Source organism: Euzebyales bacterium (genome assembly GCA_036374135.1).
Classification (GTDB): domain Bacteria; phylum Actinomycetota; class Nitriliruptoria; order Euzebyales; family JAHELV01; genus JAHELV01.
In genome coordinates this window covers 1-115,343 of the sequence record DASUUK010000015.1, presented here as the reverse complement: position 1 = coordinate 115,343, position 115,343 = coordinate 1, and the positions used below count along the sequence as shown (strand labels likewise).

The following is a 115,343-nucleotide window of genomic DNA, read 5'->3' as shown; positions in this document are numbered from 1 at the left end:
TACCGTGGCGTTCGGCGGGACCTCACGCGCCGAGAGGTGTGTCAATCGCTGCATATCCTTTCCCCAGCCGCACCTCACCGGCCGGCCACCAGAAGGGACCACACATGCATGTCGTGATCACCGGAGCCCGGGGACTGATCGGCGCCGCGCTCGCACGATCGCTTCGCGACGCCGGGCATCGCGTCACAGGAGTGACCCGGTCGGAGCCGGGACCGGACGAGATCCAGTGGTCCCCGGCCGAGCAGCGCCTCGATCCCGCTGATCTGCGCGGTGTCGACGCGGTGGTGCACCTCGCCGGCGAAAAGATCGGGTTCACGTCATGGACGCCGTCGGCCATCGCCGAGGCCAGGTGGACACCCGACACCAAGCGTCGGATCCTCGACAGCCGCGTGCAGGGCACCACACTGATCGCGGAGACGATGGCGGACCTCGACGACGGCCCCCGCACGCTCGTGTCGGCGTCGGCGATCGGGTACTACGGCGATCGTGGTGACGCGGCTCTGACCGAGAAGAGCGCGTCGGGTGAGCTGTTCCTGTCGCACGTGTGTCGGGCGTGGGAGGCCAGCGCCGATCCGGCGCGAGCGGCCGGGCACCGGGTGGTGCACCCACGGATCGGCATCGTCCAGACACCGCGGGACGGTGCCCTGCAGCGGTCGCTGCCGCTCTTCCGCCTGGGGCTCGGTGGACCGTTCGGCTCCGGGAAGCAATGGTGGAGCTGGGTGATGCTGGCAGACGTGATCGGCGTCCTGCACCACGCGGTCGTCAACGACGGCGTCGTGGGACCGATCAATGTCACGGCCCCCGAGCCGGTGACGAACGCCGAGTGGACCAGGACGCTGGGGCGGGTGCTCGGCCGGCCCACGGTGCTCCCGGTCCCCCGGTTCGGGCCCCGTCTGGTGTTCGGTGAGATGGCGGACGAGCTGATCTACGTCAGTGCCAAGGTGCTGCCCGAGGCCACCATGGCCACCGGCTACCGCTTCCGGCACCCCACCCTCGAGGCCGGGTTACGCTCTGTTCTCTGACACGGACCTGACCGCGTCGGACAGGAGGGCGACGTACATGGACGACAGCGTCATCATCGTCGGCGCGGGTCTGGCCGGCCTGCGCTGCGCGGGGCGGCTCGAGGCGCGGGGCGTGCCGTGGCTGCTGCTGGAGTCGTCCGACGGCCCGGGCGGGCGGATCCGCACCGACCACCTCGACGGATTCCAGCTCGACCGGGGCTTCCAGGTGCTGCTGACGGCCTACCCCGAAGCGCGTGCGGCACTCGACTACGACGCCCTCGACCTGCGCCCCTTCGAACCAGGCGCGCTCGTGCGCGTCGCCGGCGGCTTCACCCGGGTGGGCGACCCGTTGCGGCGCCCCGGCACGCTGCTCGCCACGCTGCGGTCGCCGGTCGGAGGGCTGCGGGACAAGATCCGGGTGGCACGGCTGCGGAGGCGGCTGCGCACCAGCTCGCTCGACGCGGTGTGGTCCCAGCCGGAGCGCACGACGCGCGACGAGCTGGCACGGCTCGGCTTCAGCACCACGATGGTGGAACGCTTCTGGCGACCGCTGCTGTCGGGCATCCAGCTCGATCCGTCACTGACGACGTCCAGCCGCGCGTTCGCCTTCGTCATGAAGATGCTCGCCAGTGGTGACAGCGCGCTGCCGGCGGCCGGCATCCAGGCGATCCCCGACCAGCTCGCAGCCGGGCTTCCCACGGGTCGCATCCACTACAACACAACGGTCGTCGCGGTCGATGTCGACGGGGTCTGGCTGGAGGACGGCACCCACCTGCGTGGGCGCCGTGTGGTCGTGGCGGCCGACGGCCCGACCGCCAGCCGCCTGGTGCCGGCGGTGCCGACCCCGGCGTCCAACCGCGTGAGCTGCCTGTACTTCGCGGCCGAGCGGCCCCCGCTCGACGAGCCGGTCATCGTGCTCGACGGCGCCGACTCCGGACCGGTCAACAACCTGTGCGTCCCCAGCGTCGTCGCACCGACCTACGCGCCTGAGGGCATCAGCCTCGTCTCCGCATCCGTCCTGAACGCCGCCGGCGGAGACGACCTCGAGACCGCCGCGCGCGAACAGCTGCGCGGGTGGTTCGGGCGCCGGGTCGACACGTGGCGGCTGCTCCGCCGCTACGACATCCGTCACGCGCAGCCACGGCAGCGTCCGCCCGTGCTGTCGGACCCTCGACGGCGTCAGGACTACGACGGGATCATCGTGTGCGGCGATCACCGCGACGACGCGTCGATCAACGGCGCGCTGCAGTCGGGGGCGCGCGCGGCGGAGGGCGTCCTCAACGTCCCGGCACCCGGCGGACACCAGCGGGGCGCACCCAGAGGTCAGCTGCGCCGGTAGCCCCGCCGGCACCCTTCGGCCAGGTCGGCGACCAGTGCCGTGACAGCGTCCGGCCCACCGTCGGCGACCGCCCGCACGGCCGCGGATCCGACGATGACGCCGTCGGCGAACCCTGCGACCGTCCTGGCGTGCACGGCCGTGGACACGCCGATGCCGACGCACACCGGACGGTCGGTCACGCGACGGAGCCGTTCGACCAGCGGCCGCGCGCGCTGCGACAGCGACTCGCGGGCTCCGGTGACCCCCAGGGTGGACGTCGCGTACACGAAGCCGGTGCTGGCGTCCGCGGCGTCGGCGAGGTGGGTGTCGTCCGACGTGGACGCGACGAGGAAGATGCTCGCCAGGTCGGCGGCCGCGGCGGCGTCCAGCCACGGACCGCTCTCGGCGACCGGCAGGTCGGGGATGATCGCGCCGGCGAGACCGGCCTGCGCCGCGGCGCCCGCGAACCCCTCGAGACCGTCGGGCACGCCGTGGTGAGGGCGAGCGTCAGCGAGCCGGCGGGCGGGGACCGGAAAGTGCCAGCAGATGTTGTAATAGGTCATGACGACGGCAGGGACATCGATCGCGGCGGTGAGTCGCCCGCACATCTCGAAGTCGTCCGACGGGGTGTAACCGGCGTCCATCGCGACCTGGTTGGCCTGCTGGATGGTGGGCCCGTCCATCAGCGGGTCCGAATACGGGAATCCCACCTCGAGCAGATCCGCACCCGCCGCCGCGGCGGCCTCCAGGCACGCCCGGGACGTGTCCATGTCCGGGAACCCGGCCGGCAGGTAGACGATCAGCGCGGCGCGGCCGTCCGCGTTGGCCTTGGCGATCGCGTCGCTGACGCGGCTCACGACGCCGCCTCCGACGTCGCGTCGTCGGTGGGCGTCGACAACGCCAGCACGTGTGACACCTCGTCGACGTCCTTGTCACCGCGGCCGGACAGGTTGATCACGACGATGCCGTCGGTGCCGAGCTCGCGTGCGACCTCGATGGCCGGTACAACGGCGTGCGCCGACTCGAGCGCCGGGATGATCCCTTCGAGCTCACACAGCAGTCGGAATCCCTCCAGCGCCTGCGCGTCGGTCGCGGCGACGTACGTCGCGCGGCCCGTGTCGCGCAGCCACGCATGCTCGGGGCCCACGCCGGGATAGTCCAACCCGGCGGAGATCGAGTGGGTCGGGTGGACCTGGCCGTAGTCGTCCTGCAGCACGTAGGACCGGGCACCGTGCAGGATCCCCTCGGTCCCGGCGACCAGCGTCGCCGAGTGCCTGCCGCTGCCGAGGCCGTCCCCGCCGGCCTCGACGCCGATCAGCCGGACGTCGTCGTCGGTGATGAAGCGGTGGAAGATGCCCATGGCGTTCGAACCGCCACCCACGCAGGCCATCACGGCATCCGGGAGGCGACCCTCACGCTCGAGGATCTCGGCACGGACCTCCTCGCCGATGACCTTCACGAACTCGCGGACGATCAGCGGGAATGGGTGTGGGCCGACGACCGAACCGAGCAGGTAGTGGGTGGTCTCGACGTTGGTCACCCAGTCGCGCATCGTCTCGTTGATCGCGTCCTTGAGCGTGCGCGTCCCGGTGGTCACCGGGATGACCTCGGCGCCCATCAGTTGCATCCGCACGACGTTGAGGCGCTGGCGCCGGCAGTCCTCCTCGCCCATGTACACCCGGCACTCCATGCCCAGCAGGGCGGCGATGGTGGCGGTGGCGACGCCATGCTGACCGGCTCCGGTCTCGGCGATCAACCGCTTCTTGCCCATGCGCTGCGCGAGCAGCCCCTGGCCGAGCACGTTGCACAGCTTGTGGCTGCCCGTGTGCGCCAGGTCCTCGCGCTTGAGGTAGATCCGCGCGCCGCCCGCGTGGGCGGTCAGCCGCTCGGCCAGGTACAGCTTGGTCGGCCGACCGCCGTAGTCACGCCGCAACGCGTCCATCTCCCGGTGGAACTCGGGATCGGTCTGCGCCTTGTCGAACGCAGCCTCGAGCTCGTCGAGCGTCGTCGTCAGCACCTCGGGGACGAACCGGCCCCCGAAGCGGCCGTAGTGGCTGTCGTGCACGATCGGTCCTTCAGCTGGAGTCGGACAGGGTTGGATTGCGGGCGGCGTCCACGAGTGTCCGCGTCGCCGCCACCGGATCGGTCGCGAGCATGAGGTGCTCGCCGACCAGCACGGCATGCGCGCCCGCGCGTCGGTACGCCGCGACGTCCGCGGGACCCGACACACCGCTCTCGGCCACGACCACCGCACCGCGCGGCAACATTGCCGCGAGCTCCGCGAACCTGGAGCGGTCGACCATCAGGCGGCGCAGGTCGCGGGCGTTGACACCGATGACGGGAGGATGGCCGTCCGGCAGGGCCGCGACGGCTGCGACGGCCCGGTCGACCTCGTCGGCGGCGTGCGTCTCGACGAGTGCATCGACGCCTGCATCCACCGCCAGGTGCAGTAGGTCGACCAGCGCGGCCTGGTCGAGTGCGGCGACCAGCAGCAGCACGGCGGCGGCGCCGGCCACGCGTGCCTCGTACACCTGGTAGGCGTCGACGATGAAGTCCTTGCGCAGGACCGGCACCGGGACCGCGGACGCGACCGCCGCGAGATCGTCGAGGCTGCCGTGGAAGTGGCCGGGCTCGGTGAGCACACTGATCGCCGCGGCGCCCCCGTCGACATAGCCGCGGGCCTGGGTGGCCGCGTCACGGTCGGCGGCGATGACGCCGCGGGACGGACTGGCCCGCTTGACCTCGGCGATGATCCCTCCACGCAGCGCCGGACCGAACGGTGGCGGGTCCGCCGTGCCGGCCGCCCGCGTCCGGAGCGCCCCGAGCGGCTCCTGGCGGCGCGCGTCCGCGACGCGCTCGCGCGCCTCGGCGCAGACGCGGGACAGGAACGACGATGCCTGCCGGGCGCCGCCCTGCGGTCGGGGTGTGGAGCTGGTGTCGACGGGTTCCGCGCCGCGGTCGGATGACGTGGTCACCGTTGATCATCCTCGTCGTCGCCCCGACCGGTCGCACCGGAGGGCGAAGCGTAGCTCGTGTGCCGATCGGACCCACCCGTGTCGCTCGCCAACCGCCACTCGTCGTCGGCGGGGGCCGCGTCCACCTCGTAGCGCGCCGGCATGCGCCGCGACGGCCGTCCGATGCTCGCCAGTGCGGCCGCGAGCATCCCCGTAGCGCCCGCCACCGCCAGCCACGGCGCCAGCGTCACCGTGCCATCGATCGTGAACAGGCGCGCGACGCCGACACCGACGCCGGTCACGCCCGCCACTCCGACGACGACCAGCACCAGCGCGACCATGCGTCGGGCGCCGCCGCGTGTCGCCAGCAACCCGATGCTGCCCGCCACACCCGCGAGAGCCACGACCACTGCCAGCGGAGCGATCTCGACGCCGGCCGTCGCGGTTGTGTCGACGAGTGCGACGTCGCCGACCGAGCGCGCGACCGGCTCGTACGTCCAGGTGGCCGAGCCCGCACCCAGCAGCACCAGGGCGCAGGCCACCCCGAGGAACGGGGCGAGCGTCGCGACGTCAGTGCGGCGTGACATCCCTGGCCCCGCGCGTGTCGAAGCGCTCGGCGGCACGGACGGCGGCCAGCAGCGCCATCGCCTTGTTGCGGCACTCCTCGTACTCGCGTGCCGGATCGCTGTCCGCCACGATGCCGGCGCCGGCCTGCACGTAGGCGTGACCGTCACGCAACAGCAGCGTGCGGATGGTGATGCACAGATCCATGTCACCGCTGAGCGAGAGGTAGCCGACGCCGCCACCGTACGGACCGCGTCGGGTCGGCTCGAGGTCGTCGATGATCTCCATCGCGCGGACCTTCGGTGCGCCCGTCAAGGTTCCGGCCGGGAACGTCGCACGCACCAGGTCCACAGCGGAGACATCATCGCGCAGGGTCCCCGACACGCCTGACCACAGGTGCATGATGTGGCTGTAGCGGGCGACCGACATGAACGGGTCGACGCCCACGCTGCCGATCTCGGACACCCGTCCGAGGTCGTTGCGGGCGAGGTCGACGAGCATCACGTGCTCCGCGCGCTCCTTCTCGTCGGCCAGCAGCGACTTCTCCAGCTCGGCATCGGCCGCCGGCGTGGCGCCGCGCGGTCGCGACCCGGCGATCGGCCACGTCGACGCCGTGCGACGGGTCAGCTTGACCAGCGCCTCGGGCGACGAACCGACGACCTGCTGGTCGCCCCAGTCCAGCAGGTACATGTACGGTGACGGGTTGATCACGCGCAGGACCCGGTAGATGCCGTCGGCGTCGGCGTCGGTGTCCAGACGGAACCGCAACGACGGCACGATCTGGAAGGCGTCGCCGGCTGTGATGTGCTCCTTGGCAACGCGTACCGACTGCTCGTAGTCCTCGCGCGACATGGTGGCCGTCGCGTCGTCGACGGTGACCGCCTGCGGGGGCGCGACGGGATGGACCGTCTGCGGGGCGTCGAGCCGGGCGACCATCTCCTCGGACCCGGCGACCGCGCGCTCGTACTGCGTCACGGGGTCGTCACCGACCACGACGTTCGTGACGACGACCAGGCGTTGACGCAGGTGGTCGAACGCGACCATGCGCCCGGGCAGGTCGAGGCGGACGTCGTCGAACCGCAGGTCGTCGGACCCCGACTCCGGGATGTCCTCGATCCATCGCACGACGTCGTAGCCGAGGTAGCCGACGAGTCCGGCGAACAGCGGGGGGAGCCCGTCGACGTCGCGGGGTGCGGCCATGGAGCGCAGCACCGCGTCGACCGTTTCGAGCGGGTCGCCGGTCGCTGCGGCGTCGCGCACGGCGTCCGGGGCGTCGCCGGTCACGGTCACGAGCCCGTCGCACGCGCGGATGGACAGGATGGGGTCCAGCCCGATGAACGAGTAGCGGCCCCAGCGCTCGCCGTGCTCCACCGACTCGAGCAGGAACGTGGGTCCGTCGCTGTCGCGCAACCGCGTGTAGACACCGAGCGGCGTGTACAGATCGGCGAGCACCTCGCGCCACACAGGCACCACCTCCGCGTCAGCGGCGAGAGCCGCGAACTCCCCACGGGTGGGCCGGTACAGCTCAGACATCCCCGTCGTCCTCTCCGCCGCCGCCCGCCCTTCTCTCCCCGCCGACCTTCGCGCTGAGCTCGCGGTGGAAGCAGGTGCGCGCGCCGGTGTGGCAGGCGCCGCTCCCCTGCTGGTCCACCGCGATCAGCAGCACGTCGGCGTCGCAGTCCGCGGTCATCGACACGATCGTCTGCGTGTTGCCACTGGTCGCGCCCTTGTGCCAGCGCTCGGCGCGGCTGCGCGACCAGAAGACCGTCTCCCCGAGATCGAGCGACTCATGGACCGTCGTGGCGGACATCCACGCCATCATCAGGACCTCACCCGTGTCGTGCTGCTGCACGATCGCCGGGATGAGGCCCCGCTCGTCGTAGCGCAGGCGCGAGGGGTCCATGCGCGCAACGCTAGCAGCGTCGGCGTGCGGCCCGCGATGCTCGGCAGAGCCGCGATCGGCAGCTCCTGGTGATGCACGCGTCGGACCTCCTGCAGCACGCCCGCGACGCCCCCACGCGCCGCGACTGGGCGGCCGCCCGTCCGGCCGATGCCGCGCGGATCGGGATCGACGTCGCGGTGATGCTGTTCCTCCGCGGCGACGACGTCATCGGCGCCGGGTGGATCAGCCGTGCGCAACGTCTGCTGGCTGACGAGGCGGAGGATCCTGCCCACGGCTATCTGCGCCACGCCGGCTTCGTCGACGTCAAGACCCCGACGCGCCCGGCGGCCCGTTCAGCGTGGTCTACGTCGGCCCGTCGCTGCTGACCGACGCGCCGCGGAGGCGGACGGGGATGCCCGCGGCGGCCATCGTCCGCTTGACGTCGGCGATGCGCAGCTCGCCGAAGTGGAAGATGCTCGCGGCCAGGACAGCCGACGCGCCGCCCTTCGTCACCGCCTCGGCCATGTGCTCCGCTGCGCCCGCGCCGCCCGACGCGACGACCGGGATGTTGACGGCCTCGGTCACGGCCGCGAGCAGGTCGAGGTCGAACCCGGCCTTCGTGCCGTCACGGTCCATCGACGTCAACAGGATCTCGCCGGCACCCAGGCGGGCGGCCGCGGCCGCCCAGGCCACCGTGTCGAGATCGACCGGGCGCCGGCCACCGTGGGTGGTGACCTCCCAGCCGCCGTCGTCCGCGCGGCGGCGGGCGTCGATCGCAACGACGACGCACTGCGAGCCAAACGCGTCGGCCGCCTCGGTGATCAGCGGCGGACGGGTGATGGCGGCGGTGTTGAACGCGACCTTGTCGGCGCCCGCGAGCAGCAGCCGGCGGGCGTCGTCGACGCTGCGGACCCCGCCGCCGACGGTCAGCGGGATGAACACCTGGTCGGCGGTCGCCCGGACGACGCCGTAGATGGTGTCGCGGTCGTCCGACGACGCGGTGATGTCGAGGAACACCAGTTCGTCGGCGCCCTCGGCGTCATAGGTCGCCGCGAGCTCGACCGGATCGCCGGCATCGCGCAGGTCCACGAAGTTGATGCCCTTGACCACGCGCCCGCCGGTGACGTCGAGGCACGGGATCACACGGACGGCCAACGTCACGCGGCGCCGCCCACCAGTGCCAGGGCGTCGGCGACCGAGAACCGTCCGGCGTACAGCGCCTTACCGACGATCACCTCGTCCACGCGCAGGTGCACCGCGGCCAGCCGTTCGAGATCGTCCAGCGAGCTGACACCGCCGCTGGCGGTGACCTGCGCGGTCGTGCGCTCGGTGACGGCCGCCAGGCGGTCGAGGTTGGGGCCGCCGAGCGTGCCGTCGCGCGCGATGTCGGTGAACACGAACCGTCCCACGCCCAGCTCGGTCAACCGGTCGAGGGCGGACCACAGGTCACCGCCGTCGGCCGTCCACCCACGGGCACGCAACCTCGTGCCGTCGGCGTCCAGGCCCACGACGATGTGCTCACCGAACGCGTCGAGCGCCGTCGCGACGAACCGCGGGTCCTCCAGCGCCATCGTGCCGATGACGACCCGCGCGGCGCCGTAGCCGATGGACCGCTCGATGTCGTCCAGGGTCCTGATGCCGCCCGACGCCTGCACCCGGGCGCCCGTCGCGTCACACATGTCGGCGATGAGGTGCCGGTTGCGCGGGTCGCCCTCGAACGCGGCATCCAGATCGACCACGTGCAGCCAGTCCGACCCCTGGTCGACCCACCGGCGTGCGGCCGCGACGGGATCGTCGTCGTAGACGGTCTCGGCGTCGGCGCGCCCCTGGACGAGACGCACGGCGCGGCCGTCACGGATGTCGACCGCGGGCAGGATCCGCATCACACGACCTCCGCGCCGACACGGCCCTGGTGGACCGAGGCGACGAGGTCGCGCAGCATCCTCGCGCCGACGTCCGCGGACTTCTCTGGGTGGAACTGCAGCCCGAGCACCGATCGGGTCCGCACGACGCACGGGAACCCGGGGCCGTAGTCGCAGACCGCGAGCACGTGGCCGTCGTGGGCCGGGTCCGCGTAGTAGCTGTGCGTGAAGTAGCACCGCTGCCCGTCGAGGCCGGTGACGGCCGGGTCGTCCCGCACGACACGGACGACGTCCCAGCCCATGTGGGGCACCACGACGTCACCCGGTAGGCGCCGGACGTGGCCCGGCAGGAGCCCGAGGCCCTCGGCCGCGGGATCCTCGTCGCTGCCGGCGTACAGGATCTGCATGCCCACGCAGATCCCCAGCAGTGGACGCTGCGCCGCGGTCCAGTCGCGCACCAACGACTCGAACCCGGCAGCGCGGAAGTGGCGCACGCACTGCCCGAAGTGCCCGACACCGGGCACCACGAGCAGATCGGCACCGGCCGCCGCGGCACCGTCACCGGTGATGAAGGCGTCGGCCCCCGCACGTAGCAGCGCACGTTGCGCGGACCGCACGTTGCCCGCCTCGTAGTTGAGCACGGCCGCCGTGACCGGTCGGCGAGCGGCGGCTCCACCACCGCCGCTGCTCGGCCCGGCGACCTCGTGCGGCACACCGGCCCCGGCGACCGCACTCACAGTGTTCCCTTGGTGGACGGCACGCCCGAGCCGGTGACGGCGACGGCGCGCCGCAGCGCCACCGCGACCGCCTTGAAGACCGCCTCCTGGATGTGGTGGCTGTTGTCGCCTGACAGCTTCTGGACGTGCAGCGTGATCCTCGCGTTGGCGGCGAGCGCCTCGAAGAAGTGCTTCGTCAGCGAGCTCTCGTAGGTACCGATCAGCGCGACGGGCGTCATGGCGTCATACACCAGGTACGGGCGGCCGGAGAGGTCGATGGCCACCCGCACGAGCGCCTCGTCGATCGGCACCGTGGCGTCGCCGAAGCGCTCCACGCCCGCCTTGTCGCCGAGCGCCTCCGCCAGCGCGCTCCCGAGCGCGATGGCCGTGTCCTCGACGGTGTGGTGCGCGTCCACCTCGAGGTCTCCCTCGGTGTGGACCGACAGGTCGATGCGGCCATGGCGCCCGAGCTGGGCGAGCATGTGATCGAAGAACGGCACCCCTGTCCGGATGGTGGTCGCTCCTGTACCATTGAGATCGAGATCCACCTTGACATCGGTCTCGCCGGTCGTGCGGTGTACGGAAGCGGTACGACTCACGGGCCTGCAATCCTTGCTGTGGGTGCCGCCGACAGCGTAGGCGAAACGGGGGACGGTGCAGCGGCATGAACCCAACCTGGCTCCGCAGCGACGGCGACGACACGTACGACGACACGTACGAGGTGACGCCGGCCGACACGCGACCGCAGGTCCCGCGCACACCGGCGCCCGACGCGCGCGACACCCGGCGCGCCGTGACCGGACTGACCGGACCCCCGCGACGGGGCGGTCCCGGTCGCTGGCTGCTGGTGATCGGCCTGGTCGTGCTGGGCTCGACGTTGGTCGCGCTGCTGCTGCTCGGGCGCCTGGTGTCCGGCTTCAACCCGTTCGACCGCGACACCGTCGACCGCACCCAGCCCGCCGTGTTGCTGGCGGTGCGCGATCTCGCGGAGTTCCACGCCGCCACCGGCGAGTTCCAGGTGATCGTCGACAGTGAGGACACCGTTCGCAACCTGCCCCGTCAGATCGCGGGTGAGCGCACCCTGTTCGTCGCGGTCGGTACTGTGGACGCCGCGGTCGACTTCTCCGACCTCGGCGAGGACGCGGTCGCCGTCGACGACGCACGTGAGCGCGTGACGATCCGCCTGCCCGACGCCGAGCTCACCGAGGCCAACGTCGACCCCGACCGCAGCTACGTGTTCAGTCGCGAACGCGGCCTGCTCGATCGTCTGGCCGGCCTGTTCTCCGACTCGCCGACCGATGACCAGCCTCTGTACCGGATGGCGGAGGGCCGCCTGGAGCGCGCGGCCACCGAGAGCGGGCTTGTCGAGCTCGCCAACCGCAACACCGAGGCGATGCTGCGCAGCCTGCTGACGTCACTGGGGTTCCGCGACGTCACTGTCGTCTTCGACTGACGTATCGTCGGCCGCTCCGCATCACGTGTACCAGTGACGCACGGGCGTGCAGATGCGCCTCGTGGACCTCCGACGTTGCGTCGCGCTACAGCACCCGGTGCAGGGCGGCCAGCAGCGCGTCATGCTCGGCCCGCGTGCCGACGGTGACGCGGACGCAGTTGGTCAGGCCCGGCGCGTGGGCGAAGTCGCGGACCAGCACGCCGTGGTCGAGCAGGCGGTCGAACAGCGTGTCGTCCGGTGCGCGCACCAGTACGAAGTTGGCCTGTGACGGGAACGGGTGCAGGCCCGGCAGCTCCGCCAGGCAGGCGGTCAGCCAGTCGCGTTCGGCGACGATCTCGGCGACGTGCGCCGTCATGGCGTCGGCCAGCTCGAGCGCCACCAGTCCCGCGGTCTGGGTGATCGCGTCGAGGTGGTAGGGCAGGCGGACCTTGCGCAGGTCGTCGATCACCCACGGCGGCGCCAGCAGGTAGCCCAACCGCAACCCGGCCAGGCGCCACGCCTTCGAGAACGTCCGGCACACCACCAGTCGGTCGAGCTCGTCGAGCAGTCGGACCGCGCTGGCGCCGTCGTCGGCGAACTCGACGTACGCCTCGTCCACGACCACCAACGCGTCGCTGGCATCGTGCAACGCCCGGACGACGTCGGGGGCGACGAGGGTGCCGGCGGGGTTGTGGGGACTGGCGACGCAGATCACGTGGGCCCCGGAGCGCTTGGCCGCGTCGGTCGCCGCGACTGGGTCGAGCGTGAAGTCGGACACCAGATCCACCGCGACCACGTCGGTCGACGCGGCGCGCGCGATCAACGGATGCGCCGAGTACCCGGGCCTGGTCAGCAGCAGACGACGTCCGGGACCACCGTACGCCTGGAACAGCTGTAGCAGCACCTCGTTCGATCCCGCGGCCGCCCACACCTCGTCCGCGCCACGCCCGAAGCGCGCACCCAGCCCCGTACGCAGGTCGCTGACCTGGCGGTCCGGGTACCGCTGCAGCGGCAGTGCCGGCAGCCGCGCCGCCAGCCGGTCGAAGAACGCCTGCGGCGGTGGGTACGGCGTCTCGTTGGTGTTCAGGCGGACGGCAACGTCGAGCTGCGGCGCCCCGTACGGCGTCGTGCCGAGCAGGTCGTCGCGGACGGGGACCCGCCCCACCGGACCCGCCTCAGGCACCGGCGACGTCACGTGGTCCACCCGTGACGGCGTCGGCCGTCTCCAGCCGCGCGCGGACGGCCGCGGCGTGTGCCGGCAGATCCTCCGCGGCCGCCAACGCATCCACGACGGGCAGCAGGTCACCGAGCGCGTCGCGCCCGTACTCCACCCAGTTCACCCGCACGACGAAGTCCGCGGTCGACAGACCGTTGCAGAACCGGGCGGTCCCACCCGTCGGCAGCGTGTGGTTGGGGCCCGCGCAGTAGTCGCCGAGCGCGACCGGTGTGTCGTGGCCGACGAAGATCGCACCGGCTGCGCGGACGCGCGCGGCGACCGCCGGTGCGTTCTCCGTCTGGACCTCCAGATGCTCGGCGGCGAACGCGTCAGCGGCCGCAACCGCCTGGTCGAGGTCACGCACCAGCAGCGCGACACCCCGGTCACGCAGCGCCGTGCGGACCCGCTCGGTGTGCCGCGTGTGGGCGACCTCCTCCTCCAGCGCCGCGAGGGTGCGGTCGATCAGACCGGCGTCCGGCGTGATCAACAGGCACAGGGCCCGCGGATCGTGCTCCGCCTGCGCGACCAGGTCACAGGCCACCAGCCGCGGGTCCGCGGTGTGGTCGGCGATGATCGCGACCTCGGTGGTCCCCGCCTGGGCGTCGATGCCGCAAACCCCGGAGGCGGCGACCTGCATCTTGGCCTCGGCCACGTACGCGTTCCCGGGCCCCACGATCTTGTCGCACCTCGGCACCGAGGCGGTCCCGTACGCCATCGCGGCAATGGCTTGCGCTCCGCCGATCCGCAACACGCGGTCGGCGCCGGTGATCTCCGCCGCGGCGAGGATGGTGGGGTTCACCGAGCCGTCCGGTCCGGGCGGCGTGCAGACGACGATCTCGTCGACGCCGGCCACCCGGGCCGGCACGACAGTCATCAGCACCGTTGACGGGTAGGCGCCCAGCCCGCCCGGCACGTAGACGCCGACGCGGCGCAGGGGTCGGAACACCAGGCCCAGGCGGGCACCGTCGTGGTCGGCGATCCAGTCGTCCGGCAGCGCTCGGGCGTGGAACCACCGGACCTGTTCGGCCGCCCGCCCCAGCGCGGCCCGCAGATCCGGGTCGAGCGCCGCCGTCGCGGCGGCGCGCTCGTCGGCGGGAACCTCCCAGACGTCACCGTGCCAGCCGTCGAAGCGCGCGGTCAACTCTCCGACCGCCACGTCACCCCGCTCGCGGACGGCCGCGACAGTGGTCGCCACGCTGTCACGGACCTGCTCCATGGCCTCGTCGTCAGCGGGGCGAACGATCGCGTGCAGGTCGCCGTGCTCGTCACGCACGTCACTTCGCGTCAACATCGGGTGATCCACCGCTCCGCTGCTCGAGGCCGTCGTCGGCGAAGCCTAGCGTGGGGCGCGGCGAGGAGGCCGTCGGACACGTAGCCTTTGAGCATGGCGAACCCCCGACGTGCGGGCCGGAAATGGTGAGCCGCGTGGTCCCCCTGTTCCCCCTTCATGTCGTGCTGTTCCCCGGGCGCCCACTGCCGTTGCACATCTTCGAACCGCGCTACCGCGAACTGCTCGCCGACTGCCTGGCCGCCGACCGACGCTTCGGTGTCGTCGCGATCCGCTACGGGCGGGCCGAGCGTGGCCGTGCCGACGTGTACGACGTCGGCACCGTCGCCGAGATCGTCCGTGTCGAGCGACTCGAGGACGGACGCGCCAACATCGTCACCCGCGGCGCGGAGCGCTTCCGGGTCACCGAGCTGCTCGACGACCGCGACTACCTGAGCGCACGGGTCGAGCTCCTCGATGAGCGCCCGACCGATGCCGGGGCCAGCCGGCTGGTCGCGGTGCTGCGCAACATGCTCGAGGCGTACCTGCGGGACATCGGCGCCGGCGAACAGCTCGCGGGACGCCTTCCGTCCAACCCGTCGGCCCTCGCGTGGCTGGCTGCGTGCGCGGCCGAGCTGCAGCTGTCCGAGCAGCAGCAGCTGCTCGAGATCGATTCCCTGAACGACCGGCTCCGCGCGACCATCCGGTTCCTGCGGCGCGAGCACAAGCTGCTGCGCAGGCTTGGACACGTCGCCGTGCTGCGCCCGCAGGGCCCCGCCGGCGCGACGCTCAACTAGGGTCCGGTCCCCGTGCCGGCTGTCGGTCGCGCCGATGGCGATGGGATCGCCAGCACCGACGTGTCACGGTAGCGTCTGCAGCCATGATCCTCGCGACGATACCGCCACCGCCCGGCCAGCTCATCGAGATCGGGCCGTTGACGATCCACTACTACGGCGTGCTGATCGGCATCGGCGTGCTGCTGGCGATCGTCCTCGGCCGCCGGCGGTGGGCGGCACTCGGCGGTGACCCCGACCAGGTTGACCGCGTCGGTTTCATTGCCGTGCTGGCCGGACTGCTCGGCGGGCGCATGGGTTACGTCATCACCCACTCGGGCGACTTCGCGGAGCGCCCGTGGGCCGTGCTGTACCTGTGGGAGGGCGGCCTCGCGCTCTTCGGGGGTCTCACGATCGGCATCCTCGTCGGTCTGTGGCAGGCGCGACGTCTCGGCATGCCGCTGCCGGCCGCGGTCGACGCGATCCTTCCGGGTCTGCCGCTGGCCCAAGCGGTCGGCCGGTGGGGCAACTACTTCAACCAGGAGCTGTACGGCACGCCGACGGACCTGCCGTGGGCGTTGGCGGTCGAACCGCCCTTCCGCGTCGAGCCCTACACCGACTTCGCCACGTTCCATCCGACCTTCCTGTACGAGTCGCTGCTGAACCTCCTGCTCGTCGGCGTGCTGCTGTGGCTGGGCACGAACCGGCGGCTGCGTCAGGGCTCGCTGGGGTTCGCGTACCTCGCCGGATACGGGCTCGTCCGCTTCTTCGTCGAGCTGCTCCGGACCGACACGACGTTCCGCCTCCTGGGCCTGTCGCGCAACAACTGGATCGCGCTCGCCGTGTGCGTCGGCGGGCTGGTCGGCCTGTGGTGGTGGCAGCGACACGGTCCCGACCGGCCGGTCGGCACACCGATCGACGTCGACGACGATGTGTCGGCGCACTCCACCGACGGCGCGCTCCCACACGGCTCCGCCGCGCCCGCCGACACCGACGATCCGTCAGGTGCGGGGCGGGATGCGTCGACGACCGTCGACGACGACCGGTCGGCGGAGGAGAGCGACCAGGCACGCACCACCCCTGCCGGACCATGAAGGACATCGTCGCCAGCGCGGACGGCGTCCACCGCTGCGCGTGGGCGCACGGCAACGACGTGTACGAGGAGTACCACGACAACGAGTGGGGCCGACCGGTCCACACGGACCGCGGATTGTTCGAGCGGATCTCGCTCGAAGCGTTCCAGTCGGGCCTTTCGTGGCTGGTGATCCTCCGCAAGCGCCCGGCGTTCCGCGAGGCGTTCGCCGGGTTCGACATCGCGAAGGTCGCGGCATTCACCGAGGACGACCGCGCGCGTCTGCTCGACAACGACGGGATCGTCCGCAACCGCGCCAAGATCGAGGCGACGATCATGAACGCTCGCGCCTGCGTGCAGATGGCCGAGCGCGGTGAGTCGCTGTGCGACCTGCTCTGGTCCTTCGCGCCGCCGCCGGGACCGGCACCGCGGTCGTTCGAGGACGTTCCGGACAGGACCGACGAGTCGACGGCCATGACCGCTGCGCTCAAACGACGGGGGTTCCGGTTCGTCGGTCCGACGTCCTGTTACGCGCTGATGCAGGCCACCGGCATGGTCAACGACCACATCGAGGGCTGCGACATCCGCGAGCGTGTGACCGTCGCCGACGGTTCATCACCCCCCGCCGCGTGAGCCGGCGACGAGCCCCGGTGGTCATCGGCCGACGAAGCTTCGACTACGCGATCGCGTCGGGCTGGGAGGTACATCGTCGCACCACCGAAACCCGGCAGTTCGCACCGGCGTGCCTTCTGGTGGTTGCCCGCTTTCGGGCCGACACCGGATGCCATGGACGCGCGACGCAACATCGCACTGTTGCATCGGCCGCGTTTGGCGGTGTGCCCGCACGGCGACGACGACGACCCGCCGTCAGCCGTACCGATCCAGCGTCACCAGTCCGTACCCGCGGGCGCGGAGGGCGTCGATGATGCGTGGCAACGCGTCCGCGTCGAGGGTCGACCGGTCGGTGGGGTGCGAACCGACGTGCATGAGGATGATCGCGCCGGGGCGGAGTCCGTCGAGGACGCGCCGGACGACCGAGTTCACGCTCTGCCCGCCCGATGTGCCCTTCCATCCGAGCGTGTCGACGGTCCACCGGACCGACCCGTACTGCAGGCACCTGGCGATCCGGATCGTCCGGGCGTCGCGCGCGCCGAACGGGAAGCGGAACCACGGCCGAGGTTCGGTGCCCGTCGTCGACCGGATCCGGCGGTCCGTGTCGACGATCTGGCTGCGGACCCGTCTGTCGGCCAGCGTCGTGAGGTCCGGGTGGGACCAGGTGTGGTTGCCCGTCGGGTACCGGCCGGCGATCGCCCGTCCGAGGCGGGGGTGCCGGGCCAGCCACCGACCTGTCACGAAGAACGTCCCCCGTGCGCGCTTGCGCTCGAGGGTCGACAGGATCGACCTCGCGGCCGCCGCATTGGCTCCGGCGTCGAACGTCAACGCGACGACCTTCCGCGATGTCGGCAGGGTCGTCCACTCCGTCGATGTGAGCGAGGGCGGCACGCCGGGTGTCGTCCTGGCCGACTGGGTGCTGACGAAGACGTCGCCGCACGCGCCGTACCCGTAGGACCGATGCGGCGGCCCGCCGCTGAAGCGGTTGCGCAGCCGCCACCGCCGCCCGCGCACCATGCCGATCGTGGTCCGGCCGTCACGGTTCCAGTCCCCCACCACCGGTACCTCGCCACGCCGCCCGAACCGGAAGTCATGATGCGGCGGACCACCGGTGTTGCTGTTGCGCAGCAGCCACCGGTTCCCGCGCACCACACCGATCGTCGTCCGACCGTCGCCGTTCCAGTCCCCCACCACCGGCACGTCGCCACGCCGCCCGAACCGGAGGTCGCGCCCCGCGGGGCCACCGCTCAACCGGTTGCGCAGCAGCCACCGGTTCCCGCGCATCACACCGATCGTCGTCCGACCGTCGCCATTCCAGTCCCCCACCACCGGCACGTCGCCACGCCGCCCGAACCGGAAGCGCCACCCGGGCGGGCCGCCGCTGGGCCAGTTGCGCAGCAGCCACCGGTTGCCGCGGACGACGCCGGGGCTCGACACGCCGTCGCGGTTCCAGTCCCCCATCACCTGTACGTCGCCGACGCGCCCGTAGCGGAACACCCGGTGCGGCGGACCCGCGCTGTTGCTGTGACGCACCCGCCACGTGGCACCGCGGACGGCGACCGGCGTGGCTCTGCGCGACTCGGCGGTGGCCGGTGCGACCAGGCCGAGCAGCATCGCGCTGACCACCGCAACCACCAGCGTCCGGCGCAGCCGGTTCGCCCACATCGCAGCCCCCATGGGATCGCTCGGCGTGAAGTGTGCACTCCGCGGCGGGCAGATGGAAGGATCAGCGACGCGGATGCGGGCCTGCACCCGACCGGGGCCGGCCGTGCGCACGCCGTGATGGCAGGCGGTCGTGTGACGTCAGGAGACCGGTCGACGCGTCGAGCGTGACCCGTCCGCCATGCAGGACCGCCCGCTGCTCGGGCATGTGCCCGATCGGCAGGTCGGTGACGACGGGCACACCGAGCTCACCGAGGCGGTCGGCGACGACGTCGCTGAACGAACCGGACGGTCGCGTCGCGGGTGGATCGCAGCGGACCGGCGTGCCGACCGCGGCGCCGGCGACCCCGTCGAGCGCACCGCTGTCGCGCAGCTGCGTCAGCAGCCTGTCGACGCGGTAGGGCGCCTCGCCCACCTCCTCGAGCAGCAGCACGCATCCGCGCGCGTCGATGCGGTGTGGTGTCCCTGCGAGCGCCGCCAGCACCGTCAGGTTGCCCCCCACCAGTGGCCCGCTGACCGCCGTCAGCGGCGTCCCCGCGAGCGCGGCACCGTGCAGCACCGTTTCGGTGTCCTCACCGAACACCAGACGACGCAGCTGCGTGACGGCGGGTTCCGGCTGCACAGCGAGGCGGCCCACGAAGTGTCCGTGCACCCCGACCAGCCCGAGGCGATGTCGTGCCGCCGCCAGCAGCGCCGTCACGTCGCTGAACCCGACGATCAGCGTCGGATCACGCGCCAGCGCGTCCCAGTCGATCCGATCCAGGATGCGCGTGATCCCATACCCACCACGGGCGATCCAGATCGCCCGGACGGCCGGGTCGGCGATCGCACCGTTGAGGTCCGATGTGCGCTGGTCGTCCGAACCGGCGAGGTGCCCACGCGAGTGACGAACGTGGACGCCTTCGACGACGTCCAGGCCCCACGACGCGAGCAGTGCGATGCCGCGATCGAGCAGGCCGTGGTCGAGCACCGGCCCGCATGGGCTGACGACCGCCACGCGATCGCCCGCGCGCACCGCATGCGGCACCGTCGGTGTGAGCGGAGCGACGGTGGCGGGGTGGTCGTGGTCGCCGCGGGGCACGCTACCGACCTAGGAGGCGACGGCTTCGGGGCCGAGGACCTCCGACAGCTCCGCGAACAGGCCCGGATTGCGGCTGACGCTGTAGTCGGCCGGCAACCGCAACGTGGTCGGGTTCGCGTGTGGCTGCAGCCCCAGCTGCAGGTGCACCGGCACCGGACCCGGGTGGTCCGCGAGGATCGACCGCAGACGGCTGACGACCGTGTCCGTGCACTGCTGGGGCGCGACCTGGAGCACGAGGGGCCGGCCGTCGACGTCGGATGTGTCGGGCGCGACGACGTCGAGCGCGATGATCTTGGGTGGGTCGGCGTTGTCCAGTCGGCCCGTGACCCGCAGCAGCGCGTCGTCGGTCAGCAGATCCGCCGCGGCCTGGTACACACTGGGGAAGAAGATGCAGTCGATGCTGCCGCGCAGGTCCTCGAGCGTGCCCACGACGTACGGCTCGCCCTTGCGGGTGAACTTCTTGGCGAGCCCCGTCAGGATGCCGGCCACCTTGACGTCGTCGCGGCCGCCCCCCGACTCGACGAGCTCGCCGATCGAGACCGACGACAGCTCTGCCAGGAGGCGCTCCATGCCCAGCAGCGGATGGTCGGAGACGTACAGCCCGAGCATCTCGCGCTCGTGCGCGAGCTTCTCGCGGCGCTCGAACTCGATGTCGGCGATCACCACGCCGTCGAGCAGCGACACGTCGTCGGCGGCGTCGCCAGCCGAGTCGAACAGCGAGAACTGGCCCTCCGCCTCTGCCCGCTTGCGGGCGATGGCTTCCTCGGCGATCGGCTCGAACGACAGCAGCAGGCCCTTGCGCGGGTGGCCGAGCGACTCGAAGGCGCCGGCCTTGATCAGCGACTCGAGCGTCCGGCGGTTCAGGCACCCGACGTCGACCTTGGCGCAGAAGTCGGCGAAGCTGGTGAACACGCCGCTGCGCCGCCGGGCGTCGATGATCGCCTCGACGACCTGCCCGCCGACGTTGCGCACCGCCGACAGGCCGAACCGGATCCTGCCGTCGGCCGGAGCGAAGTCGAGCTTGCTGGCGTTGACGTCGGGCTGCAGGACGTCGATGCCCATCAACCGGCACGTGTGCAGGTACAGCGGCAGACGGTCCTTGTTGCCCTTGACCGAGGTCAGGAGCGCCGCCATGTACTCGACCGGATAGTTGGCCTTCAGCCAGGCCGTCTGGTAGCTGACCAGCCCGTACCCGGCCGAGTGCGACTTGTTGAACGCGTAGTCGGCGAAGCCCTCGATGAGGTCCCACAGCTTGGTCCCGAACGACTCGTCGTAGCCGCTGGAGACGATGCCAGACAGGAACTTGGCCTTCTGCGCCTCCATCTCGGAGCGCTTCTTCTTGCCGATCGCACGCCGCAGCATGTCGGCCTCACCGAGCGAGAACCCGGCGACCTTCTGCGCGATCTGCAGCACCTGCTCCTGGTACACCAGGATCCCGTAGGTGTTGTCGAGGAACTCTCCGAGGTCCTCGTGCAGCAGTGACACCTTCGACAGGCCATGCTTGCGCCTGGCGTACTCGGTGTGCAGCTCGGCCCTCATCGGGCCCGGCCGGTAGAGCGCGAGCAGGGCGACGATGTCGTCGAAGCGGTCCGGCTTGAGCTGGCGCACCAGCGCCTTCATGCCGGCGGAGTCGAGCTGGAAGACGCCGTCGGAGTCGCCCTCCGACAGCATCTTGTACGTGCGGTCGTCGTCGAGCGGGACGTCCTCGATCTCGATGCGCTCGCCGGTCGTGGCTTCGATGTGGTCCAGCGCGTCGGAGATGACGGTCAGGTTGCGCAGCCCGAGGAAGTCCATCTTGAGCAGGCCGATGGCCTCGACCATGCCTCCGTCGTACTGGGTGACGATCTCGCCGTCGGCCTCGACGCGCAGCACCGGGGCATGGTTGGTGATCGGCTCGGCGCCGATCACGACGCCGGCGGCGTGGATCGAGTGCTGACGCCGCAGCCCCTCGAGGCTCGCCGCCGTGTCGAGCACCTGCTTGGCGTCGGGCTCGGTCTCCCACGCCTCGCGCAGCTCCGCCGACAGCTCGCGCGCCTGGTCCAGGGGGTACTCGCGACCCATGACGGCCGGCGGCAGCATCTTGGTCAGCCGTTCCCCGAAGCCGTAGGGGTGGCCGAGCACCCGGGCCGCGTCCTTGATGGCCTGCTTGGCCTTGATGGTCGAGAAGGTGATGATCTGCGCGACGTGATCGGCGCCGTAACGCTCCGTGACGTAGCGGATCATCTCGCCGCGCCGGCGCTCGTCGAAGTCGATGTCGATGTCGGGCATCGACACGCGGTGCGGGTTGAGGAAGCGCTCGAAGATGAGCCCGTGCTCGATGGGATCGAGGTCGGTGATCCCCATGCAGTACGAGACGGCGCACCCGGCCGCCGACCCCCGGCCCGGGCCGACCCGGATGCCCACGTCGCGGGCGTGGTTGCAGAAGTCCGCCACGATCAGGAAGTAGGCGGGGTAGCCCATCTGCTCGATGACGCCGAGCTCGTGCTCGAGCCGCTCCACCACGTCCGGCCGCAGCGTGCCGTCCCCGGTGGTCCCGTACCGCTGCCTGGCGCCCGCGAACACCTGTTCGCGCAGCACATCGGCCTCGGTCCGACCCGCCGGTACCGCGAACCGCGGGAGGTGATGCGTGCCGAAGTCGACCTCGAGCTCACAGCGCTCGGCGATCTCGACGGTGTTGCGCCACGTTTCCGGGTGGTCCGGGAACAGCGCCCGCATCTCGTCGGCCGTCTTGACATAGTGCTGATCGCCGTGGAACTTGAAGCGGTCGGTGTCGGACTTGAGCGACCCCGTCTGGATGCACAGCAGCGCGTCATGCGCGTCGTGGTCCGCACGCGTGGTGTAGTGGCTGTCGTTGGTGGCCACGAGGCCGACGCCCAGGTCGCGGGCGATGTGGATCAGCTCGGGGTTGGTCCGGCGCTGCCCGTCGATCCCGTGGTCCTGCAACTCGATGAAGTAGTTGTCGGCACCGAAGATGTCGCGGTGCGCCGCGGCGGCCGCCAGGGCGGCGTCACGGTCGCCGGACAACAGCAACTGGTTGACCTCGGATCCGAGGCATCCGGACAGGCAGACGAGCCCGTCGGCGTACTCGGCGAGCAGTTCCTTGTCGGCGCGCGGCTTGTACCAGTACCCCTCGAGGTAGGCGCGTGAGGACAGGCGCATCAGGTTGCGGTAGCCGACAGCGTCGGTCGCCAGCACGATGAGGTGGTAGTACGGCTCGACCTTGCCACTGCGTCCGCCGCCGGAGAACATCGTCTCGTCTCCAGCCGGGCCACGGGTGCCCTTGGTGAAGCGGCTGCCGGGCGCCATGTACAGCTCGCAGCCGATGATCGGCTTGACGCCGTGGCGCAGACCGGCCTTGTAGAAGTCCAGCGCTCCGAACATCTGGCCGTGGTCGGTCATCGCCATCGCCGGCATGGCCTGCCGGGCGGCTGTCCGCATGAGGTCGTCGACACGGCTGGCACCGTCGAGCATCGAGTACTCGGTGTGGGTGTGCAGGTGGACGAACGAGTCGCTCACGCTCCTCCTCGCGTCGTTGCGCTGTAGCTCTCGGACGCCGCGCCGACGTCCCACCGCCGGTGCTGCACGGGACCGCCGGCGCGCTCCGCCGCGCGACGGCGGGACGGCCCACCGTGGCGCGTTGTCGGGCCCGGCGAACGACACCCGTGTGAGCCGGAACGCTAGCACATCGGTGGTGCGATGCAGCGATTGCCGGGACGACTCACGCGGCCCCGTCGAGCCGCGCGACGGCGCGCCGCAGATCGTCGGGCAGGTCCTCTATCAGGTGCACCGTGCGGCCGGTCACGGGGTGGACGAAGCCGAGCTCGACCGCGTGCAGCGCAGACCGCGTCAGCCCGAGCGCGGCGGCACGTGCGGACGACGCCCCGTACACGACGTCGGCGCAGACGGGGTGGCCCACCGCCGCGAGGTGGACGCGCACCTGGTGCGTCCGCCCGGTCTCCAGACGCACGCGGACGCTGCTCGCGTCCGACCACGACCGCTCGACCTCGTAGTGGCTGATGGCCGGACGGCCGTCCGTCGCGGTCCAGAACCGCGTGCGGTCTCCCGGGTGCCTGGCGATCGGCGCGTCGATCATCGCCCGGTGGTGCGCCGGGACCCCGTCGACCAGTGCCCAGTAGCGCCGGGTGACGCTGCGGTCGTCGAACTGGTTGCGCAGCCCCGACAGGGCGTCCGCCGTCTTCGCCACGACGAGCAGGCCGGACGTGCCGCGGTCGAGGCGATGGACGATGCCGGGGCGGGCGGGGTCGTCGGCGGGCGCGAGCGCCCTGCCCATCGCGCGCAACGCGTCGACGAGCGTGCCGTCGCGCACGCCGGCGCCCGCATGGACCACCATGCCGGCCGGCTTGGCGACGACCAGCAGGTCGTCGTCCTCGTGGCGGACCGGCACGGGCGGCGGCGCGGTCGGGGCCTCCCCGGGTGCCACCGCGATCTCGATGCGCTCGCCACCGCGCACGCGGTACGACTTCGCGACGACCTCGCCGTCCACCGTGACGTCCCCGCGGTCCAGTCGCGCGGCGGCCCGTGCACGCGACTCGTCGAGCAGCGTCGCCAGGACCCGATCGATGCGGCCGCCGCCGGCGGCGGGCGGCACCGTCAGCGACGCCTGCATCAGCGGCGGGGCGTCGACGTGTCCGGTCGCACCGACGGACGACGCGGTGTCGTCGCAGCCTGCCGCCGCTCCTCGCGTTCGGCGAGCAGCAGCAGCAGCCCCAGCAGGATCGCGCCGCACACGATGGCCGAGTCCGCGATGTTGAACACCGGGAACCAGCGCAGATCGAAGAAGTCAACAACGTGACCGGCGGGGAACCCCGGATCCCGCGCGATGCGGTCGATCGCGTTGCCCAGGGCTCCACCGGTCAGCAGGCCGTACCCGGCGGCGAGCGACAGCCGGTCGGTGGTCGGCAGCGTGCGCACGATCATCGTGAGCACGACGATCGCCACCAGCAGGAACATGCCGGGAAAACCGGGGATGTCGAACGCCGCGTTGGGGTTTCGGATCAGCCGCAGGTCCATGAACCCCAGATCGACCACCCGGTCGGACAGCTCGGCGACGGCCAGCCCCTTGGTCGCCTGGTCACACACCAGCACGGCGAGCGCGACGGCCGACCACACGACCCACACCAGCCGCCCCGGCAACGCACGCCGCGGCACGGCCGCCACCGACGCCCCGTCCGGCGTCGCACCGGCATCCGGGCCGGCGCGCCTTTGGGTCGCGTCGACCGGTGTGGCCGCGCGCGCAGCGGCGTCGGCGGATCGGGTCGGCGCGCCGATGGCGGGACGGTCGGCCCGTGGCGACACGTCCGTCGCCGCATCGTCACCCGGACCAACCGGGGGGTGCTGTGTCACGAGCCGTTCCGCCTGTCGCCACTGCCGCCTGCGTGGCCACCGTACGCGTTCGGACGCGACCGTGTCATCGGCGCTCATCGCAGTGCGGCGGCGACCTGGGCGACCGTACGCCCGAGGATGCGCACGACCTTGACGCGGGCCGTCGCACCGGAGACGACGGTCACCGCCGACGGTGCGACGCCGACGACATCGGCGACCGACCGGCACAGCGCTGCATTGGCGCGTCCACCGGTGGCCGGCGCACGCACGCTCCAGGAGAGCACCACACGGTCAGGTCCGCCGTGCGACGCGGGCACGGCTCGAACAGCTCCCCGGCCCTCGTCGCGCGCGCCGGGCCGCACCCGTACGGCGAGAAGCACGTCGTCGCCGTCGACGCGGCACGCGGCGTCGACGGTGCTCACGATCTCGTCATCCACAACGGTCGGGGGGGTGGGTCAGGATCCGCCGGACCACCGCCGCGAGGGTATATCGTGACGGCCGTCTACGACATTGGTCCGGTGCACCGTGGACGCCGCCGCAGTTGGCGCGTACGTCGCGGGCTGCGACGGGGACGCCACGGACCGCCCGGCCGGCTGGAGGTGGTCCGCACGCCCCCGACCTCAGACAGCGCCAGCGGTAGGTCACATGACCCGACCTCAGACAGCGCCAGCGGTAGGTCACGTGACCTGATCGCATGCAGCGGTGAGCTCGCCCGGCAAGGTGTGCGCCCGTCATCGGACGGGTCGGGGGCGGGTGCGCGTGAGGCCGAGGCGGCCGTGCGCACCCGCTGGCGTGAGCGCAGGCTGCGAGGGCGACCCGATCCGCCGCGCGACCCGGACGCGAAGACGTTGGTCGTCCACGCGATGCCCCCGGCGGCCGGGAGCGACGCCGACACCGTCGACACAGCTGTGCTGATCGCCACGGACGTGGTGGCCCGGCACGGCGCCATGGATGGCGCGCGCATCGAGCACGCCGCCGCGCGCCACCGGTCCGGGGCCACCGACGAACTCGGACGTCGGCTGGCCTGTGACGACGACGACATCGTGCACTACGACCTCGCGCGGGCGTCGTACATCGACTCCGCGTGGTGGGCGGTCGATCAACTCTGGCACGCGGGACTGCTGTACGAGCGTCGTGCCACCGCTGGCACCTGCGACCACGACGGGCACCCGCAGGTTCCGACCGTGAAGACCGGGCGGGCCGTCGTGCGGTTCCCCGTCACGGGTGACGGCGCGCTGCGGACGGCCGGGGCGTCATTGCTGGTGACGGCGGAGGCGGACGCGCTGCCCGCGACGACGGCGGTCGCGTTGACCCCCGGCGTCGACAGGGTGCTGGCGCAGGCCGTCGACGACGCCTACCCCGTCGTGGTCGCCCGCACCGCTGTGCCGGCCGTGCTGGGCGATGGCGCGACCGTGCACCGCGACGTGGCCGTTGAGGAACTGCTCGCGGTGACGTGCCGCCATCCGTTGGACGGCGGCACCGGCCCGGTCACGGTCGTGCCTGCGCCACGGTCCGATGCCAACGCCGGCACCGGCGCCCATCCGGTGCCGTCCGTCGCCGAGGACGGTCCGGCGGCGGCACAGGATCGTGCGGACGGCAGCGCACGCGCCGATCGGTCGGACGAACTGCTGGCCGAACTGCGCGAGCGGGGTCTGCTGCTCGGGACCGGGCACGAGGATGACGACGCGACAGCGCCCACGGGCACGCCGACGACGTGCGCGCAGTGGGTGCTCGCCACGTCCCGGTGGCGGGCACAGCTGCACGAGGAGCACGGCCGCGTCTCGCGCTGTGGCGCACGGCCGGTCAGCGCGTGGGCGCTCGGCGACGAGGACTGGGTGGTGACCGGCGCGGGTGGGCCGGGCCCGCCGCTGCCCCTGTGGCAGTGCGACCGTTGCGACGCGGTCACGCCGGTCGCCGGGCGGTCGGAGCTCGCGACGTTGACCGGCGAGGAACTGGTCGACGTCGACCCCACAGAGGACGTGGTCACGCGCGCGACCTTCACGTGCCCGTCCTGCGGGGAGGGCACCGCCCACCGGGTGCCGCTCACGCTGGACGCGCGGTTCCTCGCGGCGGTCATGCCGTTCGCGCGGTTCGGCTTCCCCGCGGTCCCGGGCAGCGATGGTCGCGTCGCACGTCGGCACCACGCCGACGTCGTCGTCGACGACCCCGACGCCGAGGCCGCCGACGCGACGTTGACCGTCGCCACCCTGCTGTGGGGTGCCGGTGGGCACGACGCCGTGCTGTGCGTCGAGGGCCCCGCCGACGTCACCGACGTGAGCGAGATGTGCGACCGTCACGACAGCGACGCCGTACGCTGGGCGGTCCTCGCCGCCGGTACACGCCCGGGCGACCATGACCTCGAGTCCTTGGCGTGCGTCGCCGGCCGCGACATCATCGAACCACTGCGTCGAGCGTGCGCGCTGGTGCGCACCGCGGCGGAGGAGGCCGGACTGCCGTCGGCGGATGCCGTGCGCGCGCCCACAGTGGACACCCGCGACGCATGGGACCGGTGGCTGCTGGCCGAGCTGTCGGCGACGGTGGACGAGGTGCGGTCGTGTCTGGCCGGCGCCGACCCCGGACGCGCCGTGGCCGACGTGCACCGCGCCGTGGCGTGGCTGGAAACCTGGCTCCGCCGCCGCGGTGTGCGCGCCCTCAGGGCGGCGTTCGACCCGGACGCCCTCGCCACGGCACACGAGTACCTCGTCACGCTCGCCGCGTTGCTGGCGCCGTTCATGCCCCTCGTGGCCGACGAGGTGTACGAGGCGCTGGTGCGGGCAGGGGACCCGGCCGCACCCGACAGCGTCCACCTCCTGCGCTTTCCGATCGCCGATCCGTGGGCACGCGATGACGATCTGCGGCAACGCATGCGCGCCCAGGTGCAGGCCGACCACGACCGCCCGGACAGCCGCGCGGGCGATGCACCTGCCGGCGCCGGCAGCGTCGCAGCGCGCGCCGAGCGGTCCGCGGTCGACCGACACCCACGATCGGACGCGCCCCGTCGTCCGGCCACCGTCAGATGAGACTGCGCCGGGTGGGAGCGATTGCGGCCGTCGCGACGGCCGTGGTGCTGTGGTGGCGCCTTCGACCGTCCTCATCCCCGCCGCCGGCACCGGGCGCAGAGCCGCATGTGGTCGCACGGCTGGCGGCATGGGCCCCTTCTCCGCCGACCTCACCGGTGTCACGTGCGGTCGCATACGGTTGGGCGGCTCCGCTGACGGCCGCGGGCCTCTTGCTCGGCGCGCTGTCACGGACACCGCCCCGCGTGCACGACGGTGTCGTCCGGTTCGACGACGCGCGGGGGCTCGGGGGCCGCATGCTGCGGTGGCGTGGCTTCGCCGCGGCGACGCTGGGCCATGTGATCATCGCCGCGGGCACCCCCGGCGAGCGTCTGCTGCGCCACGAGATCGTGCACGTGCGGCAGGCGGAGCGGTGGGGTCCGCTGTTCGTGCCGCTGTACCTCGCGGGCCTCTTGCGCTACGGCTACCGCCAGAACCCGTTCGAACGTGCCGCCTACGCTGCGGCCGACGGACCTGCCGCGGCGTGACCGTCCGTCACTCGACGGTGCGGATCCCGCCCGCAGCACGCGGGGGTGTCCACCCCGAACGCGGGGGCCGGGCACGGCGGACGCCCGCGGCCGCCACGATCAGCCCCACCAGCACCATGGCCACGCTGGACCACAGCAACGGCGCGCCCGACGGACCCATCGCGAGCCCGACCACGACCACGGTCGCGGCGACCAGCTCGATCGCCAGACCGGTCGCGATCACGCGGTGTCGCGGTTCTCGCCCTCGCTGGGCGACCGCGAGCCTGCGGTCGCACGCCGCGCGACGACGTCGTCACCTTCGACGTTCTGGCGGCCGTTCTGCGCGCTCCACACACCGTCGGGACGCGGCGACCACGAGCCGTTGCGCCCTTCCGCGCCGTCGTCGACCGGCTTGGCGTTCCACGCGGTCCGGCGGGGCGCGGCCTCGTCGTCCCCGCTGCGCTGCGGCACAGGCGCCGGGGGTGCCTGGCGCCGTCGGGACGAACCGCTGTCGCTGTCACCTCCGGTCTCGGCGGGCAGCCGCTGCGGCTCCTCCACCGACAACGCGCCGAGGCGCTCGACCGACGAGGGGATCTCGGGCAGGTCGCCGACGCGGTCCAGCACGGCGAGCTGCTCCGCGATCGCGCTGCGGACCCGTTCGGTGTAGTCGTCGCGGAACGCCCGCAGGTGTGCGACAGCCCGGCGCACACGGTCAGCGCCATCGCGGGCCTCCCGCCACTCACGGTCGGCGGCCGACCGCGCGCTGGCCAGCAGCTCGTCGGCCCGGCGTCGCGCGTCGCTCACCACACGCTCGGCCTCGCTCTCGGCCTCGCTGACGACCCGGTCGGCCGTCTGCTCAGCCGCGATGAGAGTGCGCTTGAGCAGGCGCTCGGAGTCGAGCGTGCCGTTGCCGCCACCCGCGTTGCCGCCACCCGTGCGCTCGATCTCGCGCATGCGCTCGAGCGCACGGTCACGCTCGTCCTGCAGCGAAACAACACGGTCGGCGAGGCGCGACAGGTGCTCGTCGACCTCGTCCGGGTCATAGCCCCGGAACCGCTCCTTGAAGTCTCGCTGGATGTCTTGGGGTGACAGGCTCATCAGCACACCAAACGCTGCAGGATGACGATCGCGACGAACAACACGATAGGCGATACGTCAAGGGCCATCGCGCCCATCCTTATGCTTGGGATCACTCCGCGCAACGGAATCAACAATGGATCCGTGACGGCGCGCACGCCCCGGGCGATCGGTTGGACAGGCTCCGGTACGGAGGGTATCCAGGAAAGCACGATACGTATGATCAGCACGATGTAGTACACGTTCAGGACGAGGCACAGCAGTGCGAGGATCAGACCCACTGCACCTCCCGTCCCGTCACACGGCTACGCCTGGTTGAAGAACCCGCGCTCACTAAGCTTACGTCGTTCCTCCGTCGAGAACTCCACGCCCTGCGGTGTCAACAGGAACACACGGTCCCCTACCCGCTCGATGCGCCCGTCCAACCCGTAGATCAGACCCGACGCGAAGTCGAGCACGCGCTTGGCGACACTCTCGTTCGCTCCCGCCAGGTTCATGATCACGGGGATGTCGTTGCGGAACCTGTCACCGACCTCCTCCACCTCGTTGAACGTCATCGGTGCCGTGTAGTGCACGGTCGTGTGCGACACCGGGTGGGCGCGCTGAGACCGCTCGGCGCGCAGGTCGTCCAGCGCGCGCACGCGCGTGCCGGCGGCCGCGCCCGTGCGCGCCGTCGCCAGCCGCCGCACGTTCGTGTCGCCGGCCGGCTCGTCGATCGCGCGCGACGCCGTCGCGTCGATCTCGTCGGCGTACTCGTCCTCGTAGTCCTCAGCCAGACCGAGCCAAACCATCGCGTTGCGCAGCATCGTCGCCATGATCCTCTCGCCTTCCCTTCCTCACTGGTTGCTCGGCCGCGCACCGAAGACATCGGTGCCGACGCGGACGATCGTCGCCCCGTGGGCCACCGCGATCTCGAGATCGCCGGACATGCCCATCGAGAGCTCGACGACCCCGGGATGCGTCGCCGCGATGCGGTCCCGCAGCTCGCGGAGCCGGTCGAAGACGATTGCCGGATCTACGTCGAGCGGCGGGATCGCCATCAGCCCGACGGCCGCCAGGCCATCGGTCCGGGCGACCGCCTCCGCGAGCGACGGCAGCGCGTCCGGCGCACACCCTCCCTTGCGCTGCTCCCCGGTGACGTTGACCTGCAGCAGGACGTCCTGGTGCCCGCCGGACGCGTACAGGTGATCGCCGATCGCCGTGACCAGGCGCCTGCGGTCGACGGAGTGGATCAGCTCCACGCGACCGACCACCAGTGGCACCTTGTTGCGTTGGAGCCGTCCGACGAAGTGCCAGCGCAGCGACGCCGCCCGGGCGTCGGCCAACTTGGCGTCCAGTTCCTGCGCACGGCTCTCGCCGAACTCCTCCTGCCCCGCCGCGTGCGCCGCCAGGACGCGCTCGAGCGGGTGGAGCTTGCTGACCGCCACGAGTCGGACGTCGGCCGGGTCGCGGTCGACCGAGCGTGCCGCGGCTGCGATGCGCCGGCGCACGGCGGCGAGCCGCATCGCGACCGTCGACGGCTCCGGCCCACCCCGATCCGGTGCATCCGGCGTCATGCATGCCGCCGCCCACGCACGATGACGCCGGCCTGTCGACCCACGCCGGGTTCCCGACGGTGGCTGAACCACTGCTCGGCCGTGCACCGGGTGCAGCCACCGACGCGGGTGACGTCCGAGATGCCGAGCGCCGCGAGCCGGGCGGCCACTGCGGCGGGCAGGTCGATCGCCGTGGTGTTCCACGTCGTCGTTCCGCGCGCCTCGGGGATGTCCGCGGCGACCCGGTCGGCCAGGTCGGGCTCGACCTCGTAGCAGCACCGCCCGATCGCCGGGCCGATGACGGCGGTCACCCGCGCCGGCACCGCCGGTGTCATGGCCTTGACCGCCGCGTCGACGACACCGGCGACCAGGCCACCACGACCTGCGTGCACCGCGGCGACCGCGTGTCCCGGATCGGCCAGGAGCACCGGCACGCAGTCGGCGACCTGCACCACCAGCGCGACCCCGGGCGCCGTCGCCACCAGTGCATCGACCGCCGGCACGCCGTCGTCGTGCACGTCGAGGCCGCGCCCGCGATCGTCTGCATCCACCACGGCGACGTCGCCGCCGTGGACCTGTTGCATGAACACCAGGTCGGACCGCTCGGCGCCGACCGCGGCCGCCAGCTTCGCGCGGGCGGCGTCGTCGGGGGCGCCGACAGCCAACGACACGTTGCCGTCCGCGGCGGAGGAGAAGGCGTAACGGATCGACGGATCCGTCACGACAGCTCCGGTCACCGTGGATGGCATCGGCCCCAACGCCTTCGCTCAGCGCTTCAGGAAGCTCGGGATGTCGAGGTCGTCGTCGGCGTCCATCACGATCGGCGGCCGCGACCGGGGCCGCGCCGCGTGATCGCCGTTCGTACCGTTGACGGCGTTCGACCTGGTGCCGTTGTCGGCCCGCGCGGAGTCCGCGGGCACGCGGTCGGAATCGCGCGCGCGGTCCGCCCTCGGCTCGTCCATCGACGCGCGGTCCTCGCGCTCGGCGACCCGGACCGGCCGCACCGCCGACCTGCCCGCGCCGCCGTCACGGGCGAACCCCGCGGCGATCACCGTGACCTTGACCTCGTCACCGAGCGCGTCGTCGATGACGGTGCCGAAGATGATGTTGGCGTCCTCGTCCGCGGCGTCGGCTATGATCTCGGCCGCCTCGTTGACCTCGTGGAGGCCGAGGTCGCTGCCCCCGGCGATCGTGAGCAGCACGCCCTGGGCGCCCTCGATCGACGCCTCCAGCAACGGCGAGCTGACCGCCATCCGCGCCGCCTCGGTCGCGCGATGGTCACCACGCGCCTGACCGATCCCCATCAGCGCGCTGCCGGCATCGGACATGATCGCCTTGACGTCGGCGAAGTCGGTGTTGATCAGCCCCGGCGTGGTGATGAGGTCGGTGATGCCGGCGACGCCCTGGAGCAACACGTCGTCGGCCAGCCGGAACGCCTGCAGCATGGTCGTCTGCGCGTCGGAGATCTCCAGCAGACGGTCGTTGGGGATGACGATCAACGTGTCGACGGCCTCGCGGAGGTCGTCGATGCCCTGCTCGGCCTGCGTGCTGCGGCGGCGGCCCTCGAATGCGAACGGTCGCGTGACGACACCGATCGTCAACGCGCCGACGCTCCGCGCGACCTCTGCGACCACCGGGGCGCCGCCGGTGCCCGTGCCGCCACCCTCACCCGCCGTGACGAAGACCATGTCGGCACCCTTGAGCACCTCCTCGAGATCGTCGCGGTGCTCCTCCGCGGCCTTGCGTCCGATCTCGGGATCGCTGCCAGCGCCCAGTCCCCTGGTCAGGTCCCGACCGACGTCGAGCTTGACGTCGGCGTCCGACATCAGCAGCGCCTGCGCGTCGGTGTTGATGGCGATGAACTCGACGCCCTTGAGGCCTGCTTCGATCATGCGGTTGACCGCGTTGACGCCGCCGCCGCCGATGCCGACGACCTTGATCACCGCGAGGTAGTTCTGAGGTGCCGCCACAGCAGCTCCTTCCGGTCCTGTCAGGAGGACGGGCCGGGCCCGCTCCGGGTGCTCGGCCCGGCGCCGATGCTCGTGCTCGTCCCTGTGCGCAACGCTCACCCTGAAGTAAAGGGTTACAGTTATGTCAACCTATCGATTGGCCGAGACCATACGTAAGCACCTCCCCCAGTTCAAGGATCTCCGACGCCGAATCACGCTGTTGGAACCACAACGGGGTTGGCGGGCGCGCGCACGTCCAGGCCACCGCCCCCTGCGACCGCCTGCGGCAGCAGCGCGCGGATGACCTCAACCTTCAGCGCGAGGTCGTCCGCGTCGCCGAACCGCACCCGCACGCTCGCCGCCTGCGGACGCGAGCCGTCCTGCTGCTGCCCCGCCGGCACGCGCAGCCGCAGCACCAGCCCGTGCACGTCCGACACCTCGTACGTGGTCACCTGCTCACGGAGCCAGCGGGGCAGGTTCGTGTGCACCTCGACCGCGTCATGCACCACGGGCTGCTCGATCTGCTTCCCGGGCTCGGGCAGGCTGGCGTCGGGCAGGTCGAGCACAGGCGCGCCGCTGACCCGCCCCCCGTCGACCAGGACGGATTCGTCGTCGATCTTCCAGGAGGCACCGTCGGTCTCGACGGTGAGCAGCGGCACGCGTGGCGTGACGTCGATCGCGACGGTCGACGGCGGTACGCGCCGCACGACGGCCGTGGCCACCCACGGCAGGGCCTCGACACGCGCGCGGGCGTCGTCGAGCGGGGCGGTCAGCAGGTGCTGACCACGCTCCAGCGCCGCCGTGCGCGCGACGACCGCCACGCGTCCGCCATCGACGCCATCGACGCGCACGGCAACGATGTCGAACAACGACGAGCGCAACGCCACGGCCACCCCGGCCGCCAGCAGCAGCAGCACGAACAGCGTCACCGTGCGCCGCTGCCGCCGCCGCACCGCGTCGGCACGCACCCGTGCACGACGCGCGCGGATGCGGGCGTCCATGCGGCCGTTGCGGGTCGAGGTGGTCACATCGGCACCGCTCGCCTGTCCTGGCCGGCGGTGTCGTCGTCGAACCCGGCGAGGACGACCTCGGTGTGCAGGCGCACGCCGCTCGTGTCGAGCACGGCCTGCTGCGCCGACCGGATGAGCTGGTGGACGTCGGCCGCGCGCGCCTCCGGTTTCACCGTGATGAAGTTGGCGTGTCGTGCGCTGATCTGTGCACCGCCGGCCCGGTGCCCTTTCATGCCCGCAGCCTCGATCAGGCGCCCGGCGGAGTCGTCGGGGGGGTTGCGGAACACGCTGCCACAGCTCGGTTCGTTGATCGGCTGGTTGTCCCGTCGCCACTGCCGCATCTCGGCCATGTCGGCGGCGAGCTCATCGGCGTCGGCTGTTTCGAGCTGCAACTCGACGCCGGTCACGATGGCGTCGTCGGCGAGCTCGCTGTGCCGGTAGGAGAATCCCAGGCGGTCGGACGGCCAGCGCTCGGTCGTCTGGTCGCCCATCCGCACGACGTCGGCCCAAACCAGGACGTCACACATCTCACCGCCGTGCGCGCCGGCGTTCATCCGCACCGCTCCCCCCACCGTGCCGGGGATCGCCACGCCGAACGCGAGGCCCGCCAGGCCCTCGCGGGCGACGCTACGCGCCAGCGCCGGCATCGGCTCGGCCGCGCCCGCCCGCACGACCGCACCGTCGACGGCGACGCCGCGGAACCCCCGGCCCAGCACGATGGCGACGCCGGGCCAGCCGGCATCCGACACGAGCAGGTTGCTGCCCCGTCCGATCACCATCCACGGCACCTCGAGCCGCCGGCAGGCCGCCGCTACCGCGATCAGGTCGGCGACCGTCTCGGCCCGCACGAGCGCACGCGTCGGACCACCCATGCGCAGGGTCGTGTACCCGGCGAGCGGGGCGTCGGCCGACACGCGCGCGGCGTCGATCTCCGCACGCAGCGCGGACAGCAGGCGGTCAGACACGGCCGCCCCGCAACCGCTCAAGCGCCACAGGGCCGACCTCGGTGATGTCCCCCGCGCCGAGCGTCAGCACGAGATCGCCTTCGACCACCAGCCCGAGCAGCCGGCCCGGAACGTCAGCGACCGACGGGATGTAGTGCACGTCGGCACCCGCGTCCGCGGCGGCGTCGGCGACGAGCCGTCCCGTCACCCCGGCGACCGGCTGCTCGCCGGCACCGTACACGTCGGTGACGATGACAAGATCCGCACCGGTCAGCGCGCCGCCCAGCTCGGTACCCAACGCCGCGGTCCGGCTGAAGCGGTGCGGCTGGAACACCGCGATGACGCGTCCGCCGGGTGCCGTCTGCCGCGCGGCCGCCAGGGTTGCCCGCAGCTCCGCCGGATGGTGCCCGTAGTCATCGACGAGCGTGACCCCGGCGGCAGAGCCGAGCCGCTCGAAGCGGCGGTTCGCGCCGGCGAACACCGCGAGCCCCCGCCGGATCGCGTCCCAATCGGCGCCGGCGTGCCTGCACGCCAGCGCCGCGGCGGTGGCGTTGGCCACGTTGTGGCGACCCGGGAGGGTGATCTCGAAGCGTCCGACGTCCTGGCCGTCGTGGACCAGTCCGAAGCGCCCACCCTCCGGATCCAGTGCGACCTCGACGATCCGCAGCGTCGCGTCGGGGTGCTCGCCGTAGGTCTCGACCGGTCCGCCGATCCGGTCGAGCACCCGTCGCACCCCGACGTCGTCGAGGCACACGACCGCGAGGCCGTCGGGGCCGCGCCGGCCCAGGAAGTCGAGGAACACGCGGTCCACTGCGTCGAGGTCCGCGAACTCGTCGTGGTGGTCGAGGTCGATGTTCGTGACGACGGCGACGTCCGGCGCGTACGCCAGGAAGGACGAGTCCGACTCGTCGGCCTCGGCGACGAACCACTGTCCCGTCCCGTGGTGGGCGCTGGTCCCCGCGTCGTGCAGCGTGCCGCCGATGGCGAACGACGGGTCGAGGCCGGCCGTCTGCAGGCCGACGGTCGCCATGGACGTGGTCGTCGTCTTGCCGTGCGTCCCCGCGATGAGCAGCTGGGAGTAGCCGGTCATCAGGGCCGCCAGCAGCTCCGCGCGGTGCAGGACGGGCAGGCCGAGCTCGCGCGCCCGCGCGAGCTCGGGGTTGGTGTCCGGGATCGCCGTCGAGGCCACGACCAGCTCCGCGCCGTCGACGAACTGCGCCTCGTGGCCGGTGAAGATCTGCGCCCCCATGGACCGCAGGGCGGTGACCGACCGGCCGGCGCGCAGGTCGCTGCCGGTCACCGGGTGCGACCGCTGCAGCAGGATCCACGCGAGCGCGCTCATGCCCGCACCGCCGATGCCGATCAGGTGCACCCGCATGCCAGCGCGCAGCTCGCCGTCGGTGCCCGCTCCGTGCGTCATGACCGTCTCCCATCCTTCGTGTCCGCGGGGCGCGTGTGGCGCGCGATCGACAGCAGCAGCCCCGCGCTGATCATCGTGACCACCAGAGACGTCCCTCCGAAGCTGACGAACGGCAGTGTGACGCCGGTGACCGGCAGCAGCCCGACGACGCTGCCCATGTTGATGGACGCCTGCAACAGGATGCCCGCGACCAGCCCGATCGCGAGCAGCCGGCCGAACGAGTCCGGCGCGCGCAGGGCGATGCGCACCCCGACCACCGCGATGACGACGTACAGGGCGAGCACCAGCAGCACGCCGACCAGGCCCAGCTCCTCTCCGATGATGGCGAAGATGAAGTCGGTGTGCGCGTTGGGCAGGTACAGCCACTTGCCGCGGCCGCCGCCGAGGCCGGTTCCCAGCCAGCCGCCGCTGCCCAGCGCGTAGTAGCCCTGGAGCGTCTGGTAACCGAACAGCGCCGCCGACGAGTTCGGATCGAGCCACGCGCCGAACCTGCCGACGCGGAAGTCCGCCGATGCGATGCCGACCGCCCCCAGGCCCAACCCGACGACGCCGCCCGCGAACAGCCAGCGCAGCGGGAGCCCGGCCACGTAGAGCATCGCCACTCCGATCGCGACGAGCAGCGCGGCGGTCTCCAGATCCGGTTCGAGCATGATCAGTGCGGCCACGACCGCCAGCAGCGGCACGACCGGCACGAGGAGCGCGCGCAGGTCCCCGGAGCGGACGCGGCCCCAGCGTCGCGCCAGCACGTCGGCGCAGAACAGTGGCACGGCGAGCTTCAGGAGCTCGGCGGGCTGGAAGACGAAGGGCTCGACGCCGAGCCAGCGCTGCGCGCCGGCGCGCTCGATGCCGAGTGGCGTCACGACCACGACCGCCAGGAGCAGCGCGACAGCGGTCGCGAAGGGGATGTAGGGGCGCCAACGGCGGTAGTCACGGACGGCGAGGGCGACGGTCGGCGGGATGCCCACCAGGCACCACAGCACCTGCTTGCGGAAGATGCCGAACGCGTCGCCCGCCAGCGCCGACTGCACGAACGACGCCGAGAACGTCATCAGCAGGCCGAGCAGGATGAGGACCACGACGGTGGCCGCGAGCACGCCGAACAGCATCGTGCTGTCCCCTGAGGCGGGTGGCAGCAGCAACGCGCGCAGGCGCCGGGAGGCCGGCGCGGGGGGCCGCGCCGCTGCGGTGCGGTCCGCCGCCGTCATGATCCGCTCCCCGGCGCCGCGGCGCCGACTCCCTCGACGGCCGCCCACGCCAGCTCGCGGAACCGGCTTCCACGTTCGGCGTAGTCAGCGAACTGATCCATGGAGGCACAGGCCGGCGCGAGGAGGACGACGTCACCGGGCTGCGCGCGGTCCGCGGCCAGCGCGACGGCGGTGTCGAGGTCGCCGGCCTCCACCGCCTCGGTCCCCTGCGCGCGTGCGAACCTGGCGAGGTCCGGTCCCGACGTGCCGATCGTGAGCGCGAGGCGCACACGTGACGCGACGTCGTCGGCGAGCGGTGCGAACGAGACGCCCTTCGCCAGACCACCCGCGATCCAGATGACCGAGCGGAACGTCCGCAGCGCCGCGGCGGCCGCGTGAGGGTTGGTCGCCTTCGAGTCGTTGACCCAGCGCACACCGTCGGCGTCGGCCACGGTCTCCAGCCGGTGGGCGCCGACGCGCGCGGCGGCGAGCGGGCGGGCCAGCGAGGCCGGCGTGGCGCCGGCCGCCACCGCTGCGGCTACCGCGGCGGCCGCGTTCGCGACGTTGTGAGGACCGGACACGCCAAGGGCGTCGACGGCGATCACCGGCGTCGGCTGCGCGCCCGTCAGCCGTTCCGCCAATGTGCCGTCGACCACGCCGACCGCGTCAGCCGGGGGGACGGCGAGCGTGAAGCCGGCGCGGGCGGCGGGTGGCGCGTGGCGTGACGCGACCGCGTTCGCACCGTCGTCGTCGAGGTTGACCACTGCCCAGTCGCTGCCGCGCAGTCCGGTGGCGCCAGCCCCGCGCTGGCCCCGCCAGACACGCGCCTTGGCCGCCCCGTAGGCGGTGCGGTCGCCGTGCCAGTCGAGGTGGTCGTCGGCGACGTTGAGCAGCACCCCGACGTCGGTCCGCAACGTGTGGGTGAAGTGCAGCTGGAAGCTTGACAGCTCGGCGACGACGGTGGGCGGGGGGTCGTCGACCAGCGCGGACAGGGGCCGGCCGATGTTGCCCACCGCCGGCACGCCGAGGCACGCGGCCAACAGTTCCGTGGTCGTGGTCTTGCCGTTGGTCCCGGTCACGGCCAGCACGCGCGTGCGGCCGTCGAGCAACCGCCAGGCCAGCTCCGGCTCGCTCCAGACGGCGACCCCGGCCGCGCCAGCGGCCGCCAGCACCGGCGTGGTCGGTGCGAGCCCCGGGCTGGCCACGACGATGTCGACGGCGCCCGTGCGCAGCGGCGTCTCCGGATCGTCGACGACGGTCACCGCGTCGTCCAGCGCCGCCCGCGCACGGGGCAGCGCCATGGGGGACGCGTCGTGCACGCCCACGTCGGCTCCCGCGTGGACGGCCGCCCGCGCGGCGGCGACGCCCGAGACCCCGAGCCCCGCCACGAGCACGCGCTGTCGGTCCAGCAACCCGCTCACCGGTGGCACCGCCCGCGCGGGCCGGCGGCCACGGTCGGCGCCGCGCAGTTCATCCGATGCCCCCGCCGGCCAGGAAGTCGTTGTAGAACAGCCCCAGACCGAACGCGACCGCCAGCCCCGCGACGATCCAGAACCGCACGATGATCGTCGTCTCGCGCCACCCGACCAGCTCGAAGTGGTGGTGCAACGGCGCCATCTTGAAGATCCGGCGCCCGAGCACGCGGTAGCTGAAGACCTGCGCGATGACGCTGATCGTCTCGACGACGAACAGCCCACCGATGATCACGAGCAGCAGCTCGGTCTCGGTCAGCACCGCCATGGCCGCGAGCATGCCACCGATGGCCAGCGATCCCGTGTCACCCATGAAGATCTTGGCCGGCGGACCGTTCCACCACAGGAAGCCGAGGGTCGCACCGAAGGTCGATGCGGCGGCGATCGCGATCGCGTTGGCGTGGATCGTGACGCCCGGCGGGTAGAACTCGGGGTGGCGGAACTGCCAGAACGCGATGACGACGTACGCCCCGAACACCAGCGCGCTCGTGCCGGCGGCGAGGCCGTCGAGGCCGTCGGTCAGGTTCACCGCGTTCGAGAAGCCTGAGAAGATCAGGAAGATGGCCACCGCGAACAGCGGACCGAAGTCGATGCCGGTCGCGCCGATGAACGACAGGTTCGTCGACGTCTCCGCGACGTACTCCGCGCCGTACGCGAAGATGATCGCGATGATCGCCTGGCCGATGAACTTCGCGGTCTTGTTCAGGCCGAGGCTGCGGTTGCGGCGCAGCTTGAGCAGGTCGTCGATGAACCCGACCGCGCCCATGCCCACCAGCACGCCCATGACGAGCAGACCGCCCGGTGACAACCGCGGGCCCAGCAGCATGGTGGCCACGAGGTAGGCGAGGACGGCCGCGAGGATGATCGCGGTCCCGCCCATCGTCGGCGTGCCGCGCTTCACGAAGTGCGTCCGCGGGCCGTCCTCGCGGATCAGCTGACCGTACCCGCGGGCGCGGAAGAAGCGGATGACGACCGGCGTGCCGATCAACGACATCACCAGCGCCAGGCTGGCGGCGAGCAGGATCGTCCTCACGCGCGGTGCCTCCCGGCCGCCGCATGGGTGCCGCGCAGCTCCGCGAAGCGTGCCACCACCCGTTCGAGACCGGCCGAACGGCTGGCCTTGACGAGCACGACGTCGTCGTCACCCACCTCCTCTGCGAGGATCCGCGCGGCCGCGTCGACGTCATCGACGGCCCAGCGGTGCTGGCGACCCCCGGGATCCGCGGTGGCAGCCCCGTCGATCATCGCCGCGGCCTCGTCCCCGACGGTGACCAGCGCGTCGACGCCGAGCTCCGCCACGACACCGCCCGCGCGGTGGTGCTCGTCGGCGCTCGTGGGACCGATCTCGGCCATCGTGCCCAGCACGGCCCAGCGGCGGCCCTGGGTCGGCAACGCACACAGTGTCCGCAGCGCAGCCTCGACGGACGTGGGGTTCGCGTTGTACGCGTCGTTGAGGACCGACACGTCGCCGACCGACTCGAGCTGCAGGCGCCAGCGCGACACCCGCGCGTCGGCCAGCCCGGCGATGGCCGCCGGCAGGTCGACGCCGGACGCGGTCGCGGCCGCCAGCGCGGCGAGCGCGTTGCCGACGTTGTGCATGCCGGGGACCGGCGCCGTCACGTCGTGCCGCCCGGCCGGGCTGTGCAGCACGAAGCGCGCACGGGCGTGACGGTCGAGCTCGATGTCGGTGGCCCGGAAGTCCGCCGACGGCGCGGTACCGAAGGTCACGACGGTCGCCACCGTGCGCCGCGCCATCGCCGCCACCCGCGCGTCGTCCGCGGCGAGCACGGCGACGCCGTCGGCGTCGAGCGCCTCGACGAGCTCACCCTTCGCGTCGGCGATCGCCTCGAGGCTGCCCAGCAGCTCGAGGTGGACGCCCGCGACCGACGTCACGATGCCCACGGTGGGTCGCAGCAGCGCAGCGAGCTGCGCGATCTGCCCAGGTCCACGCATGCCCAGCTCGCTGACCAGCACGTCGGTGTCGTTGGTCATGCGGCAGCAGGTCAGCGGCATCCCCAGCTCGTTGTTGAACGAGCCTTCGTTGGCCACCACGGTGCGGTCCCGCAGCGCGGCGGCGGTGAGATCCTTGGTCGTGGTCTTGCCATTTGATCCCGTGACGGCGACGACGTGCGGGTCGACGGCGTCACGGACCCACGTCCCGAGCGCCAACAGCGCGTCGGCGGGGTCGTCGACGACCACGGCCGTCGGGTCGGGGCTGAGATCGGCGACGCGGTCGGCCGCGACCAGCGCACCGGCGGCACCCGCCGCGAGCGCGGTGTCGACGAACCGGTGGCCGTCGGTGCGGGTTCCGGGCAGGGCGACGAACAGATCGCCCTCGGCGACCGCCCGGCTGTCGATCGTGACGCCGCGCACGACGGCGGTGTCCGCGCGCTCGTCGAGGAGCTCCCCGCCGACGATCTCGGCGAGCTCCGCCAGCGTGACGTCGATCATGTGGTGTGGTCCGTCGTCGCGGCGCGCAGAAGCTCGCGTGCGACGACGCGGTCGTCGAACGCGATCGTGCGGTCGGCGAGCTGCTGACCGGTCTCGTGGCCCTTGCCCGCGATCACGACCGCATCACCGGGTGCCGCGATCTCCAGGGCGGCGGCGATCGCGGCCCGTCGGTCCTGTTCGATCCGCCACCGGCCGCCCCTGACGCCGCGCGCACCCTCGACGACGGCGGCGAGGATCGCCGTAGGGTCCTCAGCGCGCGGGTTGTCGTTGGTGAAGATCACCTCGTCGGCGCCGGCGACCGCGGCCGCCCCCATGGCCGGACGCTTCTCGCGGTCGCGGTCGCCTCCGCACCCGACGGTCACGATGACCCGGCCCCCGGCGAGCTCGCGCGTCGCGGCGAGCACCCGCGCGAGCGAGTCCGGGGTGTGCGCGTAGTCGACGAGGACGGTGAACGGCTGGCCCTCGTCGATGCGCTCCATGCGTCCGGACACCGACCACGGCAGTCGCAGCGTCGCGGCGGCCTCGTCCACCGGGACACCGAGAGCGGACGTCGCCGCGAGCACCAGCAGCGCGTTGCTGACGTTGAACCGGCCCGGCAGGCCGACATCGAGGCGGTACGCGGTGCCGTGCACGACGACGTCGACCACCGACCCGGCCGGACCCGGCGCGATCCGGGTCGCCGTGACGTCTGCACCGGAGCCGGGGTCCAGCGAGACCGTGGTCACGTCGATCGTGGCCTCGACCGCGAGCCGGCGCCCCCAGTCATCGTCGATGTCGACGACGCCCGCGGCGCTGAACGCGGGCGTGAACAGCTGCGCCTTCGCGGCGTAGTACCGCTCCATCGAACCGTGGAAGTCGAGGTGGTCATGGGTCAGGTTCGTGAACACCGCGACGGCGAACCGGGTGCCGTTGACCCGCCCGAGCGCCAGGCCGTGACTGGAGACCTCCATCGCGACCGTCGTGACGCCCGCGTCACGCATGCGGTGGAAGAGCCGCTGCAGATCCGTCGACTCCGGCGTGGTGCGCACACCCGGCACCGTCTCGCCGGCGATGCGCGTCTCCACCGTGCCGATCAGCCCGGTCCGTCGTCCGGTGGCCGACAGCACACCGTCGAGCAACGTCGCGCACGTCGTCTTGCCGTTGGTGCCGGTCACGCCGACCACCTGCAGCGCGGCCGTAGGATCGCCGTGCACGGACGCCGCGACCACGCCGAGCTGCGACGCGACGTCGTCGACCAGGACCTGCGGGACGTCCAGGTCGAGCGCCCGCTCGACGAGCAGCGCCGCGGCGCCGCGGCCGACCGCGTCCGGCGCGAACTCGTGGCCGTCCGCGATGGCCCCCGGACGGCACGCGAACAACACCCCCGGGCCGGCGGCGCGGCTGTCGTGGGTCACGTCGACGATGGTGACACGGGTCGGGCAGGGGCCGACGGGGCGGCCGCCGGTCAGCACGACGACGTCGTCGAGCGGAGTGGGCACCACGGTCGGCCCGTGCGCGGGACCGCCGGCAGCGGCGGGGAACGGGGAGAGGTACGACACAGCCCGGGCGAGTTCGGAGGAGGGGGACGACGCGCAGGATACGCGGCTGTCCGGCGCCTGCCGGGCAGCCGCTGTCCCCGCTGGCCGGGTGCTGACTGCACCGCATGTCATCACGGTGAGGTCCACTCCGTATCACGCAGCGCAGTGGTCGGCGGCGCGATCACCGACGTCGTCATCACGTTCCTCCGATCTGCGTCAACGTCGCGGTCCTACACGTCAGGACCATCCGGGTCGAGGGCGTCAGGCTCACTGGGCGGGACGCGGCGGTGGCCGAGCGTGAATCGCATCAGCTCGCTGAACAGCGGCGCCGCCGTGGCACCGCCGTACTGGCCGCGCCGCGGTTCGTCCACCGACACGGCCACAACCACCTCCGGCCGGTCGGCGGGGGCGTAGCCGACGAAGCTGCTGATGTAGACGCCCGCGCGGTACCCGGGCGCACCCTCGCGGGGCTTCAGCGCCGTCCCGGTCTTGCCGGCGACCTCGTAGCCGGGGACTGCGGCGTTGGTGCCCGTACCGTCCGCGACCACGTCGGCCAGCATCTTCGACAGCCGCCGTGCCGTGCGGCTCGACACGACCCTCCGCCGCTCGGGCGGCGCGGCCGGCTGCAGCTCACCGTCGCTGCCGACCGTGCCGCGCACCAGCACCGGATCGACCGCCACGCCGCTGCGCGCAATCGTCGCATAGACCTGCGCGACCTGCAGCAGGCTCGCGGCGACGCCGTGACCGATCGCGATCGTCGGCAGACTGGTGCCCGACCAGCCGTCGACGTCGGCGAGCAGTCCGTCCGTCTCACCGGGGAACGCCAGCGCCGTCGCCCTCCCGTAGCCGAACCGGCGCAGGTAGGCGTGCAGGCGCTCCGGCCCCAGCCGCTGCGCGAGCTTGATGCTGCCGATGTTCGACGAGTCGCGCACGATCTCTGCGACGGTCGCCCTGCCGACCGCGTGCGAGTCCGTGAAGGTCTTGCCGCCGACGGTGTGAGTCGCGCCGATCTGCAGGCGCGTCCGCGGCCTGACGAGGCCCTCTTCCAGCGCGGCGGCGACGGTGACCGCCTTGTTGACGCTGCCCGGCTCGAACGCGTCGGTCACGGCCCTGTTGCGCCGTGCGTACTCGGACGCGGACCCGATCCGCTCGGCCTCGTAGGTCGGCAACGACGCCATCGCGAGGATCTCGCTGGTCTCCACATCGATCACGACCGCTGACGCACCCTTGGCCCGGTACGTCTTGACACCCGTGGCAAGCAACCGTTCGGTGGTCGCCTGCACCTCGCTGTCGAGGGTGAGCACGAGATCCGTTCCGGCCACGGGCAGCTCGCCGATGCGCGGTGCGGAGCTGATCTCCAGGCCCTGTGGCGCCCGCTGCGCCACCATCCGGCCGGGCATCCCGGCCAGCAGCGCGTCGTACTGCCGCTCGAGGCCGGACAGACCGACGTTGTCGGTGCCGGCGAACCCCACGATCTGCGCGGCCAACGGTCCGGCGGGGTAGGTCCGCCTCGGTTCGTCGAACACCTGGATGCCCACAAGGTCCAGCTCAGCGACCCGGTCCCCCAGCTCGTACGGCTGCTGCCGTGCGATGTAGACGAAGCCCCGATCCTGCCGCAGCTGGGCCTCGACCTCGTCCGTGGCGACCGGCAGCAGCCGGGACAGGCTCCTCGCGATCCCGGCCACGTCGACCTTGTCGCCGGCGTCGGCGATCTGGCGCGGGTTGGCGACGATCGTCGCCGTCGGAAGCGACAGTGCGAGCGGCTCGCCGGTGCGGTCATACACCTTGCCACGCTCGGCGGGCAGCTCGAGGTCGCGCTCGGTCTGACGGCGCGCCATCTCGCGGTACGCGGGCGCGGAGAGCACCTGGATGTCGACCAGCCGCCAGCCCAGCGCCAGCGTGATCACGAGGTACAGCGCCAGGGCCGTGCGCAGCCGCCGCGAGCTGCGTGCGTCACGCAACGCCGGGACGGCACGGCGGCGACCGTTCGCGCCTCGATCCCTCGCCGTCCGCGAGCCGGTCGTGCGCCGCTCCGTGGCTCCGCGGTCGGCGACGGAGCGCGTCCCCGACGGGTGGGACCCGACGGGCCGGCCGGCGCGCCCGCGCCGCGGCCCGCGCGTGCCCAGCGTCGTCACGGCTGCGTGGCCAGCACCTGCTTCACCTTGTCGGTGAAGTCCGTGTCGACCTGTCCGGAGACCACGGGATCGTGCAGGGCGAAGCGGCCACGGGCGTCGACGACGAGGAACTGCCGCCCGTTCGGTTCGACCATGCCGATCTCGTCCACCGCGTAACGGCGGATGCGCTCGGGCGACTCGAGCTCGGCAACCTCGGCGGTCAGGATCTCATAGCGCTGCTTGAGCTCGTCGACCTCGCCGGAGAGGCTGCGCACCTGCACGGCCGCCTCGGCGGTCTTGGCACCGACGCTCACGACCGCGAAGACGCCGATCGCAGCGATCACCAGCAGCACGAGCGCCAACCGCGACGACCGTGGGTTGGACATGACGACCTGTAGCGACGGACGCGTCGACGAGCGCTGACCGCGGATGAGGCGGAGTGGTGCGGCAGACATCAGTCGCCCTCCCACGGATCGGGCGCGATCATCTCGACCGCACGGAGCCTGGCGCTGCGCGCCCTGGGGTTGCGCGCGATCTCGGCGTCGTCCGGGCGGACGACACCGCGTGTCAACGCACGGGCCCATGCCCGCCGCCCGCAGCCGCACACGGGCAGGCCGGGCGGGCACACGCACGCGGTCACGGCGTCGGCGAAGACCCGCTTCGCGATGCGGTCCTCCAGCGAGTGGTAGCTCAACACCGCGATCCGGCCGCCGACGTCGGACGGCGTGACCGGTGCCGCGAGCTCCAGTGCCTGGGGAAGGGAGGCACGGAAGCGGTCGAGCTCGTCGTTCACCGCGATGCGCAGGGCCTGGAACGTGCGGGTGGCCGGATGGCGCGGGCCTCGACGCGCCGCCGCCGGCACCGCGTCGGACACCACCTCGGCGAGTGCCACCGTCGTGTGCAGCGGACGGCCGGCGACGATCGCGCGCGCGATGCGGCCCGCATGACGCTCCTCGCCGAGGTCGCGCAGCAGATCGCGCAGCTGGTCGACGGACGCGGTGTTCACGATGTCGGCGGCCGTGCGCCCCGTCGTCGGGTCCATGCGCATGTCGAGCGGCGCGTCCTGACGGAACGAGAACCCACGGGCCCCGCGGTCGAGCTGCAGCGACGAGACTCCCAGGTCGTACAGGACCGCCCGCACGGGTCCGTGGTCGTCCGTCAGCGGCGCGACGTGCTCGCCCAGCTCGTCGTACGTGTCGTGGATCAGGTGCGCGCGGGGTCTGAAGGCCGCCAGGCGGCGTCCAGCGAGCTCGAGCGCCTCAGGATCCCGGTCGAAGCCGACGAGCGTCACGTCGTCCGCGCTGGCGGCCAGCAGCGCCGTCGCGTGCCCACCCATCCCGATGGTGGTGTCGACGATGATCGCCGGACCGTCCCGGACGGCGAGCAGGCGGACCACGTCGGCGACGAGCACCGGCTCGTGCGCTGGCGCGTCCATCGGTGGCGTCACCTCACTTGTCGTCCCCGCCCCCCGGCTCGCTTCGCTCGCCCTCTCCCCGGGCTCGTGTGGTGTCCGCAGCCCGAGCATCTAGAACCCGCCCAGGTCGAAGGGGCTGTCGGTCTGGGCGAAGTCGGCCATTGCCTGGTCGCGGTAGGACTCCCACCGCGCGGTGTCCCACAGCTCGATCCTTGTGTCGGCACCCACCACAGTGACATCGCGATCGAGGTCGGCGTACTGGCGCAGGCGCGCCGGGATGGTCACACGACCCTGACGGTCCAGTTCGTCGGGGTGGGCCATCGACGTCATCATCCGGGCGAACATCCGCTCCCGGCGGTCCGTCGAACGCAGCCGACGCAGGCCGCTGATGACCCGTTCCCACTCCAGCGCGGGGTGGACGGTGATGCAGTTGTCCACGCCGACGGTCATGACGAGCCCTTCTCCGAGCTGGTCGCGGTAGGCAGCCGGGAAGATGACCCGTCCCTTGGGGTCCAGCGAGTGTTGGTACTCGCCGAGGAACATCCCGCCGTCGGTGGCCACTCCCCTGGTGCCTTCTGCTCTCCGGTGGCGCCGAGCGGTGCGGACCGCGTCGTCGGTTGCCGCCCGCCCCGTTCGGCGCGCCCCTGTCCTCCTGTATACCCCACATTGCTCCACTTTCCTCCACTTGTCAATGCACCCTCTCCACCAATCCATCGATTTCACGGACCCGTTCAGACAAGTGCGCAGGTCAGCGCGGTGGTGAGAAGTGGAGGACCTCTGCGTCCGATGCCCGGTCGGGCCCTCGACGACCGTGGTCGAGGGCCGGCGACCTGGCCATCAGGGCTTGTCCGGCGCCGGCGCTACGCCCGATGGGGCGCCTCGGACACTCGGAGTGGAGCGATGTGGAGCGTCCCGGATGGCGACGCGACCCATCCGGAGGCGGTGCCGGTCAGGTGACCGTGCCGCCGGGTGCCGTCCACCGTCGGACGCCGGCGGTCGCGCCGCAGGCTACGGCGCGATGACGTCGGACATGTAGGGCGCCCAGCGCGGATCGACCGTGCCGACGGCGACCACCAGCCAGAACGCGGCGCGGGGTGCATACGGGCGGCGCACGAGCGCCATGCCCGCCTCGTCGGGCGTGCGGTCCTTCTTCTGGGCGTTGCAGCGCTCGCAGGCGGCGACGACGTTCTCCCACACGTGCGGCCCCCCGCGACTGCGCGGCACGACGTGGTCCACGTTCTCCGCGGCGCGACCGCAGTACTGGCAGTGCCCGCCGTCACGAAGGAAGACGCCGCGTCGGCTGAGTGCCGCGCGGCGTCGATACGGGACGTGGACGTACCGGCGGAGCCGGACGACCGACGGCGCGGGTAACGCCGTACGCTCAGCGCGGAACTGCCCCTCGCCGGCGTGCAGCATGTCCGCCTTCTGGCTCAGCAGCAGCACGACCGCGCGCCGCGTCGACACGACGCACAGCGGCTCCATGCTGGCGTTGAGCACGAGTGCGTGGGACGACACCGTTCGCACGGCATGGGACGACGGTGCCGGTCCGGCCCCGTTGGCGCCGCCGGTCGTCCGCTGATGCCCCTGCAGTTGAGAGACGGCCACCGCCTGCGTGCTCCCAGGTAGGCGTCTGACACAGCCGCGCCACTGTACCAACGACGCTCCACCGGGACCGCCTGGTCACACCACCGGGAAGCCGGCGATCTCGTTGAGCGTGCTGCCCCAGATGAGGACGAGCGAAGCGACGGCGTCATCACGGTCGTGGTCCTCGCCGAGCACCGCCCAGCAGTAGGCGAAGTGCTCGACCATCGCGACCAGTGCGGACGCGACAGCCCGCGGCGGCGGCTGGTCGGCGCGGCCCGATGCCGCCACGACGGCGGCGACGTGCTCGGAGACGCGGTCGACGAACGCCGCCCGCGCGGCGAGGTAGCGCACCGAGATGCGTCGGTTCTCGCGCGCCGCCTCCAGCCAGGTCCGCAGGACCACACGGTCGCGCTGGTACACGTCGAGGAAGCCGCCGATGACGCGCTCCAGCGCACCGCGGACGTCGTCGGCCTTCCACGGCTCGCTGGCCAGCGCCATGAGGTCGCCCATGCTGGTGCGGATCAGGTCCTCCGCCAGCGCGACCTTGTTCTCGTAGTAGGTGTAGAACGTCCCATGGCTGACGCCGGCCTGCCGTGTGATGTCGGCGACGCGGGTCGCCTGCCACCCGTGGTCCTCGAACGCCGCGATCGCGGCGCGCCGCAGCCGGGCAGCCGTCGGCGCCGAGCGTCGCCCGTCGAGCGCGTCGTCGTCACCGCCGTCCGCAGCCGACGGGACGTCGGTGACGCCGCCCGGGTCGGGATCGGAGGGAACGCTCATCTCGACTGTCATGGTACCGATGCGCTCGGCCCCAGCGGCACCACGGGCGATCGGTTGACGTACGCAATCTTGGTGGCCGACGGACCGTTCCACGACGCGGGGGACGATACACTGCCGTACGGATCCCGCGCTGCCAGCGCAGGTGTGGCAGGGTCACCTACAGCACGAGGTCGGCTATTGACAACTGAGCGTTCCGCGGCGCTCGAGCCCGACGCGGTCGCACACGACTTCACACAGATCCGTCACAACGTCGAGCGCGTCTTCGAGGGCGATGACGAGACCGTGACGCTGGCGCTCGTGACGTTGCTGGCCGAGGGACACCTGCTGATCGAGGACGTCCCGGGCGTCGGCAAGACGCTCCTGGCCCGCGCCATCGCCCGGTCGATCTCCTGCAGCGTGCGGCGCATCCAGTTCACGCCCGACCTGCTGCCCAGCGACATCACAGGTGTGACGGTCTACAGCCAGCACCGCGACGACTTCGAGTTCAAGCCGGGGGCGGTGTTCGCCAACCTCGTGCTCGGCGACGAGATCAACCGTGCCGGGCCCAAGACGCAGTCCGCCCTGCTGGAGGCGATGCAGGAGCGAACGGTCACCGTCGACGGCGTCACCTACGAGCTGGCCGTGCCGTTCATGGTCATCGCCACCCAGAACCCGGTCGAGCTCGAGGGCACCTACCCCCTCCCCGAGGCCCAGCGGGACCGCTTCCTGATGCGGGTGTCGATCGGGTACCCCTCGGTCAACGAGGAGCTCGCGGTCCTCGACGAGCACAGCAGGGGCGACCGTCTGGGCGACCTGCCATCCGTCACCGACGCGCGGTCGATCGCCGCGATGATCTCGGCGTGCACCGAGGTCCACGCCGCGCCACCGGTGCGCCGGTACATCGTCGACCTCACCCGGGCCACGCGCGAGCATGGTGACATCACGCTCGGAGCGTCGCCACGCGCGTCGGTCGGCCTGCTCCGCGCATCCCGCGCGCTGGCGGCGACGGAGGGACGCGGCTACGTCACCGCCGACGACGTCAAGCGCCTTGCCCGACCGGTCCTGTCGCACCGGATGATCCTGTCGGCGGAGGCACAGCTGCACGACCGCACCGCCGGTGACGTCATCGAGAGCCTGCTGGGCTCGGTCCCGATCCCGTCCGGCTGATGTTGACCGCACGGGGCATCGCGCTGTGCGGCGTCGCCGTCGCAGCATGGGCCCTGGGGCGGTTCCTCGGCGTCGACGAGTTGTACGTCATCAGTGGCGCCATCGTCGCCCTCACCGCGCTCGCGATCGTCGCCACACGCGTCTCCAGTGCGCGCATCGCCGTCCGGCGCACCGCCGTCGCACGGCACGTCCATCGGGGCGAGCGCGTACCGGTCGAGGTCGCGTTGCGCAACGACGGCAGGCTGCCGGCATCGCTGCTGCTCGTCGAGGATCGGCGGCCGGACGGGATGGCCGGCGACGACGAGGCGGCGCGCTTCGTCGTGCGTGGCCTGCGGCCCCGTCGTGTCGCGGAGCTGCGCTGGCACGCGGTCGGGAGGCGGCGTGGCCGGTTCACCATCGGGCCGGTGCGCATCCGCCTGCGTGATCCCTTCGGGCTGGCGGAGCGGTCGCGTCGCTACCGCTCGACCAACGAGGTGATCGTGTTCCCCGCGGTCGAGCCGCTCACCGCCGGCGACGCACACGGGATGCGCCAGGGCGCGGACACGAGCCCGTCGCAACGGGCCTTCCATCGCGGCGACGAGTTCCACACGATGCGCGAGTACGTCGTCGGCGATGACCTGCGACACGTGCACTGGCCGTCGACGGCGCGCAGGGGCACGTTGATGATCCGCCAGCACGAGCTGCCGTGGCAGGCACGTGCGGTGGTGTACGTCGACGTCAGGATCGGTGTGCACGTGGGCGCAGGTGACCGATCGACCTTCGAACGCGCCGTGTCTGTGGCGGCCAGCGTGCTGACGCACCTGCGGCGCTGCCATTACCAGCTGCACCTGGTCACCGAGGGCGCGCCACGCACCGACGAGTTGGAGGGGCTCGACGCCTCCCTGGTCCGCCTGGCGGAGGTGACGCCGGGCAGGGAGCGGTCGCCGGTCACCGCGATGCGCGCTGTCGGCGACGCCGGTGAGGGCCTCCTGGTCGCCGTCGTGCGGCCACCGCGCCGCCCGACCGGCGCCGCAGGCGATGCCGACGACGGCGACGCCCACCTCGCCGACGATGCCGACCTCCGGGCGTTGCAGCAGGCCGGCCGGGGATACCGCACGCGCGTAGCCCTGATCGTGGCACACAACGACACCGACCGCTGCACGACCATGGCCCGACTGCTGCGCTTCGCAGGGTGGCAGGTCGCCGTGGCCGAGCCCGGCGTGGCGCTGGCCGAGGTGTGGCGGCGCGCGATGGTCGGCGCCGACATCGGCCGGCTGACAGGAGCGCGCAGATGACGACGCTGCTCGATCGTCCGGCCGGGGACCGACGGGCCCGGGCGCGCCCACGATCCACCCCGCCGTCCCGGTCCGTCGACCTCGCAGGCACCCTGCGGGTGGCCGCGCTCGTGTTCGCGGCGACCCTGCCGTTCGGACGCGTGTTCATCACCGGCGAGTGGTTCGCTCCGCTGGTGCTGGCGGGTCTCCTGCCGGTGGGGATCTCGCTGCTGGCCCGCCAACTGCGTCTGCGGTGGTGGTGGGGCGTAGGGCTGCAGGTGGTGGCGTGGCTGTGGTTCGCGGCCTTCACACTGCTGCCGTCCACGTTGTGGGCGGGGCTGCCGACAACGGAGTCCGTCCGCCTGGCCATCCGCGTGGGCGTCATCGCCGTCGAGCGCGTGGCCGTCCTGCCGGCCCCGGTCTATCCGGAGGTGCCGTTGCTCCTGCTCGGAGTCAGCGGTGTCTGGTGGGTCGCCGCGAGCATCGACGTGCTGGCGCTGCGCCTCGAGGCACCGGGCAAGGCGGTCGTGTGCGCCGCCACCCTGTGGATCGTGCCGCTGGCGATCGTGCCCGGCGGTGACGCGCCGTGGCTGCTGGCCGCCCCGTTGCTGCTGGCAGGGGCCGCCATGCTGCACGCGCAGGCGGAGCGCGACTTCGTCCGGTGGGGCCCGCAGGTCACGCCGGGCGGCCACCGGCAGCCCGTCACGACGCAGGCGGGACGGCAGTCGTCGGGCGCGGCGCTCGCGGTGTGTGCGCTGCTGGCCGGCGCGCTGCTGGCCGGCATGCTGCCCGGCTTCGGCGACCCACCCTGGTACGAGCTGCGCGCCCGGGCGACGACGACGCTGACCGACAACCCCATCGTGCAGCTCCGCGCCAACCTCGTCGCCACCGACCCGGGTGCGGTCCTGCAGGTGCGCTCACCGGAACCGGTGTACCTGCGGTCGACGGCCCTCGATGTCTACTCCGAGGCCGAGGTCTGGGAGACCTCCGGCATCGAGCCGCGGCCACTGCGCACCGGCGGGTACGTGCCCGGCGGGGTGTTCACGGCCAACACCAACCGGGTGCGCATCGAGGTCGTCGACGTGACCGACGGTGTCCTGGTTCCCACACCGATCGGGCCGACCCGGTTCGAACCGCCCGGCGAAATCACGCCGCGGTACGACCAGCGCACCTCGACGTTCACCTTCGGCGACGACCGGCTGCAGACCGGGCAGCGTTACGCCGTGGACGCCGGCCGCGCGCGCATCAACCCGGATGTGCTCATGTCGATGGACGCTCCCGCACCGCCGCACCTGACGGCGCTGCCGGACCCGGTACCGCCGGAGGTCAACGAGCTGGCGCGCCGGATCGTCGCGGACGCGGGCGCCGAGTCGCCGTTCCAGCAAGCGCTGGCGATCCAGAACGAGCTGCGGACGTGGGAGTACTCGCTCCAGCCTCCCGCCGGGCACAGCGGCGTCGCGATGCGCACGTTCCTCGAGCAGCGCGTGGGCTACTGCGAGCAGTTCGCCGGCACCATGGCGGTGATGCTGCGCACGCTCGGCATCCCGGCACGTGTCGCCGTCGGCTTCACGCCGGGCACCGTCGACCCAGACGATCCGACGCTGTGGACGGTGAGCTGGGCCAACGCCCACGCGTGGGTCGAGGTGCGATTCGGTGGCTCGTGGGTCGCGTTCGAACCCACGCCGCGGTCGGACGGCAACGTGCTGGTCCCCAGCGTGGCCGATCCGGTGCCGAGCCAGACGTTGCAGGCGCCGCAGCAGACGACGACCGACGGCAGCGGCGAATCGCCCAACTTCGACATCTTCGACGAACGCGAGGCGCTGCAGAACCAGGCTGCGCGCGAGGCGCAGGGTGGCACGGCCGGGCTCATCGGCGGCGGCGCGGGCCCGGTCACCCGCCTGGCGCGGCCGTCCCTGCTGCTGACGGTGGCTCTGACGACGCTCGCGGCGCTGGTGCTGCTCGTCCTGCTGGGCCGCAGGGCGGCGGATGCCACGAGCAGCCCGTCAGGACGCGTGCTGGCCGTCCGCGAACGCATCGGTCGGCTGGGTCGTGGCCTCGGAACGCCGGCGCCGTCGTGGGAGACCGATCACGAGTACCTGCAACGGTTGGCGCCCGACGACGACAACGCGCGCGAGCTCGCCGCGGCGGTGACGGTCGCCCGGTACGCCCCCAGCGTCGCCGATGACGTGGCGGTGCGTGCGGAGGAGGCGGGCGGCGCGCTGACGGCGCACCTGCTCGAGGGGCACGCCTGGTGGCGACGGGCCCTGATTCACGCGCGCGGCGACGCCGCTGCCGGATGGGAACGACTGCGACGCTGGCGGCGGCGCTAGAAGGACGCAGTCGGGCCGCCCGCCAGTCGGAACCGGCAAATGCGGCCTGAGCCGCGGGCGGTCAGGTCAGCGGTCGAGCTCGTCGCGGCGCCGCCGGTCCTGGAAGTAGCGGTCGAACCCCTCGCGCAGCTGCCCGCCGAGCTTGTTGGTCTGCTGCTGCCCGAGCTGCTTCAGGGTCTGTCCGCCGTACACCGCGGTCGCCAGCATGATGGCGAACCCGGCGACTCCGAACCAGAGGCTCTGGACGAAGAACAGCATCACGACGAACCCGAGCACGAACCCGGCGGCCGCGAGCTTGACCCTGCGTCTCGCCTCCGACGAGACCGTCTTCGTACCGACGGCCTTCGCGAGTTTCGGGTCATCCTCGCGCAACCGCGCTTCGATGTCGCTGAGGATCTGCCGCTCACGATCCGAGAGGGCCATCGCGTCTCCGTCGCTGTCATCGGTCACTACGTATTGTTGCCCACCACGCTGCCACATGCACCTGATTCCGCAGCGCGGATGCAAAAGTTGGTCAGGTGGAGCCGCTCCGCATGGTCGGAATCGACGCCATCCATGGTCCGTTCAGTGGGGTAGGTCGTCCCGGGACGGCGCACTGTTCGCGGCCCTCCCCCGGTCCAGCAGCGCACCCCTGATCAGCGCCGCCGGTCCGAACTGGGCGCGGACGGCATCGGCCACACGCTCCGCGTCGCTCCAGCGTCCACCGTCCAGCAGATCCAGCTGGACGCCGCGGTCGCCCTCGAGCAGCTGCGCGGCACCGACGCCGAGCAGGCGCACCGCCGCGGGCGGCGTCCAGGCGGTGGGCAGCAGCTCCATGACGGTGGCGTGGAGCGTGACCGCCTCGGCGGTCGCGACCGGCAACGTGCGCGACCGCGTACGGGTCGAGAAGTCGGCGTCGCGCACCTTGAGCGTCACGGTGCGGGCCCGCACCTCGGCGGCCCGCAGGCGTCTGGCGACGCGCTCGCTCAGCGCGAGGAGCGCGTGCCGCACCTCGGCGACGTCGACGAGGTCCACCGAGAACGTCTCCTCGGCACTGAGACCCTTCGCGGCGACGTCCGCCATGACGGTGCGTTCGTCCACACCGTGGGCGAGCTCGCGCAGCCTGTGCGCCGTCGCGACCCCGACCAGCCTGGCGATCGCGTGCTCCTCCACGGCACGCAGGTCGCTGACACGGTGGATCCCGGCCGCTGCGAGCTGTCGTGCGGTCTGCTCCCCCACGCCCGGCAGCTCGGCGATGTCGAGACCGACGAGGAACGCGTCGACGTCGCCACGCGCGAGGTGCAGCAGCCCGTCGGGCTTGGCGCGGCGGCTGCACAGCTTGGCGAGGAACTTGTTCGGCGCGACGCCGACGCTGGCCGGCAGGTGGAGCTCCTGGGCGATGCGGCGCCGCAGGCCGGCCGCGATGTCGACCGGGGCGCCGAACAGCCGGGCGCTGCCCGAGACGTCGAGGAACGCCTCGTCCAGCGCCAGCGGCTCGACCAGGGGCGTCACCGAGCGGAAGATGTCGGCCAGCGCGTCCGACGCCGCGCCGTATGCGTCGAAGCGCGGAGGGATGACGACCGCCGAAGGGCAGCGCCGCAGCGCCTGGCTGACCGGCATGGCCGACGTGACTCCGAACCGGCGGGCCTCGTATGACGCACTCGCGACGACACCGCGCCCACCGGTGCCGCCGACGATCACCGGTCGCCCGCGCAGCCGTGGGTCGTCGCGCACCTCGACCGACGCGTAGAACGCGTCCATGTCGACGTGCAGGATCGGCTCGGGCGGTCGTTCGTGGCGGTCACCCACGGACCGCATACTACGGTGGGGCGGCCCGCGAGGGGCCGATGGAAGGTCGCACGAGGATGGAACTGGTCTACCGCCCGGTGGTCGCGTTCGCGCGCACCGCGTTCGCGCTGATGGGGTGGCGTGTGCACACGTCCGGCATCGAGCACCTGCCCGCGACCGGGCCGGCCGTGCTGGCGTCCAACCACGTCGGCTACCTCGACTTCGCCTTCCTCGGGCGGGCGGCCCTGGAACGTGACCGACTGGTGCGGTTCATGGCCAAGCGGGAGGTCTTCGACCACCCGCTGGCGGGCCCCCTGATGCGTGGCATGCACCACCTGCCAGTGGACCGGTTCGGCGGCGCAGTCGCCGCCATCGACACGGCGGTCGACGCCTTGCGCGCCGGCCAGGTCGTCGGGCTGTTCCCCGAGGGCACGATCAGCCGATCCTTCGTGCCGGCGCGGCCCAAGACCGGTGCGGTCAGGATCGCGATGCGCGCTGCCGCTCCGCTCGTGCCGGCGGCGGTGTGGGGCAGCCAGCGCATCCTGACGAAGGGACGCGACCCCAACTGGCAGCGCAACGTGCCGATCGTGATCGCCTGCGGCGCGTCGATCCCGTACGACGCCGATGATGACCCGGCCGACGTCACCGACGAGCTGATCCGCCGCATCACCGGCCTGGCGAACGCGGCGGCCGCGGCCTATCCCGACCAGCCCGCCGACGACGACGACCGGTGGTGGCTCCCGGCCCACCTGGGGGGCACGGCACCGACGGTCGTCGAGGCCGAGGAGATGGCCGCCCGCGAGCGCGCCGAGCGCATGGCCCGCCGGCGCGGGGAGCGCGCCGGCGGGACCACGTCCTGAAGCGGCGTCAGCTCCCCCACGCGATCTCTGGGTAGGGCGACTCGGCGCCCGCCAGGTCATAGGCCTCGATCGCCTCGCCGACGACCTCGGGCTTGATGTCGCCGCCGGCGGCGAGCTCGGACAGGACGGCGACCACGATGCTCTCGGCGTCGATCTGGAAGTGGCGACGCAGCGCGGGCCGGGTGTCCGAGCGACCGAAGCCGTCGGTCCCGAGCACACCGAGCCGCCCGGGCACCCAGGGGGCTATCAGCAAGGGCACCGCCTTCTGATAGTCGGTCACGGCGACGAACGGGCCACCCGCCTCGCCGAGCACGTCGGTCACGACCGCCGTGCGCGGCTCGTCGTCTGGGTGCAGCCGGTTGTGCTCGTCGACCGCGAGCCCGTCACGGTGCAGCTGCACCCACCCCGGCACGCTCCACAGGTCGGCCGCGACGTCCCAGTCCTCGGCCAGCATCTCCTGCGCCCGCATCGCGCCCGGTGCCGTGCTGCCACTGGTCAGGATGTTCGCGCGGTGGCTGCGCTCGCCGTCGGCCGCCCGGAAGCGGTAGATGCCGCGCACGACATCCGCCTCGTCCACGTCATCGGGCATCCCCGGCTGCGGGACCGGCTCGTTGTACATCGTGATGTAGTACATGACGTCGTCGGGATCGTCGCTCATCATGCGGTTGACGCCGTCCTCGACGATCGCCGCGATCTCGAAGGGAAACGCCGGGTCGTACGTGACGACCGCAGGGTTGGTGGCCGCGAGCAGGATCGAGTGGCCGTCCTCGTGCTGGAGGCCCTCACCGTTCAGCGTCGTGCGACCGGCGGTGGCGCCCAGGAGGAAGCCCCGGGCCCGCTGGTCGGCGGCCTGCCATATCAGGTCACCGGTGCGCTGGAAGCCGAACATCGAGTAGAAGATGTACATCGGCAGCATGGGCTCGCCGTGGGTGGCGTACGACGTGCCTGCGGCGATGAACGACCCCATCGAGCCGTCCTCCGTGAGACCCTCGTGGAGGATCTGACCGTCAGTCGCCTCCTTGTAGGACAACAGCATCTCGCGGTCCACCGAGTCGTAGCGCTGACCGTGCGGCGAGTAGATCTTCTGCTTCGGGAACAGCGAATCCATGCCGAACGTGCGCGCTTCGTCGGGGATGATCGGCACGATGCGCGGCCCGAGCTCCTTGTGCTTCAGCAGGTCCTTGACCAGCCGCACGAACGCCATGGTCGTCGCGACCTCGGAGTCGCCCGATCCGCCCTTGATCGCCCCGTAGGCGTCGTGGTCGGGCAGCTCGATCGACCGGGTGTCGTCGACGCGGGCGGGGATCGGTCCACCGAGCTCCTCGCGGCGCTCGCGCATGTAGCGCATCTCGTCGGAGTCCTCACCCGGATGGACGTACGGCGGCAGGTCGCTCGCCAGCTCCTCGTCGGAGATGTCCAAGCCCAGGCGGTCGCGGAACTTGGTGAGCGCCTCCTTGGTCAGCTTCTTCATCTGGTGCGTCGCGTTGCGCGCCTCGAAGTCCGGGCCGAGCGTCCACCCCTTGATCGTGTGCGCGAGGATGACGGTCGGCTGCCCCTTGTGCTCGGTGGCCATCTTGAACGCCGAGTACACCTTCTGGTAGTCGTGTCCGCCGCGGTCGAGGACAGGCAGATCGTCCTCGGTGAGGTCGGACTCCGCCAATATGCGCTGCAGCTCCTCGGAGTCGAAGAAGTTCTTCTTGATGTACTCACCGCCGGACGCGGCGTACGTCTGGAACTGGCCGTCGGGGGTCTCGTTCATCTTCTCGACCAGCGCGCCGGTGCGGTCGCTGGCCAGCAGGCGGTCCCACTTGCGACCCCACACGACCTTGATGACGTTCCAGCCGGCGCCACGGAAGATGCTCTCGAGCTCCTGGATGATCTTGCCGTTGCCGCGCACCGGCCCGTCCAGGCGCTGCAGGTTGCAGTTGACGACCCAGGTGAGGTTGTCGAGCTGCTCCCGCGACGCCACGCTCAGTGCCCCCTGGGACTCCGGCTCGTCCATCTCGCCGTCACCGACGAAGCACCACACGCGCTGACGGTTCGTGTCCTTGAACCCACGGTTGTGCAGGTACCGGTTGAACCGGGCCTGGTAGATCGACGCGATCGGACCGAGCCCCATCGAGACGGTCGGGAACTCCCAGAACTCCGGCATGAGACGCGGGTGGGGATAGCTCGCCAGTGCGCCCTCGGTCTGCTCCTGGCGGAACAGGTCGAGCCGGTCCTCGCTGATCCGGCCCTCGAGATACGCGCGCGCGTACATGCCCGGCGAGGCGTGGCCCTGGTAGAAGATCTGGTCGCCGCGGTCGTCATGTTCCTTGCCCCGGAAGAACCAGTTGTGGCCCACCTCGTACAGCGACGCGGCCGACGCGTACGTCGCGATGTGGCCGCCGACGCCGACGCCGGGGCGCTGCGCGCGCGTGACCATCACCGCCGCGTTCCAGCGGATGAACGCACGGATCCGGCGCTCGATCTCCTCGTTGCCGGGGAACTCGGGGTCGAGCTCCGGCGGGATCGTGTTGATGTAGTCGGTCGACGTGAGCGCCGGGACGTTGACGCCCTGCGCCTTCGCCGCCTGCAGCGCCCGTGTCAGCAGGAACCGCGCCCGATCCGTTCCCTCGCGCTCGATGACCGCGTTGATCGACGCGACCCACTCACGCGTCTCCGCGGGATCCTCGTCCGGGAGCTGCGTCGGGATGCCGTCGAGAATCGCATCGGGATCCTTCATCGCACAACCTATCGCCTCGCCGACTGCACCATGTCTAATGATCTGTACCGCGCAGCACCCCTGCGCACGCATCAATCCGGCGATTGATCGCGCGGAACGGCGGTGAGCCCGGGACCGCCCCAGCCACCGACGAACGCCGTGCCGCGCACCGGCCGGCGCACGCGCGGTGCGCGCTCGCGCCGACGGCGCTTGTCGTCGAGCGACGCGGTGGACCCGGGATGCCCGACGGCGATGAACGTCATCAGCTCCATGTCGTCGGGGATGGCGAAGCGCTCACGCGCGAGGGCGGCGTCGAACCCGGCCATCTGGTGGACGGCCAGACCCTCCGCCACGGCCTGGAGAGCGAGCGCGTAGGAGGCCGCACCGACGTCGTGGATGGCGTGGCGGTTCGCCTCGTCGCTGCCCGGCCAGTTGCGCGCGGCCAGCGTGACGAGCAGCGTCGGCGCGCGCCGCGCCCAGGCGTTGCCCGGCGTCAGGCAGTCCCGCGCCCGTTCGCGCGCGTCCGGAACGGCGTCGTCGAACACCAGGTACCGCCAGGGCTGGGCGTTGCCCGACGACGGCGCCCAACGCGCGGCCTCCAGCAGTGTGACGAGCGTGGAGCGCGGCACGGGCCGGTCGGGATCGAACGCGCGCGGGCTCCAGCGCCCGGCGATGACGTCCACGACCGCGTGGTCGGTCGGTGCCGGCCGGGTCACCGGGCTCACGTCCTCAGCCGCGACGGTCGGTTCTACCTGCACGTCCACTCCTGTCGAGGCGATCGATCGGTGTCAACCCCGGGGCGTCGGCTCGGCTTCGGCCAGCGCGTCGAGGAACCCGCGCGCAACGGTCGACGGATCGTCGCCGGACGCCACCTGTGCGTTCAGCCGGGCCATCGTGGGCGTGTCCAGCGCGGCCGAGACCCGCTCGAGTGCCGCGGTGACCAGGCGCCGGTCGGCCGGCGATCCCTCGCGGACGACGGGGGCGATCACGAACGCCGGGAACACACCGAGCTCGTCGGCGACAGGGACCAGGTCGGCGGCCCGAGCGGCACCGGAAGTCGCCGTCGCCAGACCGGCGAAGCAGTCGCCCGCAGCGACCGCCGCGATGGCGTCCGCCTCGCCCGCCGCGCGACGCGGCATGCCGGCGGTGTCGATGCCGTACTCCGCGGCGAGGGACGCCAGTCCGTCGCCACGCGCGATGAAATCGGGGTCGGCGCACAGGCGCCGCTGTCCGCTCGACAGCTCGCCGGCGAGCCAGCCGAGTCCCCGCGGCTGGCCTGCGGCCGGCAGGTCCGCCCGACGCACGACCAGGGCGAGCGTGGCGTTCGCCGCCGACGGCTCCAACCAGCGCAGCCCCCGGTCCTCATCGGCCTGCGCGACGCGCTCCCACGATTCGAGCGGGTCGGCCGGAGGGGCGCCCTCGCGCATGCCCAGCGTCCATGCCGCTCCGGTGTAGTCCCAGTACAGATCGATCTGGCCTGCCAGCGCCGCCCGCCGCATCCCGGTCGTGCCACCGCCCGCGTCGCGCAGCTCGACCGGCACGCCGGCGCGCCGGACGGTCTCGTGTGCGAGCGCGGCGAGCACCTGCTGCTCCGCCGTGCCACCCGCCCCGATGACGACCGAGAGCGCTGCTCCGGCCTCGGTGCAGGCCGAGGCCATGACCCCGATCGTGACGACGACCGCGAGGCAGACGGCCCGCCAGACGCGCTGACGTGCTGCCGGAGCGACCGTGTCGGGGGTGCTCACCGGTCAGACGACCGGATCGAGCAGGTCCAGACGCGCCAGCCGCAGCTCAAGACGTTCGAGCTCGCTCGCGACCGCGGCGCCGTCCCGCGCGACGCGCACGTCGTGCTGCGGGTACAGGATCTGCATGCTGGTCTCGGCGGCACCGATCTGCCATCCGACGGCCGAGAAGTACTCCCCCAGCTCGAACTCCCACGTGAACAGCGCCTGCGCGCCGTCGTCGTGGACCCACTGCGTCAGGTAGCGGTTGGGGCGGCGCGCGTACTGCGCGATGCCGCGGCGGTCCCGGCCGGCGAGTCCGAAGCCCAGCGCCGCGAGCGCACCGGGAAAGTCGTCATACATGGCGTCAACACTATGCTCGCGCCACCTGCCGGGCCAGGAGCGCGGTTGCGCCGGATCAGCCGTCCGGGGCCTCACCGGCGATCAGCGCCTCGACCTCGGTCAGGGCCGCGTGGTCGTTGCTCCCGTGCACGCCGGTGACCTTGATGTCGATGCGTCTGGCCACGGGTGGATCAGGCATGTCGACGCGGAAGTTGCCGGACCGGTCGGGGAACTCGGCGGTGTAGCTCTTGCCGCCGTCCGGGAACGTGATGAGCACGCTGCGGACGCGGTTGAAGCTGTCGAACGTCTCAGGGTCCCGCTGATCGCCGTTCCAGACGAGCAGATGGTCGATCCTCGTCTCGGAGCCCAGGCGCAGTTCGATCCACTCGTCGGGGCCGGCGCCGCTGGTCCGCCACGCGGTCTCGAGCTTGCCGTCGGCCACGTGGATCCCCACACCGCCCGGGCCCGACCCCGACGTACGCACCTCGACCTCAGCGGGCTTGACCAACGCCACGGGAGCCGCGTCCTCGCTCGACGCGAAGGGTCCGACACCCCGCGAGGCCATCATGGCGACGGCGACGGCGACGGCGGCCATGCCGACGACCACCGAGATCAACGCCACCCAGGGCGCCGACTCCGTCGGTGCAGGTGCCGCCTCATCCGGCGCCGGGGTGATCTCCGCGGACAGCTCATCGGCCGACGCGTCGTGGACGAAGGTGTGCTGGCACCGCGCGCACTGCCATCTCGCAGCCGAGTTCGGTGCTCCGCATCTGGGGCATGCCAGCAGCCGGATCTCCTGGAACTCCAGCCACGGGTTGCGGCTCGGACGCTCCCGCTCCTTCGTCGACACCGCCGTGGCGGTGGACGCCAGCAACGCAGGGAGCGGCTGACCGCAGTCGACACAGAACTGTCCAGCACCGGCCGCCGCGCCGCAGATCTGACAACTCATGCGCCGCCCTGTCGCCGGCCCGTCAGCCCGTACGCGCTACGCACGGCCGCGCCGCCGTTCCGCTCCGCCACTACGCTCTGTGAACATCATCCTCACACCGAGCATGCCCTCACGCAACGTATCCATCGGACCAACACTGTTCCACATTCAGATCAGAAAGTCACGCGACGTGAACATCGTTTGGCAACCTGCCCGATTGTGCCCGCCTCGAGTCCAACCTGCACATCCCGACCGCGCAATGCAAACTCACTGTGTGTAACCAGATCTGTCTGGATGACCGGTCAATGTCACAGACGGCTCACACCAACGTCGCTCCACCGCATCCGACGATACCCGGCTGTCCTACTGTGGAGTCACGGACCTTCATGCACATCGGTGCGGAACCGCCGGGCCGCTCCGTGATCGCCCGACGCTCGTCGGCACCGAAGCGGTCCAGCGTTGAAGTAGCGGCCGCAACCGCCGATTGCCGCTCAGGCGCGCGCGATGTCGCTCCACGAAGTCCCAGTAGAGGGCGTTGAACGAGAGGGCGTTGAACGGACACGCGTCGTCGCCGGTCCGCGCCCCTTGGTCATATGGACATTGTCCGCAGTACGTCGTCATGCGGTTGACGTAGTTCGCCGAGGCGGCATAGGGCTTGGTCGCCATCACGCCTCCGTCCGTCCACTGGCTCATGCCCGATGACGTTGGGCACCATGACCCAGTCGTACGCATCGACGTACATGGCGTGGAACCATTCGGTCAACGCCTTGGATCGACGCGACGGCGTCCTCTCGTTGATGCCGCAGCTGGGCCCGTACCCGACGGTGGTCCGGATGGCACCCTGGATCGCAGTGGGGAGCTCATGACGGTCCATCGGGAGGCGGCGATCGGATTCGCCCGTACGACCGCTGCCTACGAACGCGGCCGCCCAGGCTACGCGGCCCCCGCCGTGGAGTGGTTGACCAGACAGCTCGGCCTCCGGTCCGGCACGACCGTGCTCGACCTCGCCGCCGGCACCGGCAAGCTGACGCGGGCGCTGCCATCCACCGGCGCGACCGTCGTCGCGGTTGAACCGATCGAGGCCATGTTGGGCGAGCTCGTGGCCTCGGTGGGCGACGCGCTGCCCGTCGCCGCGACCGCGCAGGCGCTGCCGTTCGTCGACGACGCCGTCGACGCGATCACCGTCGCCCAGGCGTTCCACTGGTTCGCGACCGATGACGTGCTGCACGAGATGGTCCGCGTGCTCAGGCCGGATGGAGCGGTCGCCCTGGTGTGGAACATCAGAGCGACCGATGATCCGCTGCAGTCGGCCATCGAGCAGATCGTCGCTGCACATCGTGGCGATACGCCGTCGCACGGCAGCGGGCGCTGGCGCGCGGTCGTCCAGGCGAGCCCACTGGTGCAGGTGGCCGCGACGCACACCGTCCCTCACGACGTGCCGACCGATCCGGACGGACTGGTCGACCGCGTGCTGTCGACCAGCTACATCGCGGCGCTGCCCGATGCGGCGCGGGCCGACGTCGCCGCGCGCGTGCGGGAACTCGGGCACGACGCGGGGCCCGTGCCCGTCCTGCGCTACACCTGCGAGTCGTACTGCTCACCCCGCGGTGAGCTGAGCGGTCGACAGCACCCGACGCAGCGCGTCGGCGGCGCTGTCGCAGTCAGCCGCCGACACGTCCGAGTGGGTGACCAGCCTGACGGTCGCGGCGTCCATCGCGCCGGCCAGCACCCCCTCCTCGCGGAGCGCGGCGACGATGGCCGCGGCCGGCACGTCCTCCAGGTACACGATGTTGGTCTGCACCTGCGCGACGTCGACGTGGGCTGGCGCGACCTCAGCCGCGGCGTTCGCGATCCGGCGCGCGCGGTCGTGGTCGTCGGCCAGCCGGTCGACCATCTGCTCGAGGGCCACGAGCCCTGCCGCGGCGAGCACACCCGCCTGACGCATCGCGCCGCCGTAGCGACGCCGCCACGTCGTGGCCTCTTCGATCGCATCGGCGGTGCCGACCATCATGCTGCCGACCGGTGCCGACAGCCCCTTCGACAGGCAGAAGCTGAGCGCGTCGACGTGGGATGCGACATCGGCGACCGTCACGCCTGCAGCCACGGCCGCGTTGAACACCCGCGCGCCGTCCATGTACAGCGGCACGCCGGCCGCGGCTGTGACGTCCCGCAGCGCTGTGAGCGTCGCGTCCGGGTACCAGGTTCCACCGCCCCGGTTGTGGGTGTGCTCGATCCACACCAGTGAGGTAGGTGTCAACGGGAACACGTCCGGCCGGATCGCGTCGGCCACGTCGGCCGGATCCAGCAGGCCACGACGACCCGGCACGGTCCGGAACTGCACGCCGGCCAGCAGTGCGCCCGCACCGGCCTCGTAGTTCACGACGTGCGCGTCGGCCTCGACGACCACCTCGGTCCCTGGCCGTGCGAGCACGCGCAGCCACGCCTGGTTGCACATGACGCCCGAGGGGCACAGCAGCGCCGCCTCCTTGGCGAACAGGGCGGCGGCCGTCTCCTGCAGGCGGTTGACGGTCGGGTCCTCGCCGTAGACGTCGTCGCCGACCTCGGCGTCCGCCATCGCCCGTCGCATGGCGGCGGTCGGTCGGGTCACGGTGTCGCTGCGCAGGTCGATCACGATCGCCGATGCTACGCGGCGCCCACCCCGGACCGCATGACAGCGCACCTGGTCGGGTACCCATGGACATCACACCCAGAAGGGCAGGAGGCACGGCATGAGTGGCCACCAGGAGTCCGAGTCGGGCAAGGAGTTCTCGCCCGACCAGAAGTTCCCAGAATCCGAGGAGTCCGCGGCGGCGGTCAAGGGCAGCGGGCGCAAGTTCGACCAGACGGTCGACGACCCCGAGTCGGACCCCGATGCTGAACGGGCCGAGGGCTCGGGCAAGGGGTTCGCGCAGAACGTCAAGGACCCCGAGTCGGACCCCGACGCGAAGGGCAGGAAAGGGTCGGGCAAGCAGTTCGAGCCGGGCCGCGACCGGCTCTGATGCCACCCGGGCCGCCGTGCCGGCCCGTGCACACGATGACATCAAGGTGCCGAATGGCCCTTGACGGGTCAGTACAGCCTTCATAGGTTCCCAGCGGATCCCGTACCGGCGGATCCCGCATCGCATGCTCTCGGTGCTCCGGCACCGGGCAGCATGCCTGTGTGAGGGTGCCTGACACGATTGGAGCGTCCCAGATGGAGGCCTATGTCGCTGAGTTCCTCGGAACCGCGATCCTGATCCTGCTCGGCGACGGCGTCGTCGCCAACGTCCTGCTGAAGAACTCCAAAGGCGAAGCGAGCGGCTGGATCGTCATCACCTTCGGATGGGGCATGGCCGTCGCGATGGCCGTGTTCACGGTTGGCTCCATATCGGGTGCGCACATCAACCCGGCGGTGACCATCGGGCTGGCGTCCATCGGCGAGTTCGCGTGGTCGCAGGTACCCGGCTACATCATCGCGCAGATGCTCGGCGCGATGACGGGCGCGGCGCTGGTCTACCTTGCGTACCTCCCGCACTGGGGCATCACCGAGGACCCCGGCCTGAAGCTGGCGGTCTACTCGACGGGGCCCGAGGTGCGTGACTTCACGAAGAACACCGTGACCGAGATCGTCGGAACGGCGATGCTGCTGCTGGGCGTGCTGGGCATCGCGTTCACCGCCGGAGGCGCGGTCGGCGAGAACGCCAACGAGTCGCTCATGGCGTTGTACGGCAACGGGCTCGCGCCGTTCTTCATCGGCCTGCTGGTGTTCTCGATCGGCCTGTCGCTCGGTGGCCCGACGGGGTATGCCATCAACCCTGCCCGTGACCTCGGTCCGCGGATCGTCCACGCCCTGTTGCCGATCCCTGGGAAGGAGGGCTCGGACTGGGAGTACAGCTGGGTGCCCGTCGTCGGCCCCATCATCGGTGGTGTGCTCGGTGCCGTGATCTGGTGGATCATGCCCTGGACCTAGGGACAGCGTGCAACTCACAGTGTGCGGTTGGGTGACGCGGCGCACGCACCGCCAACAGTCAGGAGCTAGCGGTGAAGAAGCTGATCAACGATCCGGAGCACGTGGTCACCGAGGCGCTGGAGGGCATGGCGCTCGCACACGGTGACCTGCTGACCGTCCAGCACGACCCCGACTACATCGTCCGCGCGGACGCGCCGGTCGACGGCAAGGTCGCCATCGTCTCCGGTGGCGGCAGCGGTCACGAACCGATGCACGGCGGCTTCGTCGGCCACGGAATGCTCGACGCCGCGTGTCCGGGCGCGGTGTTCACCTCGCCGACGCCCGACCAGGTGCAAGCCGCCACCGAAGCGGTCGACGGTGGCGCCGGTGTGCTCCACATCGTCAAGAACTACACGGGCGACGTGGCCAACTTCGAGATGGCGGCCGAGCTCGCCGAGGACGCCAACGTCCGCGCCGTCGTCGTCAACGACGACGTCGCTGTCGAGGACTCGCTGTACACCGCCGGCCGCCGCGGCGTCGGCGGCACCGTGCTGGCGGAGAAGATCTGCGGCGCCGCCGCTGAGCGCGGCGACGACCTCGACGCCGTCGCCGCACTGTGCGAGCGCGTCAACGCGAACGTGCGCTCGATGGGCATGGCCCTGACGTCGTGCACCGTGCCGCACGCCGGTGAGCCGACGTTCGAGCTCGGTGACGACGAGATGGAGATCGGCATCGGCATCCACGGCGAGCCGGGCCGCCACCGCATGCCGCTGGAGTCGGCGGACGAGATCACCGGACGGCTGATGACGCCGATCCTCGAGGACCTGCCGTTCTCCGAGGGCGACCGGGTGCTGTTGTTCGTCAACGGCATGGGCGGCACCCCGCAGATCGAGCTGTACATCGTGTACCGGGCCGCCGCGAAGCTGCTGGCGGACCGTGGCATCACGGTCGAGCGGCACCTGGTCGGCGACTGGATCACCTCCCTGGAGATGGCCGGCACGTCGGTCACGCTGCTCCGGCTCGACGACGAGATGATCGAGCTGTGGGACGCCCCGGTGCATACGGCGGCCATGCGGAAGGGAATGTAGGTCGACGGAAGACGCCTAGGCACACCGAACACGTGCCTCAAGTAGCGAAGCGGTAGGCACACGCAACACGTGCCTCAAGTTGCGAAGCGGTAGGCACACGTATATGAGCGTCAGCACCGAGGACATCACGGCCTTCATCCAGCGGTTCGCGGACGCGGTCACCGAGCACCGGCGGCTGCTGACGCGGCTCGACAGTGCGATCGGCGATGCCGACCACGGTGAGAACATGAACCGCGGCATGCAGGCGGCGCTGCAACGGCTGTCCGGCGACGATCCGGCTGCGGTGCTCAAGGCGACCGCCATGGCGCTGGTCAGCAAGGTCGGGGGCGCGGCCGGTCCGCTCTACGGCACCGGCTTCCTGCGCGCGTCGAAGGCGGTCGAGGGCAAGGACGAGCTCGAAGCAGCCGACCTCGTGTCGGCCTTCGACGCCGCGTTCGAGGGCGTCGCCCAGCGCGGCAAGTCGCAGCGCGGGCAGAAGACGATGCTCGACGCGCTCGGTCCCGCGCTCGACGCGCTGCGCGCGGCCGTGGACAGCGGGGCAGACCTGTCGGACGCCCTGCGTTCGGCGGCTGACGCGGCCGACGAGGGCAAACGCGCCACGGTGCCCGTGCAGGCCCAGCGTGGTCGCGCCAGCTATCTGGGCGAGCGCAGCATCGGGCACCAGGATCCGGGGGCGACGTCCACGGCCATCCTGATCGCGACCATGACCGGCGACGACGATCTCGTGGCGAGGGCGGCGGAGGACGCCTCTGACAAGGAACCGGAGGAGGGACCGGGTGTCGACGACGACGCCTGACGACAGCGGATGGGTCGGAACACACCGACCTGGAAAGGCGAGGGAGACCACATGGCCGAGTACGTAGGAGCGATCGACCAGGGGACGACGTCAAGCCGCTTCATGATGTTCGACCACGGCGGTGGCGAAGTCGGACGCGGACAGCACGAGTTCGAGCAGATCCTTCCGGGGGCCGGCCAGGTCGAGCACGATCCGGCCGCGATCTGGGCGTCGGTGACCGATGCGGTCGGGTCGGCGCTGCACGGCGGGGCGTCCGCCGACCACCTCGCCGCCGTCGGCGTGACCAACCAGCGCGAAACGACCGTGGTGTGGAACCCGAAGACGGGTGAGCCGTACTACAACGCGATCGTGTGGCAGGACACGCGCAACGACCGCCTCGTCAGCCGCCACCAGGACGAGGGCCATCAGGAGATCGTCCAGCGCAAGGCGGGCCTGCCGATCGCCACGTACTTCTCGGCGGGCAAGATCCAGTGGATGTTCGAGAACGTCGACGGGCTGCGCGAGGCGGCGCAGAACGGCGAGGCGATCTTCGGCAACACCGACACCTGGGTGCTGTGGAACCTGACAGGCGGCACCGACGGTGGCGTCCACGTGACCGACGTCACGAACGCCAGCCGGACGATGCTGATGAACCTCGAGACGCTCGACTGGGACGACGAACTGCTCGAGATCTTCGGCGTGCCGCGCTCGATGCTTCCGGAGATCCGGCCGTCGAGTGACCCCAACTACTACGGCGTGACCCGGGCCGACGGTCCGTTCGGTCGGGAGATCCCGCTGTGCGGTGACCTCGGCGACCAGCAGGCCGCCACGGTCGGCCAGGTCTGCTACGACGTGGGAGACGGCAAGAACACCTACGGCACCGGCAACTTCCTGCTGCTCAACACCGGGACGGACCTGGTGCGCAGCGAGAATGGCCTGCTGACCACGCTGGGCTACAAGTTCGGCGACGAGGACGCGATCTACTGCCTGGAGGGCTCGATCGCGGTGACGGGGTCGGCGGTGCAGTGGCTGCGGGACCAGCTCGGCATCATCGGCGACGCCTCCGAGTCCGAGACGCTGGCCAACGCCGTCGACGACACCGGCGGCATCGTCTTCGTCCCGGCCTTCAGCGGCCTGTTCGCTCCGTACTGGGACAGCTCGGCGCGCGGCATCATCGTCGGCCTCTCGCGCTTCAACACCAAGGAGCACCTGGCGCGGGCGACCCTCGAGGCTGTGTGCTACCAGTCGCGCGACGTGGTCGACGCCATGAACGCCGACTCGGGCGTGGACCTCGAGGTGCTCAAGGTCGACGGTGGCATGACCGCCAACGGCACCCTCATGCAGCTGCAGGCCGACGTGCTCGGCGTGCCGGTGTCCAAGCCGGTCGTTGCGGAGACCACGGCGCTCGGTGCGGCGTACGCCGCGGGCCTCGCGACCGGGTTCTGGAGCAGCACCGACGAGATGCGTGACAACTGGCAGGAGGACAAGCGCTGGGAGCCGGAGTGGAGCGACGACCGGCGTGAGGAGGGCTACGCGCGCTGGAAGGAAGCGATCGACCGCACCCGCGGTTGGGTCGACGTCTCCGCCTGACGGACGTCCATTGCCGCGGGCTGCCGCCAGCGGCAATCCGGTCGTGTCGCTCGTCCGTCCACTGTTGTTGGCAGCACCGGCCCGGTCACGGGCCGCCGAGTCGAAGGATCCGGCATCGTGATCGGACTGGTGCTCGTCAGCCACTCTGCCAAGCTCGTCGAGGGCCTGCGCGACCTGGTCGGGCAGATGGAGCCCGACGTCCCGCTCGCGATCGCGGGCGGGACCGACGACGGCGAGCTGGGCACGAGCCTCGACCTCGTGACGGCCGCCATCGAGACGGCTGACGGTGAGCACGGCGTCGTCATCCTCTACGACCTCGGCAGCGCCGAGATGACGGCCGACTCGGCGGTCGAGTTCCTCGACGACGACGTGCGGTCCCGTTGCCTCGTCGTCGATGCACCACTGGTCGAGGGCGCCATCGCCGCGGCGGCCGCGTCCGGCGGCGGCGGCAACCTGGGGGCGGTGGCCGCTGCCGCGGCGGGAGCGGCGTCCCGTGAGGAGCCGGGCGGCGGCGAGGACGACGACCTGAACGAGGGCATCGAGCTGCGGCTCACCAACGTGGGCGGTCTGCATGCCCGCCCGGCGGGCAAGATCGCGCGCGCGGTGCGCCAGTTCGATGCCGAGGTGCGCATCGAGCACGCGGAGACGGGCGAGAAGGCCAATGCGTCGAGCACGTTGCGCATCGTCAGCCTCGGAGCGCCGGCCGGCACGTCGATCATCGTCCGCGCCGGCGGGCCGGACGCCGAGGAGGCGCTGGCGACGATCCGCGACCTGGTCAACGACCGGTTCGGCGAGGACCCCGCCGATCTCTGACGCGCGATGGCGGCGCACTCGCCTGTGCCGCCGGATGCCCGACAGGGCTGCACAGCGATGCACAGCCGCCGCTCACCCGACTGCCGTGGGACTGATCGACGAGGCACGGCGCGCGGCCATACGAGTAGCCGGTTTGTTACGGACCGTCCCCACCCCGTAAGATCAGGCTCGGCCGCATCTGGACGGCCGCACCCTTCGACGGGTGACCTCTCTCTCATTTCTGCAAGGTGGATCTCGGCATGGTGACCTGGCGCCCCAGCAACGTCAACGAGCTCGACTTCAGCGACCGCGCACTGATCGTGACGGCACTCCGCTCCTATCAGGCGGAGGTCGAACAGGAGCGCAACGGCAGCGGCAACGGCGTGGCGAGCTTCGCCATGGAGTACATCTCGGGGCGTCTCGGCCATCTCGCGGAGATCATCGACCCCGAGCGCGACGGCGCCACCGGCTGAGTCGAGTGGTGATGCAGCCGCCGTCCGAGGCAAGGCTCGGGGCGGCACGGCTGCAGCCGGTTCTGTGCGCAGCCGGTCCTGTGCGCGCGTACCACGCCGCGCCGGTCCCACGCCGGCCTGGATGACGCCACCTCCCGCCCCGGTGACGCGTCAAGATCAGACCGCGCTGTGCGAGACGGCGTCGCGCAGCGGCGCCGGGTGCAGGCGGATCGTGTTCGCCTCGGCGAGCCACCGTTCGACGGCGTCCGACACCCCACCGATCCTGGCCAGCGCCCGCGCGAGCCGGTACGCCTCGGCAGATGTGAACTCGGTCAGCTGTCGCGCCGCGAGATCGCGCGCGATGTAGGTGGCGGCCGCCGCCGCGAGCTCGCTGCCCGGCTCGGACCGCGTCGCCACTACCCGGGGCGGCCGCATGGCTGCGCCATCATCCCGCCGGTCCCGGCCGTCGCTCACCTGCGCTCGCTGGCGACCCCTCAGGTAGGTGTCGAGCGTCGACAGCAGTGTGCTCGCAGCACGTAGGCGCTGCTCGGCAACCGTGGGCGACCTCGTACCCGTGAGCAGTTCCGGATCCCGGTCATCCACGCCGTCCGGTGCCCCGCGGTCGTGCAGGACGTCGATGAGGTGGTTGAGGTGAGCGACGTCGCGCGTCAGTGCCGCTCGTCGGTCGGATCCGCCGGCCCGCGCTCCCCGCGACGGTCGTTGCGGCGCCACATCACCTCCTGCCCACTGCTGCGTCGGACCGCCGGTCGCACAGCCGCCGTCAGATGCCGAAGTCGGGTGGCGGAGCGTCACGCGATCGAGCAGCCCGATGTCCGCCGTGGATGTCATCGATGTCGTCGTCGAGCGCCGTCGCCGCCCGCCGGGTCGCCGGACGCGGCGGGCGCGGGATCCTCACGTGCGTCTCGTCGGTGTCCGGCGCCGCCGTCGGGGCTGGCGGTGACGGTGGCGGTGACGCACGATCGGCGGCGCCATCCACGTCCCCGTCCTCAGGTCCGGCGCCATCGCCGGCGGCCTCGTCACCGGCATCGCGTCCACCGCCATCGGTGTCGGGTTGCCGATCGATCTCGTCCCGTGTCTGCTCGTCGACGAGTGTCGCGGTCACCCGCGCCTGCCACGTCGCGATGGTCATCAGGTGGTTGACGAGCGTTCGCAGGTCGTCGACCTGGCTGGTCAGCTCGTCGATGCGCTCGGTGAGCTGGGCGATGACCTCCGCGGTCGGCCCGGGCTGCGCGGGACCGTCCGTCGTCTGGCCCGTTGCATCCATCAGCAGATCCAGACGGTCCACGATGTTGCGCAGGTCGTTGACCTCCGTGCGCGACGGATCACGTTGGGGTTGCGTCACACCCACCTCCCATTCGACGACGGGCATGCAGTCACGACTTGTACCTACGTAACGAGCGCCACGCAAACTGATGTGACGGCTGTTGCCGGGTCGCGGCGGTCACCGTCGGTCGCCCTCGCCGGAGTCCGCGGTCCCGTCGGGGCGCTGCGGCTCTCCGAACGCATCGAGCGCATCGTCGGACACGCGCGCCCGTTGCGTTGGGCGCGCGTAGGCGTCGACGTAGGCCTGCCCGCTCAGCTGCTGGATGGCACGCATGAGCCGATCGGTTTCGAGGCGCAGGTGCCCCGGGTCGTTCAGTGGCCCGTCGAAGTGCAGCGGCTCGCCGAACCGGACCGTCACGGGCACGCCGAGGTGCGGGACGTAGGCGTGGGGCGGGATCATCTCACGGGTCCCGATGATCCCCACGGGAACGATCGGCGCGGGGGCGCGCAGCGCGAGCCGCACCGGCCCTGTCTTGCCACGGTACAACCGCCCGTCAGGCGACCTCGTGCCCTCCGGATACAGGCTCAGCAGCCCGCCCGCGCGCAGGACATCGGTCCCGCGCTCCAGGCTCGCGCGCGCCGCTGAACCGCCTTCGCGCGCCACCGGAACGACGCCCAGCCCGTCGAAGAACCACCGTGTCAGGGCGAAGCGGAAGTACTCGCCCTTGGCAAGGAAGACCACGGGGCGCGACAGCAACAGCGGCACGATCACCGGGTCCAGCATCGACAGGTGGTTGCCGCACAGGATGGCCGGGCCGTCAGCGGGCACGTTGTGCCGGCCCTCGACGCGCGGACGCAGCCCGTGGAGCACGATCGGTCGCAGCATCCCTGCCACCAACCGGTACAGCGGCGGCGCGCGGTTCGAGTCGAGGGTCTTGGCCATGTGGTCCGTCCCCGGCGTCCGGGCGCCCTCGCGCCGACGTTCAGCTCGCGGATTCGGCGGCGAGCAGTGCCGCACCTATCAGACCGGCGTCGTCACCGAGCTGCGCCCGCAGTACGGGAGGGACCGCACGATGTTCCCGGGCGATGACGCGGGCATGATACGCCTCGACGGCCGGCTCGATCAGCAGGTCGCCCGCCGACAGCACGCCACCGCCGATGACCACGACCTCGGGATCGAGGCCGTTGACCAGTGATGCAATGCCCACGCCCAGCCAGCCGCTCGCCTCACTGAGGATCTTGACAGCCAGCTCGTCGCCGCCCTTCGCGGCCTCGGTGACCGCGGTGCCGGTGACATCGTCGACCCGGTGCAGCGCGGAGCCCAGATCGGTCCCGCGGCTGACCGCCTCGCGGCCCATGCGACCGATCGCCGTGCCACTCGCCATCGCCTCCAGGCACCCGTAGTTGCCGCAGGGGCAGCGCGGCCCACCCTCGTTGACGATGATGTGGCCGAACTCGCCACCCACACCCGTTGCGCCTCTCATCAGCCGGTCGTCGAACACCAGGCCGCCACCGACACCGGTGCCGACCGTCAGCATCAGGGCACCGCCCTCCGCGTGCTGTGCGGCGCCGACCCGGTACTCGCCCCACGCGGCGGCCGCCGCGTCGTTCTCGACGTTCACGTCCACGCCGAGCGCGTCGGCGAGCTCGGCACGCAACGGCGTGTCCCGCCAGTCCAGGTTGGGCGCGTACCGCACGACGCCGTCCAGGTCGACCAGTCCTGCGGCACCCACGCCGACGGGGAGCCCACTGACGCCGGTGCGCTCCGACACCGACGACACGAGCTCGATGATGCCATCGAGCCGCCTACGCTTGTCGTCCGGCGTCGCCGCGCGCTGCTGCTCGACGATCCGTCCCACACGGTCGACCAGTCCGGCACGGATGTTCGTGCCACCCACGTCGACGCCGATCGCCCGGCCGTCCCGTTCCACGGCGGTCAGAAGCGGAGCAGCGCCGCGACGGGGTGGCCGTCCAGGCGCGTGCCGTCGCGGAACAGCTCGATGTCGGCGCCGCTGAGCACGGCCTGTTCGATGATCTCGTCGATCAGGTCGTCGACCGGCTCGACGGGCGTGCCATACGCCGCGGCCTCGTGCTCGTGCAACGCGAGCGCCCCGGATGCACTCTTCCAACCGGGCTCGCCCGCGCCTTCGACCACGAACAGCACGTCGACGCGCTTGGCGTTGACCGCTTCGATCACATGGCGGATGCCGCGTGCGTCTCGCTCCGCCTGACCCTTGCCGGCCTCGAGCCTCGCAAGCAGGTCACGCCGTCGTCCAGAGACCAGTTGCTGTTCCGCGTCGTGCAGCACGGCGCGCAGGTCGTCGGCATCGGCCGCGAGCGGCAGGCTGACCGGGTCGCCGTGCAGCACTTTGGTCAAGTACGGATGCAGCATGCGGACGAACTCGGACGCTTCAGCCGTGGGACCCGCCACGACCAGGCAGTCCAGCGGCTGGTCCTCGTGGAGGCGCAACAGGATGTCGCTGACGTCCTTCATGTGCAGCAGGACCTCGTGCTCGATGCCCCGTTGGAAGCGCGCCTGGGACCAGCCACCCTGATCGTGCTGCCCGTGGACGTCGGACGTCACGTCGACGTGTTCGAGGATCTGCCCGAGCTCGTACCGGAGGATGCGCGCCCTATCACGCTCGATGATCGCCAGGGCAATGTGGTGGTGACGACCGAGCAACGCCTGCAACGGCACGACGTAGGGGCGGTCGCCCACGCGCGCGATGTTGCGGACGCCCATCGCGACCTCGAGGACCTCGAAGATGTCCCCGCCACTGGAGAACAGACCCAGACCTTTGACCCCACGACGGTCGAAGCTCGTCCGCACCCAACGCCGGATCTGTTCGGCATCGGCCCTGACGGACTCGCTCGCCTGGTGATCGAGGTCCGTCGCCACCTGTCGCACATCGCGCAGCAGCTTGTCGAGCCGCGCCTCGTAGTCCACCGGACGCGGGTACCGGGCTCCGTCGGTGTTGAGGTACACAGAGGTGACGGGCATGGCTGACGGCTCGCGGTTCAGCAGCTTTCGGATCGCTGTGGCAGTGACCTCCAAGGCCGCTCCTTCCGGTCGGATGCGTCGGGACGGGTCGAGGACGTGCGTCGGTCAGTCCACGACGATGCGGCGCAGCGATGTGACCGCGGTGGTCGGGTGCGCGCTGTCGTCGGCCGTGGGCACGTCAGATGTCGTACCGCAACGGTCCTCCGCCCACACGTCGTCCTGCGTGGAGGAACCTGTGTCGGCCGTGGCGAGGAAGGCGCGGGCCGCCCGCAGCAGATGGTCGCCCGCAGCCGCTAGATGCACGGCCACGTCCGGGTGCACCTCGCGCACCACACGCAACGCGGCGCAGGCAGGGCACGATCGGCACTGACCCTCGTGCTCTTCGGACCTGCGGTCAGCCATACCGCCGCAGTCTAGTGGCCGGTGCCGGACGCGCGGACGCGCCCCGCTGGTGGTGGGTGTGCGCGTCCGCGGCGGGCTGGCGCGTGCCGGGGTGTCCCGCCCGCGTCGCCGAGTCCGCGCTGGACGTCGATTCATGTGGAACACAAGTGCATCCCATACCTGTGGACAACATTCAGCGTCGCCGATGTCATGTGCTGAATAGGCGTCCGCGAGCCACAGCAGATCAGACAGGTGGCACGGCGTCGTGGCGGCTGGGGCTGCGCGTCACGCGCTGGCAGCGCGCTCCGCGACCCGTTCGGATCGGTCGACGACCGCGCCCGTACGCTGATCCGCCGCGTCGAGGACGATCACGAGCCACCCGTCGGTCACGCGCGCCGAGGTGACACCGGCCGTGCGCAGTGCCGCCGGGAGCATGACGTTGCGGGTGTAGCCGCCGACCGTGATGTACAGCTCGTCACCACGCTGGAGCAGCTCCGCGTCCGACGACGTGGTCGCCGGCAGCGGCAGCCGCAGCACGTGTCCATCGCCGTTCCGCTCGATCTCGAGACGTGGGCCGTCATGCAGCACCGCGGCCGGATCAAGCCTCTCGAACAGCCGGTCACCAAGGGTCGCAAGGCGCTCGAGGCCGACCGGCTCGCCATCCTGGAGCTCCAGCGGCAGACGTGGGATCGCACCGAACGTCGCCACGATCTCGGCGGACAGCCCCTGCTGGCGCTCGCGCCACCCGCGCAGGAACGGGTCGGTCACCCGCTCCGGAACGAGCCGATTGACGACCACGGCGTCGACGTGGTGACCGAACAGGTAGAGCGATGTCAACATCCGACGCGCCTCGGCGAGCACCACACGGTCTGCGGTCACCACCATGCGCACCGATGTGTGCGCCGCGTCGAGCAGCAGCCCGCGCACTGCCTGCAGCCGGTCGTAGAGCGTCCGTACGGACGCGAAGACACCGTCGTCGGGCACCGGCATGGTCGTGATGCGGCCGACCGCGGGGCGCAGGGCCCGGGTGAGGTGGCGCTGGACGGGCAGGAGCCGTTCCACGTACCATCCCAGCACCTCGGGCAGGCGCAACAGCCGTAGCGTCTCCGCGGTGGGAGCGCAGTCCACGACGATCACGTCGTAACGGCCGCTGCGGGCGTGGTCGTGCAGATCGAGCAGCGCGAACAACTCGTCCAGGCCGGGCAGCACCGCGAGCTCGGCCGATTCCAAGGGGTCGGCGCCACCCCACGTGAGCATCGCCCGGAGGTACTCACCGATGTCCCGCCATCCCGACCGCAGCCGCTGGTCGGGTGACAGCTGCTGGGCGTCGAGGTCGGGCCTCACGGGCGTCGGCCGATCGCCCAGCGGATGGTCCAGCACGTCAGCCAGCGAATGCGCCACATCGGTCGACGCGACGAGGGTCCGCTGCCCGCCCGAAGCGAGCCGGACGGCGGTCGCCGCCGCCACCGAGGTCTTGCCGACGCCTCCCTTGCCGGTGTGGACGATGACGCGGGCGGCCCGAAGATCGCTTGTCACGTACCCGACTCGACGTGTTGTCGCAGGTTGTCCAGCGCGCTGCGGACGATCTTCTCGGCGGCGGCGCGACGCATGAAGCGTGGCACGCTGACCACCGGGTCGACATCGAGCTGGTAGGTCACTGTGCTCGTTCCGTCGCCGCTGTCGGAGACGGTGTAGCCACCATCGAGCTCGCGCAACTGGTCGCTGTCGACGAGCCGCCAGACCACGGTGCCCTCGCCGTAGGTGTAATCGAGCGTGTAGGTCGCCGTGAACAGCCGGGCGTCAACGACGAAGCGCGCGCGGGCCGGGCGCCCCTCGGCGTCACGGTCGAGCACGTCGACCGACTTGACGTCGCGCTGCCACGACGGATAGGCGTCGACCTCGATGATCGCATCGAGGATGGCCGCCGGCGGTGCGGCGATCTGTGTGCGCTCGCGGACGGACTCGCTCATGTACAGCTTCTCCAACTCGAACGACGCCCGGACGACTCAGGACGCTCCTGCGAGCCTAGGTGTACCAGAGCAGGCCGAGCAGCAGCGCGACCGACACCCCGACCGGCACAGCCACCATGTGCCAGCTCCGGAACGCGCGTCCGTGCCGACGGCGACTCATCGCCCACCACATGCCGATCGCAAACCCGGTCACCAGGCCCCCCAGATGGGCCTGCCAGGCGATGCCGGGGACGAACAGCGGCAGCGCCAGGTTGATGAGCAGCAGCGTCCCGAGCTGAGACAGGCCGGCCCGTCCGGCCGTCGAGTCGCGGTTCACCCACGCCGCCGCCAGGTAGGCACCGAACAGGCCGAAGATCGCGCCCGAGGCACCGACCGCGACGCCGGACGGCATGCCGACGAGGAACGCGACGCCGCCGGCGATGCCCGACGCGACATACAGCGCGGCGAATGCTGCACTGCCCACCCCGCGCTCGAGCTGCGGACCGAGCACGTACAGGGCATAGCCGTTGAACGCGAGGTGGGTGATGCCGGCGTGCAGCATCGTGGCGGTCAGCACTCGCCACCACTGGCCGTCGATGACCAGTTCGTTGATCTGCGCCCCGAGCAGTGTCAGGGGCATGGTCCGCTCGAGCAGTCGCTCGATGATGAACACCGCGACGTAGATCGCCAGCAGTGCGTAGGTGACGGGCGTGCCTCCGCGCGCGACGTCAGGCGATGCAGGCGGGCGTTGCGCGGACGCCGGAAGGCCGCGTGACTCGACCGCGGCCCGCTCGACCCGCAGCGTCGCACCGCAGGTCGGGCACGCACCAGTGGGCCGCACGCCCGACCCGTGAGGACCGTCGAGCACCGAAGGGTCATCCAGATCGTCGGCGTCGACCGCATCGCCGGCCGGGAGGGTCGTCCCGCGCCCGGCAGCCCCGTCCGACCGCGCGTCAAGGCCGACGCGACCGGTCAGGCAGACGTCGCACACCGGCTGGCCGCAGTGGTCGCAGCGTCGCCGGACCGTCTGACCATGGTGGACCGGGCACGTCGGGATGGTCGGATCGGCTGCCATATGAACACGGTAGCCTCGGTCGCCATGGGTGCGACGATCAAGGGACGGCCACGACGATGACCGACGATGGGCTCACTCAACTGGCGGCGCGCGGGATCGCGCTCGCCCGCATTGGGATCGGCATCGGCGCGACCGTTGCACCGGCGGCCGTCTCACGGCTGCAGTTCGGCTCCACCACGCCGGGCCAGACCATGACGGTGCGGATGCTCGGCGCCCGCGACCTCGCGCTCGGCTTCGGTGCCCTGCTCGCCGCGCGGCACGACTCGGCGCGCCTGCGCGGGTGGGTCGAGGCCGGCGGGATGGCCGACGCGATCGACGCTCTCACGTTTCTTCGGGCAGATCGCGACGAGGCGCAGCAGCGCGGTCTCACGGTCCTCGCGGCGGGCTGCGCGGCCGTCCTCAGCGCCTGGGCCGCGCGACGGTTGACCGACTGATCAGGCCGGTCCTCCGACAGCCCGTACACGGCGCCCGTCAGGATCAGCCTTCGTACAGCTCGTCGATCGCGCCCGCGAAGTGATCGGCCACGATCATGCGCCGCACCTTCAGCGTCGGCGTCAGCTCGCCGTCCTCGATGGTGAAGTCCCGCTCGAGGATCGCCGTCCTGCGGATCGACTCGGCGCGTGACACCGCCTGGTTGGCCTCCGCGACCGCTCGGTCGACCTCGGCACGGACCAGATCGGACTGCGCAGCCTGGACCGCATCGCCGAGGCCCTGCTCGGTGGCGAAGGTGGCGAGCTCATCGGGATCCAGCGTGATCAGCGCCCCGACGAACGGTTTCTGGTCTCCGACGACCATGCACTGCGAGATCAGGCGGTGCGCCTTCAGCCGCTCCTCCAGGACGGCCGGGGCCACGTTCTTGCCGCCGGCCGTCACGATGATCTCCTTCTTGCGGCCCGTGATCGACACGAAGCCGTCGTCGTCGATGGCGCCCAGGTCGCCCGTGTGGAACCAGCCGTCGTCGTCGAGCACCTCCGTGGTGGCCTGCTCGTTCTGCCAGTAGCCCTGGAACACACCGGGACCGCGGATCAACAGCTCACCGTCGTCGGCCACTGAGAACTCGGTGCCCGGCCACGGCTGCCCGACGGTACCGACCTTGTTCCACTCCGGTGGGTTCACCGCGGACGCGGCGGTGGTCTCGGTCAGGCCGTACCCCTCGAGGATCTCGACGCCGACCGCGTGGAAGAAGTGCGCCAGGTGCGGAGCGAGCGGCGCACCGCCCGAGATGGTGTGGCGCACGCGCCCACCGAGCGCGTCGCGCAGCTTGCTGTAGACGAGGCGGTCGAAGATGGTGCGCTTGAAGTTGGTGACCAGGCCCGGGTCGGGCGACTTCGACCACTCGGTGGCCGTCGCGACCGCGGCGTCGAAGATCCTGGCCTTCGGCCCCTGCGCCCTGGCCTGCGCGGTGTTGAACACCTTCTCGAAGATCCGCGGCACCGCGAGAAGGAACGTGGGCCTGAACGTCTTCAGATCGTCGGAGAGCGTCTGGACCGATCGCGCGTAGCCCAGCACGGTGCCCGCGTCGAGCACGGCGAACTGGATCACGCGGGCGAAGATGTGTGCCAGCGGGATGAACAGCAGGGTCGATGCGTCGTCCGGCAGCAGCAGGCTGGACAGCGCCAGTTGCGCCTGCCGCGCGGTGACGAGGATGTTGCCATGGGTGAGCACGCAGCCCTTCGGATTCCCCGTCGTGCCGGACGTGTAGATGATCGACGCCAGGGTGTCGCCGGTCACACCCGCGACGCGGTCGTCGACCTCGGACAGATGGTCGCCACCGTGGGACGCCAGGTCCTCCAGCCCACCGTCGTCCATCACGAAGATCTCGGACAGGTGCTCGGCGCGGTCGCGCACGGACTCGAGCGTCGCCGCGCGCTCGCCGTCGGCGCAGATGGCGATCTTCGCGCCCGAGTCAGACAGGATCCACCCGCACTGGTCTGCGGCGCTGGTCTCGTAGATGGGCACGGTCGCCGCGCCGGCGGCGAGGATGGCGAGATCGGCGATCGTCCACTCGACCCGCGTCGGGCTCATCACGACGACCCGGTCGCCGGGTTCCACGCCTCGCGCGATGAGGCCTGCGGCGACGGCACGCACCCGGTCGGCCAGCTCGCCCCAGGTGAGCGGATGCCAGGAGCCGTCGACCCAGTAGCGGACCGCCTCCTGTCCCGCCGAACGATCCGCGTACTGCCACAGGCGGGTCGTCAGGTGATGATCTGAGGGGACGTCGAGCGGTGTACGGCCCTTGCTCTGTGTGCGCGTCATCGGCTCGCTCTCTCCTCCACGGCCCGTCGCCCGGCAGCGACGCCCGCCGCCCGTTCCATGCAACTCCGACATCACGAAGTATGGCGCATCGCAGTCGTGTCGCGACGATGCCCGGCATGCGCAACTACCATGCGACTGCCGCAACCCATCCCGGAAGGCGTCTCCACTTGGCCGTCGAGCCCGTCATCCCCTCCGAGGGCCGTGCCGTACTGCACCTGTTCTACAGCGTGCGCCGTGAGCTGACGGACGGCGCCGGCGCCGCCGCGCGCGACTTCGCCGCGCGCATCGAGTCCTTCGATCAGCGCACCGGGTGCCAGGTTCTGACCTTCAGCGTGCTGGGCCAGAAGGCGGACTTCGGGCTGATGGCGCTCGCGCCCGATCTCACCGCCCTCGACCGCTTCACGGTCGAGCTGAGCTCGTCACCACTGGGCCAGGTCCTCGTTCCGGCGGCGTCCTACCTGTCGCTGACCGAGCTCAGCGAGTACGTCTCGACGACCGACGACGAGGCCAAGCGCCTGATCGAGCAGGAGGGCATGGATCCGACGTCGCAGGAGTACGAGACCGCGCTCGTGGCCTTCTCCGAGCGCATGGCCACCTATGCACGCAACAAGCTGACCCCGCAGCTGCCGCCACGACGGGTCATCAGCTTCTATCCGATGAGCAAGCGGCGCGATCCCGAGGCGAACTGGTACGCGCTCGACTTCGCGGCCCGCAAGACGATGATGGCGGGGCACGCCACGGTGGGGCGCCGGTACCGCGGGCGGGTGCTCCAGCTCATCACGGGCTCGGTGGGGCTGGACGATTGGGAGTGGGGTGTCACGTTGCTCGCCGACGACCCCGCCGCGATCAAGAAGATCGTGTACGACATGCGCTTCGATGAGGTCAGCGCCCACTACGCCGACTTCGGACCGTTCGTCACCGGTCTGGTCATGTCACCGATGGACCTTGTGCACCACCTCGGCCTCACCGCCTGACAGGCCGGGTCAACCGTCACACACGCGGGAGCGCCCCGACGATGTCGCCGGGGCGCTCCCGTGCGTGACGCGGACAGTGCCACGTCGTCACCCGTGGAGGACGGCGGACCATGAGGTGGCACCCGTCCTCCGCAACCATCGGTCAGCCGTTGACCGCGTCCTTGAACGCCTTGCCAGCCTTGAAGGCCGGGCTGTTCTGCGCCGGAATGTGCATCTCGTCGCCGGTCTGCGGGTTGCGGCCGGTCCGCGCCTCGCGGTGCCGGCGCTCGAACGTGCCGAAGCCGGTCAGGGTCACCTTGTCGCCGCGGGCGACGGTTTCCGTGATCGTCTCCAGCACGGCGTCCAGCGCGTCGGACATGCTGTTCTTGGCGATCTCGGCACGATCGGCAGCGGCGTCGATCAGCTCTGCCTTGTTCAACGTGGGCTCCTCGGTTGCGATTGACACATCAGGGTTGCGGCGGGCGGTGTGGCGTGTCCGCAACGATGCCATCGGGGCACCGCATCGCACCGCGACCCGCCTTCGCGGGACCCCAAACTGCCCCGTTCCGGGCGGATGTGCAAGCATGCGCGTCAGCTGGCGACCGTCACGGGCGGTGCCGGCGTCGCCCGATCACCCGCCCTTCGCAAGGTCGACGAACCGCTGCCAGGCCTGCGGGTCGTCGCCCACCGAGAGCTCGCGTCCGCAGCGGACGAGCGGCAGCCGCAGCAACAGTGGCTGCTCCGCGAACTGCTCGAGCCACGTGTCGGCTCCGGCCGACAGGTACCCGAGACCGCCGTCGCGGTAGGCCGCCGATTCACGGTCGATCACGCCGTCGACGCCGAACCGGTCGACCCACTTGCGCAGCTCACCCGAGGTGGGCGCGCGCTTGCGCAGGTCGTTGAACGTGACCTTCACCCCGCGCTCGGCGAAGAAGCGCTGCGCCTTGCGGGTCGTTCTGCTCTTGGGATGTCCCAGCAGCTGTGGTTGCATCAGGCGCCGCAGACTACACGGTCGTGACGACACCACGGTCGCTGCGCTCGAAACGCGACAGTCGACCACGTGGCGCGATGCGCCAGAAGCCGTGTGCGGCCCCGTCCCACTCGTCGAGCAGGCGGTGGCCGCGGGCGGAGCCGGTCAGCTCGACGTGACGTTCCAGCAAGTCACCCACGGCGTCGACGTCGCCGCCCTCGAGACGGCGCGCCTCGACCAGCTGGGTGTTGATGCGCGCCAGGATCTTGGCGGCCGGATCGAACACGTAGCACACGCCTCCCGTCATGCCCGCGCCCAGGTTGAACCCCGTCGGCCCGACGATGACGACGACACCACCGGTCATGTACTCGCAGGCGTGCTCACCCGTTCCCTCGACGACCGCGCGCGCACCCGAGTTGCGCACGGCGAACCGCTCGCCCGCGCGACCCGCGACGAACAGCTCACCGCCGGTGGCGCCGTACAGCACGGTGTTGCCGACCAGGACGGGGTCGCCGCGGTCATCGACGGGCGGCCGGACCACGATCCGACCACCGGCCATTCCCTTGCCGACGTAGTCGTTGGCCTCACCCGTCAGCACGAACTCGACACCTTGGGCGAGGAACGCCCCGAAGCTCTGTCCCGCCTCGCCGGAGAAGCGCGCGGTGACGGTCTGCTCGGGCATCCGATCACCGAACTCCAGCCCGATCGCTCCACCCAGGCGGGCGCCGACGGTGCGGTCGGTGTTACGGATGTCGAAGTCGAACGACTCTCCGGTACCGCTCCACAACGCCTTGAACATGGCGTCGTGGACCTCGTCGCCCAGCCGGTCACGGGGCGCCTGGATGGGCAGGCTGGCCTCGTAGTGGCGGGTTCCCGGCGGAGGTGGCGTCAGCAGCGGAGCCAGATCGACGCTGCGGGCGCGATCGTGCTCCACGTCGCGCGGGGCGAGCAGGTCGACCCGGCCGATGATCTCGTCCATCGAGCGTGCGCCCAGGCGCGCCAGACCGGCCCGCACCTCCTCGGCGACGAACAGCAGGTACGTCGCGACGGTCTCGGGCGTGCCCGCGTACTTGTCGCGCAGATCGCGGCGCTGCGTGGCCACGCCCACCGGGCAGGTGTCGCGATGGCACGCGCGCGCCATGATGCAGCCCTCCGCCAACAGCACCGACGTGCCGAAGCCGTACTCGTCGGCACCCAGCAGCGCCGCGATCAGCACGTCGCGGCCCGTGCGGAACCCGCCGTCGACCTGGACGCGCACGCGACCCCGCAGGCCGTTGCCCATGAGGGTCTGCTGGGTCTCGGCGAGCCCGAGCTCCCATGGCAGGCCGGCGTGCTTGATCGACGACAGCGGCGAGGCGCCCGTGCCCCCGTCGCACCCGGCGATCTGCACCGCATCCGCCAGGCCCTTGACCACACCCGCCGCGACCACGCCGACGCCGGTGCTCGACACCAGCTTGACGCTCACGCTGGCGAACGGGTTGACCTGCTTGAGGTCGAAGATCAGTTGAGCGAGGTCCTCGATCGAGTAGATGTCGTGATGCGGCGGCGGAGAGATGAGGCTCACACCGGGCTGGGTGTGCCGCAGCCGGGCGATCAGGTCGGACACCTTGTGCCCCGGCAGGTGACCGCCCTCCCCCGGCTTCGATCCCTGCGCCATCTTGATCTGCAACTCGTCGGCGTACGCCAGGTACTGCGGCGTCACGCCGAACCGGCCGGACGCCACCTGCTTGGACTTCGAGTTGGCGTCCCGATCCTGGCCGCGGGTGATGAACCGCCGGGGATCCTCGCCACCCTCGCCGGTGTTCGACGAGGCGCCGAGCATGTTCATCGCGACCGCGAGGGTCTCGTGCGACTCGGGCGACAGCGCGCCGAGTGACATGGCGCCGGTGAAGAAGCGCTGCACGATGCTGGTGGCCGGCTCCACCTCGTCGATGGGCACCGGTGTCGTCGCGGCCACCGGCTCGAGCAGGTCACGCGGCTCGGTCGGCGGTCGCTCGTTGACCAGCCGCGCGAACTCGTCGTACTGCGCCGTGCGACCGGTGTCGGCGGCCACGGCGAGGAGATGCGCGGCCCGCTGCTCGACGGTGTCGACCTCCGCGTGCGCCGGCGGCGCGGGCTCACCGTCATCGGTGACCAGGCCGATCGACCGGTGCAGCGCGTCGATCACGTCGGGGTTGTTGGCGTGGTACTCGCCGCGGCGCTTGAACTTGTAGAAACCTGGGCTGTCGAGCGCGGCACGATCGGCGTACGCCGCGGTGTGGCGCGTCAGGACATCGTCGCCCAGCTCACGCAGACCGATGCCGCCGACGATCGACGGGGTACCCCGCAGGCAGCGGTCGATCACGTCCGTGCCCAGACCGATCGCTTCGAAGATCTGCGCGGACCGGTACGAGTCGAGCGTCGAGATGCCCATCTTCGACATGATCTTGAGCACGCCGTCCGCGATCGCGCTGGCGTACGCCTCCTGAGCCTCACCGGCGGACCCCGAGTCCCGGCCGAGGCGACCTGCGTCGGCGAGCTCCGTGATCGTCTCCAGCGCCAGCCGCGGACAGATCGCATCCGCTCCGTAGCCGAGCAGCGTTGCGAACGCGTGTGTCTCGCGCGCGTCGTCGGTCTCGATGATCAGACTGACGTGGGTGCGCAGGCGTGCATCGACCAGCGCATGGTGCACCGCACCGACCGCGAGCAGCGCCGGCACCGCCGCACGCTCCGGGCCGATCTTGCGGTCGCTGCAGACCAGCAGTCCCGCCCCGTCGCGTACGGCCGCCACCGCCTCGTCCGCGAGCGCGTCCAGGCGTGCCTCGAGGCCACCCGGACCGGCGGCGACCTCGAAGGTCGTGTCGAGCCCCGCCACACCGAACGGCAGATCGTGGTCCATGAGCAGCCCGCGCAGCCCCGCCGGGTACATCAGGAACCCGTCGAGCTCCAGCAGGCGCACAGCGTGCGGCGTCTCCGAAAGCAACGGCGCGCGCGGCCCGAGCTGGGTGCGCAGACTCATCACCTTCCACTCGCGGAGGTGATCGATCGGTGGGTTGGTCACCTGCGCGAACCGCTGCTTGAGGTAGTGGTGGATCGTCCGCGGCCGGTCGGTCAGCACCGCCAGGGCGGTGTCATCGCCCATCGACGACACCGGCTCCTTGCCGTCGTTGGCAAGCGGGCGCAGGACCGCGGTCTGCTCCTCCTTGGTGAACCCCGCCTGGATCTGCCGGGCGAGCAGGTCCCCGGGGGCGTGGTCGACCGGCCGCCCCGCTGTGATGGAGCGCTCCGCGGCACGCAGCCAGTCACCGTACGGGCGCTGCGCGGCCAGCCGCTCCTTGAGCGCGGCGTTCTCGATCAGCCCGCGATCGAGGTCGAACAGCACCATCTCGCCCGGACCGAGGCGTTCGCGACGCACGCCGCCGCGGCCGGCCGTACGCACCGCGCCGACCTCGCTCCCACAGACGATCAGACCGTCGCCGCACACCTGGTAGCGCAGGGGACGCAGGCCGTTGCGGTCGAGCGTCGCGCCCACGCGCTGGCCGTCGGTGAACACCAGGCCGGCGGGGCCGTCCCACGGCTCGACCAGCGCCGCGTGGTAGCGGTAGAAGTCGCGCACCGCGGGCGGCAGGTCGCTGCTGCCCTCCCACACCTGGGGCACGAGCATCGCCATCGCGTGGTCGATCGAGCGACCAGCGCGCAGCAGCAGCTCGAGCGCAATGTCCAACTTCGCCGAGTCCGACGCCGTCCCGTCGATGAGCGGTTCCAGCGCGGCCTCACCGGCGTCGCCGAGCTCCGGCCAGTCCGCGCCCAGGTTGCCCGTCCGGGCTCGCATCAGGTTGACGTTGCCATCGATGGTGTTGATCTCGCCGTTGTGGCACAGCAGCCGGAACGGCTGTGCGCGATCCCACGTCGGCAGTGTGTTGGTCGAGTACCGCTGGTGGAACACGGCGAACGGCGCCACGAACGCGTCGTCGCACAGGTCCGGGTAGAAGGCGGCGAGCTGGTCGGCGGCACTCAGCGCCTTGTAGGTCACGGTGGCGAAGCCGAACGAGGCGAAGTAGGCCGCGACGCCTGCCGTCGCGGTGCGGCGCTCCGCCGCGCGACGCGCCAGGTAGGCGCGGCGCTCCCGGTCGGTGTCGCCGGTGGGGGGTGCTGTGAACAGCGCCTGCTCGATCGTGGGCAGGGATGTGCGGGCCTGGTGGCCGAGCACGGCGGGGACCGTGGGTACGGTCCGCCATCCGATGAACGACAGATCCTGTGACGCCAGGGCATCCTCGATGATTGCCCGGGCCTGACGTCGAGCGTCATCGCCGCGCTGGTGGTCGCCGCCGTCGAGGAAGCACATGGCGACACCGACGTCGTCCCGGTCGACCGTGGTGCCCAGGCGCTCGGCCTCGGCCGCGAGGAACGCGCGGGGCACCGGCAGCAGGATCCCCGCGCCATCGCCCGTCTTGCTGTCCGACGCGACGGCGCCGCGGTGGCGGACGCCGCACAGGCCGTCGATGGCGGCGTCGACGATCGCCCGCGTCGCACCACCATCGACGTCCGCGACGAAGCCGATGCCGCACGCATCGTGCTCTCGGGTTGGGTCGAACATGCTCATGGTGCTCCCATCCCGGCTCGGTGTGAAGTTGGCTGAAGAACGGCAACGACGGTGCCCGCATCTGTGATGCCAGCACCGTCGCCTCGGGGGCGCAGTCTAGCCAGGCCCCCGCCGGGCGGCTACGCTCCGGCGCCCGCGAACTTCGCGGAGCCTGGTTCCACGAAACACGCGCAGGAGCGCAGTCGCTACGCTCCGGCGCCCGCGAACTGGGTTTGGTACAGGTCGGCGTACAGCCCCTCCGCCCGGACCAGTTCGGCGTGCGTGCCCTGCTGCACGACCCGCCCACCGTCGATCACCAGGATCAGGTCTGCCCCGATGATCGTGGACAGACGGTGGGCGATGACCAGCGACGTCCGGCCGACCAGTGCCGTGCGCAACGCCGCCTGCACCGCCGCCTCGGACTCGCTGTCAAGGTGGGCCGTCGCCTCATCGAGGACGATGACGGCCGGGTCCTTGAGCAGCACGCGCGCGATGGACACCCGTTGCTTCTCACCGCCTGACAGGCGGTAGCCGCGCTCGCCGACCACGGTGCGGTACCCGTCGGGCAACGCGGCGATGACATCGTCGATCTGTGCCGCGCGGCAGGCCTCGCGGATCTCATCCTCGGTGGCGTGCGGTGCCGCGTAGCGCAGGTTGGCGAGCACCGTGTCGTGGAACAGGTGCGGGTCCTGGCTGACGACGCCGACCGCCGCGCGCAGCGACGCGACCGTGACGTCGCGCACGTCGTGGCCGTCGAGGCGCACCGCGCCGCCGGTCACGTCGTACAGACGCGGCACCAGCGCGGTCAGGGTGGTCTTGCCCGCCCCCGACGGGCCGACCAGTGCCACGGTCTGCCCCGCTGCGGCGGTGAAGCTGACGTCGTCGAGCACGACGGGGCCGGCTGTCGTGTCGAGCACCTGGCTCCACCCGGTCTCCAGCGACGCCAGGGAACTGTCGGCTGCCGACGGGTACGCGAACGTGACGTGATCGAACGTCACCTCGCCGCGCGGCGCGTCGAGCGCGACCGCGTCCGGGGCGTCGGTGATCGGGTGGGGCAGGTCGAGGATCTCGAAGACCCGGTCGAAGCTGATCAGCGCCGTCAGCACGTCGACCGGGGCGTTGGACAGAGCCGCCAGCGGCGAGTACGCCGTGAGCACCAGCGCGGCGAAGGCGACGACGTCACCGACCGACATGCCGCCGGACAGCACGAAGCGCCCGCCCACCAGGTAGACCGCAGCGGTCCCCAGCGCGCCCACCAGCGACATCGTCGCGAAGAACAACCGCCCGACGACGGCACTGCGGACGCCGACGTCGGCCACGCGTTCGGCACTGGCACCGAACTGCTCCGCCTCGCGCTCGTAGCGCCCGAACAGCTTGACCAGCGTGGCTCCCGCGACGTTGAACCGCTCGGTCATCAGCGTGTTCATGTCGGCGTTGAGCTGCATCGACTCCCGGGTGAGCGCCTGCAGCCTGCGACCGGCGAGCTTGGCGGCCAGCACGAACACCGGCAGGACCGAGAGCACCACCAGCGTCAGGCGCCACTCGAGCGCGAACATCGATGCGAGCGCGACAGCCACCTGCACGGTGTTGGCGGTCAGTGTCCCGAACGTCCCGGTGAGCGCGCGCTGCGCCCCGATCACGTCGTTGTTGAGGCGGCTGATCAGCGCACCGGTCTGCGTCCGCGTGAAGAAGGCGACCGGCATGCGCTGCACGTGCTGGAACGCCCGCTGCCGCATGTCCGCGATCAGCTGCTCACCAAGCCACGACGAGTAGTAGCGCTGGGCGATCGAGAACACGACGGTCAGCAATGCGAGCGCCACGAGCCCGAGCGCGTTGAGCGTGACGGTGCGCGCGACCCCGGCCGGTACGACGCCGTCCCGCACGGAGCTCAACGCGTCGACGATGCGCTTGATCAGCCACGGCGGGGCGACCACGAGCGCCGAGGCGACCACGATGGTGACGATCAGCGCCGCCAGCTTGGCCCGGTGGGGACGCGCGAAGTCGCGCCACACGCGACCGATCAGTCCGCTGGGCAGCTGCCGGTCCAGGCTGCCGTCGAGCCCGCGTCGCACCAGCGACGTGTTGGGCATCATCCCCCGCCCGCCACCCAGGCGCGCGCTCACGCCGCCACCCCTGCGCGGTGCGTGGCGGTCATGGCTGCGGACGAGCGGATAGGCACGGCTGCCGCCACGCTATCCGCGGCGGCCATCGCCGGCGCACCCCATGCCGGGCCGCCCCCACCCCGAACTGTGCTCCCACTCCGAACCACCCGCCCCACCACGCGACAGGGACGACGGGGTGGTGCTGCGAACGTCCGGGTGGTGCTGCGAACGTCCGGGTGGTGCTGCGAATTTGCGGGGTGATGGTGCGAACGGCGGGGTGGTTGACAAATGGGGGGCTGGGCGCGATGAATGTCAACCGCCCCGACCAACCGCAACCGCCCCGACCAACGCCGACCACCCCGGAAGGTCAGGCGTCGTCCATCGCGGCGTCGACCTGCTGGACGAGCGTCTCCCACCGCTGCGCCGCCGCGGCGACGCGATCCGACACGACGGCGTGCTCCATCGTCAGCTCGCGCCCCGCCTCGGGGTCCTCGTACGTCGCCGGGTCCGCGAGCAGTTCCTCGAGCTGGCGCAGCCGGCGCTCGGCTCGCTCGAGCTCTGCCTCCGCCACCGCGAGCGCGTCGCGCAGGCCCTGTGTCCGTCGGCGCAGCTCAGCGGCCTCGCGCCGCTGATGGCGCCGGTCGACGGTCGTCCGCCCGCCCGCCGCAACCGCGTCCCCGTTGCCGGCGCGGTCTGCGGGACGTCGCCCCTGCACGCGGGCGATGTAGGCGTCGAGATCGGGGGCGACGAGTTCGGCGCCGCCGTCACCGACCGCGCAGATGCCGTCGGCGACGGCGCGGATGAGCGCACGGTCGTGGGTCACCAGCAGGACGGTGCCCCGGTAGGACCCCAACGCCGCCGTCAACAGCTCGCGGCTGTCGAGGTCGAGGTGGTTGGTCGGCTCGTCGAGGCACAGCAGGTTGGCCGGTCCGACGACGAGCTTGGCCAGGGCGAGGCGGGTGCGCTCACCGCCGCTGCACTGCCCGACGCGCTTGTCGACCGTGTCGCCAGGAAAGCCGAACGCGCCGAGCACGGACCGCGGGTTGCCCCCGCGATCCCCCAGCGCCTCCTCGAGCTCGGCGAGCACCGTGCGTCCGCCGTCAAGCGCGTCGGCGAGGTGCTGCGCGAAGTAGGCGGGCGTGACGTTGTGACCCAGACGACGCGTCCCCGCGTCGGGCTGCTCCACGTCCGCGACGAGGCGCAGCAGCGTTGACTTGCCGGCACCGTTCGGACCGAGCACGGCGATCGTGCGCTCGCGTTCGACGATCAGGTCCAGACCGTCGAACACCGTCGTGTCACCGTACGCCTTGCGAACGCCGTCGAGGACGACGACATCGCGTCCCGAGCGCGGCGGATCGGGCAACGACAACCGCAGCCTCGGGCGCCGGACACCGGGCACCTCGATGCGTTCGACGCGCTCCAACGCCTTGATGCGGCTCTGCACCTGGCGGGCCTTGGTCGTCTTCGCCCGGAACCGCTCGACGAACGCCTCGGTCTGGGCGATCTGCTTCGCCTGCGTCGCCGCCGCTGCCTCCAGCCGCTCGCGCTCGGCCTCGCGCCGGGTCACCCAGGTCGTCCAGTTGCCCGGTCCGAAGCGGTGTCCTCCGGAGCCCTCGAGCTCCAGCACGTGCGTGGCGGTCCGGTCGAGGAACCACCGGTCGTGGCTGACAGCCACGACCGCCCCGTCGTAGGCGGCCAGGTAGTCGGCCAGCCAGTCTCCCGCCGCGAAGTCGAGGTGGTTGGTCGGTTCGTCGAGCAACAGCACGTCTGGCCGGCGCAGCAGCAGGCGCCCGAGCGCGACGCGCATCATCCATCCGCCCGACAGCGCGGCGACCTCACCCAGCATCTCACCGTCGGAGAAGCCCAGCCCCGCCAGCACCTTGCGGGCGCGCGCCTCGACGGCGTAGCCCTCGGCACTGTCGAACTGGTCCGCCGCCTGGCCGTACCGTCGCAGCAGGGCGCCGTCGTCGGCTCCGGCACCGTCGGCGAGCTGCTCCTCGAGCGCACGCATCGTGCGTTCGGCGTCGACGACCTCCGCCGCGGCCGCGACCACGGCCTCGAGCACCCGCTGGCCGCGCACCCCGGTGACGTCCTGGCGTGCGTAGCCGACCGTGACACCGCCCGCGCGCGTGACAGTCCCGGCGTTGGGTTCGTCCTCGCCGGCCAGCAGCCGCAGCAGCGTCGTCTTGCCCGACCCGTTCGCCCCGATGACGCCGACCCGCATCTGTGGGCTCAGCTGCAGGTCCAGATCGCGTAGCACGACCTGCGAGCCGTAGGCGCGGGACAAACGGTGGGCGGCGAGCACGCCCGCAGCCTAGCGGCGGCAGGGACCCGTGCCGCTAGGGTGTGGCGCCATGAATCTGACGACGCCCCACTTCTGGGTCGGGTTCGCGCTCGTGTCGATCTGGGCGGTCATCGCCGGGTGGTCACTCGCGCTGCGCCTGCTTGGCTACGACGAGACGCCGACGTTCTGGCGTGTGGTCTCGATCGCGCAGATCCTGCTGGTGATCCAGCTGACGATCGGTCTCGTGCTCATGGTGCTGGGCGGCCGTCCCGGCGACGGCTCCTGGTTCATCTACATCTTCCACCCCCTCTACGGCATCGTGTTTCCGCTGGTCACCCTGATCTTCGCCCACAAGTGGTCCCGCGAGGGACGCTTCCACCCGCACGCAGCGTTCGCGGTGGCGGGCCTGGTCATCTTCGGCCTGTCCGCGCGCGCGATGATGGTCGGCCTGGGTCTCGGCTAGTTCACCGAACAACCGGGCGGCCGATGAGGCAGACTGGGGGCATCGACATCTGCGACACTCACGCGGGCGGTGGGAGGACCACCGAGGGGTAGGTGTGCATGGCGCCATTGGCCGGATCCGCATGGGGACAGCGAGCGCTGGCAGCCGCGCTCGTCTTCATCGGCATACCGGCGATACTGTCGATCTCGGCGTTCTGGCAGGAGGCCCCGATCCGGGAGGGCGAGCCGTCGCCCCGCACGGTGCTCGCACCGGACCCGATCCGCGTCGACGACCCCGAGACGACCGAGCGCGAGCGCCGCAACGCCGCCGAGAGCGTCGAGCCCGTGCGCGTCCCTGACAACGACGCGCGGGCGGAGATCGTGCAGAAGGTGCAGGACACGTTCGCGAGGGTCGCCAAGGCCCGCGAGCCGGCGAGCGGTGACGGCGGTGGGCAGCTGACGCGGACCGAACAGGTCGCCAGTCTGATCGAACAGCTGGACCTGAACGTCGAGGTCATCCGCGCGCTCGTCGCGCTCGACGACGCCGAGCTCGGCATCGTCACCGAGCAGACCGTCGAGATGGCCCGCGAGTTGGCGCAGCGGGACTTCTCCGCCGAGGAGCTGCAGCAGACCATCGACCGCATCGACGCACTGCTGGTGCTGCGCGACTTCCCTGGCGACGTCGGGCGGACGGCCGTCAAGCCGATCCTCGCGGATGCGCTGCAACCCACGGTCCGCGTCGACGAGGAGGCGACCGCTGCCGCGCGCGAGCGCGCCGCGGCGGCCGTGGTCCCGCTGGAGAAGAGCTTCGCCCCCGGCGCCCCGATCGTGCAGGTCGGAGACGTCGTCACCGACGTGCAGATGGCAGCGCTGCGCACCCGCGGCCTCGAGGGCGCCAACCCGTGGGTCACCGCGGCGCAGGCCCTGGCGCTGACCACGGCGATCGCCGCCGCCATGGCGTTCTACCTGCGCGCGTACCGTCGCGAGATGTGGGGTTCCGCGCGGCTGGTGCTGCTGCTGTCGGTGCTGGTCGTGCTGTTCACGCTCACCCTTCAGGCCGTCGTGCTGCTGACGGCCGGATCCGGGTCGCTGATGTACCTGCTGCCGGCGGGCGCGTTCGTCATGCTGGCCACGATCCTGTTCGACCCCCCGGTCGGGGTGCTGGTCACGGTGCCGATCTCGACCGTGGTCGCCTTCCTCGCGCCCGGACGGCCTGGGATCACCGCCTTCGCGGCGCTGAGCTGCCTGGCCAGCGTGCCGCTGGTCTCGCGCCTGTCGGCCCGCGGCGCGCTGCGGCGGGCCGCGTGGCAGTCCACGCTCGCCTACGGCGCGTTCGCCGGCGTGCTGGCCGCCGTCTTCGACGAGCCCGGCGACATCGGCTACGCGGCGCTCGCGGGCCTGGGCAGCGGGGTGCTGTCGGCAGTCATCGTCAACGCGACGCTGCCCTTCCTCGAGTCGGTGTTCGGCGTGCTGACCGCGACGAGCCTGCTCGACCTCGCCGACCGCAACCACCCGCTGCTGCGCGAGCTGGAGTCCAAGGCGCTGGGCAGCTACAACCACTCGGTCGAGGTCTCGAAGATGACCGAGCGAGCGGCGCGGGCGATCGACGCCGACAGCCTGCTGGCCGGCGTGGCGGCCCTGTACCACGACATCGGCAAGGTCCAGCGACCGTACTTCTTCGTCGAGAACCAGTTCGGCATCGACAACCCGCACGAGAACCTGGCACCCGAGGTGTCGGCCCGGATCATCAAGGAGCATGTGACCGACGGCATCCAGATCGCCCGCAGCTACCGGATGCCCGCCGAGATCGTCGAGGGCATCCGCACCCACCACGGGACCACGCTCGTCGGCTACTTCTACCGCCAGGCGGCCAACGCGGCGCCGGACGGCACGACCGTCGACGAGAAGCAGTTCCGCTACGACGGCAAGAAGCCGGCGTCGAAGGAGATGGCCATCCTCATGCTGGCCGACTGCTGTGAGGGTGCGACACGTGCCGCGGCGCTGTCGGACCGCAACCTGACGCGCGAGGCGATCGCCGACATCGTCGGCGGCCTGGTGGACGACCGGGTCGAGGACGGCCAGCTCGACGAGGCCAACATCACCTTCCGGGAGCTGCGGAGCGTGCGCGACTCACTGATCGAATCGTTGTGCTACGTGTACCACCCGCGGATCACGTACCCCGAGCTGCGCCCGCGGGCGACGACCGGCGGAGCGCCGGCGCCGACGGCCAACGGTGTGGTCAAGCACACCGACGCCCCCGGCGACGGCGCGGACCGCGAGCGCGTCGAACGGTCGTCGAGCCGGTCGTAGCACCGCGCGGACACCGGCGCGCCGTACGCGGACGACCGGCGCGCCCGTCAGCGCTCGAGACGGAACCCGAGGTCGGCCTCGACGTCCTCGACGTCCATCTGCGCCTTCTGGAGCTTGCCGGCGTAGTCCCAGTTGACCGACTGCCAGCGCGTGAACTGGTCGAGCACCCACTGGCCGGACAGCCGGCTGCCGTTGCCGGACCGGCCGTTTCCGCCGAACGGCAGATGCGCCTCGGCACCGGACGTCGAGTTGTTCACGCTGAGCATCCCGGCCGACACCCGCTCGCGGAACCGGAACACGCTCCGGGGGTCGTTGGTGTAGATGGCCGCCGACAGGCCGTAGCCGTGCCCGTTGGCCAGCGTGATGGCCTCGTCGAGGTCGGCGCAGCGCATCACCCCGACCAGCGGACCGAAGGTCTCGGTGCGGTACAGCTCGTCGTCGGCCGTCACCCCCGCGGCGATCGTCGGGTGGTAGAAGATCCCGGCGTCGGGGTCACCGACGAAGCCCCGGCGCGGGTTGTCGGCCGTGATCCGACCGACTCCCGACGACCCGCTGATCCGGTGGTGGTCGGCAATCAGGTCCAGCCAGCCTTCGAAGCGCTCGGCGAACCTCGCGTCGAGCATCGGCCCGTACACGACGGCGTCCATCGGGTCACCGACCGCAGCCTGCTCGGTGGCCTGCGTGAACCGCCGGAGGAACTCGTCGTGGATCTCGTCGGCGACGATGGCGGTGCCCAGCGACGTGCAACGCTGTCCCGCGGTGCCGAATCCGCTGAACAGGGCGCCCTCGACGGCGAGATCGAGATCGGCGTCGGCGAGCACCACCATCGGGTTCTTGCCGCCGAGCTCCAGGCACGGCTGCTGGAGGTGCCGCCCGCACAGCCCGCCGATCTCGCGCCCGACCTCCGTCGATCCGGTGAACCCGACCTTGTCGACCAGCCCGGCGTCCAGCGACCGTTCCAGACCGGCGAACGTCTCCTTGCCGTCGGCGAGCACCAGGTTGAGCACCCCGTCGGGCAGCCCACCGGCGACGAACAGCTCGAACAGGGCGTGGCCGGCCGCCGCCGCGTACTCCGCTGGCTTCCATACCACGGTGTTGCCGCACAGCAACGCCGGGATCAGGTACCACGACGGCACTGCGACCGGGAAGTTGCCGGCGGTGATGATCGCCGCGGCGCCGACGGGCATGCGGTAGGTGAACAGCTGCTTGTCGGGCATCTCGCTCGGCACCGTCTGCCCGTAGAGCCGGCGTCCCTCCCCCAGGAAGAAGTCGCACGTGTCGATGATCTCCTGGACCTCACCGAGCGCCTCGACGTAGGGCTTGCCGATCTCGTCGGTGACCAGCCGCGCCAGGGCCTCCTTGTTGGCCTCGACGATCCGGCCGATCTGCTGGATGATGCGGCCGCGCCGCGGTGCGGGCGTCGCGGCCCAGCCACGCTGCGCGGCCCGCGCGGCCTCACAGGCCGCGACCATCGTATCGCCGTCGCCGAGGTCGACTTCGGCGACCGCATCGTCGAGCCGCGCGGGATTGTGGTTGGTCCGCAGCGCCCGACGTGCATCCTGCGCGGCACCCGCCACGATCGAGCTGACGTGCATCACCATGGTCACCCTCCTGCGCGGTCGTGGATGCACACGATGCCGTGCCGCCACCCGCGCGTCCAGCGCGAGCCGCACACGGTGGCCGTGCAGCTTTTACGTGCTGGAAATGGACTGCAAACCTGCGAGCAAGGAAGGCCACCTACCTTTCCTCACGTGCTGGTCGCCCACCCTCGCCCGTGGCACACGTCACGGACCGCGGCCAACACCCTCGCACCGTCCGCGGCGGGCTTCTTCGGCTCGGGCCCGCCGCGGCGGTGCGCGTCTTCGCGCCGGTTGACCGGCGCCTATCCGGCGGTCACGGCGTCCGACGTCGCCCACACCGCGCGGCCCGTGTCAGCCGACGACAACAGGTCCGGGTGTTGCGGCACGACGCGGACCGTGTACCCGTACTCGCCGGAGTGGTCGCACGTGAAATGCGCGGTGTACCGCTCCGCGCCGTCACGCGTGCCCACATGGGTCATCGTCTCGACGACCGGGTCGACGATGCGCCCGTCGGCATTGACCGTGCCGTGCACGACCTCGACCTGCACCTCGGCGGCGCGCAGCGCGCCCAGGTCGACCACCGCCTCGACGTCGCAGCCCGTCCCGACCGATGTCGCCGAGTCGTCCCCGGTCACACCGACCACGCGCAGCTTCGACCACGCGTCGTCGATCCGCGCGCGCCAGTGCGCGAGGGCACGTGCCCGGCGGTGGTTGTCGGCGGCCAGGTCCCGGGCGCGGTCGGCCAACGGCACGTACAGCTCGGTCGCGTACTCGCGCACCATGCGCGCGGCCAGAACCTGCGGCCCCAATGTGTACAGGGACCGGCGCACGCGCGCCAGCCAGCGGCGCGGCAGCGGCCCGTCCGACCGGTCGTAGAACAGCGGCACGATGCCGCGTTCGATCACGTCGAACAGCGACTGGGCATCGGCGGCGTCCTGATGACCGACGTCGCCGAGATCATCGTCGCTGCCGATGGCGAAGCCGTTCTCGCCGTCGTACATCTCGTCCCACCAGCCGTCGAGCGTCGAGCAGTGCAGCGCACCGTTGAGCACCGCCTTCTGCCCAGACGTGCCGCACGCCTCGTGGGGGCGGCGCGGGGTGTTGAGCCACACGTCGACACCCGAGTACAGGGCGCGCGCGATGTCCATGTCGTAGTCCTCGACGAACACCAGGCGGGTGCGCAGGTCCGGGTCGCCTCCGAAGTGGACGAGCTGACGGATCAGGTCCTTGCCGAGGTCGTCGCGCGGATGGGCCTTGCCGGCGAACACGAACTGCACCGGACGGTCGGTCGCGAGGAGCAGCCGGCGCAGCCGGTCGGGGTGGCGCAGCAACAACGTGCCGCGCTTGTACTCCGCGAAGCGCCGGGCGAAGCCGATCGTCAGCACGCCAGGGTCGCCGATGCCCTCCGTCCACTCCAGCGCGACCGCACGCTCGCCGCGTCGCTGCGCCTGGGCGCGCACCGCCCGGCGCAACCGCCCGAGCATCCGCTCGCGCGCCCGCTCGCGGGCCCGCCACAGCGCGTCGTCTGTGATCTCGTCGACGCGGTCCCAGGCCTGCGGGTTGTCGGGCCAGTCGGGCGCGAGGTGGCGCTCGTACAGCCCGGTCATCTCCGGGCCGATCCACGTCAGCGCGTGGACGCCGTTGGTCACCGACGTGATCGGCGTCTCCTCCTCGGGCAGGTCGGGCCACAGCGAGGTGAACATGCGCCGCGAGACGGTCCCGTGCAGCTGCGACACGCCGTTGGCCAGCGCGGACAACCGCAGCCCGAGCACCGCCATGTTGAACGGCTCGTGCGCGCCCGGCGTGTGCTGGCCGAGGGCGAGTACACGGTCGACGTCGACCCCGCAGGCCGCCGCGACAGCGGGAAGGTACCGGCGCATCAGGTCGGCCGGGAACTTGTCGATGCCCGCCGGCACGGGGGTGTGGGTGGTGAACAGCACGCCGGCGCGTGCGGCCTCGACCGCCTCGTCGAACGCCAACCCGTCGTCGGTGATCAAGGTCCGCACACGCTCGAACTGCAGGAACCCCGCGTGACCCTCGTTGGAGTGGAACAGCTCGGGCGTGGACAGCACCTCACCCATCCCGATCGCCAGCCGCAGCGCCCGGACGCCGCCGATGCCCAGGACCAGCTCCTGGCGCAGCCGGTGCTCGGTGTCACCGCCGTAGAGCCGATCGGTGACGTCACGGTCAGCGGGGGCGTTGCGCGGCAGGTCGGTGTCGAGCAACAGCAGCGGCACGCGACCGACGTCGGCCTTCCAGATCTGGCACGCCACCTGCGAACCGGCGAGGTCCACCGACACCGTCGCCGGCTCGCCGTCGACCTCGAGGCGGCGCAACGGCAGCGAGTGCGGGTTGAGATCCGGGTAGCGCTCGCGCTGCCAGCCGTCGGCGTCGAGGAACTGGTTGAAGTAGCCGTGGCGATACAGCAGGCCGACGCCGATCATCGTCAGCCCCGCGTCGCTGGCGGCCTTCAGGTGATCGCCGGCCAGGACGCCCAGGCCCCCCGAGTAGGTCTGCATGACGTGCGTCAGGCCGAACTCGGGCGAGAAGTAGGCCACGACCGGCATCGTCCGGTCGTGATCGGCGGCCCACCGTGGGCCCCGCACATAGGCCTCGAGCTCGCTGTGCTGGCGCGTGAGGGCGGCGACGAACGCGCGGTCGGCGGCCAACGCCGAGATCCGCGCAGGCTCCAGCGCTCCGAGCAGGGTGACAGGGTTGCCGCTCGCCTCCCACAGGGACGGATCGGCCCAGCGGAACAGCTCCCGGGTCTGGTGGTCCCACACCCACCGCAGGTTCGCCGCGAGCTGGTGGAGTGGCAGCAGCTCGGCTGGCAGGGACGGTCGCACCTGGAAGGTGCGCAGCGCTTCGATCACAGGCCTTGCCTTCGTCGTGTCACGGTCGGGGTGGATGCCGCCCCCGCGTCCGCCGGCGCGATCCGGCGACGGCGCAGCCTAGCCGCGCCGCGTGACCCGCTCCGCCACCGCGCGCGTGTACAGGGTCCGTCCCTGCCGCACGCGGACGGACCACCGCGAAGAAATCCGGCTGACAGCGGGCGTAGGCTGCCCGCCGGCCCGGGTAAACCATGACACGTACCGTTCGCGCAGCGGCCGTCGACCTTGGCCGTGGGAGCGCGGCACCCGTCGCGCGACGCAGCAGCGCCGCACCGGGAGGAACTGTGAAGAACCGAGTCGTCATCTCGAGCATCACACCGACGGTCGACGCGGGACGCCACGCCGTCAAGGCGGTCGTCGGTGATGACGTCATCGTCGGCGCGGACATCCTCCGCGAGGGCCACGAGCTGCTGGCGGCGTGCATCCGCTTCCGCGGGCCGCACGACACGCGATGGCGCGAGGCTCCGATGCGCGAGGACGTCAACGACCGCTGGTTCGGGTCGTTCCCCGTCGACGCGATGGGCCCGTGGCGCTACACGGTCATGGCCTGGACCGACCACTACCGGTCGTGGCTGCGCGGTGCCCGCCGCAAGGTCGAGGCCGAGACCAGCGACGTCGAGCTGACGTTCGCCGACGGCGCCAACCTGCTTGAGCGCCGCCTCGAGCGGCTGCCGCGCGCGTTGAGGGAGGTGCTGACCGAGGCGATCGAGGTCATGCGCGGTGACGCCGGGCCCGCTGCGAAGTTGGTCGCCGCGGCGGACGAGGACCTGCTGGCGCTGCTGGATCGCCATCCGGAGCGGATGGACCGGACGATCTCCCGGCCCGAGCTGCCGCTGTGGGTGGATCGTGAGCGGGGCAGGTTCAGTGCGTGGTACGAGCTGTTCCCCCGGTCGTACGGCGCGACCGAGACGACCAGCGGCACGTTCGCCGACGCGGCCAAACGCCTGCCGGCGATCGCCGAGATGGGCTTCGACGTCGTGTACCTGCCACCGATCCACCCGATCGGCACCACCAATCGCAAGGGGCCCGGCGGCCCCCATGACCTGGATCCCGGGCCTGACGCGCCGGGCGTGCCGTGGGCGATCGGCAGCGCCGACGGCGGGCACATGTCGGTGCACCCCGACCTGGGCACCATCGAGGACTTCGACGCCTTCGTCGCCGAGACCCGTGCCAACGGCATGGAGGTCGCGCTCGACTTCGCGATCCAGTGCTCGCCGGACCACCCCTGGGTCACCGAGCACCCCGAGTGGTTCCGCCGCCGCGCCGACGGATCGATCGCGTACGCCGAGAACCCGCCGAAGAAGTACCAGGACATCTACCCCATCGACTTCGACACGCCCGACATCGAGGGCCTGACCGCCGAGCTCAAGCGCGTGGTCGAGTTCTGGATCGGCCACGACGTGAAGATGTTCCGCGTCGACAATCCGCACACCAAGGCGTTGCCGTTCTGGGAATGGCTGATCTCCGACATCCACGCCGAGCACCCCGACGTGCTGTTCCTCGCGGAGGCGTTCACCCGGCCGAAGATGATGCAGACGCTGGCCAAGCTCGGCTTCAGCCAGAGCTACACGTACTTCACGTGGCGCAACTACAAGCACGAGCTGATCGACTACGTGACCGAGCTCGCGCATGGCGAGATGGCCAACTACTACCGTCCGAACTTCTGGCCGAACACGCCAGACATCCTCCACGAGTACCTGCAGCACGGCGGTCGGCCCGCGTTCAAGGTCCGCCTGGTACTGGCGGCGCTGCTGTCGCCGTCGTGGGGCATGTACTCCGGCTACGAGCTCGTCGAGAACACCCCGTTGCACGAGGGCAGCGAGGAGTACCTCCACTCAGAGAAGTACAGCTACCGGCCCCGCGACTGGGACCAGCCGTACAGCCTCGCGCCCTACATCACGCGGATCAACACGATCCGGCGCTCGTACGCGGCGTTCCGCAGGTTGCGCAACGTGTGGTTCCACCACATCGACAACGACGACATGCTGTGCTTCTCGAAGGTCGGGGCGGACCGCAGCGACGCCGTGCTCACCATCGTCAACCTCAACCCGTTCGAGCCCCGGGAGTCGACCACCTGGCTCGACATGTGGCAGCTGGGTCTGGAGCACGCGGGGCCCTACGAGGCCTACGACCTCGTGACCGAGACCTCCCACATCTGGCACGGCCCCGCGAACTACGTCCGCCTGGATCCGTCCCACGAGCCGGCGCACGTGTTCGCGCTGCGGGCGTTGTAGGAGGATCCGATCCCCAGGCCGCGAGAGAAAGGGCGCGATCCGTGGTCCTGACCGACGACCCCCAGTGGTTCAAGCACGCGATCTTCTACGAGGTGTTGATCCGCGGCTTCCACGACTCGGACAACAATGGCACGGGCGATCTGCGGGGGTTGCTGGGCAAGCTCGACTACGTGCAGTGGCTCGGCGTCGACTGCATCTGGCTGCTGCCCTTCTATCAGTCACCGCTGCGCGATGGCGGGTACGACATCTCCGACTTCCACACGGTCCTGCCGGAGTACGGCACGGTCGAGGACCTCGAGGCGGTCGTGGAGGGCGCGCACGCCCGCGGCATGCGCGTGATCGCCGACCTGGTCGTGAACCACACGTCCGACCGGCACCCGTGGTTCGTCGAGTCGCGCCAGCCCGGGTCCGCCAAGCGCGACTGGTACGTGTGGAGCGACGACAACGAGCGCTATCCCGACGCGCGCATCATCTTCCACGACACCGAGGCGTCGAACTGGACGTGGGACCCCGTCGCCGGTCAGTACTACTGGCACCGCTTCTTCAGCCACCAGCCCGACCTGAACTACGACAACCCCGAGGTCGCCGATGCGATGCTCGATGTCGTGCGGTTCTGGCTCGATCGCGGCCTCGACGGCTACCGGATGGACGCCGTGCCGTACCTGTTCGAACGCGACCGCACCGACTGCGAGAACCTCCCCGAGACCCACGAGTTCCTCCGGCGGGTGCGCAAGGTGGTCGACGACGAGTACGACAACCGCGTGCTGCTCGCCGAGGCCAACCAGTGGCCCGACGACGTCGTGGACTACTTCGGTGACGGTGACGAGTGCCACATGGCGTTCCACTTCCCGGTCATGCCCCGCATGTTCATGGCCGCGCGCAAGGAGGAGGCGCTGCCGATCGTCGAGATCCTCGAGGCCACGCCCAAGATCCCCGACAACTGCCAGTGGGGCATCTTCCTGCGCAACCACGACGAGCTGACGCTCGAGATGGTCACCGACGAGGAACGCGACTACATGTACGCCGAGTACGCGGCCGATCCCCGGATGGTGTCCAACACCGGGATCCGCCGGCGCCTGGCAACGCTGCTCGAGAACGACCGCCGTCTGATCGAGCTGTTCCACGCGCTGCTGTTCAGCCTGCCGGGCTCGCCGGTGATGTACTACGGCGACGAGCTCGGCATGGGCGACAACATCTTCCTCGGTGATCGCGACGGCGTGCGCACCCCGATGCAGTGGAGCATCGACCGCAACGCGGGGTTCTCCCGGGCGGAGTTCGCTGAACTGTACCTGCCGCCGATCATGGATCAGGTCTACAGCTACCAGGCGCTCAACGTCGAGGCCCAGCGCCGGGACCCGAACTCGCTGCTGCAGTGGATCCGCTCGATGATCCACATCCGCAAGGAGCACCAGGTGTTCGGTGTCGGCGACTTCGAGGCGCTGCACCCGTCCAACGGTCGCGTGCTCGCGTTCCTGCGCTCGACCGAGGACGACACCGTGCTCGTCGTCGCGAACATGTCCGGCAACGCGCAGTACGTCGAGCTCGACCTGTCACGCTTCTCCGGCGCCCACCCCGTCGAGATGTTCGGGGGCACCTGGTTCCCCCGCATCGGTGAACTGCCCTATCTCCTGACGCTCGGGCCGCACGGCTTCTACTGGTTCCGCATCGCCCCCGACCAGCACCCGTCATGGGCGAGGGCGAGCGCCAGCGCACCGGCGGGCGGGGACCAGGGGAGCGACGCACGGTGAGCGTGGACGCGCGACCGCTCCGGGCGTGGCTGCACGGCCGGCGCTGGTTCCAGGGCAAGGACCGCACCGTCGACACCGTGACGGTGGTCGACAGCGCGACCCTGCTGTCGCTCGCCCGCTGGCTGCTGGTCGAGGTGCGCTACGACCGAGGTGCGTCGGAACGCTATCAGCTCGTGCTTGTCGACGGCGACGCCGTCGCGGATGCCGGAGAGGCGGTGGCGCTCGCCGGAGGTGCGTGGACCGACGCGACGGCGGACCCGGTCGTGCTCGGCGAGCTGGCGCGCCTCGCCGCGGACGGCGGCGAGATCGCAACCGACGGCGGGCGGGTGATCGAGGGGCAGCCGTGTGCGGCGACCGAGGTGCCGGCCGACGGCCGCGCGCTCGGCGTCGAGCAGTCCAACACCAGCGTCGTGTTCGGCGACCGCGCGGTGCTCAAGCTGTTCCGGCGACTCGACACCGGTGTCAACCCCGACATCGAGCTGACCGCGGCCCTGACCCGGGTCGGCAGCGCCGATGTCCCGGCGCAGATCGGGGCGCTGACGTTGCGCGGCGCCCCCGCCGACACACCACTGGGCGTGGTCAGCAGCTACGTGGTGCACGGCCGGGACGCGTGGCGCCTCGCGGTGGCCGACGCCACCGAGGCGCTGACCGACGATGCCACCCCACCGCAGGACCGCGACCTGATCCGCGCGGTCGACGAGCTGGGAGGCGCGACCGCGCGGGTCCACGCGGACCTCGCGGCCGTCCTGACCAGCAGAGCTGCGACCCGCGACGACGTCGCCAGCTGGGTCGCCGAGGTCCATGAGCAGATCGAGCGGGTCCTCGGCGAGCGCCCGATCGAGGGGATCGACACCGCCGCACTGCACCGCCTGGTCGACACCGCCGCCGGCCAGATCGACGACGCGGGCCTGGTATCGCGCATCCACGGTGACCTGCACCTCGGTCAGGTGCTCGCCGCCCCCGACGGGTGGCAGCTGCTCGACTTCGAGGGCGAGCCCGCCGCACCCGTCGAGCAGCGGCGTGCCCCGGGCCCGCCGGCGCGGGACGTCGCCGGGATGCTCCGCTCGTTCGACTACGCCGCCGCGTCGGGTGCGCGTGCAGCAGCGGCGGACCCGGCCGGGCCGGCAACGTCCGAGCCCGCCGAGGCCAACGAGCTACCGGCACGGTTCGCGGCGTGGCGCGACGCCGCGCGCCGGCACTACCTCGGAGGCTACGAGGCGGCAGCCTCCCGTGTCGACCCGGCCCTGCTCGCACTGTTCGAACTGCACAAGGCGGTCTACGAGATCGCCTACGAACGGGCCTACCGGCCCGACTGGCTCGCCATCCCCGTCGGGGGTGTCCAGCGGATCCTGGATCGCATGACCCCGGACGCGCAGGGAACGGTCAGTCCAACGAGAGGACGACTCATGTCATCCACCGCATGGCACGCCGCACGTGACGACGTCGAGGCGCTGCTCAACGGCACACACATCAACCCGCACCGGGTCCTCGGTCTGCACGAGCACCGCGACGGCACGGTCGTGCGGGTCCTGCGCCCCGACGTCGCGGAGGTCGACGTGATCTGGGGTGACACGACGAAGGAGGGCGACGCCGACCGGCGCACGGCGGCCGAGCAGTCGGTCACCGCGACGCGTACCGCCGACGGCGGCTTCTTCGAGGCCCTGGTCCGGGCCAAGCTGACCGCCGATGGCTACCGCCTCCGCATGCGCACCGACGAGGGCGTCGAGTTCACCGCGCGGGACCCCTACGCGTTCTGGCCCACCCTCGGCGACACCGACCTGCACCTCGCCGGCGAAGGACGTCACGAGGAGCTGTGGCGCAGGCTCGGCGCACATGTCACCACGATCGAGGGCGTCGAGGGCACGGCGTTCGCCGTCTGGGCCCCCAACGCGCAGTCGGTCCGCCTCGTCGGGGCCTTCAACGACTGGGATGGGCGTCGCAACCCCATGCGCATGCTGGGCACAGGCATCTGGGAGCTGTTCGTCCCCGACATCGGTGACGGCACCATCTACAAGTACGAGGTCCTGCGCGCCGACGGCCACCTGACGCTGCACGCCGATCCGTTCGCCTTCCACACCCAGACGCCACCGGACAATGCCAGCCGGGTCTTCGTGTCGAGCCACGAGTGGCGTGACGGCGACTGGATGGCCAGCCGCCCCGGGCAGCAGTGGCACCAGCAGCCGCTGTCGATCTACGAGGTGCACCTCGGATCGTGGCGCCACGACGACGGCCGGCCGCTGACCTATCGCGAGATGGCGCACCAGCTGGCCGACTACGCCGACGAGCTCGGCTTCACCCATGTCGAGATGCTGCCCGTTGCAGAGCACCCCTTCGCCGGCTCCTGGGGCTACCAGGTCACCGGGCAGTTCGCGCCGACGTCGCGCTTCGGCTCACCCGACGACTTCCGCTACCTCGTCGACCACCTGCACCAGCGGGGCGTCGGGGTCATCATCGACTGGGTGCCCGCCCACTTCCCCAGGGACGAGTGGGCGCTTGCCCGCTTCGACGGCACCGCGCTCTACGAGCACGCCGACCCGCGCCAGGGCGAGCACCCCGACTGGGGGACGCTCGTGTACAACTTCGGGCGCAACGAGGTCCGCAACTTCCTGCTGGCCAGCGCGCTGTACTGGCTGGAGGAGCTGCACGTCGATGGCCTGCGGGTCGACGCGGTCGCGTCGATGTTGTACCTGGACTACTCGCGCGAGGAGGGCGAGTGGGTTCCCAACGCCTACGGCGGCAATGAGAACCTCGAGGCGATCGAGTTCCTCAAGGAGACCGCGACGACGGTGTACGGCCGCAACCCCGGCGCGCTGCTGATCGCCGAGGAGTCGACCGCCTGGCCGGGCGTGTCACGACCGGTCCACCTCGGCGGGCTCGGCTTCGGCTTCAAGTGGAACATGGGGTGGATGCACGACACGTTGTCGTACTTCTCCCGTGACCCGATCCACCGCCGCTTCCACCACAACGAGCTGACCTTCGGGCTGCTGTATGCATGGAGCGAGAACTACGTGCTTCCGCTGTCGCACGACGAGGTCGTCCACGGCAAGCGCAGCCTGCTCGACAAGATGCCCGGCGACCGCTGGCAGAAGTTCGCGAACCTGCGGGCGCTGTACGGCTACATGTGGGCCCATCCCGGCAAGCAGCTGCTGTTCATGGGCGGCGAGTTCGGCCAGTGGCGCGAGTGGAGCGAGGACCGCCCACTCGACTGGGACCTGATGGCCGAGGCGGACCACCGAGGCCTGCACCGCCTCGTGGGCGACCTGAACCAGGTCTACAGAGACCTTCCGCAACTGTGGGAGCGCGACCACGACCCGCAGGGCTTCCGCTGGATCGACGCGAACAACGCCGACGCCAACCTGCTGTCGTTCGTGCGCTACAGCGCCGAGGGGCAGCCGCTGGTGTGCATCGTGAACCTGTCGCCGGTCCCCCGCGACGACCAGCGCTTCGGCATGCCGCAGGCCGGGCGGTGGCGGGAGCGCCTCAACACCGACGCCGAGGGCTACGGCGGCGGCAACCTCGGCAACATGGGCGTCATCGAGGCGACCGACGAGCCGTGGCACGGCATGACGGCGTCCGCCCGGGTGTTCGTGCCGCCGCTGGCGACGCTGTGGTTGGTCCCCGACGACAGCTGACCGCCCCAACGCGCGGCGGCTCCCTCGCGCGCCCGACACGCCCCAACGTCAACCACCTTGCGTTTCGTCCTGAACGCACGGTGGTTGCACGGTATGGGTCTGCGAGGCGCACGGTCCACACCGTGCGTTCGGTCTCACGCAGAGCGAAGCAGCGCAAGCGCCAGCGCGGGGGTGATGCAGCCGTCACCGAGCGCCAGCTCGGTCAGGTCGTCGAACGCGCGGGGCACGGCGGCGGCGCGTAGACCGGCGCGACGCACCGCCCGGAGGAAGAGCATCGCTGACGCCACGCGGGTGTGCCGCAGGTGCCATCCCAGACGGCGTCGAAGCTGGCACGCGTAGCTGGGACCGGGCGCCCGTGCCGTGACAGCGGCGCGTCCGGCGAGCGCGCCCGACAGCAGGGCGTAGAAGATGCCCTCGCCCGACAGCGGGTTGACCAGCGACGCCGCATCGCCCGTCAGCAGGACACGCCCGTCGAACAGCGGTGGCCGCCACGTCGACAACGGGAGGTGGTGCGCCCGGAGGTCACGTACCGGTCGCCCGCTGACGGTCGTCACCCGTTCCTCGAACGCCACGCGCTGCGCTCCGCCGACCGGTCCCTCGCGGAGGGCGGCGACCGTCGTGCCCCAGCCGACGTTGGCCGTGCCATCACCGATCGCGAACGACCAACCGTACGCCGGCCAGTGCGCGTCGTCGAGCACGATCCGCTGATCCAGGGCACGTCCCGCTGCCGCGTACCCGCGCATCGCCACGGCCAGGGCTCGCGGGGGGTTGCGGTCGTGGCCCAGCAGGCGCCGGATCCGGGAGTTCGCGCCGTCCGCGGCGACCACCGCACGCGCCGCGACGCTGCCATCGAGGACGACGTGGTCCTCGGAGCGTTCCAGCCGCCGGACGTGGTGGCGTGTGACATGTGCGCCGGACACCACGGCCGCGGAGCGGAGGCGGTCGTCGAACACGCGTCGCGGCACGGTGAACGTCGCGCCGCGCAACGGCGCTCGGACGACGACGTCACCGTCCGACAGCTCGAACCGCGCCATCGTTGGATAACCTGCAACGGCGGACGTCGCGCCGAGGGCGTCGAGCACCCGGACCGCGTGTGAACCGATCGCGTCCCCGCAGGCCTTGTCACGGGGGAACCGGGCCCGGTCGAGCAACAGCACGGAGCTGTCGGGGCGCGCAGCCAGCGCCGCCAGCGCGGCAGCCGACCCCGCGGGCCCCGCCCCGACGATCACCAGGTCGTGCACACCTCGAGTCTCCCACGCGCCCGCGGACGGCGCGACGGCGGCTTCGCGCAGAGCTGCACGGGGCGATATCGTGCTGACGCACGCTCGTGACTCTGCCTGGAGTTGGTCTTGGCTGACCTGCCGTTGCTGTCGATGCTGATCTGGCTGCCCGCGGTGGCCGCGCTCGTGGTTGGAGTGATCCCCGCGCACCGCGGAGAGGCGATCCGCCGCATCACACTGGCGGCAACGGTCATCGTCTTCGTGCTGTCACTCGCGCTGTTCCCCGCCTTCGAGGTCGGTGAGCCCGGCTTCCAGCTGGTCGAGAAGGTCCCGTGGATCCCCGGGTGGGGCATCAACTACCAGCTCGGCGTGGACGGCATCACCTGGCCGCTGGTCATGCTGTCGACGTTCATCATCCCACTGGCCGTCCTCGCCACGTGGGGCCACGTCAGCGAGCGCACCAAGGGCTTCTACATCGCGGTGCTCGTGTTGGAGACCGCCGTGATCGGCGTGTTCACCGCGCTGGACCTGATCCTGTTCTACGTGTTCTTCGAGGCCATGCTCGTGCCGATGTACGCGCTGATCGGCGTCTGGGGTGGCGAGAACCGGCGGTACGCGGCGATCAAATTCTTCCTCTACACGCTCATCGGCGGGCTCCTCATGCTCGTCGCGATCCTGTACCTGTACTTCAAGGGCGGCGCCAGCACGTTCGACTACGACGCGCTGCGCGGGCTCGCGCTCACCGATACCGAGCAGGTCTGGCTGTTCCTGGCGTTCTTCATCGCCTTCGCGATCAAGGTGCCCCTGTTCCCGTTCCACACGTGGCTGCCCGACGCGCACACCGAGGCGCCGACGATCGGGTCGGTGGACCTCGCCGCGATCCTGCTGAAGATCGGCGGGTACGGGATCATCCGCTTCTCCCTGCCCTACTTCCCCGAAGCCACGCAGAGCCTGGCGCCCCCGATCATCGGCCTGGCCGTCGTGGGCGTGCTGTACGGAGCGCTGGTCGCGATGGTGCAGCCCGACATCAAGAGACTGGTCGCCTACTCCTCCGTGGCGCACATGGGCTTCGTCGTGCTCGGCGTCTTCGCGTTGAACGCCCAGAGCACGTCGGGCAGCGTCGTGCAGATGGTCAACCACGGGTTGTCGACCGGCGCGCTGTTCATCCTGATCGGGTTCATGTACGAGCGGACCCACTCCCGCCGGATCGCCGACTACTCGGGGCTGGCCAAGGCGACACCGGTGTTCGGAGGGGCCTTCCTGGTCGTCGCGCTGTCGTCACTGGCCCTGCCCGGACTCAACGGGTTCGTCGGCGAGTTCCCGATCCTGATCGGCGCGTTCCAGACGACGCCGTGGGCAGCGGTGCTGGCCGCGTTCGGCGTGATCTTCGCTGCCCTGTACCTCCTGTGGGCCTACCAGCGCATGTTCCACGGCCCGGTCGAGGGACGCGCCGTCGGCATGACCGACCTGACCGTGCGCGAGAAGGCGGTGATGGTGCCGCTGATCGCCGTGATCGTCGGCATCGGCCTGTACCCCAAGCCGCTGTACGAGCGGGTGACGCCCACGGTCGACGCGATCCTGGCCGAGATCGACGCGCCCGGCACGGTCACTGCCGCGGAGCCCACGGACTAGGCCCACGACATCGCGAGGCATCCCGTGAGTGATCTCGGCGTGCACCCGCTCCGCCACGGTCCGGTCGTCCACGACGACGGCACCGTGACGTTCCGTGTCTGGGCACCGGACGCCGACCGGGTCGACGTCGTGCTCGACGGACGGCACGAGCCACTGTCACCCGGCGAGCACGGCTGGTTCGCTCGTCGTCTGCCGGCACCGCGTGACGGGCGCTACGCGTTCAGCCTCGACGGCGGCGACCCGCGGCCGGACCCCGCGTCGCAGCGCCAGCCCGACGGTGTCCACGCCTCCTCGGCGATCGTGGACCGTGCATTCGCCTGGTCCGACGCAGAGGACGGCTGGCAGCCGAGGCCACTGGCCAGCGCCGTCATCTACGAGCTGCACGTCGGCACGTTCACAGAGACGGGCACGTTCGACGCCGCCGTGGACCACCTCGCCGACCTTGCGACGCTCGGTGTCACCCACGTCGAGGTGATGCCGGTCGCAGCGTTCAACGGCTCACGCGGTTGGGGCTACGACGGTGTCGCCTGGTATGCGGTGCACGAGCCATATGGCGGACCTGAGGCGTTCGCGGCGTTTGTCGACGCGTGCCACCGTCACGGGCTCGCCGTCATCCTCGACGTCGTCTACAACCACTTCGGCCCCAGCGGCAGCTACCACGCCGAGTTCGGGCCCTACCTGACCGATCGGCACGTCACGCCATGGGGCCCCGCGATCAACCTCGACGACGAGGGCGCCGACACCGTGCGGGCGTTCATCGTCGACAACGCGAGCATGTGGCTGGCCGACTTCCACGTCGACGGGCTGCGGCTCGACGCCGTGCATGCCCTCGTCGACGGCTCGGCGGTGCACATCCTCGAGCGGCTGTCGGCCACCGTCGACCGCCTGGCCGAGCAGCTCGGCCGCTCCCTCGTGCTGATCGCCGAGTCGGATCGCCAGGATCCCCGCACGGTCGCCCCCCGCGCGGTCGGAGGGCGGGGCCTGACTGCCCAGTGGCTGGACGACCTGCACCACGCGCTGCACGTCACCGTCACCGGCGAACGCGACGGTTACTACGCCGACTACACCGGCCTGCCCGACGTCGCGACCGCGTGGACCGACGGCTTCGTCTTCGGCGGCCGGCGGTCACAGGTCCGCGACCGCACTGTCGGCGCGCCGTTGCCGACTGACGTGTCCGCAAGACACTTCGTCGCTTACATCCAGAACCACGATCAGATCGGCAACCGCGCCCACGGGGACAGGGTGACGACGCTGGCCGACGCGGACCCCGTCCGTGCAGCGATCGCGCTGCTGTGCCTGTCTCCCACCGTGCCGATGCTGTTCATGGGCGAGGAGTACGGTGAGACCCGTCCCTTCCAGTTCTTCACCAGCCACCCCGAGGAGTGGCTGGCCGAGGCCGTCCGCACGGGGCGGCGCGAGGAGTTCGCGGCCTTCGCCGCGTTCAGCGCGACCGAGATACCCGATCCCCAGGCGGTCTCGTCGTTCGAGGCCAGCACGCTGGACCGGGGTACGGCCGCAGCGCCGGACGGCCGGGCGCGGCGCCGGCTGTGGACCGACCTGCTGGCGCTGCGGCGCACCGTCCCCGCGCTGGCGAACGGCGACCGCCGGCTCGTGCGACCACTGCATGTCACCTCGACGCAGCTGGCCGTCGAGCGGGACGGACCCGGCGAAGCTTGGCCGGCGGTCGTCCTGGGGAACGTCGCCGGCGAGCCGGCGACGATCGCCCTGCCGCTGCACGGAGGCTGGGTGGTGGCGTGGTCGAGCGCGGCAGCCGCCTACGGTGGTCCCGACACGCCTGTCACGATCGCGCCGGACCACGACGGCGTGGTATGCACGGTGCCGCCATGGTCGGTGGCCCTGCTCACCCCGACCAGCACGCCGCACGCTCGACGACAGACGGACGCGGCAGGTACCGGCCCATGATCGCGATGTCACCCGAGGAGTTCGAGCAGGCCGTCGCCGACGGCCTCGACGCCGTGCCGGACGAGCTCGCACAGGCCATGAGCAACGTGGCCATCGTCATCGACGACGAGAGCCCACCCGACGAGCCCGAGCTGTTCGGCCTGTACGTCGGGGTGCCGCTGACCGAGCGCGACGAGTGGTGGGCGGCGGGCAGCCTGCCGGATCGCATCACGATCTTCCGCGGCCCCATCCTGCGCCACTGCGACACCCCAGACGAGGTGCGCAGACAGGTGACCGTCACGGTCGTGCACGAGGTCGCGCACCACTTCGGCATCGACGACGACCGCCTGCACGACCTCGGCTGGAGCTGAGACGCCGCCGGAAGGATCACTGACGGCCGCCGTGGTCGTGCACGGTCGCCAAATCGGCCGCCGCGGGTCTCGTACGGTCGTCAGTCGGGCGCGTCGGACGCCGCAGCGTCGTCCGACGTCCGTTCGAGCACGGCGACGGGCAGGTTGCCCAGCAGCGACGACACCTCGATCTCGTCACCGATCTCACCTGATCCCGTCGAGAACCCGTCACGATAGGTGCCCTGCAGGAACCCGGGCACGCGTACCGTCGTGTCACCCCACGCGTCACCGATCGGTGGCTCGTCGGTGTCACCCATGACCGCCCCGGGCAGCCGCGGGGCGACGACCAGCAGCGCGTCGGAGGCGTCTGACGACACCCGCGCGAACGCGACGACGTGGTCGGCCCACTCCCCGCCCACGTCCAGGGGGAGGTAGCCGCTGCCGACGCCGACGCACGCCGGGTGCTCCGCCCGGGCCCGGAGGGCCCGGTGCAGCACGAACGCCTTGATCCGACCGTCGCGACGCGCGGCCAGGAGATCGTCGACGGGGACGTCGGTCAGGCCGTCGAGCAACGCACGCCGTTCCTCGAACGGTACGGGCCGGCGGTTGTCGGGGTCGACGAGCGAATCGTCCCACGTCTCGGTGCCCTGGTAGCAGTCCGGCACGCCGGGAGACAGCGTGCGCAGCACGAGCTGGCCGAGGCCCGACACCATGCCGATCTCGCCCGCGCGGGTGATGACCGTCCGCAGCGCCTCCGGGGCTGTGTCCGCGTCCAGCAGGGTTCGAGCGAACGCCTGCAGCCGGTCCTCGAACGCCTCGTCGGGATCGGTCCACCTCGTGTACAGCGCGGCCTCACGCTCGGCCTTGACCACGTACGCGGCGAGCCGGTCGCGGTGCTCGTCGGTCGGATCGCCCTCCAGCGGCCACAACCCGACCACGGTCTGGTAGACCAGGTAACGGCACTGGGCGGGCAGCGTGCTGGTCGCCTCGACCTCCTCGCACGCGTCGACCGCGGCGCGCCACACGTCGAGGAGCTCCGACAGCGCCGCCATCCGCAGGCGCACGTCCTCGCCGCGCTTGGTGTCGTGCGTCGCCGTCATGAGCATGGTCTGCGGCGCGCGCTCGGCCCGGTGGGCGTTGGCCTGTTGGAACTGCTCGACCGTGCGCCCCGGCCGGGACGGGTCCGCACCGACCTCGCAGGCCGCGAGCAGCGTGCGGTAGCGGTAGAACGCAGAGTCCTCCGTGCCCTTCGCCGTCACGGCCGCGGACAGCTGCTGGGACATGGCGATGACGTCCAGCAGCGCGGGACTGGTACCGACCTCTCCCGCCAGCAGCTCCTCGACGAAGTCCCACAGCACCGCGGGCACGTCGTCGTCGGCGGCGCGCGCGCGCTCGATGGCGCCGGCGATCTGCGTGCGGTCGCGCTCGTGCGCTGCTCCGGTCTCGGGGTCGACGTAGGTCCGGTACACCGCGAACTGCGCCAGGGTGCCCGCGAGCACACGCCGGCACCAGTCGAGCGTCACGTCGCGGACCTGCGGATGCCGCTGGGTGACGCGCCACAGCCCGTGTGCGACGCGGTCGAGGTCGGCGCGCAGGCCGCCCTCGAGGACGGCCACCTTGCGCTCGACGGCGATCTCGGCGTACGGGCGCCCACCACCGAGCCGCGCGTCGATCTCACGCAGCTCGGGCAGCGCGCCGGCATCGATGTAGAGGCCGAGCACGTCGGTGCAGAAGTCGTAGCCCGTGGTCCCGGCGACCGACCACGCCGGCAGCTGCTCACCCGGGTGGAGGATCTTTTCGACCACGATCCACACGCCCGTCCGGTTGCGCAGCTGCTGCAGGTAGCGCTCGGGATCGCGCAGGCCGTCCGGATGGTCGACGCGCAGCCCCGAGATCACCCCCTCGTCGACGAGATCGAGGATGCCGCTGTGGGTCCGTTCGAAGACCTCCGGCACCTCGACGCGAACGCCCGCGAGGTCGTTGATCGTGAAGAACCGACGGTAGTTGACGACCGCGTCCCCGATCCGCCAGTGGACCAGGCGGTAGTGCTGGCGCTCGAGCAGGCCGTGCAGCGGTTGCCAGCTGTTGAGGACACCCGCGGTGCCTGTGAACGCTCGACCGCCTCCGCTGGCTTCGATGAGCTCGAGCGTCTCCGCGCGAAGCGGAAACGTGCGGTCGTGATAGCGCAGCCGGTACACGCCGTCGATGCGCGCGAGCTCGAGCTCTCCGTTGGCGAGGACCTGACCGTAGGTGTCGCCGAGCACCGGCAGGATCACCTTGCCCTCGGCGGTCGGCAACGGCGGGCGCCAGTCGACGTCGAACAACGAGCCGCTCGGGCCTGACATCCCCTCGGCCAGCAACTGCTCCCACATCGGGTTCTCGTCGGAGGCCGCGAGGTGGTTCGGGACGATGTCGGCGATCAGGCTGATGCCGTGACCTGCCGCAGCGTCGGACAACGCACGCAGCGCCACGGCTCCTCCGAGCGCGGGCGACACCTCGTTGGGGTCGACCACGTCGTAGCCGTGGGTGCTTCCGGACCGCGCGTGCATGATCGGCGACAGGTAGAGGTCACTGATGCCGAGCGCGGCGAAGTAGTCCAGCTGGTCGGCGACCTGGTCGAATCCGAGCTCGCCGGTCAGTTGCAGGCGGTACGTGGCACCCGGCTGGGAGCGTCGCCGGTCCCCGGATGCCTTGACGTCCCACGCCTGCGACTCAGGGGTGTCAACGCTCACTGGCATCGTCCATCCGTCGGAGGATCTGTATCGAACGCCCGGCGAGCACCTCGCGCTCGGTCGCCCGCACCTGGTGAGCGGCGCCCCGTCGGTCCGGGTCCGCCGTGTCGACCACCAGCTCCCAGAGCCGGCCGTACGGCTCGCCGGGCAGCGTGAACTTCACCTGGTCGGCGGCGCCGTTGAGCAGCACCAGGAAGCTGTCGTCGAGGATCTGCTGGCCCCGTGCATCGGGCGTCGGGATCATCCGGCCGTTGAGGAAGAACATGATCGACCGCTGGTCGGCGGCCGCCCAGTCGTCGGCGGTCATGTCGGCGCCGTCGGGGCGCAACCAGTCGAGGTCGACGCTGTCCTCGGTCACCCCGCGGAAGAACTGCTGGCGCCGGAACACCGGATGGTCGGCCCGCAACCGGATCAACCGACGGACGAACAGCAGGAGGTCGCGCTGCTCCTCGTCGACGTCCCAGTCGTACCAGGACAGCTCGTTGTCCTGGCAGTAGGTGTTGTTGTTGCCCTGCTGCGTGCGGCCGAGCTCGTCGCCGCCCAGCAGCATCGGCACGCCCTGGGAGATGAACAGCGTGGTCAGGAGGTTGCGCTGCTGGCGCAGGCGCAGCTCGGCGATCGCGGGGTCCTCGGTCGGACCCTCCACCCCGTGGTTCCACGATCGGTTGTGGTCCTCCCCCGACCCGTTGTCGTCGAGGTTGGCATCGTTGTGCTTCTCGTTGTACGAGACCAGGTCGCGCAGTGTGAAGCCGTCGTGTGCAGTGACGAAGTTGATCGACGCGTAGGGGCGTCGGCCGTTGTGGGCGTACAGGTCGCTCGACCCTGCCATGCGGGACGCCAGCTCGCCGACGCCGTCGCTCTCGCCACGCCAGAAGTCGCGGACGGCGTCGCGGTACTTGCCGTTCCACTCCGTCCACAGCGTCGGGAAGTTGCCGACCTGGTAGCCGCCCTCACCGACGTCCCACGGCTCGGCGATCAGCTTGACCTGGCTGATGACGGGGTCCTGCTGGATGATGTCGAAGAACGCGCTCAGCCGGTCGACGTCGTGCAGCTCACGTGCCAGCGTCGACGCCAGGTCGAAGCGGAAGCCGTCGACGTGCATCTCGATGACCCAGTAGCGCAGCGAATCCATGATCAGCTGCAGCACGTGGGGGTGGCGGGCGTTCAGCGAGTTGCCCGTCCCGGTGTAGTCCATGTAGTAGCGGCGGTCGTCGTCGACGAGCCGGTAGTACGAGGCGTTGTCGATGCCCCGCAGCGACAGGGTCGGTCCCAGGTGGTTGCCCTCGGCGGTGTGGTTGTAGACCACGTCGAGGATCACCTCGAGGCCCGCCTCGTGCAGCGACTTCACCATGCTCTTGAACTCGTAGATGCTGCGGCTGTCGCCGCTGCGCGCCGCGTACTCGTCGTGCGGCGCGAGGAAGCCGATCGAGTTGTAGCCCCAGTAGTTGCGCAG

General features: G+C 71.3%; 97 protein-coding genes. 30 read left to right on the top strand and 67 right to left on the bottom strand.

Annotated features, from left to right (window positions below; all coding sequences use genetic code 11):
- The first annotated feature begins 104 nt into the window (after window positions 1-104).
- Both VFZ70_02350 and VFZ70_02345 read left to right on the top strand, forming a co-directional pair.
- Entirely contained in the window at window positions 105-1,022 is a 918-nt protein-coding gene (locus VFZ70_02350; protein ID HEX6254630.1) for a TIGR01777 family oxidoreductase, read from the top strand.
- A 37-nt stretch (window positions 1,023-1,059) separates the two neighbouring features.
- Window positions 1,060-2,340 (top strand): NAD(P)/FAD-dependent oxidoreductase, encoded by a 1,281-nt coding sequence (locus VFZ70_02345; protein ID HEX6254629.1) that lies wholly within the window; start codon window positions 1,060-1,062, stop codon window positions 2,338-2,340.
- On the opposite strand, the gene trpA is transcribed toward VFZ70_02345, so the two are convergent.
- The 6 genes from trpA to hisI are packed head-to-tail and all read right to left on the bottom strand — an operon-like array spanning window position 2,325 to window position 7,740.
- Complete coding sequence (gene trpA / locus VFZ70_02340; protein ID HEX6254628.1) at window positions 2,325-3,176, bottom strand: tryptophan synthase subunit alpha; 852 nt, start codon at window positions 3,174-3,176, stop codon at window positions 2,325-2,327. The two genes, VFZ70_02345 and trpA, sit on opposite strands and share 16 nt — an antisense overlap.
- Window positions 3,173-4,384 (bottom strand): tryptophan synthase subunit beta, encoded by a 1,212-nt coding sequence (gene trpB / locus VFZ70_02335; protein ID HEX6254627.1) that lies wholly within the window; start codon window positions 4,382-4,384, stop codon window positions 3,173-3,175. Before trpB ends, trpA begins: the two co-directional genes overlap by 4 nt.
- A 10-nt stretch (window positions 4,385-4,394) precedes the next feature.
- Window positions 4,395-5,294 carry an indole-3-glycerol phosphate synthase TrpC gene (locus tag VFZ70_02330; GenBank protein ID HEX6254626.1) on the bottom strand — a complete coding sequence of 300 codons (900 nt, stop codon included), beginning with the start codon at window positions 5,292-5,294 and terminating at the stop codon, window positions 4,395-4,397.
- Window positions 5,291-5,860, bottom strand: a complete 570-nt coding sequence (locus VFZ70_02325) for a Trp biosynthesis-associated membrane protein (GenBank protein HEX6254625.1) — start codon at window positions 5,858-5,860, stop codon at window positions 5,291-5,293. The genes VFZ70_02330 and VFZ70_02325 overlap by 4 nt, the downstream gene beginning before the upstream one ends.
- Window positions 5,844-7,370, bottom strand: coding sequence for an anthranilate synthase component I (trpE, locus tag VFZ70_02320; protein ID HEX6254624.1), 1,527 nt, complete (start codon window positions 7,368-7,370; stop codon window positions 5,844-5,846). Before trpE ends, VFZ70_02325 begins: the two co-directional genes overlap by 17 nt.
- Window positions 7,363-7,740: a phosphoribosyl-AMP cyclohydrolase gene (hisI, locus tag VFZ70_02315; protein ID HEX6254623.1), complete on the bottom strand. Its 378-nt coding sequence runs from the start codon at window positions 7,738-7,740 to the stop codon at window positions 7,363-7,365. The genes trpE and hisI overlap by 8 nt, the downstream gene beginning before the upstream one ends.
- Window positions 7,741-7,811: 71 nt before the next feature.
- On the opposite strand from hisI, the gene VFZ70_02310 reads away from it, so the two are divergent.
- The gene (locus VFZ70_02310; protein HEX6254622.1) at window positions 7,812-8,105 is read left to right on the top strand and encodes a hypothetical protein; all 294 of its coding nucleotides are present in this window, start codon (window positions 7,812-7,814) and stop codon (window positions 8,103-8,105) included.
- On the opposite strand, the gene hisF is transcribed toward VFZ70_02310, so the two are convergent.
- The 4 genes from hisF to hisB are packed head-to-tail and all read right to left on the bottom strand — an operon-like array spanning window position 8,083 to window position 10,896.
- Window positions 8,083-8,880: an imidazole glycerol phosphate synthase subunit HisF gene (gene hisF / locus VFZ70_02305; GenBank protein HEX6254621.1), complete on the bottom strand. Its 798-nt coding sequence runs from the start codon at window positions 8,878-8,880 to the stop codon at window positions 8,083-8,085. The genes VFZ70_02310 and hisF overlap by 23 nt on opposite strands.
- Window positions 8,877-9,602: a 1-(5-phosphoribosyl)-5-[(5-phosphoribosylamino)methylideneamino]imidazole-4-carboxamide isomerase gene (gene hisA / locus VFZ70_02300; protein HEX6254620.1), complete on the bottom strand. Its 726-nt coding sequence runs from the start codon at window positions 9,600-9,602 to the stop codon at window positions 8,877-8,879. The genes hisF and hisA overlap by 4 nt, the downstream gene beginning before the upstream one ends.
- Window positions 9,602-10,318, bottom strand: a complete 717-nt coding sequence (hisH, locus tag VFZ70_02295; protein HEX6254619.1) for an imidazole glycerol phosphate synthase subunit HisH — start codon at window positions 10,316-10,318, stop codon at window positions 9,602-9,604. Before hisH ends, hisA begins: the two co-directional genes overlap by 1 nt.
- On the bottom strand, window positions 10,315-10,896 hold the full coding sequence (hisB, locus tag VFZ70_02290) for an imidazoleglycerol-phosphate dehydratase HisB (protein HEX6254618.1): 582 nt from the start codon (window positions 10,894-10,896) through the stop codon (window positions 10,315-10,317). Before hisB ends, hisH begins: the two co-directional genes overlap by 4 nt.
- Window positions 10,897-10,961: 65 nt before the next feature.
- On the opposite strand from hisB, the gene VFZ70_02285 reads away from it, so the two are divergent.
- A complete protein-coding gene (locus tag VFZ70_02285; protein HEX6254617.1) occupies window positions 10,962-11,750 on the top strand; it encodes a DUF4230 domain-containing protein in 789 nt (262 codons plus the stop codon).
- A gap of 85 nt (window positions 11,751-11,835) precedes the next feature.
- On the opposite strand, the gene hisC is transcribed toward VFZ70_02285, so the two are convergent.
- Window positions 11,836-12,894, bottom strand: a complete 1,059-nt coding sequence (hisC, locus tag VFZ70_02280; protein HEX6254616.1) for a histidinol-phosphate transaminase — start codon at window positions 12,892-12,894, stop codon at window positions 11,836-11,838.
- 10 nt (window positions 12,895-12,904) lie between these two features.
- Window positions 12,905-14,236 (bottom strand): histidinol dehydrogenase, encoded by a 1,332-nt coding sequence (gene hisD, locus VFZ70_02275; protein ID HEX6254615.1) that lies wholly within the window; start codon window positions 14,234-14,236, stop codon window positions 12,905-12,907.
- A 134-nt stretch (window positions 14,237-14,370) separates the two neighbouring features.
- Here hisD and VFZ70_02270 point away from each other — a divergent pair, with 134 nt between their 5' ends.
- From VFZ70_02270 to VFZ70_02260, 3 genes are all read left to right on the top strand, one after another.
- On the top strand, window positions 14,371-15,009 hold the full coding sequence (locus tag VFZ70_02270; protein HEX6254614.1) for an LON peptidase substrate-binding domain-containing protein: 639 nt from the start codon (window positions 14,371-14,373) through the stop codon (window positions 15,007-15,009).
- 83 nt (window positions 15,010-15,092) lie between these two features.
- Window positions 15,093-16,079, top strand: coding sequence for a prolipoprotein diacylglyceryl transferase (gene lgt / locus VFZ70_02265; GenBank protein HEX6254613.1), 987 nt, complete (start codon window positions 15,093-15,095; stop codon window positions 16,077-16,079).
- Window positions 16,076-16,690 (top strand): DNA-3-methyladenine glycosylase I, encoded by a 615-nt coding sequence (locus VFZ70_02260; protein HEX6254612.1) that lies wholly within the window; start codon window positions 16,076-16,078, stop codon window positions 16,688-16,690. Before lgt ends, VFZ70_02260 begins: the two co-directional genes overlap by 4 nt.
- Before the next feature lie 234 nt (window positions 16,691-16,924).
- Here VFZ70_02260 and VFZ70_02255 read toward each other — a convergent pair whose 3' ends face one another.
- The 6 genes from VFZ70_02255 to VFZ70_02230 form a co-directional block, all read right to left on the bottom strand.
- Window positions 16,925-18,346 carry a polysaccharide deacetylase family protein gene (locus tag VFZ70_02255; GenBank protein ID HEX6254611.1) on the bottom strand — a complete coding sequence of 474 codons (1,422 nt, stop codon included), beginning with the start codon at window positions 18,344-18,346 and terminating at the stop codon, window positions 16,925-16,927.
- A 49-nt stretch (window positions 18,347-18,395) separates the two neighbouring features.
- On the bottom strand, window positions 18,396-19,412 hold the full coding sequence (locus tag VFZ70_02250; GenBank protein ID HEX6254610.1) for an LD-carboxypeptidase: 1,017 nt from the start codon (window positions 19,410-19,412) through the stop codon (window positions 18,396-18,398).
- Between the two features lie 9 nt (window positions 19,413-19,421).
- Window positions 19,422-22,928 (bottom strand): DNA polymerase III subunit alpha, encoded by a 3,507-nt coding sequence (gene dnaE / locus VFZ70_02245; protein HEX6254609.1) that lies wholly within the window; start codon window positions 22,926-22,928, stop codon window positions 19,422-19,424.
- A gap of 202 nt (window positions 22,929-23,130) precedes the next feature.
- Window positions 23,131-24,039, bottom strand: coding sequence for an RluA family pseudouridine synthase (locus VFZ70_02240; GenBank protein HEX6254608.1), 909 nt, complete (start codon window positions 24,037-24,039; stop codon window positions 23,131-23,133).
- Window positions 24,039-24,776, bottom strand: coding sequence for a signal peptidase II (locus VFZ70_02235; GenBank protein HEX6254607.1), 738 nt, complete (start codon window positions 24,774-24,776; stop codon window positions 24,039-24,041). Before VFZ70_02235 ends, VFZ70_02240 begins: the two co-directional genes overlap by 1 nt.
- A 74-nt stretch (window positions 24,777-24,850) precedes the next feature.
- A complete protein-coding gene (locus tag VFZ70_02230) occupies window positions 24,851-25,177 on the bottom strand; it encodes a DUF167 family protein (GenBank protein ID HEX6254606.1) in 327 nt (108 codons plus the stop codon).
- Between the two features lie 354 nt (window positions 25,178-25,531).
- Between VFZ70_02230 and VFZ70_02225 the strand changes: the two genes are divergently transcribed.
- Both VFZ70_02225 and VFZ70_02220 read left to right on the top strand, forming a co-directional pair.
- Window positions 25,532-27,775, top strand: a complete 2,244-nt coding sequence (locus VFZ70_02225) for a class I tRNA ligase family protein (protein ID HEX6254605.1) — start codon at window positions 25,532-25,534, stop codon at window positions 27,773-27,775.
- A 242-nt stretch (window positions 27,776-28,017) separates the two neighbouring features.
- Window positions 28,018-28,299, top strand: coding sequence for a hypothetical protein (locus VFZ70_02220; protein ID HEX6254604.1), 282 nt, complete (start codon window positions 28,018-28,020; stop codon window positions 28,297-28,299).
- 7 nt (window positions 28,300-28,306) lie between these two features.
- Here VFZ70_02220 and VFZ70_02215 read toward each other — a convergent pair whose 3' ends face one another.
- The 21 genes from VFZ70_02215 to VFZ70_02115 form a co-directional block, all read right to left on the bottom strand.
- On the bottom strand, window positions 28,307-28,522 hold the full coding sequence (locus VFZ70_02215) for a hypothetical protein (protein ID HEX6254603.1): 216 nt from the start codon (window positions 28,520-28,522) through the stop codon (window positions 28,307-28,309).
- The gene (locus VFZ70_02210; protein ID HEX6254602.1) at window positions 28,519-29,376 is read right to left on the bottom strand and encodes a DivIVA domain-containing protein; all 858 of its coding nucleotides are present in this window, start codon (window positions 29,374-29,376) and stop codon (window positions 28,519-28,521) included. The genes VFZ70_02215 and VFZ70_02210 overlap by 4 nt, the downstream gene beginning before the upstream one ends.
- Window positions 29,376-29,636: a YggT family protein gene (locus VFZ70_02205; protein ID HEX6254601.1), complete on the bottom strand. Its 261-nt coding sequence runs from the start codon at window positions 29,634-29,636 to the stop codon at window positions 29,376-29,378. The genes VFZ70_02210 and VFZ70_02205 overlap by 1 nt, the downstream gene beginning before the upstream one ends.
- Before the next feature lie 24 nt (window positions 29,637-29,660).
- Window positions 29,661-30,170: a cell division protein SepF gene (locus tag VFZ70_02200; GenBank protein ID HEX6254600.1), complete on the bottom strand. Its 510-nt coding sequence runs from the start codon at window positions 30,168-30,170 to the stop codon at window positions 29,661-29,663.
- 21 nt (window positions 30,171-30,191) lie between these two features.
- Window positions 30,192-30,911 (bottom strand): YggS family pyridoxal phosphate-dependent enzyme, encoded by a 720-nt coding sequence (locus VFZ70_02195; protein HEX6254599.1) that lies wholly within the window; start codon window positions 30,909-30,911, stop codon window positions 30,192-30,194.
- Window positions 30,908-31,639, bottom strand: coding sequence for a polyphenol oxidase family protein (locus VFZ70_02190; GenBank protein HEX6254598.1), 732 nt, complete (start codon window positions 31,637-31,639; stop codon window positions 30,908-30,910). The genes VFZ70_02195 and VFZ70_02190 overlap by 4 nt, the downstream gene beginning before the upstream one ends.
- 18 nt (window positions 31,640-31,657) lie before the next feature.
- Window positions 31,658-32,860 carry a cell division protein FtsZ gene (gene ftsZ / locus VFZ70_02185; protein HEX6254597.1) on the bottom strand — a complete coding sequence of 401 codons (1,203 nt, stop codon included), beginning with the start codon at window positions 32,858-32,860 and terminating at the stop codon, window positions 31,658-31,660.
- Between the two features lie 191 nt (window positions 32,861-33,051).
- The gene (locus VFZ70_02180) at window positions 33,052-33,867 is read right to left on the bottom strand and encodes an FtsQ-type POTRA domain-containing protein (GenBank protein HEX6254596.1); all 816 of its coding nucleotides are present in this window, start codon (window positions 33,865-33,867) and stop codon (window positions 33,052-33,054) included.
- Window positions 33,864-34,814: a UDP-N-acetylmuramate dehydrogenase gene (murB, locus tag VFZ70_02175; protein ID HEX6254595.1), complete on the bottom strand. Its 951-nt coding sequence runs from the start codon at window positions 34,812-34,814 to the stop codon at window positions 33,864-33,866. Before murB ends, VFZ70_02180 begins: the two co-directional genes overlap by 4 nt.
- Window positions 34,807-36,213, bottom strand: coding sequence for a UDP-N-acetylmuramate--L-alanine ligase (gene murC, locus VFZ70_02170; protein HEX6254594.1), 1,407 nt, complete (start codon window positions 36,211-36,213; stop codon window positions 34,807-34,809). The genes murB and murC overlap by 8 nt, the downstream gene beginning before the upstream one ends.
- On the bottom strand, window positions 36,210-37,418 hold the full coding sequence (gene ftsW, locus VFZ70_02165; GenBank protein HEX6254593.1) for a putative lipid II flippase FtsW: 1,209 nt from the start codon (window positions 37,416-37,418) through the stop codon (window positions 36,210-36,212). Before ftsW ends, murC begins: the two co-directional genes overlap by 4 nt.
- The gene (murD, locus tag VFZ70_02160) at window positions 37,415-38,818 is read right to left on the bottom strand and encodes a UDP-N-acetylmuramoyl-L-alanine--D-glutamate ligase (protein ID HEX6254592.1); all 1,404 of its coding nucleotides are present in this window, start codon (window positions 38,816-38,818) and stop codon (window positions 37,415-37,417) included. The genes ftsW and murD overlap by 4 nt, the downstream gene beginning before the upstream one ends.
- Before the next feature lie 49 nt (window positions 38,819-38,867).
- Complete coding sequence (gene mraY / locus VFZ70_02155) at window positions 38,868-39,902, bottom strand: phospho-N-acetylmuramoyl-pentapeptide-transferase (protein ID HEX6254591.1); 1,035 nt, start codon at window positions 39,900-39,902, stop codon at window positions 38,868-38,870.
- Entirely contained in the window at window positions 39,899-41,320 is a 1,422-nt protein-coding gene (gene murF, locus VFZ70_02150; GenBank protein HEX6254590.1) for a UDP-N-acetylmuramoyl-tripeptide--D-alanyl-D-alanine ligase, read from the bottom strand. The genes mraY and murF overlap by 4 nt, the downstream gene beginning before the upstream one ends.
- Entirely contained in the window at window positions 41,317-42,801 is a 1,485-nt protein-coding gene (locus VFZ70_02145) for a UDP-N-acetylmuramoyl-L-alanyl-D-glutamate--2,6-diaminopimelate ligase (GenBank protein HEX6254589.1), read from the bottom strand. Before VFZ70_02145 ends, murF begins: the two co-directional genes overlap by 4 nt.
- 266 nt (window positions 42,802-43,067) lie before the next feature.
- Window positions 43,068-44,798: a penicillin-binding protein 2 gene (locus VFZ70_02140; protein HEX6254588.1), complete on the bottom strand. Its 1,731-nt coding sequence runs from the start codon at window positions 44,796-44,798 to the stop codon at window positions 43,068-43,070.
- 170 nt (window positions 44,799-44,968) lie between these two features.
- Window positions 44,969-45,406, bottom strand: a complete 438-nt coding sequence (locus tag VFZ70_02135) for a cell division protein FtsL (GenBank protein ID HEX6254587.1) — start codon at window positions 45,404-45,406, stop codon at window positions 44,969-44,971.
- Entirely contained in the window at window positions 45,406-46,386 is a 981-nt protein-coding gene (gene rsmH, locus VFZ70_02130; GenBank protein HEX6254586.1) for a 16S rRNA (cytosine(1402)-N(4))-methyltransferase RsmH, read from the bottom strand. The genes VFZ70_02135 and rsmH overlap by 1 nt, the downstream gene beginning before the upstream one ends.
- Before the next feature lie 90 nt (window positions 46,387-46,476).
- Window positions 46,477-46,926, bottom strand: coding sequence for a division/cell wall cluster transcriptional repressor MraZ (gene mraZ, locus VFZ70_02125; GenBank protein HEX6254585.1), 450 nt, complete (start codon window positions 46,924-46,926; stop codon window positions 46,477-46,479).
- Between the two features lie 447 nt (window positions 46,927-47,373).
- The gene (locus VFZ70_02120; protein HEX6254584.1) at window positions 47,374-47,880 is read right to left on the bottom strand and encodes an HNH endonuclease; all 507 of its coding nucleotides are present in this window, start codon (window positions 47,878-47,880) and stop codon (window positions 47,374-47,376) included.
- A gap of 165 nt (window positions 47,881-48,045) precedes the next feature.
- Entirely contained in the window at window positions 48,046-48,726 is a 681-nt protein-coding gene (locus VFZ70_02115) for a TetR/AcrR family transcriptional regulator (protein HEX6254583.1), read from the bottom strand.
- 177 nt (window positions 48,727-48,903) lie between these two features.
- Here VFZ70_02115 and VFZ70_02110 point away from each other — a divergent pair, with 177 nt between their 5' ends.
- Genes VFZ70_02110 through VFZ70_02100 form a run of 3 tightly spaced genes read left to right on the top strand, consistent with a single transcriptional unit; the run spans window position 48,904 to window position 53,455 of the window.
- Complete coding sequence (locus VFZ70_02110) at window positions 48,904-49,872, top strand: MoxR family ATPase (GenBank protein ID HEX6254582.1); 969 nt, start codon at window positions 48,904-48,906, stop codon at window positions 49,870-49,872.
- Complete coding sequence (locus tag VFZ70_02105) at window positions 49,872-51,146, top strand: DUF58 domain-containing protein (protein HEX6254581.1); 1,275 nt, start codon at window positions 49,872-49,874, stop codon at window positions 51,144-51,146. The genes VFZ70_02110 and VFZ70_02105 overlap by 1 nt, the downstream gene beginning before the upstream one ends.
- Entirely contained in the window at window positions 51,143-53,455 is a 2,313-nt protein-coding gene (locus VFZ70_02100; GenBank protein ID HEX6254580.1) for a transglutaminaseTgpA domain-containing protein, read from the top strand. The genes VFZ70_02105 and VFZ70_02100 overlap by 4 nt, the downstream gene beginning before the upstream one ends.
- Window positions 53,456-53,521: 66 nt before the next feature.
- Here VFZ70_02100 and VFZ70_02095 read toward each other — a convergent pair whose 3' ends face one another.
- Both VFZ70_02095 and VFZ70_02090 read right to left on the bottom strand, forming a co-directional pair.
- A complete protein-coding gene (locus tag VFZ70_02095; GenBank protein ID HEX6254579.1) occupies window positions 53,522-53,878 on the bottom strand; it encodes a DUF3040 domain-containing protein in 357 nt (118 codons plus the stop codon).
- 141 nt (window positions 53,879-54,019) lie between these two features.
- Window positions 54,020-55,243: a DNA polymerase IV gene (locus tag VFZ70_02090; GenBank protein ID HEX6254578.1), complete on the bottom strand. Its 1,224-nt coding sequence runs from the start codon at window positions 55,241-55,243 to the stop codon at window positions 54,020-54,022.
- Between the two features lie 56 nt (window positions 55,244-55,299).
- Between VFZ70_02090 and VFZ70_02085 the strand changes: the two genes are divergently transcribed.
- A complete protein-coding gene (locus VFZ70_02085) occupies window positions 55,300-56,082 on the top strand; it encodes a lysophospholipid acyltransferase family protein (protein HEX6254577.1) in 783 nt (260 codons plus the stop codon).
- Window positions 56,083-56,089: 7 nt separating this feature from the next.
- Here the strand turns inward: VFZ70_02085 and aceE are convergent, their stop codons facing one another.
- The 6 genes from aceE to VFZ70_02055 form a co-directional block, all read right to left on the bottom strand.
- Entirely contained in the window at window positions 56,090-58,777 is a 2,688-nt protein-coding gene (gene aceE / locus VFZ70_02080) for a pyruvate dehydrogenase (acetyl-transferring), homodimeric type (GenBank protein HEX6254576.1), read from the bottom strand.
- Window positions 58,778-58,878: 101 nt separating this feature from the next.
- Window positions 58,879-59,544 carry a nitroreductase family protein gene (locus VFZ70_02075; GenBank protein HEX6254575.1) on the bottom strand — a complete coding sequence of 222 codons (666 nt, stop codon included), beginning with the start codon at window positions 59,542-59,544 and terminating at the stop codon, window positions 58,879-58,881.
- Between the two features lie 30 nt (window positions 59,545-59,574).
- Window positions 59,575-60,531, bottom strand: a complete 957-nt coding sequence (locus tag VFZ70_02070; protein ID HEX6254574.1) for a glycine betaine ABC transporter substrate-binding protein — start codon at window positions 60,529-60,531, stop codon at window positions 59,575-59,577.
- A 3-nt stretch (window positions 60,532-60,534) separates the two neighbouring features.
- On the bottom strand, window positions 60,535-60,870 hold the full coding sequence (locus VFZ70_02065) for a hypothetical protein (GenBank protein HEX6254573.1): 336 nt from the start codon (window positions 60,868-60,870) through the stop codon (window positions 60,535-60,537).
- A gap of 55 nt (window positions 60,871-60,925) precedes the next feature.
- Window positions 60,926-61,798 carry a discoidin domain-containing protein gene (locus VFZ70_02060; protein HEX6254572.1) on the bottom strand — a complete coding sequence of 291 codons (873 nt, stop codon included), beginning with the start codon at window positions 61,796-61,798 and terminating at the stop codon, window positions 60,926-60,928.
- A gap of 1,576 nt (window positions 61,799-63,374) precedes the next feature.
- Window positions 63,375-64,409 carry a GntG family PLP-dependent aldolase gene (locus tag VFZ70_02055; GenBank protein HEX6254571.1) on the bottom strand — a complete coding sequence of 345 codons (1,035 nt, stop codon included), beginning with the start codon at window positions 64,407-64,409 and terminating at the stop codon, window positions 63,375-63,377.
- Between the two features lie 97 nt (window positions 64,410-64,506).
- Here VFZ70_02055 and VFZ70_02050 point away from each other — a divergent pair, with 97 nt between their 5' ends.
- The 7 genes from VFZ70_02050 (at window position 64,507) to VFZ70_02020 (ending at window position 70,423) form a co-directional block, all read left to right on the top strand.
- On the top strand, window positions 64,507-64,776 hold the full coding sequence (locus VFZ70_02050; GenBank protein ID HEX6254570.1) for a hypothetical protein: 270 nt from the start codon (window positions 64,507-64,509) through the stop codon (window positions 64,774-64,776).
- A gap of 194 nt (window positions 64,777-64,970) precedes the next feature.
- Window positions 64,971-65,726, top strand: coding sequence for an MIP/aquaporin family protein (locus VFZ70_02045; protein HEX6254569.1), 756 nt, complete (start codon window positions 64,971-64,973; stop codon window positions 65,724-65,726).
- A gap of 71 nt (window positions 65,727-65,797) precedes the next feature.
- Window positions 65,798-66,793 carry a dihydroxyacetone kinase subunit DhaK gene (dhaK, locus tag VFZ70_02040; GenBank protein HEX6254568.1) on the top strand — a complete coding sequence of 332 codons (996 nt, stop codon included), beginning with the start codon at window positions 65,798-65,800 and terminating at the stop codon, window positions 66,791-66,793.
- A 103-nt stretch (window positions 66,794-66,896) separates the two neighbouring features.
- Window positions 66,897-67,589 (top strand): dihydroxyacetone kinase subunit DhaL, encoded by a 693-nt coding sequence (gene dhaL, locus VFZ70_02035; GenBank protein HEX6254567.1) that lies wholly within the window; start codon window positions 66,897-66,899, stop codon window positions 67,587-67,589.
- A 51-nt stretch (window positions 67,590-67,640) separates the two neighbouring features.
- Window positions 67,641-69,158, top strand: coding sequence for a glycerol kinase GlpK (gene glpK, locus VFZ70_02030; GenBank protein HEX6254566.1), 1,518 nt, complete (start codon window positions 67,641-67,643; stop codon window positions 69,156-69,158).
- A gap of 117 nt (window positions 69,159-69,275) precedes the next feature.
- A complete protein-coding gene (gene dhaM / locus VFZ70_02025) occupies window positions 69,276-69,971 on the top strand; it encodes a dihydroxyacetone kinase phosphoryl donor subunit DhaM (GenBank protein HEX6254565.1) in 696 nt (231 codons plus the stop codon).
- Window positions 69,972-70,210: 239 nt separating this feature from the next.
- Entirely contained in the window at window positions 70,211-70,423 is a 213-nt protein-coding gene (locus VFZ70_02020; GenBank protein ID HEX6254564.1) for a hypothetical protein, read from the top strand.
- Window positions 70,424-70,579: 156 nt separating this feature from the next.
- Here the strand turns inward: VFZ70_02020 and VFZ70_02015 are convergent, their stop codons facing one another.
- The 9 genes from VFZ70_02015 to VFZ70_01975 form a co-directional block, all read right to left on the bottom strand.
- Window positions 70,580-71,134 carry a hypothetical protein gene (locus VFZ70_02015; protein ID HEX6254563.1) on the bottom strand — a complete coding sequence of 185 codons (555 nt, stop codon included), beginning with the start codon at window positions 71,132-71,134 and terminating at the stop codon, window positions 70,580-70,582.
- A gap of 49 nt (window positions 71,135-71,183) precedes the next feature.
- Window positions 71,184-71,792 (bottom strand): hypothetical protein, encoded by a 609-nt coding sequence (locus VFZ70_02010; protein ID HEX6254562.1) that lies wholly within the window; start codon window positions 71,790-71,792, stop codon window positions 71,184-71,186.
- A 72-nt stretch (window positions 71,793-71,864) separates the two neighbouring features.
- On the bottom strand, window positions 71,865-72,629 hold the full coding sequence (locus VFZ70_02005) for a lysophospholipid acyltransferase family protein (GenBank protein ID HEX6254561.1): 765 nt from the start codon (window positions 72,627-72,629) through the stop codon (window positions 71,865-71,867).
- Between the two features lie 40 nt (window positions 72,630-72,669).
- Window positions 72,670-73,617 (bottom strand): ROK family protein, encoded by a 948-nt coding sequence (locus VFZ70_02000; protein HEX6254560.1) that lies wholly within the window; start codon window positions 73,615-73,617, stop codon window positions 72,670-72,672.
- Window positions 73,618-73,622: 5 nt separating this feature from the next.
- Window positions 73,623-74,741, bottom strand: a complete 1,119-nt coding sequence (locus VFZ70_01995; GenBank protein ID HEX6254559.1) for a Vms1/Ankzf1 family peptidyl-tRNA hydrolase — start codon at window positions 74,739-74,741, stop codon at window positions 73,623-73,625.
- Window positions 74,742-74,792: 51 nt separating this feature from the next.
- On the bottom strand, window positions 74,793-74,996 hold the full coding sequence (locus VFZ70_01990; protein HEX6254558.1) for a hypothetical protein: 204 nt from the start codon (window positions 74,994-74,996) through the stop codon (window positions 74,793-74,795).
- A 357-nt stretch (window positions 74,997-75,353) separates the two neighbouring features.
- Window positions 75,354-76,604 carry an ArsA family ATPase gene (locus VFZ70_01985; GenBank protein ID HEX6254557.1) on the bottom strand — a complete coding sequence of 417 codons (1,251 nt, stop codon included), beginning with the start codon at window positions 76,602-76,604 and terminating at the stop codon, window positions 75,354-75,356.
- Complete coding sequence (locus tag VFZ70_01980; GenBank protein HEX6254556.1) at window positions 76,601-77,038, bottom strand: SRPBCC family protein; 438 nt, start codon at window positions 77,036-77,038, stop codon at window positions 76,601-76,603. Before VFZ70_01980 ends, VFZ70_01985 begins: the two co-directional genes overlap by 4 nt.
- A 55-nt stretch (window positions 77,039-77,093) precedes the next feature.
- Window positions 77,094-78,092 (bottom strand): rhomboid family intramembrane serine protease, encoded by a 999-nt coding sequence (locus VFZ70_01975; GenBank protein ID HEX6254555.1) that lies wholly within the window; start codon window positions 78,090-78,092, stop codon window positions 77,094-77,096.
- A 56-nt stretch (window positions 78,093-78,148) separates the two neighbouring features.
- On the opposite strand from VFZ70_01975, the gene VFZ70_01970 reads away from it, so the two are divergent.
- A complete protein-coding gene (locus VFZ70_01970) occupies window positions 78,149-78,526 on the top strand; it encodes a hypothetical protein (protein HEX6254554.1) in 378 nt (125 codons plus the stop codon).
- A gap of 43 nt (window positions 78,527-78,569) precedes the next feature.
- On the opposite strand, the gene VFZ70_01965 is transcribed toward VFZ70_01970, so the two are convergent.
- Window positions 78,570-80,348 (bottom strand): AMP-dependent synthetase/ligase, encoded by a 1,779-nt coding sequence (locus VFZ70_01965; GenBank protein ID HEX6254553.1) that lies wholly within the window; start codon window positions 80,346-80,348, stop codon window positions 78,570-78,572.
- Between the two features lie 167 nt (window positions 80,349-80,515).
- Between VFZ70_01965 and VFZ70_01960 the strand changes: the two genes are divergently transcribed.
- Window positions 80,516-81,322, top strand: coding sequence for a chlorite dismutase family protein (locus VFZ70_01960; protein HEX6254552.1), 807 nt, complete (start codon window positions 80,516-80,518; stop codon window positions 81,320-81,322).
- A 142-nt stretch (window positions 81,323-81,464) separates the two neighbouring features.
- On the opposite strand, the gene VFZ70_01955 is transcribed toward VFZ70_01960, so the two are convergent.
- The 5 genes from VFZ70_01955 to VFZ70_01935 all read right to left on the bottom strand — a co-directional run bounded on the left by VFZ70_01955 (window position 81,465) and on the right by VFZ70_01935 (window position 91,239).
- A complete protein-coding gene (locus VFZ70_01955; GenBank protein HEX6254551.1) occupies window positions 81,465-81,740 on the bottom strand; it encodes an HU family DNA-binding protein in 276 nt (91 codons plus the stop codon).
- A gap of 192 nt (window positions 81,741-81,932) precedes the next feature.
- The gene (locus tag VFZ70_01950) at window positions 81,933-82,292 is read right to left on the bottom strand and encodes an ArsC/Spx/MgsR family protein (GenBank protein HEX6254550.1); all 360 of its coding nucleotides are present in this window, start codon (window positions 82,290-82,292) and stop codon (window positions 81,933-81,935) included.
- Between the two features lie 13 nt (window positions 82,293-82,305).
- Entirely contained in the window at window positions 82,306-86,853 is a 4,548-nt protein-coding gene (locus tag VFZ70_01945; GenBank protein HEX6254549.1) for a glutamate synthase-related protein, read from the bottom strand.
- Window positions 86,854-87,038: 185 nt separating this feature from the next.
- A complete protein-coding gene (locus tag VFZ70_01940) occupies window positions 87,039-88,955 on the bottom strand; it encodes an ABC transporter ATP-binding protein (protein ID HEX6254548.1) in 1,917 nt (638 codons plus the stop codon).
- 346 nt (window positions 88,956-89,301) lie between these two features.
- Window positions 89,302-91,239 (bottom strand): ABC-F family ATP-binding cassette domain-containing protein, encoded by a 1,938-nt coding sequence (locus VFZ70_01935; GenBank protein HEX6254547.1) that lies wholly within the window; start codon window positions 91,237-91,239, stop codon window positions 89,302-89,304.
- Between the two features lie 49 nt (window positions 91,240-91,288).
- Between VFZ70_01935 and VFZ70_01930 the strand changes: the two genes are divergently transcribed.
- Both VFZ70_01930 and VFZ70_01925 read left to right on the top strand, forming a co-directional pair.
- Window positions 91,289-91,681, top strand: a complete 393-nt coding sequence (locus VFZ70_01930) for a hypothetical protein (GenBank protein HEX6254546.1) — start codon at window positions 91,289-91,291, stop codon at window positions 91,679-91,681.
- A 98-nt stretch (window positions 91,682-91,779) separates the two neighbouring features.
- Window positions 91,780-93,969 (top strand): HDIG domain-containing protein, encoded by a 2,190-nt coding sequence (locus VFZ70_01925; protein ID HEX6254545.1) that lies wholly within the window; start codon window positions 91,780-91,782, stop codon window positions 93,967-93,969.
- A 47-nt stretch (window positions 93,970-94,016) separates the two neighbouring features.
- Here VFZ70_01925 and VFZ70_01920 read toward each other — a convergent pair whose 3' ends face one another.
- Window positions 94,017-95,570, bottom strand: coding sequence for an aldehyde dehydrogenase family protein (locus VFZ70_01920; GenBank protein HEX6254544.1), 1,554 nt, complete (start codon window positions 95,568-95,570; stop codon window positions 94,017-94,019).
- A gap of 281 nt (window positions 95,571-95,851) precedes the next feature.
- Window positions 95,852-98,422: an alpha-glucan family phosphorylase gene (gene glgP / locus VFZ70_01915; GenBank protein HEX6254543.1), complete on the bottom strand. Its 2,571-nt coding sequence runs from the start codon at window positions 98,420-98,422 to the stop codon at window positions 95,852-95,854.
- Window positions 98,423-98,724: 302 nt separating this feature from the next.
- Here glgP and VFZ70_01910 point away from each other — a divergent pair, with 302 nt between their 5' ends.
- The 3 genes from VFZ70_01910 to glgB are packed head-to-tail and all read left to right on the top strand — an operon-like array spanning window position 98,725 to window position 106,054.
- A complete protein-coding gene (locus tag VFZ70_01910) occupies window positions 98,725-100,674 on the top strand; it encodes an alpha-1,4-glucan--maltose-1-phosphate maltosyltransferase (GenBank protein HEX6254542.1) in 1,950 nt (649 codons plus the stop codon).
- Window positions 100,675-100,715: 41 nt separating this feature from the next.
- Window positions 100,716-102,422 carry a maltose alpha-D-glucosyltransferase gene (treS, locus tag VFZ70_01905; GenBank protein ID HEX6254541.1) on the top strand — a complete coding sequence of 569 codons (1,707 nt, stop codon included), beginning with the start codon at window positions 100,716-100,718 and terminating at the stop codon, window positions 102,420-102,422.
- Window positions 102,419-106,054: a 1,4-alpha-glucan branching protein GlgB gene (glgB, locus tag VFZ70_01900; GenBank protein ID HEX6254540.1), complete on the top strand. Its 3,636-nt coding sequence runs from the start codon at window positions 102,419-102,421 to the stop codon at window positions 106,052-106,054. The genes treS and glgB overlap by 4 nt, the downstream gene beginning before the upstream one ends.
- Window positions 106,055-106,188: 134 nt before the next feature.
- Here glgB and VFZ70_01895 read toward each other — a convergent pair whose 3' ends face one another.
- A complete protein-coding gene (locus tag VFZ70_01895) occupies window positions 106,189-107,295 on the bottom strand; it encodes an NAD(P)/FAD-dependent oxidoreductase (GenBank protein ID HEX6254539.1) in 1,107 nt (368 codons plus the stop codon).
- 108 nt (window positions 107,296-107,403) lie between these two features.
- Here VFZ70_01895 and VFZ70_01890 point away from each other — a divergent pair, with 108 nt between their 5' ends.
- The 3 genes from VFZ70_01890 to VFZ70_01880 are packed head-to-tail and all read left to right on the top strand — an operon-like array spanning window position 107,404 to window position 111,179.
- Window positions 107,404-108,906 (top strand): NADH-quinone oxidoreductase subunit M, encoded by a 1,503-nt coding sequence (locus VFZ70_01890; GenBank protein HEX6254538.1) that lies wholly within the window; start codon window positions 107,404-107,406, stop codon window positions 108,904-108,906.
- 24 nt (window positions 108,907-108,930) lie between these two features.
- Entirely contained in the window at window positions 108,931-110,829 is a 1,899-nt protein-coding gene (treZ, locus tag VFZ70_01885) for a malto-oligosyltrehalose trehalohydrolase (protein ID HEX6254537.1), read from the top strand.
- Window positions 110,826-111,179, top strand: a complete 354-nt coding sequence (locus tag VFZ70_01880) for a metallopeptidase family protein (GenBank protein ID HEX6254536.1) — start codon at window positions 110,826-110,828, stop codon at window positions 111,177-111,179. Before treZ ends, VFZ70_01880 begins: the two co-directional genes overlap by 4 nt.
- Before the next feature lie 80 nt (window positions 111,180-111,259).
- On the opposite strand, the gene treY is transcribed toward VFZ70_01880, so the two are convergent.
- A complete protein-coding gene (treY, locus tag VFZ70_01875; protein ID HEX6254535.1) occupies window positions 111,260-113,896 on the bottom strand; it encodes a malto-oligosyltrehalose synthase in 2,637 nt (878 codons plus the stop codon).
- A partial coding sequence (gene glgX, locus VFZ70_01870; GenBank protein ID HEX6254534.1) for a glycogen debranching protein GlgX occupies window positions 113,880-115,343 on the bottom strand: 1,464 nt, incomplete at its 5' end. The genes glgX and treY, both read right to left, overlap by 17 nt.

Bases quoted from the DNA above. Each gene is read 5' to 3' on its own strand.
- VFZ70_02350 (HEX6254630.1), top strand. From the start codon at position 105: ATGCATGTCGTGATCACCGGAGCCCGGGGACTGATCGGCGCCGCGCTC.
- VFZ70_02345 (HEX6254629.1), top strand. From the start codon at position 1,060: ATGGACGACAGCGTCATCATCGTCGGCGCGGGTCTGGCCGGCCTGCGC.
- VFZ70_02325 (HEX6254625.1), bottom strand. From the start codon at position 5,860: ATGTCACGCCGCACTGACGTCGCGACGCTCGCCCCGTTCCTCGGGGTG.
- trpE (HEX6254624.1), bottom strand. From the start codon at position 7,370: ATGTCTGAGCTGTACCGGCCCACCCGTGGGGAGTTCGCGGCTCTCGCC.
- hisI (HEX6254623.1), bottom strand. From the start codon at position 7,740: ATGGACCCCTCGCGCCTGCGCTACGACGAGCGGGGCCTCATCCCGGCG.
- VFZ70_02310 (HEX6254622.1), top strand. From the start codon at position 7,812: ATGCACGCGTCGGACCTCCTGCAGCACGCCCGCGACGCCCCCACGCGC.
- hisA (HEX6254620.1), bottom strand. From the start codon at position 9,602: ATGCGGATCCTGCCCGCGGTCGACATCCGTGACGGCCGCGCCGTGCGT.
- VFZ70_02285 (HEX6254617.1), top strand. From the start codon at position 10,962: ATGAACCCAACCTGGCTCCGCAGCGACGGCGACGACACGTACGACGAC.
- hisD (HEX6254615.1), bottom strand. From the start codon at position 14,236: ATGTTGACGCGAAGTGACGTGCGTGACGAGCACGGCGACCTGCACGCG.
- lgt (HEX6254613.1), top strand. From the start codon at position 15,093: ATGATCCTCGCGACGATACCGCCACCGCCCGGCCAGCTCATCGAGATC.
- VFZ70_02260 (HEX6254612.1), top strand. From the start codon at position 16,076: ATGAAGGACATCGTCGCCAGCGCGGACGGCGTCCACCGCTGCGCGTGG.
- VFZ70_02255 (HEX6254611.1), bottom strand. From the start codon at position 18,346: ATGGGGGCTGCGATGTGGGCGAACCGGCTGCGCCGGACGCTGGTGGTT.
- VFZ70_02240 (HEX6254608.1), bottom strand. From the start codon at position 24,039: ATGCAGGCGTCGCTGACGGTGCCGCCCGCCGCCGGCGGCGGCCGCATC.
- VFZ70_02210 (HEX6254602.1), bottom strand. From the start codon at position 29,376: ATGAGCCTGTCACCCCAAGACATCCAGCGAGACTTCAAGGAGCGGTTC.
- VFZ70_02200 (HEX6254600.1), bottom strand. From the start codon at position 30,170: ATGGCGACGATGCTGCGCAACGCGATGGTTTGGCTCGGTCTGGCTGAG.
- VFZ70_02195 (HEX6254599.1), bottom strand. From the start codon at position 30,911: ATGACGCCGGATGCACCGGATCGGGGTGGGCCGGAGCCGTCGACGGTC.
- VFZ70_02190 (HEX6254598.1), bottom strand. From the start codon at position 31,639: ATGCCATCCACGGTGACCGGAGCTGTCGTGACGGATCCGTCGATCCGT.
- murC (HEX6254594.1), bottom strand. From the start codon at position 36,213: ATGACGCACGGAGCGGGCACCGACGGCGAGCTGCGCGCTGGCATGCGG.
- ftsW (HEX6254593.1), bottom strand. From the start codon at position 37,418: ATGACGGCGGCGGACCGCACCGCAGCGGCGCGGCCCCCCGCGCCGGCC.
- murF (HEX6254590.1), bottom strand. From the start codon at position 41,320: ATGATCGACGTCACGCTGGCGGAGCTCGCCGAGATCGTCGGCGGGGAG.
- VFZ70_02135 (HEX6254587.1), bottom strand. From the start codon at position 45,406: ATGTCTGCCGCACCACTCCGCCTCATCCGCGGTCAGCGCTCGTCGACG.
- rsmH (HEX6254586.1), bottom strand. From the start codon at position 46,386: ATGGACGCGCCAGCGCACGAGCCGGTGCTCGTCGCCGACGTGGTCCGC.
- VFZ70_02115 (HEX6254583.1), bottom strand. From the start codon at position 48,726: ATGAGCGTTCCCTCCGATCCCGACCCGGGCGGCGTCACCGACGTCCCG.
- VFZ70_02105 (HEX6254581.1), top strand. From the start codon at position 49,872: ATGTTGACCGCACGGGGCATCGCGCTGTGCGGCGTCGCCGTCGCAGCA.
- VFZ70_02100 (HEX6254580.1), top strand. From the start codon at position 51,143: ATGACGACGCTGCTCGATCGTCCGGCCGGGGACCGACGGGCCCGGGCG.
- VFZ70_02095 (HEX6254579.1), bottom strand. From the start codon at position 53,878: ATGGCCCTCTCGGATCGTGAGCGGCAGATCCTCAGCGACATCGAAGCG.
- VFZ70_02085 (HEX6254577.1), top strand. From the start codon at position 55,300: ATGGAACTGGTCTACCGCCCGGTGGTCGCGTTCGCGCGCACCGCGTTC.
- VFZ70_02065 (HEX6254573.1), bottom strand. From the start codon at position 60,870: ATGTATGACGACTTTCCCGGTGCGCTCGCGGCGCTGGGCTTCGGACTC.
- VFZ70_02060 (HEX6254572.1), bottom strand. From the start codon at position 61,798: ATGAGTTGTCAGATCTGCGGCGCGGCGGCCGGTGCTGGACAGTTCTGT.
- VFZ70_02050 (HEX6254570.1), top strand. From the start codon at position 64,507: ATGAGTGGCCACCAGGAGTCCGAGTCGGGCAAGGAGTTCTCGCCCGAC.
- VFZ70_02045 (HEX6254569.1), top strand. From the start codon at position 64,971: ATGGAGGCCTATGTCGCTGAGTTCCTCGGAACCGCGATCCTGATCCTG.
- dhaL (HEX6254567.1), top strand. From the start codon at position 66,897: ATGAGCGTCAGCACCGAGGACATCACGGCCTTCATCCAGCGGTTCGCG.
- glpK (HEX6254566.1), top strand. From the start codon at position 67,641: ATGGCCGAGTACGTAGGAGCGATCGACCAGGGGACGACGTCAAGCCGC.
- VFZ70_02020 (HEX6254564.1), top strand. From the start codon at position 70,211: ATGGTGACCTGGCGCCCCAGCAACGTCAACGAGCTCGACTTCAGCGAC.
- VFZ70_02010 (HEX6254562.1), bottom strand. From the start codon at position 71,792: ATGCCCGTCGTCGAATGGGAGGTGGGTGTGACGCAACCCCAACGTGAT.
- VFZ70_02005 (HEX6254561.1), bottom strand. From the start codon at position 72,629: ATGGCCAAGACCCTCGACTCGAACCGCGCGCCGCCGCTGTACCGGTTG.
- VFZ70_01980 (HEX6254556.1), bottom strand. From the start codon at position 77,038: ATGAGCGAGTCCGTCCGCGAGCGCACACAGATCGCCGCACCGCCGGCG.
- VFZ70_01975 (HEX6254555.1), bottom strand. From the start codon at position 78,092: ATGGCAGCCGATCCGACCATCCCGACGTGCCCGGTCCACCATGGTCAG.
- VFZ70_01970 (HEX6254554.1), top strand. From the start codon at position 78,149: ATGACCGACGATGGGCTCACTCAACTGGCGGCGCGCGGGATCGCGCTC.
- VFZ70_01965 (HEX6254553.1), bottom strand. From the start codon at position 80,348: ATGACGCGCACACAGAGCAAGGGCCGTACACCGCTCGACGTCCCCTCA.
- VFZ70_01950 (HEX6254550.1), bottom strand. From the start codon at position 82,292: ATGCAACCACAGCTGCTGGGACATCCCAAGAGCAGAACGACCCGCAAG.
- VFZ70_01945 (HEX6254549.1), bottom strand. From the start codon at position 86,853: ATGAGCATGTTCGACCCAACCCGAGAGCACGATGCGTGCGGCATCGGC.
- VFZ70_01930 (HEX6254546.1), top strand. From the start codon at position 91,289: ATGAATCTGACGACGCCCCACTTCTGGGTCGGGTTCGCGCTCGTGTCG.
- VFZ70_01925 (HEX6254545.1), top strand. From the start codon at position 91,780: ATGGCGCCATTGGCCGGATCCGCATGGGGACAGCGAGCGCTGGCAGCC.
- VFZ70_01920 (HEX6254544.1), bottom strand. From the start codon at position 95,570: ATGGTGATGCACGTCAGCTCGATCGTGGCGGGTGCCGCGCAGGATGCA.
- VFZ70_01880 (HEX6254536.1), top strand. From the start codon at position 110,826: ATGATCGCGATGTCACCCGAGGAGTTCGAGCAGGCCGTCGCCGACGGC.
- treY (HEX6254535.1), bottom strand. From the start codon at position 113,896: ATGCCAGTGAGCGTTGACACCCCTGAGTCGCAGGCGTGGGACGTCAAG.